Origin of the sequence: Pseudomonas paraeruginosa (genome assembly GCF_003025345.2) — a bacterium.
Classification (GTDB): domain Bacteria; phylum Pseudomonadota; class Gammaproteobacteria; order Pseudomonadales; family Pseudomonadaceae; genus Pseudomonas; species Pseudomonas paraeruginosa.
Genome location: NZ_CP020560.1, coordinates 2,354,240 through 2,467,868, shown reverse-complemented (window position 1 = coordinate 2,467,868; position 113,629 = coordinate 2,354,240). Strand labels below are relative to the sequence as shown.

108 protein-coding genes, 1 tRNA gene and 2 pseudogenes (2 of these 111 cut by a window edge) are annotated in these 113,629 nt (G+C 65.3%); 61 read left to right on the top strand and 50 right to left on the bottom strand.

Annotation, left to right across the window (positions count from 1 at the left end):
• The 3 genes in view from B7D75_RS11950 to ftsK are tightly spaced (at most 25 nt apart) and all read right to left on the bottom strand, a layout consistent with a single transcriptional unit that may run on beyond the window.
• Positions 1–1,070: the 5' portion of a replication-associated recombination protein A gene (locus B7D75_RS11950; protein WP_107114033.1), read on the bottom strand. The gene continues 256 nt to the left of window position 1, outside the view; 1,070 of the gene's 1,326 nt are visible here — the first part of the coding sequence; its start codon is at positions 1,068–1,070; the stop codon falls past the left edge of the window.
• Positions 1,071–1,079: 9 nt separating this feature from the next.
• A complete protein-coding gene (gene lolA, locus B7D75_RS11945) occupies positions 1,080–1,706 on the bottom strand; it encodes an outer membrane lipoprotein chaperone LolA (RefSeq protein ID WP_003090414.1) in 627 nt (208 codons plus the stop codon).
• A gap of 25 nt (positions 1,707–1,731) precedes the next feature.
• Positions 1,732–4,167: a DNA translocase FtsK gene (gene ftsK, locus B7D75_RS11940; protein ID WP_074197315.1), complete on the bottom strand. Its 2,436-nt coding sequence runs from the start codon at positions 4,165–4,167 to the stop codon at positions 1,732–1,734.
• A gap of 226 nt (positions 4,168–4,393) precedes the next feature.
• Between ftsK and trxB the strand changes: the two genes are divergently transcribed.
• The 4 genes from trxB to infA all read left to right on the top strand — a co-directional run bounded on the left by trxB (position 4,394) and on the right by infA (position 7,147).
• Positions 4,394–5,344 (top strand): thioredoxin-disulfide reductase, encoded by a 951-nt coding sequence (gene trxB / locus B7D75_RS11935; protein ID WP_012075456.1) that lies wholly within the window; start codon positions 4,394–4,396, stop codon positions 5,342–5,344.
• A 37-nt stretch (positions 5,345–5,381) separates the two neighbouring features.
• A complete protein-coding gene (gene aat, locus B7D75_RS11930; RefSeq protein WP_003153203.1) occupies positions 5,382–6,062 on the top strand; it encodes a leucyl/phenylalanyl-tRNA--protein transferase in 681 nt (226 codons plus the stop codon).
• A gap of 54 nt (positions 6,063–6,116) precedes the next feature.
• Positions 6,117–6,824 carry an arginyltransferase gene (locus B7D75_RS11925; RefSeq protein ID WP_003097644.1) on the top strand — a complete coding sequence of 236 codons (708 nt, stop codon included), beginning with the start codon at positions 6,117–6,119 and terminating at the stop codon, positions 6,822–6,824.
• 104 nt (positions 6,825–6,928) lie between these two features.
• Complete coding sequence (gene infA / locus B7D75_RS11920; protein ID WP_002553999.1) at positions 6,929–7,147, top strand: translation initiation factor IF-1; 219 nt, start codon at positions 6,929–6,931, stop codon at positions 7,145–7,147.
• Between the two features lie 82 nt (positions 7,148–7,229).
• On the opposite strand, the gene clpA is transcribed toward infA, so the two are convergent.
• Positions 7,230–9,506, bottom strand: coding sequence for an ATP-dependent Clp protease ATP-binding subunit ClpA (gene clpA / locus B7D75_RS11915; RefSeq protein ID WP_003090432.1), 2,277 nt, complete (start codon positions 9,504–9,506; stop codon positions 7,230–7,232).
• A 27-nt stretch (positions 9,507–9,533) separates the two neighbouring features.
• The gene (gene clpS, locus B7D75_RS11910) at positions 9,534–9,902 is read right to left on the bottom strand and encodes an ATP-dependent Clp protease adapter ClpS (protein ID WP_003097649.1); all 369 of its coding nucleotides are present in this window, start codon (positions 9,900–9,902) and stop codon (positions 9,534–9,536) included.
• 226 nt (positions 9,903–10,128) lie between these two features.
• Between clpS and cspD the strand changes: the two genes are divergently transcribed.
• The gene (gene cspD / locus B7D75_RS11905; RefSeq protein WP_033996674.1) at positions 10,129–10,401 is read left to right on the top strand and encodes a cold shock domain-containing protein CspD; all 273 of its coding nucleotides are present in this window, start codon (positions 10,129–10,131) and stop codon (positions 10,399–10,401) included.
• Between the two features lie 73 nt (positions 10,402–10,474).
• Here cspD and icd read toward each other — a convergent pair whose 3' ends face one another.
• Positions 10,475–11,731, bottom strand: a complete 1,257-nt coding sequence (gene icd, locus B7D75_RS11900; RefSeq protein ID WP_043098752.1) for an NADP-dependent isocitrate dehydrogenase — start codon at positions 11,729–11,731, stop codon at positions 10,475–10,477.
• 358 nt (positions 11,732–12,089) lie between these two features.
• Here icd and B7D75_RS11895 point away from each other — a divergent pair, with 358 nt between their 5' ends.
• The 27 genes from B7D75_RS11895 to B7D75_RS11760 all read left to right on the top strand — a co-directional run bounded on the left by B7D75_RS11895 (position 12,090) and on the right by B7D75_RS11760 (position 43,568).
• Positions 12,090–14,315: an NADP-dependent isocitrate dehydrogenase gene (locus B7D75_RS11895; RefSeq protein ID WP_012075453.1), complete on the top strand. Its 2,226-nt coding sequence runs from the start codon at positions 12,090–12,092 to the stop codon at positions 14,313–14,315.
• An 89-nt stretch (positions 14,316–14,404) separates the two neighbouring features.
• Positions 14,405–14,875, top strand: coding sequence for an NUDIX hydrolase (locus B7D75_RS11890; protein WP_107114032.1), 471 nt, complete (start codon positions 14,405–14,407; stop codon positions 14,873–14,875).
• 43 nt (positions 14,876–14,918) lie between these two features.
• Positions 14,919–16,046, top strand: coding sequence for a tRNA 2-thiouridine(34) synthase MnmA (gene mnmA / locus B7D75_RS11885; RefSeq protein WP_033996676.1), 1,128 nt, complete (start codon positions 14,919–14,921; stop codon positions 16,044–16,046).
• The gene (gene hflD, locus B7D75_RS11880) at positions 16,043–16,663 is read left to right on the top strand and encodes a high frequency lysogenization protein HflD (RefSeq protein ID WP_033996678.1); all 621 of its coding nucleotides are present in this window, start codon (positions 16,043–16,045) and stop codon (positions 16,661–16,663) included. Before mnmA ends, hflD begins: the two co-directional genes overlap by 4 nt.
• 2 nt (positions 16,664–16,665) lie before the next feature.
• Positions 16,666–17,550: a DMT family transporter gene (locus tag B7D75_RS11875; RefSeq protein ID WP_012075450.1), complete on the top strand. Its 885-nt coding sequence runs from the start codon at positions 16,666–16,668 to the stop codon at positions 17,548–17,550.
• A gap of 75 nt (positions 17,551–17,625) precedes the next feature.
• Entirely contained in the window at positions 17,626–18,996 is a 1,371-nt protein-coding gene (gene purB / locus B7D75_RS11870) for an adenylosuccinate lyase (RefSeq protein ID WP_107114031.1), read from the top strand.
• A gap of 59 nt (positions 18,997–19,055) precedes the next feature.
• On the top strand, positions 19,056–20,225 hold the full coding sequence (locus B7D75_RS11865; RefSeq protein WP_003153222.1) for a ribosomal protein uL16 3-hydroxylase: 1,170 nt from the start codon (positions 19,056–19,058) through the stop codon (positions 20,223–20,225).
• On the top strand, positions 20,218–20,643 hold the full coding sequence (locus tag B7D75_RS11860) for a GNAT family N-acetyltransferase (RefSeq protein ID WP_003153225.1): 426 nt from the start codon (positions 20,218–20,220) through the stop codon (positions 20,641–20,643). The genes B7D75_RS11865 and B7D75_RS11860 overlap by 8 nt, the downstream gene beginning before the upstream one ends.
• A gap of 6 nt (positions 20,644–20,649) precedes the next feature.
• Complete coding sequence (locus B7D75_RS11855) at positions 20,650–21,273, top strand: DUF7931 domain-containing protein (RefSeq protein WP_012075448.1); 624 nt, start codon at positions 20,650–20,652, stop codon at positions 21,271–21,273.
• The gene (locus B7D75_RS11850) at positions 21,270–22,091 is read left to right on the top strand and encodes a secretin N-terminal domain-containing protein (RefSeq protein ID WP_034082220.1); all 822 of its coding nucleotides are present in this window, start codon (positions 21,270–21,272) and stop codon (positions 22,089–22,091) included. The genes B7D75_RS11855 and B7D75_RS11850 overlap by 4 nt, the downstream gene beginning before the upstream one ends.
• Positions 22,092–22,682: 591 nt before the next feature.
• Positions 22,683–24,278 carry an isocitrate lyase gene (locus B7D75_RS11840; RefSeq protein ID WP_003153232.1) on the top strand — a complete coding sequence of 532 codons (1,596 nt, stop codon included), beginning with the start codon at positions 22,683–22,685 and terminating at the stop codon, positions 24,276–24,278.
• Positions 24,279–24,456: 178 nt separating this feature from the next.
• Positions 24,457–26,475: a PhoX family protein gene (locus tag B7D75_RS11835; protein WP_053813781.1), complete on the top strand. Its 2,019-nt coding sequence runs from the start codon at positions 24,457–24,459 to the stop codon at positions 26,473–26,475.
• A gap of 78 nt (positions 26,476–26,553) precedes the next feature.
• On the top strand, positions 26,554–27,108 hold the full coding sequence (locus tag B7D75_RS11830) for a DUF4442 domain-containing protein (RefSeq protein ID WP_074197412.1): 555 nt from the start codon (positions 26,554–26,556) through the stop codon (positions 27,106–27,108).
• Positions 27,109–27,698: 590 nt separating this feature from the next.
• The gene (locus tag B7D75_RS11825; RefSeq protein WP_012075444.1) at positions 27,699–28,112 is read left to right on the top strand and encodes an NADH-quinone oxidoreductase subunit A; all 414 of its coding nucleotides are present in this window, start codon (positions 27,699–27,701) and stop codon (positions 28,110–28,112) included.
• 10 nt (positions 28,113–28,122) lie between these two features.
• Entirely contained in the window at positions 28,123–28,800 is a 678-nt protein-coding gene (locus B7D75_RS11820) for a NuoB/complex I 20 kDa subunit family protein (protein WP_012075443.1), read from the top strand.
• 80 nt (positions 28,801–28,880) lie between these two features.
• Positions 28,881–30,662: an NADH-quinone oxidoreductase subunit C/D gene (gene nuoC / locus B7D75_RS11815; protein ID WP_012075442.1), complete on the top strand. Its 1,782-nt coding sequence runs from the start codon at positions 28,881–28,883 to the stop codon at positions 30,660–30,662.
• A gap of 1 nt (position 30,663) precedes the next feature.
• Positions 30,664–31,164 (top strand): NADH-quinone oxidoreductase subunit NuoE, encoded by a 501-nt coding sequence (nuoE, locus tag B7D75_RS11810; protein ID WP_012075441.1) that lies wholly within the window; start codon positions 30,664–30,666, stop codon positions 31,162–31,164.
• Positions 31,161–32,507 (top strand): NADH-quinone oxidoreductase subunit NuoF, encoded by a 1,347-nt coding sequence (gene nuoF, locus B7D75_RS11805; protein WP_003152494.1) that lies wholly within the window; start codon positions 31,161–31,163, stop codon positions 32,505–32,507. The genes nuoE and nuoF overlap by 4 nt, the downstream gene beginning before the upstream one ends.
• A gap of 131 nt (positions 32,508–32,638) precedes the next feature.
• Positions 32,639–35,356, top strand: a complete 2,718-nt coding sequence (nuoG, locus tag B7D75_RS11800; protein ID WP_053817065.1) for an NADH-quinone oxidoreductase subunit NuoG — start codon at positions 32,639–32,641, stop codon at positions 35,354–35,356.
• A complete protein-coding gene (gene nuoH, locus B7D75_RS11795) occupies positions 35,353–36,348 on the top strand; it encodes an NADH-quinone oxidoreductase subunit NuoH (protein ID WP_003152492.1) in 996 nt (331 codons plus the stop codon). Before nuoG ends, nuoH begins: the two co-directional genes overlap by 4 nt.
• A gap of 11 nt (positions 36,349–36,359) precedes the next feature.
• Positions 36,360–36,908, top strand: a complete 549-nt coding sequence (gene nuoI, locus B7D75_RS11790; protein ID WP_003090467.1) for an NADH-quinone oxidoreductase subunit NuoI — start codon at positions 36,360–36,362, stop codon at positions 36,906–36,908.
• A gap of 11 nt (positions 36,909–36,919) precedes the next feature.
• Positions 36,920–37,420: an NADH-quinone oxidoreductase subunit J gene (gene nuoJ / locus B7D75_RS11785; protein WP_003090473.1), complete on the top strand. Its 501-nt coding sequence runs from the start codon at positions 36,920–36,922 to the stop codon at positions 37,418–37,420.
• A gap of 45 nt (positions 37,421–37,465) precedes the next feature.
• Positions 37,466–37,774 carry an NADH-quinone oxidoreductase subunit NuoK gene (nuoK, locus tag B7D75_RS11780; protein ID WP_003090475.1) on the top strand — a complete coding sequence of 103 codons (309 nt, stop codon included), beginning with the start codon at positions 37,466–37,468 and terminating at the stop codon, positions 37,772–37,774.
• Positions 37,771–39,618, top strand: a complete 1,848-nt coding sequence (nuoL, locus tag B7D75_RS11775; protein WP_034082225.1) for an NADH-quinone oxidoreductase subunit L — start codon at positions 37,771–37,773, stop codon at positions 39,616–39,618. The genes nuoK and nuoL overlap by 4 nt, the downstream gene beginning before the upstream one ends.
• A 27-nt stretch (positions 39,619–39,645) precedes the next feature.
• Positions 39,646–41,175, top strand: coding sequence for an NADH-quinone oxidoreductase subunit M (gene nuoM / locus B7D75_RS11770; RefSeq protein ID WP_107114030.1), 1,530 nt, complete (start codon positions 39,646–39,648; stop codon positions 41,173–41,175).
• A gap of 7 nt (positions 41,176–41,182) precedes the next feature.
• On the top strand, positions 41,183–42,643 hold the full coding sequence (gene nuoN / locus B7D75_RS11765) for an NADH-quinone oxidoreductase subunit NuoN (RefSeq protein ID WP_033996686.1): 1,461 nt from the start codon (positions 41,183–41,185) through the stop codon (positions 42,641–42,643).
• Positions 42,644–42,758: 115 nt separating this feature from the next.
• A complete protein-coding gene (locus tag B7D75_RS11760) occupies positions 42,759–43,568 on the top strand; it encodes a class I SAM-dependent methyltransferase (protein WP_034082230.1) in 810 nt (269 codons plus the stop codon).
• Between the two features lie 12 nt (positions 43,569–43,580).
• Here the strand turns inward: B7D75_RS11760 and B7D75_RS11755 are convergent, their stop codons facing one another.
• The 9 genes from B7D75_RS11755 to B7D75_RS11715 all read right to left on the bottom strand — a co-directional run bounded on the left by B7D75_RS11755 (position 43,581) and on the right by B7D75_RS11715 (position 55,238).
• Positions 43,581–45,488 carry a sensor histidine kinase gene (locus B7D75_RS11755; protein ID WP_107114029.1) on the bottom strand — a complete coding sequence of 636 codons (1,908 nt, stop codon included), beginning with the start codon at positions 45,486–45,488 and terminating at the stop codon, positions 43,581–43,583.
• A gap of 64 nt (positions 45,489–45,552) precedes the next feature.
• Positions 45,553–46,911 carry a sigma-54-dependent transcriptional regulator gene (locus tag B7D75_RS11750; RefSeq protein WP_012075434.1) on the bottom strand — a complete coding sequence of 453 codons (1,359 nt, stop codon included), beginning with the start codon at positions 46,909–46,911 and terminating at the stop codon, positions 45,553–45,555.
• 29 nt (positions 46,912–46,940) lie between these two features.
• Positions 46,941–48,074: an OprO/OprP family phosphate-selective porin gene (locus tag B7D75_RS11745; protein ID WP_053813778.1), complete on the bottom strand. Its 1,134-nt coding sequence runs from the start codon at positions 48,072–48,074 to the stop codon at positions 46,941–46,943.
• A 32-nt stretch (positions 48,075–48,106) separates the two neighbouring features.
• A complete protein-coding gene (locus tag B7D75_RS11740; RefSeq protein ID WP_107114028.1) occupies positions 48,107–49,063 on the bottom strand; it encodes an esterase-like activity of phytase family protein in 957 nt (318 codons plus the stop codon).
• A 55-nt stretch (positions 49,064–49,118) separates the two neighbouring features.
• The gene (locus B7D75_RS11735) at positions 49,119–49,964 is read right to left on the bottom strand and encodes a polyphosphate polymerase domain-containing protein (protein WP_107114027.1); all 846 of its coding nucleotides are present in this window, start codon (positions 49,962–49,964) and stop codon (positions 49,119–49,121) included.
• 11 nt (positions 49,965–49,975) lie between these two features.
• Positions 49,976–50,560, bottom strand: a complete 585-nt coding sequence (locus B7D75_RS11730) for a DUF4956 domain-containing protein (protein WP_003154306.1) — start codon at positions 50,558–50,560, stop codon at positions 49,976–49,978.
• A gap of 337 nt (positions 50,561–50,897) precedes the next feature.
• Positions 50,898–51,956, bottom strand: a complete 1,059-nt coding sequence (locus B7D75_RS11725) for an AI-2E family transporter (RefSeq protein WP_012075430.1) — start codon at positions 51,954–51,956, stop codon at positions 50,898–50,900.
• Between the two features lie 157 nt (positions 51,957–52,113).
• Positions 52,114–53,799, bottom strand: a complete 1,686-nt coding sequence (locus B7D75_RS11720; RefSeq protein ID WP_107114026.1) for a methyl-accepting chemotaxis protein — start codon at positions 53,797–53,799, stop codon at positions 52,114–52,116.
• A gap of 113 nt (positions 53,800–53,912) precedes the next feature.
• Positions 53,913–55,238, bottom strand: coding sequence for a Na+/H+ antiporter family protein (locus B7D75_RS11715; RefSeq protein WP_012075428.1), 1,326 nt, complete (start codon positions 55,236–55,238; stop codon positions 53,913–53,915).
• Positions 55,239–55,496: 258 nt separating this feature from the next.
• Between B7D75_RS11715 and B7D75_RS11710 the strand changes: the two genes are divergently transcribed.
• Complete coding sequence (locus tag B7D75_RS11710) at positions 55,497–57,641, top strand: methyl-accepting chemotaxis protein (RefSeq protein WP_012075427.1); 2,145 nt, start codon at positions 55,497–55,499, stop codon at positions 57,639–57,641.
• A 4-nt stretch (positions 57,642–57,645) separates the two neighbouring features.
• Here the strand turns inward: B7D75_RS11710 and B7D75_RS11705 are convergent, their stop codons facing one another.
• From B7D75_RS11705 to B7D75_RS11685, 5 genes are all read right to left on the bottom strand, one after another.
• Positions 57,646–57,954, bottom strand: coding sequence for a hypothetical protein (locus B7D75_RS11705; RefSeq protein ID WP_058146658.1), 309 nt, complete (start codon positions 57,952–57,954; stop codon positions 57,646–57,648).
• A 91-nt stretch (positions 57,955–58,045) separates the two neighbouring features.
• The gene (gene carS, locus B7D75_RS11700) at positions 58,046–59,380 is read right to left on the bottom strand and encodes a two-component system sensor histidine kinase CarS (protein ID WP_012075425.1); all 1,335 of its coding nucleotides are present in this window, start codon (positions 59,378–59,380) and stop codon (positions 58,046–58,048) included.
• Entirely contained in the window at positions 59,377–60,048 is a 672-nt protein-coding gene (gene carR / locus B7D75_RS11695) for a two-component system response regulator CarR (protein WP_012075424.1), read from the bottom strand. Before carR ends, carS begins: the two co-directional genes overlap by 4 nt.
• Complete coding sequence (locus B7D75_RS11690; protein ID WP_033996695.1) at positions 60,048–60,362, bottom strand: PepSY domain-containing protein; 315 nt, start codon at positions 60,360–60,362, stop codon at positions 60,048–60,050. The genes carR and B7D75_RS11690 overlap by 1 nt, the downstream gene beginning before the upstream one ends.
• A complete protein-coding gene (locus B7D75_RS11685) occupies positions 60,362–60,670 on the bottom strand; it encodes a PepSY domain-containing protein (RefSeq protein ID WP_003090497.1) in 309 nt (102 codons plus the stop codon). The genes B7D75_RS11690 and B7D75_RS11685 overlap by 1 nt, the downstream gene beginning before the upstream one ends.
• 198 nt (positions 60,671–60,868) lie before the next feature.
• On the opposite strand from B7D75_RS11685, the gene B7D75_RS11680 reads away from it, so the two are divergent.
• Genes B7D75_RS11680 through B7D75_RS11670 form a run of 3 tightly spaced genes read left to right on the top strand, consistent with a single transcriptional unit; the run spans position 60,869 to position 63,121 of the window.
• Positions 60,869–61,951: a patatin-like phospholipase domain-containing protein gene (locus B7D75_RS11680; RefSeq protein WP_107114025.1), complete on the top strand. Its 1,083-nt coding sequence runs from the start codon at positions 60,869–60,871 to the stop codon at positions 61,949–61,951.
• Between the two features lie 26 nt (positions 61,952–61,977).
• Complete coding sequence (locus B7D75_RS11675; RefSeq protein ID WP_012075421.1) at positions 61,978–62,871, top strand: hypothetical protein; 894 nt, start codon at positions 61,978–61,980, stop codon at positions 62,869–62,871.
• A complete protein-coding gene (locus tag B7D75_RS11670; protein ID WP_034082273.1) occupies positions 62,855–63,121 on the top strand; it encodes a YfeK family protein in 267 nt (88 codons plus the stop codon). Before B7D75_RS11675 ends, B7D75_RS11670 begins: the two co-directional genes overlap by 17 nt.
• On the opposite strand, the gene B7D75_RS11665 is transcribed toward B7D75_RS11670, so the two are convergent.
• The 3 genes from B7D75_RS11665 to hmpA are packed head-to-tail and all read right to left on the bottom strand — an operon-like array spanning position 63,122 to position 65,794.
• A complete protein-coding gene (locus tag B7D75_RS11665) occupies positions 63,122–64,315 on the bottom strand; it encodes an NnrS family protein (RefSeq protein WP_033996698.1) in 1,194 nt (397 codons plus the stop codon).
• A complete protein-coding gene (gene ppyR / locus B7D75_RS11660) occupies positions 64,302–64,559 on the bottom strand; it encodes a psl/pyoverdine operon transcriptional regulator PpyR (protein WP_003157851.1) in 258 nt (85 codons plus the stop codon). The genes B7D75_RS11665 and ppyR overlap by 14 nt, the downstream gene beginning before the upstream one ends.
• A gap of 53 nt (positions 64,560–64,612) precedes the next feature.
• Positions 64,613–65,794, bottom strand: a complete 1,182-nt coding sequence (hmpA, locus tag B7D75_RS11655) for an NO-inducible flavohemoprotein (protein ID WP_012075418.1) — start codon at positions 65,792–65,794, stop codon at positions 64,613–64,615.
• 153 nt (positions 65,795–65,947) lie between these two features.
• Here hmpA and norR point away from each other — a divergent pair, with 153 nt between their 5' ends.
• From norR to mvaU, 3 genes are all read left to right on the top strand, one after another.
• Positions 65,948–67,501: a nitric oxide reductase transcriptional regulator NorR gene (gene norR / locus B7D75_RS11650; protein ID WP_107114024.1), complete on the top strand. Its 1,554-nt coding sequence runs from the start codon at positions 65,948–65,950 to the stop codon at positions 67,499–67,501.
• 100 nt (positions 67,502–67,601) lie between these two features.
• Positions 67,602–67,958 (top strand): 6-carboxytetrahydropterin synthase QueD, encoded by a 357-nt coding sequence (gene queD / locus B7D75_RS11645; protein ID WP_003090505.1) that lies wholly within the window; start codon positions 67,602–67,604, stop codon positions 67,956–67,958.
• Positions 67,959–68,265: 307 nt separating this feature from the next.
• Positions 68,266–68,619 carry a histone-like nucleoid-structuring protein MvaU gene (gene mvaU, locus B7D75_RS11640; protein ID WP_012075416.1) on the top strand — a complete coding sequence of 118 codons (354 nt, stop codon included), beginning with the start codon at positions 68,266–68,268 and terminating at the stop codon, positions 68,617–68,619.
• Positions 68,620–68,689: 70 nt separating this feature from the next.
• Here mvaU and B7D75_RS29995 read toward each other — a convergent pair whose 3' ends face one another.
• The gene (locus tag B7D75_RS29995; RefSeq protein WP_033996709.1) at positions 68,690–68,986 is read right to left on the bottom strand and encodes a VF_A0006 family four-cysteine protein; all 297 of its coding nucleotides are present in this window, start codon (positions 68,984–68,986) and stop codon (positions 68,690–68,692) included.
• 271 nt (positions 68,987–69,257) lie between these two features.
• On the opposite strand from B7D75_RS29995, the pseudogene B7D75_RS11630 reads away from it, so the two are divergent.
• The 7 genes and pseudogenes from B7D75_RS11630 (at position 69,258) to B7D75_RS11600 (ending at position 82,676) form a co-directional block, all read left to right on the top strand.
• Positions 69,258–71,127: pseudogene (locus B7D75_RS11630) on the top strand (AAA family ATPase).
• Between the two features lies 1 nt (position 71,128).
• A complete protein-coding gene (locus B7D75_RS11625; RefSeq protein WP_107114023.1) occupies positions 71,129–71,767 on the top strand; it encodes a 4Fe-4S single cluster domain-containing protein in 639 nt (212 codons plus the stop codon).
• Positions 71,768–71,781: 14 nt separating this feature from the next.
• Positions 71,782–78,078 carry an AAA domain-containing protein gene (locus B7D75_RS11620; protein ID WP_107114022.1) on the top strand — a complete coding sequence of 2,099 codons (6,297 nt, stop codon included), beginning with the start codon at positions 71,782–71,784 and terminating at the stop codon, positions 78,076–78,078.
• On the top strand, positions 78,075–79,424 hold the full coding sequence (locus tag B7D75_RS11615; protein WP_107114021.1) for a coiled-coil domain-containing protein: 1,350 nt from the start codon (positions 78,075–78,077) through the stop codon (positions 79,422–79,424). Before B7D75_RS11620 ends, B7D75_RS11615 begins: the two co-directional genes overlap by 4 nt.
• Positions 79,425–79,590: 166 nt before the next feature.
• Positions 79,591–79,971, top strand: a complete 381-nt coding sequence (locus B7D75_RS11610; RefSeq protein WP_034082260.1) for a nucleotide pyrophosphohydrolase — start codon at positions 79,591–79,593, stop codon at positions 79,969–79,971.
• A gap of 27 nt (positions 79,972–79,998) precedes the next feature.
• On the top strand, positions 79,999–81,855 hold the full coding sequence (locus B7D75_RS11605) for a DUF2075 domain-containing protein (protein WP_107114020.1): 1,857 nt from the start codon (positions 79,999–80,001) through the stop codon (positions 81,853–81,855).
• A gap of 518 nt (positions 81,856–82,373) precedes the next feature.
• Positions 82,374–82,676, top strand: a complete 303-nt coding sequence (locus tag B7D75_RS11600) for a hypothetical protein (protein WP_107114019.1) — start codon at positions 82,374–82,376, stop codon at positions 82,674–82,676.
• Between the two features lie 28 nt (positions 82,677–82,704).
• Here the strand turns inward: B7D75_RS11600 and B7D75_RS11595 are convergent, their stop codons facing one another.
• Complete coding sequence (locus B7D75_RS11595) at positions 82,705–82,968, bottom strand: hypothetical protein (RefSeq protein ID WP_196702484.1); 264 nt, start codon at positions 82,966–82,968, stop codon at positions 82,705–82,707.
• Positions 82,969–83,009: 41 nt separating this feature from the next.
• Between B7D75_RS11595 and B7D75_RS11590 the strand changes: the two are divergent.
• Positions 83,010–84,014: pseudogene (locus tag B7D75_RS11590) on the top strand (IS3 family transposase); the annotation flags it as partial.
• Positions 84,015–84,142: 128 nt separating this feature from the next.
• On the opposite strand, the gene B7D75_RS29915 reads toward B7D75_RS11590, so the two are convergent.
• Positions 84,143–84,265, bottom strand: coding sequence for a hypothetical protein (locus B7D75_RS29915; protein WP_260394365.1), 123 nt, complete (start codon positions 84,263–84,265; stop codon positions 84,143–84,145).
• On the opposite strand from B7D75_RS29915, the gene B7D75_RS11585 reads away from it, so the two are divergent.
• Positions 84,264–88,310 (top strand): DNA methyltransferase, encoded by a 4,047-nt coding sequence (locus B7D75_RS11585; RefSeq protein ID WP_161971253.1) that lies wholly within the window; start codon positions 84,264–84,266, stop codon positions 88,308–88,310. The two genes, B7D75_RS29915 and B7D75_RS11585, sit on opposite strands and share 2 nt — an antisense overlap.
• Before the next feature lie 3 nt (positions 88,311–88,313).
• Here B7D75_RS11585 and B7D75_RS11580 read toward each other — a convergent pair whose 3' ends face one another.
• Both B7D75_RS11580 and B7D75_RS11575 read right to left on the bottom strand, forming a co-directional pair.
• A complete protein-coding gene (locus B7D75_RS11580) occupies positions 88,314–89,891 on the bottom strand; it encodes a DUF2357 domain-containing protein (protein ID WP_109301403.1) in 1,578 nt (525 codons plus the stop codon).
• On the bottom strand, positions 89,888–91,594 hold the full coding sequence (locus tag B7D75_RS11575) for a hypothetical protein (RefSeq protein ID WP_107114016.1): 1,707 nt from the start codon (positions 91,592–91,594) through the stop codon (positions 89,888–89,890). The genes B7D75_RS11580 and B7D75_RS11575 overlap by 4 nt, the downstream gene beginning before the upstream one ends.
• A gap of 422 nt (positions 91,595–92,016) precedes the next feature.
• On the opposite strand from B7D75_RS11575, the gene B7D75_RS11565 reads away from it, so the two are divergent.
• Complete coding sequence (locus B7D75_RS11565) at positions 92,017–92,226, top strand: integrase core domain-containing protein (protein ID WP_161971255.1); 210 nt, start codon at positions 92,017–92,019, stop codon at positions 92,224–92,226.
• A 344-nt stretch (positions 92,227–92,570) separates the two neighbouring features.
• On the opposite strand, the gene B7D75_RS11560 is transcribed toward B7D75_RS11565, so the two are convergent.
• From B7D75_RS11560 to B7D75_RS11510, 10 genes are all read right to left on the bottom strand, one after another.
• Positions 92,571–92,647, bottom strand: a tRNA-Pro gene (locus B7D75_RS11560).
• 89 nt (positions 92,648–92,736) lie between these two features.
• Entirely contained in the window at positions 92,737–93,093 is a 357-nt protein-coding gene (locus tag B7D75_RS11555) for a MerR family transcriptional regulator (protein ID WP_003090655.1), read from the bottom strand.
• Positions 93,074–93,376, bottom strand: coding sequence for an integration host factor subunit alpha (ihfA, locus tag B7D75_RS11550; protein ID WP_003090661.1), 303 nt, complete (start codon positions 93,374–93,376; stop codon positions 93,074–93,076). The genes B7D75_RS11555 and ihfA overlap by 20 nt, the downstream gene beginning before the upstream one ends.
• A 3-nt stretch (positions 93,377–93,379) precedes the next feature.
• Positions 93,380–95,758, bottom strand: coding sequence for a phenylalanine--tRNA ligase subunit beta (gene pheT / locus B7D75_RS11545; protein ID WP_107114014.1), 2,379 nt, complete (start codon positions 95,756–95,758; stop codon positions 93,380–93,382).
• Positions 95,759–95,792: 34 nt separating this feature from the next.
• Complete coding sequence (pheS, locus tag B7D75_RS11540; RefSeq protein ID WP_012075399.1) at positions 95,793–96,809, bottom strand: phenylalanine--tRNA ligase subunit alpha; 1,017 nt, start codon at positions 96,807–96,809, stop codon at positions 95,793–95,795.
• A gap of 97 nt (positions 96,810–96,906) precedes the next feature.
• Complete coding sequence (gene rplT, locus B7D75_RS11535) at positions 96,907–97,263, bottom strand: 50S ribosomal protein L20 (protein WP_003099086.1); 357 nt, start codon at positions 97,261–97,263, stop codon at positions 96,907–96,909.
• A 23-nt stretch (positions 97,264–97,286) separates the two neighbouring features.
• Positions 97,287–97,481: a 50S ribosomal protein L35 gene (gene rpmI / locus B7D75_RS11530; RefSeq protein WP_003090673.1), complete on the bottom strand. Its 195-nt coding sequence runs from the start codon at positions 97,479–97,481 to the stop codon at positions 97,287–97,289.
• A 61-nt stretch (positions 97,482–97,542) separates the two neighbouring features.
• A complete protein-coding gene (gene infC / locus B7D75_RS11525; protein WP_170870637.1) occupies positions 97,543–98,094 on the bottom strand; it encodes a translation initiation factor IF-3 in 552 nt (183 codons plus the stop codon).
• Positions 98,094–100,016 (bottom strand): threonine--tRNA ligase, encoded by a 1,923-nt coding sequence (gene thrS / locus B7D75_RS11520; protein ID WP_107114013.1) that lies wholly within the window; start codon positions 100,014–100,016, stop codon positions 98,094–98,096. Before thrS ends, infC begins: the two co-directional genes overlap by 1 nt.
• Before the next feature lie 249 nt (positions 100,017–100,265).
• Positions 100,266–101,117: an alpha/beta fold hydrolase gene (locus B7D75_RS11510; RefSeq protein WP_003148869.1), complete on the bottom strand. Its 852-nt coding sequence runs from the start codon at positions 101,115–101,117 to the stop codon at positions 100,266–100,268.
• A gap of 191 nt (positions 101,118–101,308) precedes the next feature.
• Between B7D75_RS11510 and B7D75_RS11505 the strand changes: the two genes are divergently transcribed.
• On the top strand, positions 101,309–101,635 hold the full coding sequence (locus tag B7D75_RS11505) for a hypothetical protein (RefSeq protein ID WP_107114012.1): 327 nt from the start codon (positions 101,309–101,311) through the stop codon (positions 101,633–101,635).
• Between the two features lie 84 nt (positions 101,636–101,719).
• Positions 101,720–101,896 (top strand): hypothetical protein, encoded by a 177-nt coding sequence (locus B7D75_RS11500; RefSeq protein ID WP_012075395.1) that lies wholly within the window; start codon positions 101,720–101,722, stop codon positions 101,894–101,896.
• A gap of 305 nt (positions 101,897–102,201) precedes the next feature.
• Here the strand turns inward: B7D75_RS11500 and B7D75_RS11495 are convergent, their stop codons facing one another.
• Positions 102,202–102,489, bottom strand: a complete 288-nt coding sequence (locus tag B7D75_RS11495; RefSeq protein WP_012075393.1) for a DUF3509 domain-containing protein — start codon at positions 102,487–102,489, stop codon at positions 102,202–102,204.
• Between B7D75_RS11495 and B7D75_RS29910 the strand changes: the two genes are divergently transcribed.
• A complete protein-coding gene (locus tag B7D75_RS29910) occupies positions 102,488–102,616 on the top strand; it encodes a hypothetical protein (protein ID WP_012075392.1) in 129 nt (42 codons plus the stop codon). The two genes, B7D75_RS11495 and B7D75_RS29910, sit on opposite strands and share 2 nt — an antisense overlap.
• Before the next feature lie 73 nt (positions 102,617–102,689).
• Here the strand turns inward: B7D75_RS29910 and B7D75_RS11490 are convergent, their stop codons facing one another.
• From B7D75_RS11490 to B7D75_RS11480, 3 genes are read right to left on the bottom strand one after another with little or no spacing between them, the layout of a single operon-like run.
• Positions 102,690–102,923, bottom strand: coding sequence for a hypothetical protein (locus B7D75_RS11490; RefSeq protein WP_012075391.1), 234 nt, complete (start codon positions 102,921–102,923; stop codon positions 102,690–102,692).
• A gap of 53 nt (positions 102,924–102,976) precedes the next feature.
• Positions 102,977–103,759: a type I methionyl aminopeptidase gene (map, locus tag B7D75_RS11485; RefSeq protein WP_053817050.1), complete on the bottom strand. Its 783-nt coding sequence runs from the start codon at positions 103,757–103,759 to the stop codon at positions 102,977–102,979.
• Positions 103,756–103,977 (bottom strand): ParD-like family protein, encoded by a 222-nt coding sequence (locus tag B7D75_RS11480; RefSeq protein WP_012075389.1) that lies wholly within the window; start codon positions 103,975–103,977, stop codon positions 103,756–103,758. The genes map and B7D75_RS11480 overlap by 4 nt, the downstream gene beginning before the upstream one ends.
• A gap of 156 nt (positions 103,978–104,133) precedes the next feature.
• On the opposite strand from B7D75_RS11480, the gene B7D75_RS11475 reads away from it, so the two are divergent.
• Positions 104,134–104,847 (top strand): endonuclease, encoded by a 714-nt coding sequence (locus tag B7D75_RS11475; protein WP_012075388.1) that lies wholly within the window; start codon positions 104,134–104,136, stop codon positions 104,845–104,847.
• A gap of 17 nt (positions 104,848–104,864) precedes the next feature.
• Complete coding sequence (locus B7D75_RS11470) at positions 104,865–105,386, top strand: thermonuclease family protein (protein ID WP_003154874.1); 522 nt, start codon at positions 104,865–104,867, stop codon at positions 105,384–105,386.
• Here the strand turns inward: B7D75_RS11470 and B7D75_RS11465 are convergent.
• Positions 105,361–105,591: a hypothetical protein gene (locus B7D75_RS11465; RefSeq protein WP_003154877.1), complete on the bottom strand. Its 231-nt coding sequence runs from the start codon at positions 105,589–105,591 to the stop codon at positions 105,361–105,363. The two genes, B7D75_RS11470 and B7D75_RS11465, sit on opposite strands and share 26 nt — an antisense overlap.
• Before the next feature lie 66 nt (positions 105,592–105,657).
• Positions 105,658–105,891, bottom strand: a complete 234-nt coding sequence (locus B7D75_RS11460; protein ID WP_003154879.1) for a DUF3509 domain-containing protein — start codon at positions 105,889–105,891, stop codon at positions 105,658–105,660.
• 222 nt (positions 105,892–106,113) lie between these two features.
• Between B7D75_RS11460 and B7D75_RS11455 the strand changes: the two genes are divergently transcribed.
• Positions 106,114–107,013, top strand: coding sequence for a YihY/virulence factor BrkB family protein (locus B7D75_RS11455; RefSeq protein WP_012075387.1), 900 nt, complete (start codon positions 106,114–106,116; stop codon positions 107,011–107,013).
• On the opposite strand, the gene B7D75_RS11450 is transcribed toward B7D75_RS11455, so the two are convergent.
• Complete coding sequence (locus B7D75_RS11450) at positions 107,003–107,320, bottom strand: hypothetical protein (protein ID WP_058130215.1); 318 nt, start codon at positions 107,318–107,320, stop codon at positions 107,003–107,005. The genes B7D75_RS11455 and B7D75_RS11450 overlap by 11 nt on opposite strands.
• A gap of 148 nt (positions 107,321–107,468) precedes the next feature.
• Positions 107,469–107,912, bottom strand: a complete 444-nt coding sequence (locus B7D75_RS11445) for a YqaA family protein (protein WP_003154884.1) — start codon at positions 107,910–107,912, stop codon at positions 107,469–107,471.
• Between the two features lie 132 nt (positions 107,913–108,044).
• Between B7D75_RS11445 and B7D75_RS11440 the strand changes: the two genes are divergently transcribed.
• A complete protein-coding gene (locus tag B7D75_RS11440) occupies positions 108,045–108,419 on the top strand; it encodes a DUF5064 family protein (RefSeq protein WP_012075385.1) in 375 nt (124 codons plus the stop codon).
• 96 nt (positions 108,420–108,515) lie between these two features.
• A complete protein-coding gene (locus B7D75_RS11435) occupies positions 108,516–108,845 on the top strand; it encodes a DUF883 family protein (RefSeq protein WP_003152962.1) in 330 nt (109 codons plus the stop codon).
• A gap of 64 nt (positions 108,846–108,909) precedes the next feature.
• Here B7D75_RS11435 and B7D75_RS11430 read toward each other — a convergent pair whose 3' ends face one another.
• Entirely contained in the window at positions 108,910–109,107 is a 198-nt protein-coding gene (locus tag B7D75_RS11430) for a hypothetical protein (protein WP_012075384.1), read from the bottom strand.
• A gap of 179 nt (positions 109,108–109,286) precedes the next feature.
• On the opposite strand from B7D75_RS11430, the gene B7D75_RS11425 reads away from it, so the two are divergent.
• Both B7D75_RS11425 and eco read left to right on the top strand, forming a co-directional pair.
• The gene (locus B7D75_RS11425) at positions 109,287–109,517 is read left to right on the top strand and encodes a DUF2789 domain-containing protein (protein WP_003152965.1); all 231 of its coding nucleotides are present in this window, start codon (positions 109,287–109,289) and stop codon (positions 109,515–109,517) included.
• 279 nt (positions 109,518–109,796) lie between these two features.
• Positions 109,797–110,312, top strand: coding sequence for a serine protease inhibitor ecotin (gene eco / locus B7D75_RS11420; RefSeq protein ID WP_225317515.1), 516 nt, complete (start codon positions 109,797–109,799; stop codon positions 110,310–110,312).
• A gap of 54 nt (positions 110,313–110,366) precedes the next feature.
• Here eco and B7D75_RS11415 read toward each other — a convergent pair whose 3' ends face one another.
• The gene (locus B7D75_RS11415; RefSeq protein WP_003152969.1) at positions 110,367–110,753 is read right to left on the bottom strand and encodes a hypothetical protein; all 387 of its coding nucleotides are present in this window, start codon (positions 110,751–110,753) and stop codon (positions 110,367–110,369) included.
• A gap of 185 nt (positions 110,754–110,938) precedes the next feature.
• Complete coding sequence (locus B7D75_RS11410; protein ID WP_058130214.1) at positions 110,939–111,382, bottom strand: PACE efflux transporter; 444 nt, start codon at positions 111,380–111,382, stop codon at positions 110,939–110,941.
• Between the two features lie 104 nt (positions 111,383–111,486).
• On the opposite strand from B7D75_RS11410, the gene B7D75_RS11405 reads away from it, so the two are divergent.
• Positions 111,487–112,374: a LysR family transcriptional regulator gene (locus B7D75_RS11405; RefSeq protein ID WP_003152975.1), complete on the top strand. Its 888-nt coding sequence runs from the start codon at positions 111,487–111,489 to the stop codon at positions 112,372–112,374.
• 210 nt (positions 112,375–112,584) lie between these two features.
• Here B7D75_RS11405 and B7D75_RS11400 read toward each other — a convergent pair whose 3' ends face one another.
• Positions 112,585–112,905 (bottom strand): hypothetical protein, encoded by a 321-nt coding sequence (locus B7D75_RS11400; RefSeq protein WP_043098734.1) that lies wholly within the window; start codon positions 112,903–112,905, stop codon positions 112,585–112,587.
• A gap of 363 nt (positions 112,906–113,268) precedes the next feature.
• Here B7D75_RS11400 and B7D75_RS11390 point away from each other — a divergent pair, with 363 nt between their 5' ends.
• Positions 113,269–113,629, top strand: partial view of an OprD family porin gene (locus tag B7D75_RS11390; RefSeq protein WP_003090815.1) — the beginning only. It continues 920 nt past the right edge of the window; only the first 361 of its 1,281 coding nucleotides appear in the window; it begins with the start codon at positions 113,269–113,271; its stop codon lies off the right edge, out of view.

Below are 113,629 nucleotides of genomic sequence, written 5' to 3'. Positions count from 1 at the left end.
CCGCTTTCGGCGACATCGCGCATCGCCGCGTTGAACGCGCTGTACACCGCGTTGCTCTTCGGTGCGCAGGCCAGGTAGACGATGGCCTGGGCCACCGCCAGCTCGCCTTCCGGGCTGCCCAGGCGCTCCTGCACATCCCAGGCCGACAGGCACAGGCCGAGGGCGCGCGGATCGGCGTTGCCGACCTCCTCGCTGGCCATGCGCACCACCCGTCGGGCGATGTACAGGGGGTCGCAGCCGCCGTCGAGCATGCGTGCGAACCAATACAGCGCCGCGTCGGGATTGGAGCCGCGCACCGACTTGTGCAGTGCGCTGATCTGGTCGTAGAACGCCTCGCCGCCCTTGTCGAAACGTCGGCGGGTGTCGCCGAGCAGATTCTGCAACAGCTCGGGACTGATCTCGCTGCCGTCCTCGGCGAGGTCGGCAGCGTTCTCCAACAGGTTCAGCAGGCGCCGACCATCGCCGTCGGCGGCGGCCAGGAGAACCTGAAAGCTCTCTTCCGGCAGACTCAGGTTGCGCTTGCCGAGGCCCTTTTCCTCGCTCAGCGCGCGCCCCACCAGCTTGCGCAGGGCGGTTTCGTCGAGACTCTTGAGGACATACACGCGAGCCCGCGAGAGCAGCGCGTTGTTCAACTCGAAGGACGGGTTCTCGGTGGTCGCGCCAATGAAGATCAGCGTGCCGTCTTCCACATAGGGCAGGAAGGCATCCTGCTGGCTCTTGTTGAAGCGGTGCACCTCGTCAACGAACAGGATGGTCCGGCGCCCGTATTGCGCCGCGTGCTGCTTGGCCACCTCGACCGCCTGGCGGATCTCCTTGACCCCGGACAGCACTGCGGAAATGGTCTCGAAATGGGCGTCCGACACCTGCGCCAGCAGCCGCGCCAGGGTGGTCTTGCCGACCCCCGGCGGGCCCCAGAAGATCATCGAGTGCAGCGCGCCCTGCTCCAGCGCCTCGCGCAAGGGCTTGCCGCGGGCCAGCAGATGCTCCTGGCCCACGTACTCATCCAGGTTGGCGGGCCGTAGCCGCGCTGCCAGCGGCTGCGCGACGGGCTCGCTGCGGAACAGGTCCACGGCTTGCGGTTACTCCTGGATCACGTCGACGCCCGGCGGAACGTCGAAGGTGAATTGCTTCGCATCCAGCGCCTCGTTCATCTTCACATCGAAGAACAGGATGTTGGTGCGCTGGCCGACGCCATCGATCATCTGCATGTCGTTCACCTTGCCGCTGCGGAACGACAGGCGCAAGGTGTCGAAGAGGGTGTCCTTGGTCTTCGGCTTGAGCACGAAATCGACCACGTTGCCGCCTTCCTTGTAGGTGATGGCAAAGCTTTCGCTGATCTTCGAGATATCGCCGGAGAGCAGCAGCGCCGGGGTCTGGGTCAGGCGCTGGTCGAGCTTCTGGATGGTCACCTGCTCCAGGTCCGGGTCGTACAGCCAGACCTTCTCGCCGTTGGAAATGAGCAACTGCTCGTTCGGCGCATCGGTATGCCAGCGGAACAGCCCCGGCCGCTTCAGGCTCAACTGGCCGGCGGTCTCCTGCAGGCGGGTGCCGCTGCCGTCCAGGGTCAGCTGGGAGAAGCGCGCGGTCAGGGTCTGGGCCTTGTTCAGCAGGCCGGTCAGGCGCTGGACGGCTGCGCTGTCGTCGGCATGGGCCAGCGAAGCGCCCATGGCCAGGGCGGCAACGAACAACGTGCGGATCAGTCGCATCGGAATCCTCTAAAACCTGTCGGGTTCAATCACGAACCGGCGCCGGCGCGATCACTTCGCGGGAGCCGTTGGTATTCATCGGGGTGACCACGCCGGCCATCTCCATCGCCTCGATCATCCGCGCGGCGCGGTTGTAGCCGATCTTCAGCTTGCGTTGCACGGCGGAGATCGATGCCCGGCGACTCTCGGTGACGAAACGTACCGCCTCGTCGTAGAGCGGGTCGTCCTCGCTGCCTTCGCCGGAGCCGTCGCCGCCATCGAAGGAACCGCCACCGCCGCCGCCTTCGTCGACGCCAGCGAGGATGTCCTCGATGTAGTCGGGCGCGCCGCGCAGCTTCCAGGCCTCGACCACCCGGTGCACCTCGTCGTCGGAAACGAAGGCGCCGTGCACGCGGATCGGCAGGCCTGTGCCCGGCGGCAGGTAGAGCATGTCGCCGTGGCCGAGCAGCTGTTCGGCGCCACCCTGGTCGAGGATGGTCCGCGAGTCGATCTTGCTGGACACCTGGAAGGCGATCCGGGTCGGGATGTTGGCCTTGATCAGGCCGGTGATCACGTCCACCGACGGCCGCTGGGTCGCCAGGATCAGGTGGATACCGGCCGCCCGCGCCTTCTGCGCGATACGGGCGATAAGCTCCTCGACCTTCTTGCCGACGATCATCATCATGTCGGCGAATTCGTCGACCACCACCACGATGGTCGGCAGGGTGCTCAGTTGCGGCGGCTCGTCGTCCGGGCTTTCGCGACGGAACAGCGGGTCGGTCAGCGGCGTGCCGGCCTCCTCGGCGTCCTTCACCTTGCGGTTGAAGCCGGCCAGGTTGCGCACGCCCATGGCTGCCATCAGGCGGTAGCGCCGCTCCATCTCCGCCACACTCCAGCGCAGGGCGTTGGCGGCTTCCTTCATGTCGGTGACCACCGGGCAGAGCAGGTGCGGGATACCCTCGTAGATCGACAGTTCGAGCATCTTCGGGTCGATCATGATCAGCCGCGCCTCGCTCGGCGTGGACTTGAACAGGATCGACAGGAGCATCGCGTTGACCCCCACCGACTTACCGGAACCGGTGGTACCGGCCACCAGCAGGTGCGGCATCTTCGCCAGGTCGGTGATGATCGGCCGGCCGCCGATGTCGTGGCCCAGGGCCAGCGGCACGGTGGACTTGTGCTCGTCGTACTCCGGCGACGACAGCACTTCGGAGAAGCGCACCATCTGCCGGTCTTCGTTGGGGATCTCGATGCCGACGGTGGTCTTGCCGGGAATCACCTCCACCACCCGCACGCTGATCACCGCTAGCGAGCGCGCCAGGTCCTTGGCCAGGTTGGAAATGCGGCTGACCTTGACCCCGGCCGCGGGCTGGATCTCGAAACGGGTGATCACCGGGCCCGGGTGCACCGAGTCCACGCTGACCTCGACGCCGAACTCCTTCAGCTTGATCTCCAGCAGGCGCGACATCGCCTCCAGCGACTCGGGCGAGTAGCTCTTCTGCTTCACTTCCGCCGGGTCGAGCAGCGACAGCGGCGGCAGGGTGCCCTCCACCGCCGTATCGACGAACAGCGGCGCCTGCTTCTCTTTCAGCACGCGCTTGCTCGGCTCCGAGGCCTTCGGCGGCGGTGGCGGATCGATCTTCGGCGGCGGGCGCTTCTCCCGCTCGCTCATGTGCTTGGCCAGGGCCTCTTCGCGCTCCAGCAGGCGCTCCTTGGCCTTGGACTGCTCGCGGCGATCCGGCACGCTCGGTGCCACCACCTCGGCGACACGCTCGTCGACCTCGCGCAGTTGCGCGACCAGTTGCTTGCGCTCGGCGCGCGCGCCCATCCAGCGATTGAAGGCGTTCTGGATCAGCTCGAAGAAGTCCAGGGTGATCTTGCCGGTGACATCCATCACCTTGAACCAGGAGAGGTCGGCGAACACCGTCAGGCCGAAGAGGAACAGGGCGAAGAACACCAGCGTGCTGCCCTGCACGTTCAGCGCGTCCACCGCGACCCGGCCCAGGCTCTGGCCGATGGCGCCGCCGGCCGAGGCGCTGGCCGGCATGTGGCCGCTGGCGTGGAAATGGATGTAGGCCAGCGCCGAGCCGGCCAGGATCAGGAAGATCAGCCCGACCAGGCGCCAGGAAAACAGCCAGGTGTTCCATTCCCACGGCAGGTTGCGGCGGCGGAACACCTGCCAGGTCTTGATGCCCAGCAACAGCGGAAAGAGGTAGGCGAAGTAGCCGAGCGTCATGAACAGGATATCGGCGGATACCGCACCGAGCCGACCGGCGGCGTTCTGCACCTGGTCAACCTGGCTCGAATGACTCCAGCTCGGATCGGCCGGATCGTAGGTGAGCAATGCCATCCAGAGGTAGAGGCAGAGCGCACCGAGCGCGATCAATACCCCTTCCTTCAGGCGGGAATGCAGTTGCTGACGCCATGCGGCGGCATGGGTCGCAGTGGTCGAATCCTTCAAATCGCTGTTTTTCCTGCGCACGGCTGGTGCTTTAGAAGCTGTATTGGTCAAAACGCGCCTATTGTACGGCTTTAAGGAAACTCTGAAAAATCACACCCGGAATCAGCGCCGTCCCTTGGATGGCCGATCCCGGCCCGGGGTTTTGCCGGCCTTTTGCGGATAGGTGTAGCATAGCCGGCAGATCTCTTCAGGCGGCTCCATTGGAGCACGCATTCTCTTGTGTGACAAAGGCTTATGGAGTCTTTTTATGAGTGAAGTCAAGCATTCGCGCCTCATCATCCTGGGCTCCGGTCCGGCCGGCTATACCGCCGCCGTGTACGCCGCACGCGCCAATCTCAAGCCAGTGGTGATCACCGGCATCCAGCCAGGCGGCCAACTGACCACCACCACCGAAGTCGACAACTGGCCGGGCGACGTCGAAGGCCTTACCGGCCCGGCGCTGATGACCCGCATGCAGCAGCACGCCGAGCGTTTCGACACCGAGATCGTCTACGACCACATCCACACCGCCGAGTTGCAACAGCGCCCGTTCACGCTGAAGGGCGATAGTGGCACTTATACCTGCGATGCACTGATCATTGCCACCGGCGCCTCCGCGCAATACCTGGGCATGTCGTCGGAAGAAGCCTTCATGGGCAAGGGCGTTTCCGCCTGCGCCACCTGCGATGGCTTCTTCTACCGCAATCAGGTGGTCTGCGTGGTCGGCGGCGGCAATACCGCCGTCGAGGAAGCGCTGTACCTGGCCAACATCGCCAAGGAAGTCCACCTGATCCACCGCCGCGACAAGCTGCGCTCGGAGAAGATCCTCCAGGACAAGCTGTTCGACAAGGCCGAGAACGGCAACGTGCGCCTGCACTGGAACACCACCCTGGACGAAGTGCTGGGCGACGCCAGCGGCGTCACCGGCGTACGCCTGAAGAGCACCGTCGACGGCAGCACCAGCGAACTGCCGCTGGCCGGCGTGTTCATCGCCATCGGCCACAAGCCGAACACCGACCTGTTCCAGGGCCAGCTGGAAATGCGCGACGGCTACCTGCGGATCCACGGCGGTAGCGAAGGCAACGCCACCCAGACCAGCATCGAAGGCGTGTTCGCCGCCGGCGACGTGGCCGACCATGTCTACCGCCAGGCCATCACCTCCGCCGGCGCCGGCTGCATGGCCGCTCTGGATGCCGAAAAATACCTCGACGACCATTGATCGGACCCAGGGGAGGCCCGCCCTCCCCTACCCCGCCATGCTGACCTGGCTTTCCCGCACCAATTACGATTTCCCGCCCCTCGACAAGGCCCTGCAGGAGCCCAACGGGCTGCTCGCGGCCGGCGGCGACCTTGACCCGCGCCGTCTGATCGCCGCCTACCGCCACGGCTGCTTCCCCTGGTACCAGGATGGCCAGCCAATCCTCTGGTGGTCGCCCGATCCGCGCACCGTGCTGTTCCCCGAGGAACTGCACGTGTCCCGCAGCCTGGCCAAGTGCCTGCGCCAGCAACGCTTCGAAGTCACTTTCAATCGTGACTTCCGGGCAGTGATCCAGGCTTGCGCCGCGCCGCGCGACTACGCCGACGGCACCTGGATCACTACACCGATGCAACTGGCCTACCAGGAGCTGCACCTGCGCGGCGTCGCCCATTCGGTGGAAGTCTGGCAGGCCGGGCAATTGGTCGGCGGCCTGTATGGCCTGGCCATGGGCCGGCTGTTCTTCGGCGAGTCGATGTTCAGCCGCGCCGACAACGCCTCCAAGGTGGGTTTCGTCACGCTGGTCCGACACCTGCGCGACGCCGGTTTCGTATTGATCGACTGCCAGATGCCGACCCGCCACCTGCACAGCCTGGGCGCACGCGCCATCAGCCGCGAGGCATTCGCCGACTACCTGCAGCGCTATCGCGACGAATCTCCCAGCGGCACCCTGGATTTTTAGGCGAGTTTCCGTGCCTGGCATAAACTTGCTTATGGGTCCCTGCTGGAGTTCACCATGACCGAACTCGCCCGACTGAAGTTCTACGCGACGCAACCGCATCCGTGCAGCTACCTGCCCGAGGAACAGGCCACCACCCTGTTCCTCGACCCCAGCCAGCCCATGGACACGCAGTTGTACGCCTCGCTGTCGGAAGTCGGCTTCCGTCGCAGCGGCGACCATCTCTATCGCCCGCACTGCCAGCATTGCACCGCCTGCATCGCCGCGCGCATACCGGTCGCCGGCTTCAGCCCGAACCGTCAGCAGCGACGCATCCTCAAGCGCAACGCCGAACTGCAGGTGATCCGCAAGCGACCGAGCTTCAACGAGGAGTACTACGACCTCTACCGCCGCTACATCGAGCAGCGCCACGCCGACGGCGACATGTATCCGCCCAGTCGCGACCAGTTCGCCACCTTCCTGGTCCGCGACCTGCCCTTCTGCTGCTTCTTCGAGTTCCGCCTGCACGGACGCCTGCTGGCCATCGCGGTGACCGACGTACTGCCGAACGGGTTGTCGGCGGTCTATACCTTCTACGACCCCGATGAAGAGCAGCGCAGCCTGGGACGCTACGCGATTCTCTGGCAGATCGCCGAGACCGAGCGCCTGGGCCTGCAAGCCGTCTACCTGGGCTACTGGATCAAGAATTGCCGGAAGATGAACTACAAGACCCAGTACCGCCCCATCGAACTGTTCGTCAACCAGCGCTGGGTCGCCCTCACCTGATAGCCGTGTGGCGCTATTGTCGATTTTCTGGCACAATGCACGCCGCTTTTCACGGCCCACCTCTCATTGAAAGGGCCACCCATAGATACCGAGGGCTCTACTGCATGTCGAAAGAAGACAGCTTCGAAATGGAAGGTACTGTCGTCGACACCCTGCCCAACACCATGTTCCGTGTGGAGTTGGAAAATGGGCACGTCGTCACCGCGCACATCTCCGGCAAAATGCGCAAGAACTACATCCGCATCCTCACCGGCGACAAGGTCCGCGTGGAACTGACGCCCTACGACCTGAGCAAGGGCCGCATCACCTACCGCGCCCGCTGAGTCGTCACGAGCCTTCACGGCTCGCCGATTGCAAAAGAAAAAGCCCGGCATGCGCCGGGCTTTTTCGTTGCAGCCATCCGGATCAGGCGGGCTCCGCCGCCGTGATCTCGAACTCGAAGGCCAGCTCGTCGCCCTTCAGGTCGACATGCACCAGGCCACCATGCTCGGCCAGCTCGCCGAACAGGATCTCCTCGGCCAAGGGCCGCTTGATCTTGTCCTGGATCAGCCGCGCCATCGGTCGCGCACCCATCTGCACGTCGTAGCCCTTCTCCGCCAGCCAGCCGCGCGCCGCATCGCTGACCTCGAGCTGGACGCGCTTGTCCTCCAGCTGCGCCTGCAGCTCGGTGAGGAACTTGTCGACCACGCTCTTGATCGTCTCGGTGCTCAGGCGGCCGAACTGGATGATGGTATCCAGGCGGTTGCGGAACTCCGGAGTGAAGCTCTTCTTGATCACTTCCATCGCATCGGTGGTGTGATCCTGCTGGTTGAAGCCGATCGACGCGCGCGCCGCCACCTCCGCGCCGGCATTGGTGGTCATGATCAGGATGATGTTGCGGAAATCCGCCTTGCGTCCGTTGTTGTCGGTGAGGGTACCGTGGTCCATCACCTGCAGCAGCAGGTTGAAGACTTCCGGGTGGGCCTTCTCGATCTCGTCGAGCAGCAACACGCAGTGCGGGGTCTTGGTGATCGCCTCGGTGAGCAGGCCGCCCTGGTCGAAGCCGACGTAGCCCGGAGGCGCGCCGATCAGCCGCGACACGGTATGCCGCTCCATGTACTCGGACATGTCGAAGCGCACCAGCTCCACGCCCAGCGCCTTGGCCAGCTGCCGCGCCACCTCGGTCTTGCCGACGCCGGTGGGGCCGGCGAAGAGGAACGAGCCGACCGGTTTGTCCGGCGCCTTGAGCCCGGCCCGCGACAGCTTGATCGCGGTGGACAGCGACTCGATGGCGTCGTCCTGGCCGAACACGGTCAGCTTGAGGTCGCGCTCGAGGTTGCGCAGCAGTTCCTTGTCGGAGGTGGTGACGTGCTTCGGCGGGATCCGCGCGATCTTCGCCACGATATCCTCGACCTGCGCCACCTCGATGCGCTTCACGCGCTTCTCTTCCGGCTGCAGGCGCTGGTAGGCGCCGGCCTCGTCGATGACATCGATGGCCTTGTCCGGCATGTGCCGGTCGTTGATGTAGCGCGCCGCCAGCTCGGCCGCGGCGCGCAGCGCCTCGTCACTGTACTCGATGTGGTGATGCTGCTCGAAGCGCCCCTTGAGGCCCTTGAGGATGCCATAGGTGTCTTCCACCGACGGCTCGGTCACGTCGACCTTCTGGAAGCGCCGCGCCAAGGCCCGGTCCTTCTCGAAGATGCCGCGAAACTCCTGGAAGGTGGTCGAGCCGATGCAGCGGATCTCGCCCGAGGACAGGACCGGCTTGAGCAGGTTGGAGGCGTCCATCACCCCGCCGGATGCCGCACCGGCACCGATGATGGTGTGGATCTCGTCGATGAACAGCACCGCGTGCGGGCGCTTGCGCAACTCGTTGAGCAACGCCTTGAAGCGCTTCTCGAAGTCGCCGCGATACTTGGTGCCCGCGAGCAAGGCGCCCAGGTCGAGGGAGTAGACCACGCTGTCGGCCAGCAGGTCCGGCACCTGGCCGTCGACGATGCGCTTGGCCAGGCCTTCGGCGATGGCCGTCTTGCCGACCCCCGCCTCGCCCACCAGCAACGGGTTGTTCTTGCGCCGCCGGGCGAGGATCTGCGCCACCCGCTCGACTTCATGCTCGCGCCCCACCAGCGGATCGATCCGCCCCTGGCGGGCCAGCTCGTTGAGGTTGCTGGCGTAGGCATCCAGCGGATGGTTGGACGTGGCCGACTCGCCACCTTCCTCATCCTGCATATCCTGCTCCCCATCCTGCGGATGTTCGGCATGCCCGGGCACCTTGGAAATGCCGTGGGCGATGTAGTTCACCACATCGATACGCGCGATGCTCTGCTGCTTGAGCAGGAACACCGCCTGGCTTTCCTGTTCGCTGAAGATCGCCACCAGGACGTTGGCCCCGGTCACTTCGCGCTTGCCGGAACTCTGCACGTGGAACACCGCGCGCTGCAGGACGCGCTGGAAGCCCAGCGTCGGCTGGGTCTCGCGCTCGTCGTCGTGCTGCGGGATCAGCGGCGTGGTGGAATCGATGAATTCCTGCAGGTCGCGCCGCAGCTTGTCCAGGTTGGCACCGCACGCACGCAATACCGTTGCCGCTGCCTCGTTGTCCAGCAAGGCCAGCAGCAGGTGCTCAACCGTCATGAATTCATGGCGTTTGGCCCTCGCCTCCTTGAAGGCGAGATTGAGGGTGACTTCGAGCTCTCGATTCAACATGGCTTCACCTCGCTCCCAAACATCCGATCAACTGTCTTTCTCTATCTCGCAGAGCAATGGATGCTGGCTCTCCCGCGCATACTGATTGACCTGCATCGCCTTGGTTTCGGCCACGTCCCGGGTAAACAAGCCGCAGACCGCCTTACCCTGAGTATGTACCGTCAACATGATCTTGGTGGCTTTTTCCCGGTCCATGTTGAAGAACACTTCCAGCACTTCAACAACAAAGTCCATCGGCGTGTAATCGTCGTTGAACAGTACCACCTTATACAACGGTGGCGGCTGTAATACAGGCTTCGACTCCTGTACCGCGAGCCCCGCCCCTTCGTCCTCGTGTTCATGAGGCTCGGGGTGGTCCTGATTGAATGTTAGTCGAATCTGGCTAGGTGCATGCATGAGGAAAAAAAGCTTTGCCTTTCTGGAAAGTTATGGACCGACATTGATGTTGATCCGTTTCTCGGGCGTATGGTTCAGCGCCTTGACTAACTGCAAAAGGGTGTTACAAACAATGGAATACCCCTACAGGGTATCAGGGGTTCCGCACCCGTCATGACCCAGGTCGGACGCGGGATCGTAGTGGATGATACTCCAGCGTTGGAGTCCTTTGCAGAGGGATATGAGCATGCTCAGCGGTAAGGTCAAGTGGTTCAACAACGCCAAGGGCTACGGGTTCATCCTGGCCGAGGGCCGAGATGAGGACCTGTTCGCCCATTACTCGGCCATTCAGATGGACGGTTACAAGACACTCAAGGCGGGCCAGCCGGTCAATTTCGAGATCATCCAGGGACCGAAGGGACTGCACGCCATCAACATCAGTCCCGCCACCGCGACAACCGCCGCATCCTCCGCCCCCACCCCGCTCGAGGAGCCCCAGGCGACGCCGATCGAAGCCTGAGCACCAGCGCGGACGCGGAAATGAAAAAGGCCGGTGCGAACCGGCCTTTTTCTCGTTCGGGCGGCTGCCCTTCTTACATCTTGGCGATCATCGCGTCGCCGAACTCCGAGCAGGACAGCAGGGTGGCGCCGTCCATCAGGCGCTCGAAGTCGTAGGTCACGGTCTTGGCGGCGATCGCGCCGTTGGTGCCCTTGATGATCAGGTCGGCGGCCTCGGTCCAGCCCATGTGGCGCAGCATCATCTCCGCGGAGAGGATCAGCGAGCCGGGGTTGACCTTGTCCTGGCCGGCGTATTTCGGCGCGGTGCCGTGGGTCGCCTCGAACATGGCCACCGAGTCGGACAGGTTGGCGCCGGGCGCGATACCGATGCCGCCGACCTCGGCCGCCAGGGCGTCGGAGAGATAGTCGCCGTTCAGGTTCAGGGTGGCGATCACGTCGTACTCGGCCGGGCGCAGCAGGATCTGCTGCAACATGGCGTCGGCGATCACGTCCTTGATCACGACATTCCTGCCGGTCTTCGGATTCTTGAACTGCATCCACGGACCGCCGTCCAGCAGTTCGGCGCCGAACTCATCGCGCGCGACTTCGTAGCCCCAGTCCTTGAAGGCACCCTCGGTGAACTTCATGATGTTGCCCTTGTGCACCAGGGTCACCGAGCTGCGGTCGTTGTCGACGGCATACTGCAGTGCCTTGCGCACCAGGCGCTTGGTGCCTTCCTGGGACACCGGCTTGATGCCGATGCCGCAGTTCTCGGTGAAGCGGATCTTCTTGACGCCCATTTCCTCGGTGAGGAACTTGATGACTTTCTCCGCTTCCGGCGAACCGGCCTTCCACTCGACGCCGGCATAGATGTCCTCGGAGTTCTCGCGGAAGATCACCATGTCCACGTCGCCAGGCTTCTTCACCGGGCTGGGCACGCCTTCGAACCAGCGTACCGGGCGCTGGCAGACGTAGAGATCGAGTTGCTGGCGCAGGGCCACGTTCAGGGAGCGGATGCCGCCACCGACCGGGGTGGTCAGCGGCCCCTTGATGGAAACCACGTAGTCGCGCACGGCATCCAGGGTTTCCTGGGGCAGCCAGGTGTCCTGGTCGTAGACCTGGGTGGCCTTCTCGCCGGCATAGACTTCCATCCAGGCGATCTTGCGCTCGCCCTTGTAGGCTTTTTCTACTGCAGCGTCGACAACCTTGATCATGACCGGGCTGATATCGACGCCGATGCCATCGCCTTCGATGAACGGGATGATCGGGTTCTTCGGTACGCTCAAGGACATGTCGGCATTCACAGTGATTTTGTCACCGGTCGCCGGCACCTGGATCTTTTGGTATCCCATGCTGAACTCCGTGTTGTGGTTAAAACCCTGTTGCAGCCTTCTAGGGTAGCCCAGTTGGCCGCCTGGAAACCACATCTTCCTTAGTCTAAACCGGCGAGCGCATCAGCCCATCGAGAGGATGGTATACTGCGCGACATGACTTCGCAGTCATCGAGGTCCGAGCAGTCTGGGACCAGACCCTCTCCCCTCGCAGCGGCGGGCTCGCCACCATGATCCCGCCGTACAACGCTCTACTGGCGCCCCTATATCCCGCGGCATATCTCGATTTCGATTCAACCCGATGTTGAGCGAAGGCATCGCGTCCACCAACGCGTATCGAGACTCTGTGCGCGCCCAGCAAAAAAGAGAGTTACCGTAGATGTCCATCCGCTCGAAGATCACCTACACCTTCACCGACGAAGCACCCGCGCTCGCCACCTACTCGCTCCTCCCCATCGTCAAGGCCTTTGCCGCTTCCGCCGGCATCGACGTCGAGACCAGCGACATCTCTCTTGCAGGACGCATCCTGGCCAACTTCGCCGACCGCCTCGAAGCCGACCAGCGTATCGAAGACGACCTCGCCCGCCTGGCGGTCCTGGCCACCTCGCCCGACGCCAACATCATCAAGCTGCCCAACATCAGCGCCTCGGTGCCGCAGCTCAAAGGCGCGATCGCCGAGCTGCAGGCCCTGGGCTACAAGGTTCCCGACTTCCCGGAAGACCCGCAGACCGACGAAGAGAAAGAGGTTCGCGCACGCTACGCGAAGATCCTCGGCAGCGCCGTGAACCCGGTCCTGCGCGAAGGCAACTCCGACCGCCGTGCCCCGGCCGCGGTGAAGGCCTACGCCCGCAAGCACCCGCACTCCATGGGCAAGTGGAGCATGGCCTCGCGCTCGCACGCCGACTACATGCGCGGCGGCGACTTCTTCTCCAGCGAACAGTCGATCACCATGGCCAAGGCCGGTGACGTGCGCATCGAGTTCGTCGGCAAGGACGGCAAGGTCGAGGTGAAGAAGCAACTGAGCCTGCAGGAAGGCGAAGTGCTCGACAGCATGTTCATGAGCTGCGGCAAGCTGCGCGACTTCTTCGAGAAGACCCTGCAGGACTGCAAGGAAACCGGCGTGATGTGGTCGCTGCACGTCAAGGCGACCATGATGAAGATTTCCCACCCGATCGTCTTCGGGCATGCGGTGAGCGTCTACTACAAGGACGTCTTCGACAAGTGGGGCCAACTCTTCGAAGAGCTCGGCGTGAACCCGAACAACGGCATCTCCAGCGTCTACGACAAGATCAAGTCGCTGCCCGCCTCCCAGCAGGAAGAGATCCTCCACGACATCCACGAGGTGTACAGCCACCGCCCGGAAATGGCGATGGTCGACTCCGTGAAGGGCATCACCAACCTGCACATTCCGAGCGACGTCATCGTCGACGCCTCGATGCCGGCGATGATCCGCAACTCCGGCCAGATGTGGGGCAAGGACGGCAAGCAGAAAGATACCAAGGCGGTAATGCCGGAAAGCACCTACGCCCGCATCTACCAGGAGATGATCAACTTCTGCAAGACCAACGGCGCCTTCGACCCGACCACCATGGGCAGCGTGCCGAACGTCGGCCTGATGGCGCAGAAGGCCGAGGAATACGGCTCCCACGACAAGACCTTCGAAATGACCGCCGACGGCACCATGCGCGTGGTCCTGGCCGACGGCACCGTGCTGATGCAGCACGAAGTGGAGACCGGCGACATCTGGCGCGCCTGCCAGACCAAGGACGCGCCGATCCGCGACTGGGTCAAGCTGGCCGTCACCCGCGCCCGCCAGTCCGACACCCCGGCGATCTTCTGGCTGGACCCGGAGCGCGCCCACGACCGCGAGCTGCGCAAGAAGGTCGAGCTTTACCTCAAGGACCATGACCTGACCGGCCTCGACATCAGCATAATGGGCTACAACGAGGCGATCCGCGTGAGCATGGAGCGCCTGATCCGCGGCAAGGACACCATCTCGGTGACCGGCAACGTCCTGCGCGACTACCTGACCGACCTGTTCCCGATCATGGAACTGGGCACCTCGGCCAAGATGCTCTCCATCGTTCCGCTGATGGCGGGCGGCGGCATGTACGAAACCGGCGCCGGCGGCTCGGCACCCAAGCACGTCCAGCAACTGGTGGAAGAGAACTACCTGCGCTGGGACTCCCTGGGCGAGTTCCTGGCCTTGGCCGTGTCCCTGGAGGAAACCGGGATCAAGACCGGCAACGCCAAGGCCAAGCTGCTCGGCAAGGCACTGGACGAAGCCACCGGCAAGCTGCTGGACAACAACAAGTCGCCGTCGCGCAAGGTCGGCGACATCGACAACCGCGGCAGCCACTTCTACCTGGCGATGTACTGGGCCCAGGCCCTGGCCGCCCAGGACGAAGACGCCGAACTGAAAGCGCATTTCGCACCGCTGGCCAAGGCCCTGACCGAGCAGGAAGCGACCATCGTCGCCGAACTCAACGCCGTCCAGGGCAAGCCGGCCGAGATCGGCGGCTACTATCGCTCCAATCCGGAGCTGACCAGCAAGGTGATGCGCCCCAGCGCCACCTTCAACGCGGCGATCGACAGCCTGGCCTGATGGCGTCACGCTGAACGAAGCAGGAAACCCCGGGCCTACGCCCGGGGTTTCTTTTTTATCGAGGCCTTTTCCGTATCGAGGAGACATCCATGAGCTGGCACCCCCATGTCACCGTAGCGACCATCGTCGAGGACCAGGGCCGCTTCCTGCTGGTCGAGGAACGAGCCGACGGCCGCGAGGTGCTGAACCAGCCCGCCGGCCACCTGGAACCCGCCGAAAGCCTGCTCGAGGCCGCCCTGCGCGAAACCCTCGAGGAAACCGGCTGGGAGGTCGAGCTGAGCGCAGTCACCGGCATCTACCTGTACACCACGCCGTCCAACGGCGTCACCTACCAGCGCGTCTGCTTCGCCGCCCGCCCCGTGCGCCACCATCCCGAACGCGCCCTGGACCAGGGCATCATCGGTCCGCGCTGGCTGACCCGCGACGAGCTGGCCGCCCAGCCGCAACGCTGGCGCAGCCACCTGGTGCTGCGCTGCATCGACGACTATCTGGCCGGCGACCGCTACCCCCTGGCGCTGATCCGCGACAGCCACGTGTCGCCCTCTTCGCCCCAGGCCTGATAGAATCCGCGTTTTACGAATTCGCCCGTGACGCCTGATCGCTATGTCTGAATCCGCCCCCACCCCACGCCGCGAGCGCGTGATCGTCGGCATGTCCGGCGGCGTCGACTCGTCCGTCTCCGCCCTGCTCCTGCTGCAGCAGGGCTACCAGGTCGAAGGCCTGTTCATGAAGAACTGGGACGAGGACGACGGCACCGAATACTGTACCGCCCGCGAGGACCTGGCCGACGCCCAGGCCGTCTGCGACCGGATCGGCATCAAGCTGCACACGGCGAACTTCGCGGCGGAATACTGGGACAACGTGTTCGAGCACTTCCTCGCCGAGTACAAGGCCGGTCGCACGCCGAACCCGGACATCCTCTGCAACCGCGAGATCAAGTTCAAGGCCTTCCTCGACTACGCGCTGATGCTCGGCGCCGACCTGATCGCCACTGGCCATTATGTGCGTCGCCGCGACCTCGACGGGCGCACCGAACTGCTCAAGGGCCTGGACCCGAACAAGGACCAGAGCTACTTCCTGCACGCGGTGGGCGGCGAGCAGATCGCCCGCAGCCTGTTCCCGGTCGGCGAACTGGAGAAGCCGGAAGTCCGCGCCATCGCCGAGAAGCACGGCCTGGCCACGGCGAAGAAGAAGGATTCCACCGGCATCTGCTTCATCGGCGAGCGGCGTTTCACCGATTTCCTCAAGCAATACCTGCCGGCCCAGCCCGGCGACATCGAGACCACCGAAGGCAAGGTCATCGGCCGCCACAGCGGCCTGATGTACCACACCATCGGCCAGCGCCAGGGCCTCGGCATCGGCGGCCTCAAGGAAGCCGGCGACGACCCCTGGTACGTGCTCGGCAAGGACCTGCAGCGCAACGTGCTGCTGGTCGGCCAGGGCAACGACCACCCGCTGCTGTTCTCCCGCGCCCTGCTGGCCTCGCGAATCTACTGGGTCAACCCGGTCGAACTGGAGCGGCCACGCCGCCTGCGGGCCAAGGTGCGCTACCGGCAGAGCGACCAGGACTGCGTCCTGGAGAAAACCGCCGACGGCTACCGCGCGGTGTTCGACGAACCGCAGCGCGCCGTGACCCCGGGGCAATCGGTGGTGTTCTACGACGGCGAGGTCTGCCTCGGCGGCGGCGTGATCGAAACGGCGGAAGCCTGGGACTTCGGAGGACGCCCGTGAGCGATTCGCGCCAGCAACTTATCGCCCTCGGCGCCGTCTTCGAATCCGCAGCACTGGTCGACAAGCTGGCACGCACCGGGCAGATCAGCGAAGCCCCGCTGGGCTGCATGCTCGGCAGCCTGCTGGCGCGCAACCCGGCCAGCACGCTGGACGTCTACGGTGGCGACAGCCTCAACCTGCGCGACGGCTTCAAGGCCCTGGCCAGCGCCCTGGAACGCAAGCCCGGCAGCCTGCAGCGCGAACCGCTGCGCTACGCCCTGGCGATGCTGACCCTGGAACGGCAACTGGACAAGCGCGGCGACATGCTCGACCTGATCGGCCAGCGTCTCGACCAGGTCGAACAGCAGGTCCAGCACTTCGGCCTGGTCCACGAAAACGTCATCGCCTCGTTCGCCAGCATCTACCAGGACACCCTCAGCACCTTCCGCCAGCGCATCCAGGTGCACGGCGACATGCGCCACCTGCAGGTCAGCAGCAACGCCGCGCGGATCCGCGCCCTGCTGCTCGCCGGCATCCGCTCGGCGCGACTCTGGCGGCAGCTGGGCGGCAGCCGCTGGCAGATGGTGTTCAGCCGGCGCCGACTGCTCAACGAACTCTACCCCCTGCTGCGCGGCTAGCCATGGCCGAGAGCCAGCCACAACGGCGCAACAGCCCGACCCAGGGCGCCGCCATGCTGGCTCTTTCAGCGCTATTCTTCGCCCTGATGGGCGGCCTGATCCGCGAGGCTTCCAGCACCGTCAACAACGAAACCGTGGTGTTCTTCCGCAACCTCGTCGGCGTGCTGTTCTTCCTGCCCCTGGCGCTGACCCGCGGTATCGGCCCGCTGCGCACCCGCCGCCCGCTGTCGCACCTGCTGCGCACCACCTACGGCCTGGGCGGCATGTATTGCTACTTCTACGCCCTCGCCCACCTGCCGCTGACCGACGCCATGCTGTTCAGCTATGCCGCGCCGGTGTTCACCCCGCTGATCGCACACCTGTGGATCAAGGAGCCGCTGACCCGCCGGATGATGGGCGCCACCCTGGTCGGCTTCCTCGGCGTGCTGCTGGTGGCCAGGCCCAGCGGCGCGGTAGTGGCGCCGATCGCCCTGGTCGGTGTCGCCTCCAGCCTGATGGCCGCCTGCGCCTTCGTCTCGATCCGCGAAATGAGCGACAGCGAGCCGGCCTATCGCATCGTGTTCTATTTCGCCCTGTTCGGCGCGCTGTTCTCCGCCGTGCCGCTGGCCTGGGCCTGGCAGCCGCTGAACGGCCACGAACTGCTCCTGCTGCTCGCTGCCGGACTGTTCGCCAGCCTTGGCCAACTGACCATGTCGCAGGCTTATGCCCTGGCCTCTCCGGGAGTGATCGGGCCGATCGCCTACATGGCCATCGTGTTCGCCGGGGTGATCGCCTGGCTGCGCTGGGACGAACTGCCCAGCCACACATCGCTGCTCGGCGCCGCGCTGATCTTCGCCGCCAGCCTGATCCCCCTGCTGGGCAACCGCTCCGCCGAAAGGCCCCGCTGAGTGCCCCACCGGAGCGCGCCTTTCATGTATGATATGCGCCCCTTTTTCGTTGACTTCCAGCCACGAGAACGTCTCATGCAGCTTTCCTCGCTCACCGCGGTATCCCCCGTCGATGGCCGCTATGCCGGCAAAACCAGCAGCCTGCGTCCGATCTTCAGCGAATACGGCCTGATCCGTTTCCGCGTCATGGTGGAAGTCCGCTGGCTGCAGCGTCTCGCCGCCCACGCCGGGATTCCCGAGGTCGCGCCGTTCTCCGCCGAGGCCAACGCCCTGCTCGACAGCCTGGCGAGCGACTTCCAGCTGGAACACGCCGAACGCATCAAGGACATCGAGCGCACCACCAACCACGACGTGAAAGCGGTGGAGTACCTGCTCAAGGAGCAGGCCACCAAGCTCCCGGAGCTGGCCGCGGTCAGCGAGTTCATCCACTTCGCCTGCACCTCCGAGGACATCAACAACCTGTCCCACGCCCTGATGCTCCGCGAGGGCCGCGACAGCGTGCTGCTGCCGCTGATGCGCCGGATCGCCGAGGCCATCCGCGAACTGGCGGTGAAATTCGCCGACGTGCCGATGCTCTCCCGCACCCATGGCCAGCCCGCCTCGCCAACCACCCTGGGCAAGGAACTGGCCAACGTGGTCTACCGCCTGGAGCGGCAGATCAAGCAGGTCGCCGGCATCGAGCTGCTGGGCAAGATCAACGGCGCGGTGGGCAACTACAACGCGCACCTGTCCGCCTACCCGGACGTCGACTGGGAAGCCAACGCCCGCCAGTTCATCGAAGGCGACCTCGGCCTGACCTTCAACCCCTACACCACGCAGATCGAGCCGCACGACTACATCGCCGAACTGTTCGACGCGATCGCCCGCTTCAACACCATCCTCATCGACTTCGACCGCGACGTCTGGGGCTACATCTCCCTCGGCTACTTCAAGCAGAAGACCGTGGCCGGCGAGATCGGCTCCTCGACCATGCCGCACAAGGTCAACCCGATCGACTTCGAGAACTCCGAAGGCAACCTCGGCATCGCCAACGCGCTGTTCCAGCACCTGGCCAGCAAGCTGCCGATCTCGCGCTGGCAGCGCGACCTGACCGACTCCACCGTGCTGCGCAACCTCGGCGTCGGCATCGCCCACAGCGTCATCGCCTACGAGGCCAGCCTGAAGGGCATCGGCAAGCTGGAGCTGAACGCCCAGCGCATAGCCGAAGACCTGGACGCCTGCTGGGAAGTCCTCGCCGAACCGGTGCAGACCGTGATGCGCCGCTACGGCGTGGAGAACCCCTACGAGAAGCTGAAGGAACTGACCCGCGGCAAAGGCATCAGCGCCGAGGCCCTGCAGACTTTCATCGAAGAACTGGCGATTCCCGCCGAAGCCAAGGTCGAGCTGAAGAAGCTGACCCCGGCCGGCTACGTCGGCAATGCCGCCGCCCAGGCCAAGCGCATCTGAGCACGCAACCCTTTTGCACGCCCGGCTGTGCCGGGCGTTTTTGTTTCAAGGACTTATCCATGAATGCTGATACTCCCCTGCAACTTCTGGGCGGGCTGACCGCTGCCGAATTCCTCCGCGACTACTGGCAGCGCAAGCCGCTGCTGGTCCGCCAGGCGATCCCGGACTTCGAAAGCCCACTGTCCGCCGACGAGCTGGCCGGCCTGTCGCTGGAGGAGACAGTGGAATCGCGCATCGTCCTCGAACACGGGAAAACCCCCTGGGAAATGCGCCGCGGCCCGTTCCAGGAGGAGGACTACAAGCACCTGCCGGAACAGGACTGGACCCTGCTGGTGCAGGCGGTCGACCAGTTCGTCCCGGAAGTCGCCGAACTGCTGGAGCGGTTCCGTTTCCTTCCCAGCTGGCGGATCGACGACGTGATGATCAGCTATGCCGCGCCCGGCGGCGGCGTCGGTCCGCACTTCGACAACTACGACGTGTTCCTGCTCCAGGGCCACGGGCGCCGGCGCTGGAAGGTCGGCCAGGTGTGCAGCGCCGACAGCCCGCTGCGCGAGCACGCCGACCTGCGCATCCTCGCCGACTTCGAGCAGAGCGACGAGTGGGTCCTGGAGCCCGGTGACATGCTCTACCTGCCGCCGCGCCTGGCCCACTACGGCATCGCCGAAGACGAATGCATGACCTACTCGATCGGTTTCCGCGCCCCCAGCGCCGCCGAGGTGCTGACCCACTTCACCGACTTCCTCGGTCAGTTCCTCTCCGACGAGGAACGCTACAGCGACGCCGGCCTGCAGCCGGTAGGCGACGATCCGCACCAGATCCAGCGCGACGCCCTCGAGCGCCTGCAGGGCCTGATCCAGGAACACATGAGCGACGAGCGCCTGCTGCTGACCTGGTTCGGCCAGTTCATGACCGAGCCGCGTTATCCGGAACTGGTGGCCGGCGAGGAAATCGCCGAGGACGAGCTGTTCGGCGCCCTCGAGGATGGCGCGCTGCTGGTGCGCAACCCCAGCGCGCGCCTGGCCTGGAGCGAGATCGATATCGGCCTGGTGCTGTTCGCCAGCGGCCAGAGCGTGCTGCTCCCCGGCCAGCTCAAGGAGCTGTTGAAGCTGGTCTGCTCGGCCGACGCGTTGCATCTGGAAAACCTCGGCCAATGGCTGGCCGATGACGATGCGCGTAAGCTGTTGGCGGAGTTGGTCAAACAGGGCAGTTTGGAGTTTGCAGATGAATAAGATCCGCGTACGCGTAGCCGACTGGCAGAAGGACAATGCCGAGCTGCGCCGCATCCGCGAAGCGGTCTTCATTGCCGAACAGTCGGTTCCGCCGGAACTGGAATGGGACGCCGAAGACGACGAAGCCGTGCATTTTCTCGCCTATGAAGGCGAATACGCGATCGGCACCGCGCGCCTGCTGGGCGACGGCCACATCGGCAGGGTCTCGGTGCTCAAGGACTGGCGCGGCCTGAAGGTCGGCGACGCGCTGATGCGCGCGGCCATCGCGGAAGCCGAGCGACGCGGCCTGAAGCGCCAGTTGCTGACCGCCCAGGTCTATGCCATTCCCTTCTACGAGCGACTGGGCTTCAAGGTCGACAGCGGCGAGTTCCTCGATGCCGGCCTGCCTCACGTCGACATGGTCCGCGACAGCGACTGAGGCCCGATGCACGACGACGCCCCGGAGTCCGCGCCGGCCGACCTGCCGGCCATCGAGTTCAGCTCTCCGGGGCGCTTTGCCGTGCACAACCCGGCGAGCGACGCGGCGCCTGCGCAATCTCCGGAAGCGGCGCCGTTCCGGCTCGGCGAGCACCAACCGCTGGAGCGCTTCGAGCAACCGCAACAGGCCCGCGCCCACGCCCTGGCACTGCTGCAGCAGGCCCGCCGCTCGTTGTGCCTGTACAGTCCCGACCTGGAACCCTGGCTCTACCACCACAGCAGCGTCCAGGACGCCTGCACCCGCTTCCTCCTGGCCAATCCGCGCAACCGCCTGCGCATCCTTGTCGGCGACAGCACCCAGGCCGTGCGCAACGGCCACCGCCTGATCACGCTTTCGCGCCGCCTGTCGAGCAACTGCCTGATCCGCCGCCTCAACCCGGACTACCCTAGAGAAGACGACGCCTTCCTCCTGGCCGACGAGCAGGGCCTGCTGCTGCGCCCACACCCGGCGCAACCGGCGGGCTACGCCTGCTACCGGGCCGCCGGGCGGGTGCGCCAGCTCCAGGCTCGCTTCGAACGGGCCTGGAACACCAGTCTTTCCGACCCGGACCTGCGGAGCCTCCTCCTGTGACCCTGTTGCGCACCATCCTGTTCTCTTCCCTGCTGGCGACGCTCGCCCTCGGCGCCTCCGCCGCTCCACGCACCGAAGTGATCCCGCTCAACTACCGCACCGCCGACGACGTGATGGCGGTGGCCCAATCGGTCATCGGCAGCGAAGGCAAGGTCAGCGCCTACGGCAACCAGTTGATCGTCAACGCCGAGCCGGCGAAGATCCGCGAACTGCAATCCGTCCTGCAACAGATCGACTCGCGCCCGCATCGCCTGCTGATCACCGTCGACACCAGCCAGAACCTGCAACAGGACAGCCACGGTTATTCGGTGGACGGCTCGGCCAGCGCCGGCAACGTGGAGATCCAGAGCGGCCGCGGCGAAGTCGACGGCAAGGATCGCGTGCGCATCATCCGCCGCTCCACCGACAGCCGCGCCGGCGGCACCCAGCAGGTCCAGGCCACCGAAGGCTACCCGGCGCTGATCCAGGTCGGCCAGAGCGTGCCCATCACCAGCACCGCCACCGGACCCTACGGACAGATCTACAGCCAGACCGAATACCGCAACGTCAACCGCGGCTTCTACGTCACCGCGACCCTGACCGGCAACCTGGTGCACGTCACCATCAGCTCCAGCAATGACCGCCTCAGCCAGAGCCATCCCGGCGTCATCGATACCCAGAGCACCGACACCCGGGTCAGCGGCAAGCTCGGCGAATGGATCACCCTCGGCGGCGTCAGCGAGCAGAACCAGGCCGACCAGCGCGGTTTCGTCCGCCGCTACTCCACCCAGGGACGCGACGACACCAGCCTGCGCCTGAAAGTCGAAGCGCTCGACTGACCGACGGCAGCCCCCGGAAGATTTTCCGCCACGCCCCGGCAAAGCCCCGGAGCGCGGGCTTTTGCGAGCATTTTCGATCCATTCGGAATCATCTCGACCAGACAAGACCATCCGGTCACTCTTAGACCTTCGTGTAGTAGCCTTGAAAAAACACTACAAAAGGTTTGACGAAGGATTTTTTCCAGAGCATGATGGCCCCGCTCCCGCTAATCAGGGGCTCTGCAACGACGAGCCCCCGGTGTCTGCGCCGATACGCCCTCGGCCTCCACCGTGCCGATCCGCCCACAAGGCGGCTTGACGAGATTGCGACTGGAACGAAGTTGTCCTGAGGGACGGGGAAGCGTTTACGTATCAGCCAGATCGAAAGACTCGGCAGCGAGTCGCCCACCGGCAGCCACGAGCCGGACGGCGCTTGCCAGTCGAGGAGCACGGTCCGCGAACTGTTCGTCTCCACCCCCTCCTCCGGCGTCATTCTTCGCCACGGTCATTCTCTCGCCATGCAGCGGTGAGCCACCCGCAAGACAACCTTCACCAGCAGGTTTTGAGTGGGTCAGTCGGTGCTCAACCAATACATTTCTTGAAGGATTGACCATGTCCGCATATCAGAACGAGATCAAGGCAGTTGCCGCGCTGAAAGAGAAGAACGGCAGCAGCTGGAGCGCGATCAACCCCGAGTACGCAGCTCGCATGCGTATCCAGAACCGCTTCAAGACCGGCCTGGATATCGCCAAGTACACCGCGGCCATCATGCGCAAGGACATGGCCGAATACGATGCGGACTCCTCCGTCTACACCCAGTCGCTGGGCTGCTGGCACGGTTTCATCGGGCAGCAGAAGCTGATCTCGATCAAGAAGCACCTGAAGACCACCAACAAGCGCTACCTCTACCTGTCCGGCTGGATGGTCGCCGCGCTGCGCTCCGACTTCGGCCCGCTGCCGGACCAGTCCATGCACGAGAAGACCGCGGTTTCCGGCCTGATCGAAGAGCTGTACACCTTCCTGCGCCAGGCTGACGCCCGCGAACTGGACCTGCTGTTCACCGGCCTGGACGCTGCCCGCGCCGCTGGCGACAAGGCCAAGGAAGCCGAGCTGCAGGCGCAGATCGACAACTTCGAGACCCACGTGGTACCGATCATCGCCGACATCGACGCCGGTTTCGGCAACGCCGAGGCCACCTACCTGCTGGCCAAGAAGATGATCGAAGCCGGCGCCTGCTGCATCCAGATCGAGAACCAGGTGTCCGACGAGAAGCAGTGCGGTCACCAGGACGGCAAGGTCACTGTTCCGCACAGCGACTTCCTCGCCAAGATCAATGCCGTTCGCTACGCCTTCCTCGAACTGGGCGTGGACGATGGCGTGATCGTCGCCCGTACCGACTCCCTGGGCGCCGGTCTGACCAAGCAGATCGCCGTGACCAACGAGCCGGGCGACCTGGGCGACCTGTACAACTCGTTCCTGGATTGCGAGGAAATCTCCGAGGCCGAGCTGGGCAACGGCGACGTGGTGATCAAGCGCGATGGCAAGCTGCTGCGTCCGAAGCGCCTGGCCTCCAACCTGTTCCAGTTCCGCAAGGGCACTGGCGAAGACCGCTGCGTCCTGGACTGCATCACCTCGTTGCAGAACGGTGCCGACCTGCTCTGGATCGAAACCGAGAAGCCGCACGTCGGCCAGATCAAGGCGATGGTCGACCGCATCCGCGAAGTGATCCCGAACGCCAAGCTGGTCTACAACAACAGCCCGTCCTTCAACTGGACCCTGAACTTCCGCCAGCAGGTGTTCGATGCGTTCGTCGCCGAAGGCAAGGACGTTTCCGCCTACGACCGCGCCAAGCTGATGAGCGTCGAGTACGACGACACCGAGCTGGCCAAGGTCGCCGACGAGAAGATCCGCACCTTCCAGCGTGACGGCTCGGCCCACGCCGGCATCTTCCACCACCTGATCACCCTGCCGACCTACCACACCGCCGCGCTGTCCACCGACAACCTGGCCAAGGGCTACTTCGCCGACGAAGGCATGCTGGCCTACGTGAAGGGCGTGCAGCGCCAGGAACTGCGCCAGGGCATCGCCTGCGTCAAGCACCAGAACATGGCGGGTTCCGACATCGGCGACAACCACAAGGAGTACTTCGCTGGCGAAGCGGCTCTGAAGGCGAGCGGCAAGGACAACACCATGAACCAGTTCCACTGAGGAACAGGGCCAGCCGGGCAGCCACGACCTGCCCGGTCCACCCCGCGAAGACCCCGGCCTCGGCCGGGGTCTTTTCATTTCCGGATGGTGGCAAAAGGCCTCGCGCCGCTGTCATCGTCCCGTCGCTTTCCGCGGTTAGCGTCAATGCTCCGTCGATCAGCCCACAAGGAGCACGTCCGTGAGCCTGGAAAAAAACAATGCCGTCCTGTTCGGTGATGGCGACGAGTTGCCCAGCAACCATTCGAGCAACCCACACATGAACGACCTGATCGCCGGCCTCGGCCGCCGCCAGGTCCTGGCCGGTGGTGCGGCGCTCGGCGCCCTGGCCTTCCTCGGCGTGTCGCTGCCCGCCAGCGCCGCCCCCGCCGAAACGCAGGCCGCCGGCGCAGAAAGCCTGCGCGGGTTCCCCTTCAAGCGCCGCAACCGCCTGCCCTTCGAGGCTATCGCCAGCAGTCGCGCCGACGCCATCCGCGTGCCCGCCGGCTACAAGGCGACGCCGTTCATTCCCTGGGGCACGCCGATCAGCGGCAGCTACCCGGGCTTCCTCGACAACGCCGGCAACAGCGCCCAGGACCAGGCGGACCAGATCGGCATGCACCATGACGGCATGCACTTCTTCCCGATCGACGCGCAGTTCGGCTTCGGCGGCGGCCACGTCAGCAACCACGGCCTGCTGGTGCTCAACCACGAGTACATCGACGCGCCGCTGCTGCACCCCAACGGCCCGACCGTGGTCGACGGCAAGCGCACCGTCGCCGACGAAGTACGCAAGGAAATCAATGCCCACGGCGTCTCGGTGGTGGAGATCCGCCGCAACGTGAATGGCGAATGGAATGTCGTGCCGTCGCAGCGCAACCGCCGGATCACCGCCGCCACGCCGATGCGCATCGCCGGCCCGGCACGCGGCCACGAACTGCTGCGCACCCGCTACAGCCCGGACGGCACCCGCACCCGCGGCACCCACAACAACTGCTCCAACGGCTTCACTCCCTGGGGCACCTATCTCACCTGCGAAGAGAACTGGGTCGGCTATTTTTCCACCCAGGACAGCGAACTGCCGCGCGAGCTGTCCCGCTACGGCATTCGCGACACCAGCCGTTTCGGCTGGGAAACCCTGCCGGGCGACGAGTTCGAGCGCTTCGACGCCACCCGCAAGGGCAAACAGGCCCAGGACGACTACCGCAACGAACCGAACAACTTCGGCTGGATCGTCGAGATCGACCCGTTCGACCCGCAATCGGTGCCGGTCAAGCGTACCGCTCTCGGCCGCTTCGCCCACGAGGGCCTGATCTTCGCCCCGGTCAAGCCGGGCCGCCAGGTAGTCTGCTATTCCGGCGACGACTCGCAGAACGAGTACATCTACAAGTACGTCAGCCGCGACAGGTTCCGTCCGGGCCGTAGCAACGCCCGCCTGCTCGACGAAGGCACCCTCTACGTCGCCCGCTTCAACGCCGATGGCAGCGGCCAGTGGCTGCCGCTGGACATCGCCGACGGCAACTTCCGCGCCGCCTGCCGCAAGGCCGGGGTCAGCTTCGCCGACCAGGGCGAAGTCCTGATCAACACCCGCCTGGCCGCCGACGTCCTCGGCGCGACCAGGATGGACCGCCCGGAGTGGGGCGCAGTCAACCCGGACAACGGCGACGTCTACTTCACCCTCACCAACAACACCTCGCGCAGCGTCGCCGACGCCGCCAACCCACGCGTCAGGAATGCCTACGGCCACATCATCCGCTGGCGCGAGCGCAGCCGCGACTACGCCGGTCAGCGCTTCACCTGGGACCTGTTCATGCTCGCCGGGCCGGCCGAGGACAGCCGCGGTCCGGACGGCAAGCCGCTGAACCAGGACAATATCCTGGCCAGCCCCGACGGGCTCTGGTTCGATCCGGAAGGCCGGCTGTGGATCCAGACCGACATGAGCGGCAGCCAACTGAGCGGCGGCCCGTTCGGCAACAACCAGATGCTGGTGGCCGACCCGCGCACCGGCGAGCTGAAACGCTTCCTCACCGGCCCGCTGGGTTGCGAGGTGACCGGCATCGCCGCGACGCCGGACTTCCGTACGCTGTTCATCAATATCCAGCATCCGGGTGAGGGCTCGACCGCCGACAACCTGCTCAGCGCCTGGCCGGACGGCCCGGGCCGGCGGCCACGCTCGGCCACCGTGGTGATCACCCGCGAGGACGGTCGCCGCCTGCTCTGACGAGCCATGGCGACCCGCGTTGGCCGGAGTGCCGGCGCGGGTCGCCGCTACAGCCGTGGGCAAGCCCGGGCAAAGCGGGTGGAATGCAGGCTCCCCCTCTCAAGGAAGGATGCCAGCATGTCCAAGCGTAACCGCCTCAGCCGCGCCGTCGGCGCCATCAACCTTCTCCCCCGCCGCCTGCGCAGCCGCGGCCTGTCGCTGCTGCTGGGCTCCCAGGTGCGCTTCGCCGGCACTGCCAGGGTGCGCATCCATGAACTGGGGCAGGAGCGCGCCATCCTCAGCCTGAAGAATCGCCGGCCGGTACAGAACCACATAAAAGGCATCCATGCCGCGGCGATGGCCCTGCTCGCCGAGTCGGCCAGCGGCTTCCTGGTCGGAATGAACGTACCGGACGACAAGCTGCCGCTGATCAAGACCATGAAGATCGACTACCTCAGGCGGGCCCAGGGCGACCTGTCCGCCGTCGCCACCCTGGAGGCCGGGCAGATCGCCCAGATCCGGCAACAGGAAAAAGGCGAGGTCCGCGTGGCGGTCACGGTCAGCGACGAGAGCGGCAACCAGCCGATCGCCTGCGAGATGATCTGGGCCTGGGTCAGCAAGAAACGCCGGGACACTGCCGGATCATCCAGGTAGCGCAGCCACAAAACGACTACACCAGGGCGGCGAGGCGAACCGCGGCAAGCCTTGCGCAGCCACCGCCGCGCCATGGAGCTTCGCCGACGCCAGCGGCTGCGGCAGAGCCGGGGCCAGGCTTGCGCAAGAAGAAAAACCGCCACGGGCCGACCGGGAAAATATTCCCGGCTTAATGCAATAAAGGATTGAACGGGAGTAATTACCAATAAAAGCGTAAACAATAGTAACGTCGCATGGAATATATGTAGCGAAGTTATGCGGATGCGACATTGCAAACGATATTCATTATCGTTTGAGTTGCCCGAAAAAGCCCTTCCCCGACCTCCCCGGCAATACGACCAAAAGCCAGCCAAGCCGCGCCACCTCTCGCAAAGGCAGCAATCACGAGGCTTCCGGCGCTGAACCAAAGCGCCGGAAAAATCCGAGAAGCGTCTGTTTGTGTTAGAAAAATTTACTTGTCCGGCGCTTTGGGCATAAAATCGGAAAGATACTTACAACCCTTAGCTCACTACGCAGCGGGTTGCGCAAGAAGTCGGGCATTGCGCCCAGAACCCACGATCTTATATATCCGGTACAGAAGGAGTATCAGCATGCCAAACCCAGCTGAACTTGCAGCTCATCACTGGGGATTCGCTGCCTTCCTTCTAGGGGTCGTTGGCCTTCTCGCCTTCATGCTAGGGGTTTCCGCCCTGCTTGGCAGCAAGGCATTTGGTCGCAGCAAGAACGAACCCTTCGAATCCGGGATCGTCCCCACCGGCGGCGCCCGCCTGCGCCTGTCGGCAAAATTCTATCTGGTCGCGATGCTCTTCGTGATCTTCGACGTCGAAGCCCTCTTCCTCTTCGCCTGGTCGGTGTCGGTTCGCGAAAGCGGCTGGGCCGGCCTGATCGAGGCAACCATTTTCATAGCAATTCTGTTGGCGGGTCTTGTCTACCTTTGGCGGATCGGTGCGCTCGACTGGGCACCCGAAAGCCGTCGCAAGCGGCAGGCGAAGCTAAAACAATGAGGCTTTGGCGATGCAATACAAACTTACCCGGATCGACCCCGATGCGGCCAACGACCAGTACCCGATAGGCGAACGGGAAACCGTAGCCGACCCGCTGGTCGAGGGCCAGGTTCACAAGAACATCTTCATGGGCAAGCTCGAGGATGTGCTGAACTCCACCGTCAACTGGGGTCGCAAGAACTCGCTCTGGCCCTACAACTTCGGGCTGTCCTGCTGCTACGTGGAGATGACCACCGCCTTCACCGCGCCGCACGACATCGCCCGCTTCGGCGCCGAAGTGATCCGGGCCTCGCCGCGCCAGGCCGACTTCATGGTCATCGCCGGCACCTGCTTCATCAAGATGGCTCCGGTCATCCAGCGCCTCTACGAGCAGATGCTCGAACCCAAGTGGGTCATTTCCATGGGCTCGTGCGCCAACTCCGGCGGCATGTACGACATCTACTCGGTGGTCCAGGGGGTCGACAAGTTCCTCCCCGTGGACGTCTACATCCCCGGTTGCCCACCTCGTCCGGAGGCGTTCCTGCAGGGCCTGATGCTGCTGCAGGAATCCATCGGCCAGGAGCGCCGTCCGCTGTCCTGGGTCGTTGGCGACCAGGGGGTCTACCGCGCCGACATGCCGGCCCAGAAAGACCTGAAACGCGAGCAGCGCATCCAGGTGACCAACCTGCGCAGCCCCGACGAAGTGTGATCCGGAACTCCCGGCCAGCCCCGCTGGCCGGCCGAGACCAACCGCGTTCACCCCACCGTTGACCGAAAGCGACCGAGACCATGACTGCAGACTCCGCTCTGTACATCCCGCCTTACAAGGCAGACGACCAGGATATCGTCGTCGAACTGAATTCCCGCTTTGGCGCCGAGACCTTCACCGTCCAGCCCACCCGTACCGGCATGCCGGTGCTCTGGGTCCCGCGCGAAAGACTGATCGAAGTCCTGACCTTCCTCCGTCAGGTACCCAAGCCCTACGTGATGCTCTACGACCTGCACGGCGTCGACGAGCGCCTGCGCACCCATCGCCGCGGCCTGCCGAACGCCGACTTCAGCGTGTTCTATCACCTGATGTCGCTGGAGCGTAATAGTGACGTGATGATCAAGGTCGCCTTGTCCGAGCGCGACCTCAACCTGCCCACCGCCACCCGTATCTGGCCCAACGCCAACTGGTACGAGCGCGAAGTGTGGGACATGTACGGCATCACCTTCACCGGCCACCCGCACCTGACCCGCATGCTGATGCCGCCGACCTGGCAGGGCCATCCGCTGCGCAAGGACTACCCGGCACGCGCCACCGAGTTCGATCCCTACTCCCTGTCCGCCGCCAAGCAGGACCTGGAGCAGGAAGCCCTGCGCTTCAAGCCGGAAGACTGGGGCATGAAGCGCCACGGCGAGAACGAGGACTACATGTTCCTCAACCTCGGCCCGAACCACCCGTCCGCCCACGGCGCGTTCCGCATCATCCTGCAGTTGGACGGCGAGGAGATCATCGACTGCGTGCCGGAGATCGGCTACCACCACCGCGGCGCCGAGAAGATGGCCGAGCGCCAGTCCTGGCACAGCTTCATCCCCTACACCGACCGCATCGACTACCTCGGCGGGGTGATGAACAACCTGCCCTACGTGCTCTCGGTGGAGAAGCTCGCCGGGATCAAGGTGCCGCAGCGGGTCGACGTGATCCGGATCATGATGGCGGAGTTCTTCCGCATCCTGAACCACCTGCTGTACCTGGGCACCTACATCCAGGACGTCGGCGCCATGACCCCGGTGTTCTTCACCTTCACCGACCGCCAGCGCGCCTACAAGGTGGTCGAGGCCATTACCGGCTTCCGCTTGCACCCGGCCTGGTACCGCATCGGCGGCGTCGCCCACGACCTGCCGCGCGGCTGGGACAAGCTGGTCCGCGAGTTCCTCGACTGGATGCCCAAGCGCCTCGACGAGTACGAGACCGCGGCCCTGAAGAACAGCATCCTGCGCGGCCGGACCATCGGCGTCGCCCAGTACAACACCAAGGAAGCCCTCGAGTGGGGCACCACCGGCGCCGGCCTGCGCGCCACCGGTTGCGACTTCGACCTGCGCAAGGCCCGCCCCTACTCCGGCTACGAGAACTTCGAGTTCGAGGTGCCGCTGGCCCATAACGGCGACGCCTACGACCGCTGCATGGTCAAGATGGGCGAGATGCGCCAGAGCCTGCGGATCATCGAGCAGTGCCTGAAGAACATGCCGGAAGGCCCGTACAAGGCCGACCACCCGCTGACCACGCCGCCGCCGAAAGAACGCACGCTGCAGCACATCGAAACCCTGATCACCCACTTCCTGCAGGTTTCCTGGGGCCCGGTCATGCCGGCCAACGAAGCCTTCCAGATGATCGAGGCGACCAAGGGCATCAACAGCTACTACCTGACCAGCGACGGCAGCACCATGAGCTACCGCACGCGCATCCGGACGCCCAGCTTCGCGCACCTGCAACAGATCCCCTCGGTGATCAACGGCAGCATGATCGCGGACCTGATCGCCTACCTGGGTAGCATCGATTTCGTTATGGCTGACGTGGACCGCTGACATGAGCCAGAGCAACCTGATTCAGACCGACCGTTTCGTCCTCAGCGAAACCGAGCGCTCGTCCATCGAGCATGAAATGCATCACTACGAGGACCCGCGCGCGGCGTCCATCGAAGCCCTGAAGATCGTCCAGAAGGAACGCGGCTGGGTGCCGGACGGCGCCATCCCGGCGATCGGCGAGGTGCTGGGGATCCCGGCCAGCGACGTCGAAGGCGTCGCCACCTTCTATAGTCAGATATTCCGCCAGCCGGTGGGCCGCCACATCATCCGCGTCTGCGACAGCATGGTCTGCTACATCGGCGGCCACGAATCCGTGGTCGGCGAGATCCAGAAGCAACTCGGCATCGGTCTCGGCCAGACCACCGCCGACGGTCGCTTCACCCTGCTCCCGGTCTGCTGCCTGGGCAACTGCGACAAAGCCCCGGCGCTGATGATCGACGACGACACCCATGGCGACGTGCGTCCCGACGGGGTCGCCAAACTGCTGGAGGCCTACGTATGACCCTTACCTCCATTGGTCCGGCCAACCGCATGGCGCGTTCGGCGGAAACCCATCCGCTGACCTGGCGCCTGCGCGAAGACGCCCAGCCCGTCTGGCTCGAGGAATACCAGAGCAAGGACGGCTATGCCGCGGCACGCAAGGCGCTGACCCAGATGGCCCAGGACGACATCGTCCAGACCGTCAAGGATTCCGGCCTCAAGGGCCGTGGCGGCGCGGGCTTCCCCACTGGCGTGAAGTGGGGCCTGATGCCCAAGGACGAGTCGCTGAACATCCGCTACCTGCTGTGCAACGCGGACGAGATGGAGCCGAACACCTGGAAGGACCGCATGCTCATGGAGCAGCTGCCGCACCTGCTGGTGGAAGGCATGCTGATTTCCGCGCGCGCGCTGAAGGCCTACCGCGGCTACATCTTCCTGCGCGGCGAATACGTCGACGCGGCGCGCAACCTCAACCGCGCCATCGACGAAGCCAAGGCCGCCGGCCTGCTCGGCAAGAACATCCTCGGCAGCGGCTTCGACTTCGAACTGTTCGTCCACACCGGCGCCGGCCGCTACATCTGCGGCGAAGAGACTGCGCTGATCAACTCGCTGGAAGGTCGTCGCGCCAACCCGCGTTCCAAGCCGCCCTTCCCCGCCGCCGTCGGCGTCTGGGGCAAGCCGACCTGCGTGAACAACGTGGAGACGCTGTGCAACGTGCCGGCCATCGTCGGCAACGGCGTGGACTGGTACAAGACCCTGGCCCGCCCCGGCAGCGAAGACATGGGCACCAAGCTGATGGGCTTCTCCGGCAAAGTGAAGAACCCCGGCCTGTGGGAACTGCCGTTCGGCGTCAGCGCCCGCGAGCTGTTCGAGGACTACGCCGGCGGCATGCGCGACGGTTTCCAGCTCAAGGCCTGGCAGCCCGGCGGCGCCGGTACCGGCTTCCTGCTCCCTGAACACCTGGATGCGCAGATGTTCGCCGGCGGCATCGCCAAGGTCGGCACCCGGATGGGTACCGGCCTGGCCATGGCGGTGGACGACAGCATCAGCATGGTTTCCCTGCTGCGCAACATGGAAGAGTTCTTCGCCCGCGAGTCGTGCGGCTGGTGCACCCCCTGCCGCGACGGCCTGCCATGGAGCGTGAAGCTGCTGCGCGCCCTGGAGCGCGGCGAAGGCCAGCCCGGCGACCTCGAGACCCTCGAGCAACTGGTCAATTTCCTCGGCCCGGGCAAGACCTTCTGCGCCCACGCACCGGGAGCCGTCGAGCCGCTGGGCAGCGCCCTCAAGTATTTCCGTGCCGAATTCGAGGCGGGCATCTCCCGCCAGCCTTCGGCCGCGCCGCGCCCGGCAACGGTCGGCGCCTGATGCTTTGCAGCCGGACGGCAAGCCGTCCGGCGATGTTTCGTCGTCGTGCCGCGGCCCCGCCGCAGGCCCGACGGAACCGTGAGTTTCTATTAGCCACGCCCGCTGACAACGGGCCAACGAAGACTTGAACCATGGCCACTATCCACGTAGACGGCAAGACGCTCGAAGTCGATGGTGCAGACAACCTCCTGCAGGCCTGTCTGTCCCTCGGTCTCGACATTCCCTACTTCTGCTGGCACCCGGCGCTCGGTAGCGTCGGCGCCTGCCGCCAGTGCGCGGTGAAGCAGTACACCGACGAGAACGACAAGCGTGGTCGCCTCGTCATGTCCTGCATGACCCCCGCCACCGACAACACCTGGATCTCCATCGAGGACGAAGAGGCCAAGCAGTTCCGCGCCAGCGTCGTCGAATGGCTGATGACCAACCACCCGCACGACTGCCCGGTGTGCGAGGAAGGCGGTCACTGCCATCTGCAGGACATGACGGTGATGACCGGCCACAACGAGCGCCGGTACCGCTTCACCAAGCGCACCCACCAGAACCAGGAGCTCGGCCCGTTCATCGCCCACGAGATGAACCGCTGCATCGCCTGCTACCGCTGCGTGCGCTACTACAAGGACTACGCCGGCGGCACCGACCTCGGCGTCTACGGCGCCCACGATAACGTCTACTTCGGACGGGTCGAGGACGGCGTGCTGGAAAGCGAGTTCTCCGGCAACCTCACCGAGGTCTGCCCCACCGGCGTGTTCACCGACAAGACCCACTCCGAGCGCTATAACCGCAAGTGGGACATGCAGTTCGCCCCGAGCATCTGCCACGGCTGCTCCAGCGGCTGCAACATCAGCCCCGGCGAGCGCTACGGCGAGATCCGCCGGATCGAGAACCGCTACAACGGCTCGGTCAACCACTACTTCCTCTGCGACCGCGGTCGCTTCGGCTACGGCTACGTCAACCGCGAAGACCGTCCGCGCCAGCCGCTGCTGGTGCTGAGCAAGCAGAAGCTGGGCCTGGACGGCGCCATCGACCAGGCCGCCGCCCTGCTGAAAGAGCGCAAGGTGATCGGCATCGGTTCGCCGCGCGCCAGCCTGGAAAGCAACTTCGCCCTGCGCGAGCTGGTTGGCGAAGGCAACTTCTACAGCGGCATCAACGAAGGCGAGCTCGACCGCCTGCGCCTGATCCTGCAGGTCATGCAGGAAGGCCCGCTACCGGTGCCGAGCATCCGCGACATCGAGGACCACGACGCAATCTTCGTCCTCGGCGAGGACCTGACCCAGACCGCCGCCCGCATCGCCCTGGCCCTGCGCCAGTCGGTGAAGGGCAAGGCCGTCGAGATGGCCGCCGACATGAAGGTCCAGCCGTGGCTCGACGCCGCGGTGAAGAATATCGCCCAGCACGCGCAGAACCCGCTGTTCATCGCCAGCGTCAGCGCGACCCGCCTCGACGACGTCGCCGAGGAAACCGTGCACGCCGCGCCGGACGACCTCGCTCGCCTCGGCTTCGCCGTGGCCCATGCCATCGATCCGAGCGCCCCGCCCGTGGCCGACCTCGACCCGCAGGCCCAGGCCTTCGCCCAGCGCATCGCCGATGCCCTGCTGGCGGCCAAGCGTCCGCTGGTAGTGTCCGGCAACTCGCTGGGCAACAAGGCACTGATCGAAGCCGCTGCGAACATCGCCAAGGCCCTCAGGCAGCGCGAGAAGAACGGCTCCATCAGCCTGGTGGTCGGCGAAGCCAACAGCCTCGGCCTGGCGCTCTTCGGCGGCGACTCTGTGGAAGCCGCGCTCGAGCGACTGACCTCCGGACAGGCCGACGCCGTGGTGGTGCTGGAGAACGATCTCTACCGCCGCACCGACGCCGCCCGTGTCGACGCAGCCCTGGCGGCGGCCAAGGTGGTGATCGTCGCCGATCACCAGCAGACCGCCACCACCGCCAAGGCGCACCTGGTGCTGCCGGCGGCCAGCTTCGCCGAAGGCGACGGCACCCTGGTCAGCCAGGAAGGCCGCGCCCAGCGCTTCTTCCAGGTGTTCGACCCGACCTACTACGACGCCAGGAACTTGGTCCGCGAGGGCTGGCGCTGGCTGCATGCGATCCACAGCACCCTGCAGGGCAGGCGCGTCGACTGGACCCAGCTGGACCACGTCACCGAAGCCGTGGCCGAGGCCAAGCCGGTCCTGGCCGGCATCCGCGACGCCGCGCCGGCCGCCTCGTTCCGCATCAAGGGTCTCAAGCTGGCCCGCGAACCGCACCGCTACAGCGGGCGCACCGCCATGCGCGCCAATATCAGCGTGCACGAGCCGCGCACCCCGCAGGACATCGACTCGGCGTTCGCCTTCTCCATGGAAGGCTACTCCGGCAGCCAGGAAGACCGTCAGCAGATCCCGTTCGCCTGGTCGCCGGGCTGGAACTCGCCGCAGGCCTGGAACAAGTTCCAGGACGAGGTCGGCGGCCACCTGCGCGCCGGCGACCCCGGCGTGCGCCTGATCGAACCGAAGGGCGAAGGCCTCGACTGGTTCCAGGCCGTGCCGGTGCCGTTCAGCGCCAAGGCCGACAGCTGGAAGGTAGTGCCGCTGTACCACCTGTTCGGCAGCGAGGAAAACAGCTCGCGGGCCGCGCCGATCCAGCAGCGCATCCCGGAAACCTACGTCGCCCTGTCCAAGGAAGACGCGGACCGCCTCGGCGTCAACGACGGCGCGACCCTCGGCTTCCAGCTCAAGGGCCAGGCCCTGCGCCTGCCGCTGCGCATCGATGAACAACTCGGCGCCGGCCTGATCGGCCTGCCGGTCGGCTTCGCCGGCATTCCGGCGGCGATCGCCGGCTGCTCCGTGGAAGGTCTGCAGGAGGCTGCACAATGAGTTGGCTGACTCCCGCTCTGGTCACCATCATCCTCACCGTGGTCAAGGCCATCGTGGTGCTGCTCGCCGTGGTCATCTGCGGCGCCCTGCTCAGCTGGGTCGAGCGCCGCCTGCTCGGCCTCTGGCAGGACCGCTACGGCCCCAACCGGGTCGGTCCGTTCGGCGCGTTCCAGCTCGGCGCGGACATGATCAAGATGTTCTTCAAGGAGGACTGGACCCCGCCGTTCGCCGACAAGATGATCTTCACCCTGGCCCCGGTGATCGCGATGGGCGCCCTGCTCGTCGCCTTCGCCATCGTGCCGATCACCCCCACCTGGGGCGTGGCGGACCTGAACATCGGCATCCTGTTCTTCTTCGCCATGGCCGGCCTGACGGTGTACGCGGTGCTGTTCGCCGGCTGGTCGAGCAACAACAAGTTCGCCCTGCTCGGCAGCCTGCGCGCCTCAGCCCAGACCATCTCCTACGAGGTGTTCCTGGCCCTGTCGCTGATGGGCATCGTCGCCCAGGTCGGCTCGTTCAACATGCGCGACATCGTCCAGTACCAGATCGACAACGTCTGGTTCATCATCCCGCAGTTCTTTGGTTTCTGTACCTTCATCATCGCCGGCGTCGCCGTGACCCACCGTCACCCGTTCGACCAGCCGGAAGCGGAACAGGAACTGGCGGACGGCTACCACATCGAGTACGCCGGGATGAAATGGGGCATGTTCTTCGTCGGCGAGTACATCGGCATCGTGCTGGTTTCGGCGCTGCTGGCGACCCTGTTCTTCGGCGGCTGGCACGGTCCGTTCCTGGACACCCTGCCGTGGCTGTCGTTCTTCTACTTCGCCGCCAAGACCGGCTTCTTCATCATGCTCTTCATCCTGATCCGCGCCTCGCTACCGCGTCCGCGCTATGACCAGGTGATGGCGTTCAGCTGGAAGGTGTGCCTGCCGCTGACCCTGATCAACCTGCTGGTGACCGGCGCGCTCGTGCTGGCCGCGGCCCAGTAAGGAGAACCACCGTGATCAAAGAAATCATCAACGTCGTGCATGGCACCTTCACCCAGCTTCGCAGCCTGGTGATGATCTTCGGCCATGCCTTCCGCAAGCGCGACACCCTGCAATACCCGGAGGAGCCGGTCTACCTGCCGCCGCGCTACCGTGGCCGGATCGTCCTGACCCGCGACCCCGACGGCGAGGAACGCTGCGTGGCCTGCAACCTGTGCGCCGTGGCCTGTCCGGTCGGCTGCATCTCGCTGCAGAAGGCCGAGACCGAGGACGGTCGCTGGTATCCGGAGTTCTTCCGCATCAACTTCTCGCGCTGCATCTTCTGCGGCCTGTGCGAGGAAGCCTGCCCGACCACCGCGATCCAGCTCACCCCGGACTTCGAGATGGGCGAGTTCAAGCGCCAGGACCTGGTATACGAGAAGCACGACCTGCTGATCTCCGGTCCGGGCAAGAACCCGGACTACAACTACTACCGCGTTGCGGGGATGGCGATCGCCGGCAAGCCGAAAGGCGCCGCGCAGAACGAAGCCGAACCGATCAACGTGAAAAGCCTGCTGCCATAAGGAGACGTCGCGTGGAATTCGCTTTCTATTTCGCTGCCGGCGTCGCCGTCCTGGCCACGCTGCGGGTCATCACCAACAGCAACCCGGTGCATGCCCTGCTCTACCTGATCATTTCCCTGCTGGCCATCTCGATGACCTTCTTCAGCCTCGGCGCACCCTTCGCCGGCGCCCTGGAGATCATCGTCTACGCCGGCGCCATCATGGTTCTGTTCGTCTTCGTGGTGATGATGCTCAACCTCGGCCCGGCCGTGGTCGAGCAGGAGCGCAAGTGGCTCACGCCCGGCATCTGGGTCGGGCCTTCGGCCCTGGCCCTGGTCCTGCTGGTGGAGCTGCTGGTGGTCCTGGCCCGCACCCCGAGCGGTGCCGGCATCGGCCATACCACGGTAGACGCCAAGGCGGTCGGCATCAGCCTCTACGGCCCGTACCTGCTGGTGGTCGAACTGGCCTCCATGCTGCTGCTCGCGGCCCTGGTCGCTGCCTATCACCTGGGTCGTCAAGACGCCAAACAATAAAGGTTCGGCGGGCGCCCTGCGCCCGCCCCAAGGGAACGTAACGCTATGAACGCAATACCACTGGAACACGGCCTGGCCCTCGCCAGCGTCCTGTTCGCCCTCGGACTGGTCGGCTTGATGGTGCGACGCAACATCCTGTTCGTACTGATGAGCCTGGAAGTGATGATGAACGCCGCCGCCCTCGCCTTCGTGGTCGCCGGCAGCCGCTGGGGCCAGCCCGACGGCCAGGTGATGTTCATCCTGGTGCTGAGCCTCGCGGCCGCCGAAGCGAGCATCGGCCTGGCGATCCTGCTGCAACTGTATCGCCGCTTCCACACCCTCGATATCGACGCTGCCAGCGAGATGCGCGGATGAACCTTCTACCTCTTACCTTCCTGTTCCCCCTGGTCGGCTTCCTGCTGCTGTCGTTCTCCCGCGGCAGGTGGTCGGAAAACCTTTCCGCGCTGGTCGGCGTCGGCTCGGTCGGCCTCTCCGCCCTGAGCGCGGCCTGGGCCATCTTCAGCTTCCACAGCACTCCGCCGGAAGGCGGCGCCTACAGCCTGGTGCTATGGCAGTGGATGGCCGCCGGCGATTTCAGCACCAGCTTCACCCTGTACCTGGACGGCCTCTCGGTAACCATGCTCGGCGTAGTTACCGGCGTCGGCTTCCTGATCCACCTGTTCGCCTCCTGGTACATGCGTGGCGAAGCCGGCTATTCGCGCTTCTTCGCCTACACCAACCTGTTCATCGCCAGCATGCTGTTTCTTGTACTGGGCGACAACCTGCTGTTCCTCTACTTCGGTTGGGAAGGCGTGGGCCTGTGCAGCTACCTGCTGATCGGCTTCTACTACAGCAATCGCAACAACGGTAACGCGGCGCTGAAGGCGTTCATCGTCACCCGTGTCGGCGACGTGTTCATGGCCTTCGGCCTGTTCATCCTGTTCCAGCAGTTCGGCACCCTGAACATCCAGGAACTGCTGGTGCTGGCGCCGCAGAAGTTCCCGGAAGGCAACCTCTGGCTGACCCTGGCGACCCTGGCCCTGCTCGGCGGCGCGGTCGGCAAGTCCGCCCAGCTGCCGCTGCAGACCTGGCTGGCCGACGCGATGGCCGGTCCGACCCCGGTCTCCGCGCTGATCCACGCCGCCACCATGGTCACCGCGGGCGTCTACCTGATCGCCCGTTGCCACGGCCTGTTCACCCTGGCCCCGGACATCCTCGAACTGGTCGGCATCGTCGGCGCGGTGACCCTGGTCCTGGCCGGCTTCGCCGCCCTGGTGCAGACCGATATCAAGCGCATCCTCGCCTACTCGACCATGAGCCAGATCGGCTACATGTTCCTCGCCCTCGGCGTCGGCGCCTGGGACGCGGCGATCTTCCACCTGATGACCCACGCCTTCTTCAAGGCCCTGCTGTTCCTCGCCTCTGGCGCGGTGATCGTCGCCTGCCACCACGAGCAGAACATCTTCAAGATGGGCGGGCTGTGGAAGAAGCTGCCGCTGGCCTACGCCAGCTTCGTGGTCGGCGGCGCGGCGCTGGCCGCCCTGCCCTTCCTCACCGCGGGCTTCTACTCCAAGGACGAGATCCTCTGGGAGGCCTTCGCCAGCGGCCATCGCGAACTGCTGATCGCCGGCCTGGTGGGTGCGTTCCTGACCTCGATCTACACCTTCCGCCTGATCTTCGTCGCCTTCCACGGCGAGCCGAAGACCGAAGCCCACGCCGGCCACGGGATTTCCCACTGGCTGCCACTCAGCGTGCTGATCGTCCTGTCGACCTTCGTCGGCGCCCTGATCACCCCGCCGCTGGCCGGCGTCCTGCCGGAAAGCGTCGGCCACGCCGGTGGCGAAGCCAAGCACAGCCTGGAACTGGCCTCGGGCGCCATCGCCATCGCCGGCATCCTGCTGGCCGGCCTGCTGTTCCTCGGCCAGCGCCGCTTCGTCGGCGCCCTGGCGAAGAGCGCCCCGGGTCGCTTCTTCGGTACCTGGTGGTACCACGCCTGGGGCTTCGACTGGCTGTACGACAAGCTGTTCGTGAAACCCTACCTGCTGCTCTGCCAACTGCTGGGGCGCGACCCCATCGACCGTACCCTGGGCGTCGTTCCGTTCAGCGTGCGCGGCGGACACAACCTCCTCAGCCTCACCGAGAACGGCCGCCTGCGCTGGTACGCCGCTTCCCTGGTGGGTGGCGCCGCCATCCTGCTCGGCGCGCTGCTGCTGGCCTAACGAATTCACGGAGAGACTGAGCCTGTCATGATTCTGCCCTGGCTAATCCTGATCCCCTTCATCGGCGGTTTCCTCTGCTGGATCGCCGAACACAGCAGCAAGACCCTGCCCCGCTGGATCGCGCTGCTTTCGATGACCCTGGTCCTGATCCTGAGCCTGTGGATCTGGGCCACCGGCGACTTCCAGCTGGCGCCCGCGCCTGGCGGCGAGCCGGAATGGACCCTGCAGTTCAAGGTGCTGTGGATCGAGCGTCTCGGCATCAGCCTGCACCTGGCGATGGACGGTCTGTCGCTGCTGATGGTCGCCCTCACCGGTCTGCTCGGCGTGCTCTCGGTCCTCTGTTCCTGGAACGAGATCCAGCGCCGCATCGGCTTCTTCCACCTGAACCTGCTGTGGATCCTGGGCGGGGTGATCGGCGTGTTCCTCGCCATCGACCTGTTCCTGTTCTTCTTCTTCTGGGAAATGATGCTGGTGCCGATGTACTTCCTCATCGCGCTGTGGGGACACAGCTCCGATGACGGCAAGAAGACCCGCATCTACGCCGCCACCAAGTTCTTCATCTTCACCCAGGCCAGCGGCCTGGTGATGCTGGTGGCGATCCTCGGCCTGGTGTTCGTCAACTTCAACGCCACCGGCGTGATCACCTTCGACTACGCCACCCTGCTGAAGACCCAGTTGAGCCCGCACGTGGAATGGCTGCTGATGCTCGGCTTCTTCGTCGCCTTCGCGGTGAAGATGCCGGTGGTGCCGGTGCATTCCTGGCTGCCGGACGCCCACGCCCAGGCGCCGACCGCCGGTTCCGTTGACCTCGCCGGCATCCTCCTGAAGACCGCCGCCTACGGCCTGATCCGCTTCGCCCTGCCGCTGTTCCCCAACGCCTCGGCGGAGTTCGCGCCGATCGCCATGTGGCTCGGCATCATCGGCATCTTCTACGGCGCCCTGCTGTCCTTCGCGCAGACCGACATCAAGCGCCTGGTGGCCTACTCCAGCGTTTCGCACATGGGCTTCGTGATGATCGGCATCTACTCCGGCAGCCAGGTCGCGCTGCAAGGCGTGGTGGTGCAGATGATCGCCCACGGCCTCTCCGCCGCGGCGCTGTTCATCCTCTGCGGCCAGCTCTACGAGCGCCTGCACACCCGCGACATGCGCAAGATGGGTGGCCTGTGGTCGCGCATGCCGTACCTGCCGGCGATCAGCCTGTTCTTCGCCTCGGCGTCGCTGGGCCTGCCCGGCACCGGCAACTTCGTCGGCGAGTTCCTGATCCTGATCGGCGCCTTCAAGGTGGTCCCGGTGATCATCGTGATCGCCACCTTCGGCCTGGTCTTCGCCTCGGTCTATTCGCTGATCATGATCCACCGCGCCTACTTCGGCCCCAGCCAGTCCGACGAACCGATCCTCGGCCTCGACACCCGCGAACTGAGCATGGTGCTCGGCCTGGCGGTGCTGCTGGTCCTGCTCGGGGTCTACCCGCAGCCGGTGCTGGACATCTCCGCGGCCAGCATGCACGGCGTGCAGCAATGGCTGGGCGCAGCCCTTTCCACCCTTGCAGGACGGTAGTCGCGAAATGACCTTTACGATCCAACACTTCATCGCGCTCCTGCCACTGCTGATCACCAGCGCCACCCTGGTGGTGGTGATGCTGGCGGTAGCCTGGAAACGCAATCACTCGTTCACCGCCACCCTGTCGGTGATCGGCCTCAACCTGGCCCTGCTGTCGATCCTGCCGGTCCTCGGCGTCACCCCGATCGAGGTGACCCCGCTGGTGCTGGTGGACAACTACGCCTGCTTCTACATGGCCCTGGTGCTGGTCTCCGCCCTGGCCTGCGTGACCCTCGCCCATGCCTACATGGAAAGCTACCCGGGCAACCGCGAGGAGTTGTACCTGCTCCTGCTGCTGGCCACCGCCGGCGGCCTGGTGCTGGTCAGCGCGCAGCACCTGGCCAGCCTGTTCATCGGCCTGGAGCTGCTCTCGGTACCGGTCTACGGGATGGTCGCCTACGCCTTCTTCAACAAGCGTTCGCTGGAGGCCGGCATCAAGTACACCGTGCTGTCGGCCGCCGGTTCGGCGTTCCTGCTGTTCGGCATGGCCCTGCTCTACGCCGAGTCCGGCACCCTGAGCTTCGCCGGTCTCGGCGCCAAGGTCGCCGAGCACGTGCTGAGCGGTCCGCTGGTCGGTGTAGGCGTGGGCATGATGCTGGTCGGCCTGGGCTTCAAGCTGTCGCTGGTGCCCTTCCACCTGTGGACCCCGGACGTCTACGAAGGCGCCCCGGCGCCGGTCTCGGCGTTCCTCGCCACCGCCAGCAAGGTCGCGGTGTTCGCCGTATTGCTGCGGCTGTTCCAGATCGCCCCGGCAGCCCTCGACAACCAGTTGCTGAACATTTCCCTGAGCGTGATCGCGGTCGCCTCGATCCTCTTCGGCAACCTGCTGGCGCTGACCCAGAGCAACATCAAGCGCCTGCTCGGCTATTCGTCGATCGCCCACCTGGGCTACCTGCTGGTCGCCCTGATCGCCAGCAAGGGCATGGCGGTGGAAGCGGTCGGTGTCTACCTGGCGACCTATGTGCTGACCTCTCTCGGCGCGTTCGGCGTGATCACCCTGATGTCCACCCCGTACAGCGGCCGCGATGCCGATGCGCTGTTCGAGTACCGCGGCCTGTTCTGGCGCCGGCCGGTGCTGACCGCGGTGATGACCGTGATGATGCTGTCACTGGCGGGCATCCCGCTGACCGCCGGCTTCATCGGCAAGTTCTACGTGATCGCGGTGGGCGTCGAGTCGCACCTGTGGTGGCTGATCGGCGCCCTGGTGCTGGGCAGCGCCATCGGCCTGTACTACTACCTGCGGGTCATGGTCACCCTGTTCCTGGTCGAGCCGGGCATCCGCCAGCACGACGCGCCGTTCAACTGGGGCCAGCGCGCCGGCGGCATCATGCTGGTGGCCATCGCCCTGCTGGCATTCTTCCTCGGCGTCTACCCGCAGCCGCTGCTGGAGATCCTCCAGCATTCCGGCCTGGCCCTCGCCGGCTGAGTCGCCCGCTCCACGAAAAACCCCGCCTCGGCGGGGTTTTTCTTTGGCCCGTCCCACGCCCCCTCCCCCGCTGCCATGGCATGCTCCGCGCTCCATGGATGAACCCGGAGGCCTCATGCCCACCTTCCACGATATCGACATTCTGCGACACAACAGCGCCAGTTGGGACGCCCAGGCCGCCCGTGACTGCGAATGGTCGCGCCCGGTCGGCGCCGAGGAGGTCGCCGCCGCACGCCGCGGCGACTGGGCGGTGAAGCTGACCCCGGGCGCGTTACCCGCTCACTGGCTGGGCGACGTACGCGGCCGCGAGATCCTCTGCCTGGCCTCGGCCGGCGGCCAGCAGGCGCCGATCCTCGCCGCCGCCGGCGCACGGGTCACGCTGTTCGACGCCTCGGCGGGACAGCTGGACAAGGACCGCCAGGTCGCCGCCCGCGACCGCCTCGAACTGGCCTGCGTGCAGGGCGACATGCGCGACCTCTCGACCTTCGCCGATGCCTCCTTCGACCTGGTCTTCAACCCCATCTCCAATCTCTACGTCGACGATGTCCTGCCGGTCTGGCGCGAATGCGCGCGGGTGCTGCGGCCGGGTGGCAAGCTGCTGGCGAGCTTCTACAACCCGGCGCTGTTCATCGAGGACCGCTCGCCGGAACTGGCAGAGCAGGGCCTGATCCGGCCGCGACATCGCCTGCCCTACTCCGACCTGGAAAGCCTCTCCGCCGAAGCCCTCGCGGCGAAGCGCGAGAAAGGCGAAGCACTGGTGTTCGGCCATAGCCTGACCCAGCAGATCGCCGGCCAGCTCGCCGCCGGCCTGCTGCTGCAGGATTTCTACGAAGACTGGCAACCGCACCCGCGCTTCGTCATCGACCGCTTCATGCCGACCTTCCTCGCCACCTGCGCGCTCAAGCCGTACCCCAGCGCGGCATGAACGCGCCGGCACTCAGTCCGGGATGGGCAGGCGCAGGCGCATGACCGCGCCACCTTGCGCGGCGTTGCCAGCCTCGATCGAGCCCTTGTGCTCTTCGACGATGCGCTGGACGATGGCCAGGCCAAGCCCGGTGCCTTTGCGTCGCCGGGTGAAGAAAGGATCGAAGATGAACGGCAGGTCTTGCGGCGCAAAGCCGGCGCCGGAATCCTCCACCCGGCACTCGGCCAAGCGCTGGCCGTTGTCCGCGAGCATCCTGGCGGCCACCGTCACCTGGCTGCCGGCCGGCGCGTGCTGCACCGCATTCTCGATCAGGTTGACGAAGACTTGCAGCAAACGGCCATGATTCATCGGCAGTGCGCCGTCGCAACCGTCCACCCGCTGGACGATGTCCACGCCCGCCGCTTCGGCGGCCGGGCCGCAGATGCGCGCCGCCTCGGCGATGACCTGGCCGAGGCGGCCGCTGGCGAACGCCTCGCCCGGTGGACGGCCGTATTCGAGCAGGTCCGTCATCAACTTGTTCAGCCGTCCCACCTCGCGGCGCAGCACTTCCCGGTGGCGCTCGCCGCCCCTGCCGCCGTTGGCGCTCGCCTCCAGCGCATCCAGGGTAGAGGAGATGCCGAACAGCGGATTGCGCACCTCGTGGGCGACGCCCGCCACCAGGCTGCCCATGGCCGCCATCGCCTCGCTTCGGCGTAGCTCCGCCTGCAGCTTTTCCCGTTCGCGCTCGGAGCGTTCGCGTTCCGCGATCTCCTCGCGCAGCTCGGCGACCGTCAGCCGCAACCTCCGCTCGCTGTCCTCCAGCAGTCCCCTGGACACCGTGCTTTCCTGCAGCCGCGCCACCATCCGGTTGAACTGCCGGGCGAGGTCATCGAACTCATCCCTGCCCCGCTCGGCGATGCGGTAGTCGAGGTCGCCCGCACCGATCGCCCGGGTTCCCGACGCCAGCGTTCGCAACGGCCGGACGATCGCCAGCACCAGCGAGGCGCCGACGGCCAGCGCGACCAGCAGGTAGAGGGGAATCGCGTAGCGCAGCATGTCCAGCACCCGCAGCGCGATTCGGTCCGCCTCTTCCTGCGGAGCCGTCAACCCCTTCGCCGCCAGCGGCTCGACCTCCTCGTCGCAGACATCGTCGATGTGTTCCTGCAGCCTGGCGAATTCCCTGGCAAGGGTATGCAGGGCGTCCTCGCCGGCGAGCCATTCCTCGACGCCACTCCTGACCAGAACGCGCAGCGCCTCGACCTCGTCCCCGCGCCGCCGCGCCGCCATCCCCAACGGCAAGCGGCGATAACCCGAGACGGCCCGCTCGAGCGCGTCGAGGCTCTCCAGCACCTGGCGCGTCGCCAGCGGCGTCGGCCCGTGCGCGAAGGCGGAAAGCCGGGACGCCGTGTTCGCCGCCTGCGCCTCCAGGTTCGCCAGCGCGGCCAGCGCCCGCCTCCGGTCCGGCTCCCGCCCCGGCAGCGTCGAGGCCTGGGGCTGGCCGGCGACCGCCTCGATCCGCTGCAGCTGGCCGGCCACGCGCGCGAAGACGCGGTCGAGGCGGTCCCTCCTATCCATCAGCGTGGCGCCGATCCTGGTGAGCTTGCCGAAGTCGCTGGCGAGGTGGCGTCCCAGTTCGATTTCCCGTCCGCTCCTGCTCAACCGCATGTAGCTGGCGTGATAGCGGGCAAAGTCGTCGCTGTCGTTCACGGTCTCCGCGCGGATCTCCGGATCGGGCCGGGCCAGGTACTGCAATACCCCGAACGCGTACTCGCCGACGTTCTTCTCCATCTCGAGGGCGGCGATGCTGAACGGCGCGCCGATGCGCTCGAGCCTGGTCAGGTGCCCGACGACCTCCTCCAGGCCGCGGTAGACGTAGAGCATCGATACCACGCCGAACACCACGATGATCGCGATGCCCGCGTAGATCCTCGCCTTGACCATGTCGCGCTCCTCCCTGCCGCGCCGTGAATTCCGCATGCCGGCGCCCAGGCGCCGGCATGCGGGCTCAGCCGGGTTCGTTCTGCGCTGCGACGATCCCGTGCATCTTGATCTTCTGGTAGAGCGTGCTGCGCGGAATGCCGAGGCGCAACGAGGCCTGCTCGACCTTGCCGCCCACTTCGCGCAGCACCCGCTTGATGTGCTGCCGCTCGACCTGTTGCAGCGTCAGGCTGGTATCGCTGGCCGGCGCATCCTGGAGGGCGACCGGCTCGAAGCGCAGGTCGCGGCGGCTGATGGTATCGCCAGCGCACAGCAACGCCGCGCGTTCGAGCACATTGCGCAGCTCGCGGATATTGCCCGGCCAGGCGTAGCCACGCAGCGCCTGTTCGGCGTCCTCGCTGAGCCGCGCGCTGCGGCCGGCATCGCCGGCCAGGCGCTCGAGCAGCATCCGCGCGAGCATGGGGATATCCTCCTGGCGCTCGCGCAGCGCGGGCATGGTCAGCGGAATGCTGCTGATCCGGAAGTACAGGTCGCTGCGGAAGGTCCGTGCCTTGACCTTGTCGGCGAGGTCCTGGTGGGTGGCGGCGATCAGCCGGATGTCGACTTCACGCTCGCGTACCGCGCCCAGGCGGCGAAAGCGCTTTTCCTCCAGCACCTTGAGCAGCTTGGGCTGCACGCGCGGATCGACATCACCGATCTCGTCGAGGAAGACCGTGCCGCCATCGGCGATCTCGAGGATGCCCTGCTTGCTGGCGCTCGCTCCGGTGAAGGCGCCCTTCTCGTGGCCGAACAGCTCGGTTTCCAGGAAGTCCGGCGACAGGCCCGCGCAATTCAGGTCGACGAAAGGCTCGTCGGCGCGCGGACCGTGCCGATGCAGCCACTTGGCCAGCAGGCTCTTGCCGGTGCCGGTCTCTCCGAGGATGAGGATCGGGCTGTCGCTGCCCATCAGCTTCTCGACCTGCTCGGCCAGCTTGCGGATGGCGGGACTCTCGCCGAACAGCGGGTCGATCCGCTCGCGCTTCTCGCGGGTCGCGGCGACCCGCTGCTGGCGCTGCAGCCGGCGGTTGTCCAGCAGGCGCGTGAGGATGGCGTGCAGCGCCGGCATCTCGATCGGCTTGGTGAGGAACTGCTCCGCGCCCTCCTTGATCGCCTGCACGGCGAGGTCGATCGAGCCGTAGGCTGTCAGAACGATCACCGGCACCTCCGGCTCGACTCGCCGGAAGTCGCGCAACAGGTCCAGCGCGCTGCCGTCATGCAGGCGATAGTCGATGACCGCGACATCCGGCGGCGACGCCTGGAACAGCTCGCGGGCCCGCTGGCAGCTGTCGGCATCGACCACGCCGTAGCCTCGCGACTCGAGGAACTCGCGCATGCCGAAACGGATGCTGTCCTCGTCGTCGACGATCAGTATTCGGGTTCTCGCCAAGATTGGTCTCCACGAGGGCCAGCGCCCCCCTAAAACGCCAGCTGCGTGCGCAGCGCGAGGATCTCCGGGTCGTCCCTCCTGCCCCGGCGCTCACTGCGCACGTCGATGTAGTCGAGCATGATACGCAGGTGCTTGGTGGCGTAGTAGTTGACGCCCAGCGCCAGGTTGCTCTCCTCGCCCCCCCGCAGCCTGCCATCGTCGAGGTCGAGATGGCTGTAGCGCGCGACCAGCTCCCAGGCGCCACCCGGCCGCTGCAGCGGAACGCCCCTGAACCGACCGTTCCTGTACTGGCGAGACTCACCGGTGAGCAACCAGCTGCCCATCACGTACCAGCCCCGCAGGTGCGCATCGGGGCTGCCGTGGCTGCGCTCCAGCGCGGCGCGCATCCATTCCGCCTGCAGCGAGAGCGGGCCGGAGCGCCAGGCGGCCTCGAGCCCGCCGCGCTCGATACGCTCGACATCGCGCAGCGTGCCGGTGTTCAGCAGCTTCACGTCCGCGACCCTGGATTCCGGCCGCGCATTGAACTTGACGTCGCCCTTCGGGCGTTCGAACACCGCGGCGAGGCCCAGGTGCAGCAGGGTTCCGCCCGCGCCACCATCAACCGGGGTGAAGGTCGCCCGCGCCGCGGCACCGCGGCCCTGGTCGCCGCCATCGATGGAGGAGCCGAAGCCCATGGCCGACAGGGTGTAGCGCTCGCGGTTCCTGCCGAGTCCCGCGCCAAGCCGCCGCGCCGGAGCGAAGGCGGCGGTCGGCAATGCCCGTTCGATGAAGCCGATGTTGTTCGAGCTGGTCAGTTCCTCCAGCCCGAACGGCACCTTGAACTGGCCGATGTCTATATCGGCAGGCTTCCAACCCTCGTAGCGAAGCGCGACGTCGTCGAAGCCATCCTTGAACCTGCCCACCTTGGTGGAACCGTCATCGGTGACCTGATAGGGATCGGCAAAATCGTAGGAAAGCTCGAACGACCAGTCGTCAACGAGCCTGCCGTCGACACCCAGCTTCGCACGGCGCACGAGGAAGCCATTGTCCAGCGGCTTGACGTCGGCCCGGTGCGCCGCGTAGTCGAGATGCAGGCGGCCGCCGAGCTTGATCTCGAACGCGCCCGCGTCTGTCACCGCCGCCAGGCATGCCATGGGCAAAGCGAGCAACAGGGTCTTCTTCATGCCGCGCTCCGCCGGAATCCGTGGTTGGCTGCTCATGGCCGGGCCACCAGCACGAAGAGCGTGTCCCGGTTGACCAGGCCGGCGTTGTCGCTGACCAGCAGGATGTGGCGGGAGTCGAGCAGGGTCATGCCCTCGAAGTTGTCCGGCCCGACGGGAAGGATGGCCAGGACCTCGGCGGCGCACAGGCCGTCCGCGCCACAGGCGGCGAGATCGATGCGGCGCACGCTGGCCGACAGCGCGTCCTTCGAGCCCGCCTTGTTGCGCTCGAGAACGACCAGGCTGCCATCCGGCAGCACGTCGATCGCCTTGAGCCGGCTGCCGGGCGACTGCCGCGCGAAGGACCAGTGCCGCCCCCTGGCGTACACCACATGGCGCTCGTCCGGCTGTCCCAGCAGCGGCGACTCGGGGGCGGTCAGGAGGCCGTGCGCGGGATGCATCGCCACCGCCTCCAGGCCGCGGCCCTTCTTGCGATAGAGGTTCAGGTCGGCGGCTGGCGACGGTACTTCCAACTCGCCCAGCAGACGGCCATCAACGCTGAAGCGGGCGAGCCTGGACGGTTTGCCTTCCAGCGCGACGACGAGTTCGCCAGCCGCCCGGCCGTTCGCCGCATCGAGCAGCGCCAGGCCTTCCGCATTGAATTCCCCGGCGTTGCCGCCAGCGCCTTGCGCATCCAGCAGGGCGCTGGCGGCGATCGGCTCGAGCTCGGCGAGCGTGTCACCGTCGAGGCGCAGGCGGAAATGGAACAGGTGGCCGGTGTCGGATACGGCGTACAGGCGTTTCTTCTCCGCGTCCCAGGCCAGGCCGGAAAGCTCGCTCAGGAGGACGCCGTCCACCTTCGCGGTGGAGGGGAAGGCGAAGCGCGTCGGATCGGAGCGCACGCTGGATGGCGCCGGTGCGGAAGATGTCCTGGCGACATCGGCGTCCCGGTCGCAGGCCGTCAATAGTGCGAGACTGGCCAGGATGGCGGTCGGCAGTAGTTTGCGATGCATGGGTTTTCCTTGCGTGGGTGGACAGCCTGGCAGGAGGCAGGATGCGGTTCGTGGCTCACGGCCACGCGGCGCGGACGGGAAGCGCGTCGAGCTTGCGCAGCGCGGGCAACAGCTTGTTGTACTTGCCGACCCTCCCCAGCGCGGCCAGGCTGACGCAGTACTTGGACGCGCCATTGGTGGGATGCTGGTGCAGGGCGCGGAGAATCTTGTCGGCGATGCCGTTGGCGTTGCCCGACTTGGTCTCGACGATGACCAGGTCGTCGTCTATCCGGCAGGTGCCGGAGGCATCCATGAACACCAGGCCACGGTCGATGGTCATGCGCTCGCCGCCCTCCCTGGCGACCAGCGTCGTCCTGCGGTAGCGCATCCACACGACGGGCTCCAGCACCTGCTCGAACGCGCGACCGTAGAGTTCGCGGTAGGCCGCGCGGATCTGCGCCTCGCTGCCTTCGTCCAGCCTCCCGTATTGCTCCAGCGGGCAGGCCACGCGGCGTTTCTCGGTCTGCCCGCGCTTGCCCTTGAGCTTGATCTCGGCGAAGCACAGGCGGGCGTCGACGTAGCGACGCATGCGAATCTTGCAGCGCTGGCGGCGGCCACGGTGGTGGTCGAAGTAGCTGGTGTGGGCGGGATCGTCGAAATAGCAGGTGTCGTAGGTGAAGTCGCGCGTCCCGTCGATCTCGAGCATGTCGAAGCGTTCGGCCAGTTCCGTCCAGGCCGGCGCCAGGCATTCCTCGCGAACCACGTACTTGTTGTCGCGGCGCACCAGCATCGAGGCGGTGGCATTGAGCCGTTCGAGGCCGATGGCGCGGAACAGCTGGTCCGGACGGGCCGGGCAAGCCTCGTCGGCTCGGGACACCGCGCGGCGCGGGGCGAAGGCGAGCGGCTCGGTATGCAGGTTCATGGCGGTCGTCCTCAACGTTTGCGGTAGAAGACCCGCATGCTGGCCGTGTCATTGAGGTAATCGATGGAGCGGACCTCGTAGGACACCACTTCCACGCCGAGCCGCTCGGCGATGTCGGCGTTCATCGCCGCGGGGTCGGAGAGCGCATGCACGTTGATCTGGTCGAAGGTGATCTTGATGTTCTCCACCGAGCGCAGGATCCGTGGATGGTCGAATACGTAGGCGCCCAGCAGCACTAGCAGCACCGTCGCCGCGATCAGCGGCAGCGTGGTGCCCTGCACCGAGCAGATGACCGCGATGGCGACGCTGCCGAAGAAATAGGTGATCTCGATCTTGCTGATCGGCTCGGAGCGCAGGGTGAACAGCGCGAGGATGGCGAACAGGCCGAAGCCGGCGGCGACGCTGAACTCGACGCTGGAGAGGATGGTCAGCACGGCGAACACGAAGATGTTGAACAGCGCCGCGGCGGTGACCAGTTCCTTGTCCTGGTGGCGCCGGTAATACATGCCGAAGATCAACACGAGTGCCGCGACGATGTCGATACAGAAGCGGGCCAGTAATTCGAACAGGGGGGTGTGAAGGAAAGCTGATAGCAAGGTTCTACTCCGATATGGGCGAAATGCCGTGTTTCGGAGCCAGATAGCAGGCCGCGTGCCAAACCAGGCAAGCGCCCTCAGGCCTTCATTAAAAGGCCTTTATTATCAATAAGATAAAAATTAAACCCGAGGCCTTCGGCACGCCTCGCAGCGCTCGCTGCGGCCATCCGAGAGGGAGGGATTCCAGGATCCGGACCGGATTCTGGATTTCATAAAACCGGGCGCTTCCTCCGTGCCGACAGCGCCTGCGCAACGTCCTCCGGCGGGGAGCGCACCACGAAAAAAGCCGTGGCTGGAGCCACGGCTTCTTCTGCTTCGGCGCGCGGCGCGCCCGCGATCAGGCCAGCGGTTCCTCCTCGCGCCCGGTGAACAGGTCCCAGCTGGCCATGAACAGCGCGGCGATCAGCGGACCGATGACGAAACCGTTGAGGCCGAACAGGGCCATGCCGCCGAGGGTGGAGATCAGCACCACGTAGTCCGGCATCTTGGTGTCCTTGCCGACCAGGATCGGGCGCAGGATGTTGTCCACCAGGCCGATCACCACCACGCAGAACAGGATCAGCACCACGCCCTGCCAGATCGCCCCGGTGAGCAGGAAGTAGGCCGCCACCGGCGCCCAGATCAGCGCCGCGCCGATCGCCGGCAGCAGCGACAGGAAGGCCATCAGGGTGCCCCAGAGCAATGCGCCCTCGATGCCCAGCAGCCAGAAGATCAGGCCGCCGAGGGCGCCCTGGGTGGCGGCCACGGCGATGTTGCCCTTCACCGTGGCGCGGATCACCGTGGTGAACTTGGCGAACAGATGGTGCTTGTGTTCCTGGCTCAGCGGCACCGCCTGCTTGATCCGCCGGCCGAGCACACGACCGTCGCGCAGGAGGAAGAACAGCAGGTAGAGCATGATGCCGAAGCTGATGACGAAGTCGAAGGTGTTCTGGCCGATGCTGAACGCCTTGGTCGCCACCACCTGGCTGGCCTGCATGGCCACCGAGGAAAGCTTCTCCTGAAGGCTGGCGAGGTTGGTCAGGTCGAAGCGCTCCAGCCACTGGTGCACCGAGGGCGGCAAGGCGGCCACCGCCTGCTGCAGGTAGGCGGCGAAGTTCAGCTCGCCGGACTTGACCCGCTGGTAGACGCTCGCGCCTTCCTGCACCAGCGAGCCGGCGATGAAGATCACCGGGATGATCACGATCAGTACGCAGATCGACAGGGTGATCAGCGCCGCGAGGTTCTTCCGGTCCTTCAGGCGCACCTGCAGGCGGCGCTGCACCGGGGCGAAGATGATCGCCAGGATGGTGCCCCAGAACACCGCGCCGTAGAACGGCAGCAACAGCCAGCCGAAGGCGAGCGTGACCACCGCCAGCAACAGGAGAAAGGTCCGGGATTCCAGTTTCGTGTCGAGCATGTCCAATCCGTCTGGCAGTGGGAAGCAAAGCATTAGTCAGCCGGCGGGCGCGGATCGTTCACGCGCGCCGGTCGGCTTCGCCGAATAATGACAGGAAGGCTCTGTGGCGCACCACTGCCGGCTGGCTCTTTTGCCGGCAGCGGTCACGCGGGAAGGCTCAGATGCGGAACTGCCCGACCAGCCGGCCCAGGCCCTGGCCCAGCTGCGCCAGGTTGCGGGCGGTCTGCGCGCCCTGCTGGGCCTCGTCGGCGACGCTGTCCACGGCGCCGGCGATCTGGTGCACGCTGCGGTTGATCTCCTCGGCCACCGCGGTCTGTTCCTCGGCGGCGCTGGCGATCTGCGCGTTCATCGCGTTGATGGTGGCGATCAGCTGGGCGATGGCGTCCAGCGAGTCGCCGGCCTGGTTGGCCTGGCTGCTGGTGCCCTCCCCGGCCTCGCCCGAGCGGCGCATGGCGTCGACCGCGGCGTTGGTGCCCTGCTGCAGGCGATCGATCATGCCCTGGATCTCCTGGGTGCTCTGCTGGGTGCGGCTGGCCAGCGCGCGCACCTCGTCGGCGACCACCGCGAAACCGCGCCCGGCCTCGCCGGCGCGGGCCGCCTCGATGGCCGCGTTGAGCGCCAGCAGGTTGGTCTGCTCGGCGATGGAGCGGATCACCCCGAGCACACTGACGATGGACTGCACGTCCTGCTGCAGGCTGTCCAGCGAAGTGCCGCTGTCGCGGATCTCGCCGACCAGCGCATGGATGCGCTCGATGCTGCCGTCCACCACGCGCTTCGCCGCCTGGCCTTCGTGGTCGGTCTGCTGCGCGGCCTCGGCGGCGCGCTGGGCGCTCTGCGCCACTTCATGGGCGGCGGCGGACATCTCGTTGATCGCGGTGGCGACCTGGTCGGTCTCGTGGCGCTGGCGCTCCATGGCCTGCTCGGAGCGCTCGGCCTGGGCCGACATCTGCTCGACCAGTTGCTTGAGGTCGCCGGTCATCCCGGCGATCTGCCGCACCAGGCCGTGGATCTTCTCGACGAAGCGGTTGAAGGATCCGGCCAGTTCGCCCAGCTCGTCGTGGCTGGTCACCGGCAGGCGACGGGTCAGGTCGCCCTCGCCGGCGGCGATGTCGTCGAGGTTCTGGCGGATCTGGTGCAGCGGCCGCAGCATCGCGTTGGCCAGCGTCAGGCCGACCACCAGCAACACCACCAGGAGCACGCCGGCGATGCCGACGATGCTGGCGATCAGGGTGCCGATGCGCTCGTCGATGGCCTGCTTGATCTCCCCCAGCTGCGCCTCGACGCCGTCGAGGTTGATCGCCGAGCCGATCACCATGTCCCACTTCGGCAGGTACAGGGTGTACGACAGCTTCGGCACCATCACGCTCTCGTTGCCCGGCAGCGGCGAGGTGTAGGTCACGTAGTGGCTGCCGTTGCGACCCGCCTCCACCAGCTCGCGGTTGAGGTACACGCCGCTGGGGTCGCGGCGGTCGCGGAAGCTCTTGCCGACGTCGACCGGGCTGTCGCCGCGAAACAGGCGCACCACCTGGGAGTCGTAGCCGAAGATGTAGCCGTCCTTGCCGTACCTGATCTTCGACAGGCGGGCGATGGCCTCGGTGCGGGCGTCAAGGTCGCCATTGGCCGAACGGTCGTACTCGGCCTGGATGCTGCCCATGGCGATCTGCACGTAGTGTTCGAGTTCGGCGCGGCGGTCGCCGAGCAGGCGCTCGCGGGTTTCCTTTATTTCGGCATCGGCCTGGTTGTGCAGGATCAGCACCGCCCCGCCGCTGAGCACCAGGGCGAAGAGCAGCACCGGCACCATGGCCAGCAGGAGGACTTTGGATTTCAGGGTCAGACGCATCATCAACTCCTAGCATGACGCCCAATAAAAAACGGGATTCCCGATTCATCGGCAATCCCGTCGGAAGCTTAAGCGGCCGGCCCGACATTCCGTCAGGCGACCGCCTGGAACGGAACTCAGAGCAGCATCGCAGCGGCCCAGCCGAACACCAGCAAGGGCAGGTTGTAGTGCAGGAAGGTCGGCACCACGGTGTCCCAGATGTGGTTGTGCTGGCCGTCGACGTTGAGCCCGGAGGTCGGCCCGAGGGTCGAGTCCGAGGCCGGCGAGCCGGCGTCGCCCAGGGCGCCGGCGGTACCGACGATGCTGACGATGGCCAGCGGGCTGAAGCCCAGCTGCACGGCCAGCGGGACGAAGATCGCGGCGATGATCGGCACGGTGGAGAACGACGAGCCGATGCCCATGGTCACCAGCAGGCCGACCAGCAGCATCAGCATGGCGCCGACCGCCTTGCTGTTGCCGATCCAGGCCACCGAGGCGTCGACCAGGCTCTGCACCTCGCCGGTGGCCTTCATCACCTCGGCGAAACCGGCCGCGGCGATCATGATGAAGCCGATGGTGGCCATCATCTTCATGCCTTCGGTGAACAGGTCGTCGGCCTCCTTCCAGCGCACCACGCCGGACAGCGAGAAGACCACGAAACCGACCAGCGCGCCGATGATCATCGAGTCCAGCCACAGCTGCACGACGAACGCGGCGACGATGGAGACCCCGGCCACCGCCAGGCTCTTCGGGTTGTAGGCGACATCGACGCGTTCGGCCCGCTCGATCTTCTGCAGGTCGTAGGCGCGCTTGCGCCGGTAGCTGAACAGCACCGCGACGAGCAGTCCGGCGAGCATGCCCAGGGCCGGGATGAACATGGCGTGGGTGACGTCGATCCCGCTGATGTCGACGCCGTTGCGCGCCACGTTGGCCAGCAGAATCTCGTTTAGGAAGATGTTGCCGAACCCTACCGGCAGGAACATGTACGGGGTGATCAGGCCGAAGGTGATGACGCAGGCGATCAGCCGGCGATCGATCTGCAGCTTGCTCAAGACATAGAGCAGCGGCGGCACCAGCAGCGGGATGAAGGCGATGTGGATCGGCAGGATGTTCTGCGAGGACACCGCCACGCAGAGCAGCAGGACCACCAGGATCCACTTGAACGCGCCGGTGCCCTTGCCCTGTGCATCGTGCCGGCCGAGCAGCGCCAGGACCCTGTCGGCCAGCGCATGGGCCACGCCGGAGCGGGCGATGGCCACGGCGAAGGCGCCGAGCATGGCGTACGACAGGGCCACCGTGGCGCCCCCGCCGAGGCCGCCGTTGAAGGCCTTCAGGGTGCCCTCCAGACCGAGGCCGCCGAACAGTCCGCCGACCACCGCGCCGATGATCAGCGCCAGCACGACATGCACACGGCAAAGGCTGAGGACGAGCATCAGCCCTACCGCCAGCACCACTGCGTTCATCGTTGAACTCCTTGCGAATGAAACGAAGCCGGCCGTTTGCGGCCGAAAAAAGGGGCGTACTCTGCTACAGCCGCCCGCCCCTGTCAAAGCCGCGCATAGGCGAATGTCGCCTGGCTATGATCCGTTGTGCACGCTTCTTGCCTGCCATTCGCCGAACGACGGCATTCCGGCGCCAGTCAACAGGCCACTGTCAAGAATGGAAGCGCCCTGCCGATATCTCCTGGGCCCCCGCAGTTTCTTCGTACAAGGACCCCTCCCATGCTCCTTCGCCGCCTGTCCATCCAATGGAAGATCACCCTGCTGGCAGGGCTCTGCCTGCTCGGCGTGGTCGCCTTGCTGGTCGGCCTTTCGGTCTACCGCATGCAGCACAGCTCCGTGCTGGTGAAAAGCGCCAGCACGCAGATGCTCGACGAATCGGCGCGCCTGCGCCTGGCAGCCCGCGGGGAATTGCAGGCGCTGCGCATCCAGCGCTACTTCATGGACGCCTTCCAGTACGGCAAGGGCTTCTCGCGGCAGATCCTGTTCCTCCGCGACCAGGCGCAGAAGCGTTTCCTCGACGCCTACGACCTGCGCGAGGACCTGACCCGCCAGGTGCGCACCGCACTGGCCGCCAATCCCGAGGTGCTCGGCCTGTACGTGGTGTTCGAGCCCAACGCACTGGACGGCAAGGACGAACTGTTCGTCGACCAGCCCGCCCTCGGCAGCAACGACAAGGGTCGCTTCTCGCTGTACTGGGCGCAGGCCACGCCGGGACAGCTGGAATCCGAGTCGATGGTCGAGTCCGAACTCGCCGACACCAGCACCGGGCCCAGCGGCGCCCCCTACAACGCCTGGTACACCTGCCCGAAGGAAAGCGGGCAGCCCTGCGTGCTCGATCCCTATTTCGACAAGGTGGGCGAGCGCCAACTGCTGATGACCAGCATCGCCTTCCCCCTCGAACTGGATGGCAAGGTGATCGGCGTGATGGGCCTGGACATCAACCTGAGCAGCCTGCAGGCGCTCAGCGAACAGGGCAATCGCGAACTCTACGACGGCGTTGGCCGGGTCGGCATCCTCAGTCCCGCCGGGCTGTTCGCCGGCAACAGCCACGATGCCGGCCTGCTCGGGCAGAACCTGGCCAAGGCCGATCCGCAGCACGCCGGCGAGCTGCTGCAGCTGCTGGCCGCCGGCAAGAGCCAGCTGTTCAACGAGAGCGACGACCTCAAGGTGCTGCAACCGTTGCAGCCGATTCCCGGCGCCAAGCCCTGGGGCGTTCTCCTCGAAGTACCCAAGAGCGCCCTGCTCGGCCCGGCACTGGCGCTGGAGCGACAGCTGGACGACATGCGCCGCGAAGGCACCTGGGTCGAACTGGGCCTCGGCCTCGGCGCGGCGGTGCTCGGCCTGCTGGTCCTGTGGCTGACCGCCCGTGGCGTGACCCGGCCGATCCTCGGCGTCGCCCACATGCTGCGCGACATCGCCAGCGGCGAAGGCGACCTGACCCAACGCCTGCCGCACACCGGCCGCGACGAGCTGGGCGAGCTGGCCGGCTGGTTCAACCGCTTCCTCGACAAGCTGCAACCGATCATCCGTGACGTGAAGGTCTCGGTGCGCGACGCGCGCAGCACCGCCGACCAGTCGGCGGCGATCTCCAGCCAGACCAGCGCCGGCATGCAGCAGCAGTTCCGCGAGATCGATCAGGTCGCCACCGCCTCCCACGAAATGACCGCCACCGCCCAGGACGTCGCCCGTAGTGCCGCCCAGGCCGCCGACGCCGCGCGCGGCGCCGACCAGGCGACCCGCGACGGGCTGGCGCTGATCGACCGTACCACCCAGGGCATCGACAGCCTGGCCGCCAACCTGACCGGCGCCATGGGCCAGGTCGAGCAGCTGGCCAGCAGCAGCGAGGAAATCGGCTCGGTGCTGGAAGTGATCCGCGCCATCGCCGAGCAGACCAACCTGCTGGCGCTCAACGCGGCCATCGAGGCGGCCCGCGCCGGCGACGCCGGGCGCGGCTTCGCGGTGGTCGCCGACGAGGTGCGCAACCTGGCCCGGCGCACCCAGGACTCGGTGGAACAGATCCGCGGGGTCATCGAAGGCCTGCAGCAAGGCACCCGCGACGTGGTCGACGCCATGCACGGCAGCCATCGCCAGGCCCAGGGCAGTGTCGAGCAAGTGGAAGAAGCGGTGGCCGCGCTACAGCGGATCGGCGAGGCGGTGACGGTGATCAACGACATGAACCTGCAGATCGCCAGCGCCGCCGAGGAACAGAGCTCGGTGGCCGAGGAGATCAACCGCAACGTCGCGGCGATCCGCGACGTCACCGAGTCGCTGTCGAGCCAGGCCGAGGAATCGGCCCAGGTCAGTCAATCGCTGAACCGCCTGGCCAACCACCAGCAGGGCCTGATGGAGCAGTTCAAGGCCTGACCACTCACGGCCTGAACAGCGCCGGGGGGCCGTAGGTGCCCCAGAACGCCAGGCGCGCCAGCGAACGCAGGCCGTTGCGCAGGCGCGCCGGGGGCCCCGCCTCGGTGACGCCGGCCGCTGGCGCCTCGGCCTGCCGCGCGGCGCCACGCTCGCCGCGCAGCGCGCCTTCCAGGGCCTGCTCGTAGCGCGCCTGCGCGGGCGCCGCCGGGGCGCGCCGCTGGTCCCGCGGCCCGCCAGACTCGCCCAGCAGGAACACCAGCACCGGCAGCATCAGCGCCCAGCGCCAGCGCCCCCTACCCATACACCCTTTCATCGCCCAGCACCTCCTTGCAGGAAGCCCGGGATGCTAGTGAAGCCGCTGTGGGGAAATCTTGCCGGGACTGTCGGCAAATGGTGAAGAACTGTTAAGCCCGCGCACGCGAGCCCTTCTGCAACGGCAACTCGACGCTCACCCGCAGACCGCCCAGCGGGCTGTCCTCGAGGCCCAGGCGGCCGCCGCAGGCCTCGGCGATATCGCGGGCGATGCCCAGGCCGAGGCCATGGCCGCTGACCTGCTCGTCGAGCCGGGTACCGCGCTCCAGCACCGCCTGGCGCTGATCCGGAAGAATGCCGGGGCCGTCGTCGTCGACCCGCAAGCGGGCGATCCCATCGCCCTGCTCGATGGCCAGGCGCACCTCGCTATCGGCCCATTTGCAGGCGTTGTCCAGCAGGTTGCCGAGCATCTCCAGCAGATCCTCGCGGTCCCACGGCAGGCGCAACCCCGGCGGCGCGCTCCAGGCCACCCGCAGGTGCGGGCCGTGGATCAGGCGCAGGGTGTCGCACAGCGACGGCAACTCCTCGGCGCAATCGAAGTGCGCGCCGGGCAGCGCTTCGCCGACCAGGCGCGCCTTGCCCAACTCGCGCCCCAGGCGCTGCTGGATCTGCTCCAACTGTTCGCGCAAGACCTGCCGCAACTCCGGCTGGCGCGCCATCTCCTCGCGCTCGGCGAGGCTGACCAGCACCGCCAGCGGCGTCTTCAGGGCATGGCCGAGGTTGCCCAGGGCGTTGCGCGAGCGCTTCAGGGTGTCCTCGGTGTGGCTCAGCAGGTGGTTGATCTGCTCCACCAGCGGCTCCAGCTCCTCGGGCACCTGGCTGTCCAGCTGGCTGCGCTGGCCCTGCTGCAGCTGGGCGATCTGCAGGCGCACCTGCTCCAGCGGACGCAGCGAACGACGCACGGTCAGGCGCTGTAACAGCAATACCAGCAGCAGCGCCACCGCGCCGGCGCCCAGGCCCAGCCACTGCACGCGGGCGAAGCTTTGCAGGATCGGTGTGTAGTCCTGCGCCACGACGATCCGCAGTTTCTGCCCCATGCGCTTGTAGTGGCCGCGGAACACCAGCAGTCGCTGCGACTCGGGCCCATCGACCAGGCCCTTCACCAGCCCTTTCTTGTGCGGCACCTCCAGCTCGCTGTCCCACAGGGAGCGTGAGCGCCAGGTGTCCTTTTCCAGTTCGATGATGAAATAGCGCCCGGAATACGGGCGCTGGAACGCCGGGTTGAGGCGTCGTTCGTCCAGTTGCATGCCGTTCGGTCCGCGCACCATGGCCACCAGCAGGTTCTCCGCCTCTTCGCGCAGGTTGCCGGCGAAGTAACGCCGCAGGCCCTGGTCGAACAGCCACAGGCCGGTCTGCGCGAGGGCCAGGCCGACCACCAGCAGCACCGCGAACAGGCCGACGCTCAGGCGCCGCTGGATCGACCTCATCCGCCGGCCACCCCGGCGTAGCGGTAGCCCTGCCCACGGCGGGTCTCGATCACCTCGCGACCGAGCTTGCGCCGCAGGTGGTTGACGTGGACCTCGATGACGTTGGAATCGCGTTCGGTCTCGCCATCGTACAGATGCTCGGCCAGGTGTCCCTTGGACAAGACCTGGCCGGGGTGCAGCATGAAATAGCGCAGCAGGCGGAATTCGGCGGCGGTCAGGTCGACGTCGGCACCGTTCAGGCACACGCACTGGCGCTGCTCGTCGAGGCTGAGCCCGGCGGCCTCCAGCTGGCTCTGGTTGGCCAGGCCGTGGGCGCGGCGCAACAGGGCCTGGATGCGCAGGGCCAGTTCTTCCGGATGGAACGGCTTGGTCAGGTAGTCGTCGGCGCCGGCCTTGAGCCCGTCGATGCGCTCGGCCCAGGAACCGCGCGCGGTGAGGATCAGCACCGGGGTGGCGAGGCCCAGGCCGCGCCATTCCCGGAGGATCTCCAGGCCGGGGCGGCCAGGCAGGCCGAGGTCGAGGATGATCAGGTCGTAGGGTTCGCTGGCGCCCTGCAGCGCCGCGTCGCGGCCGTCGGCCAGCCAGTCCACCGCGTAGCCCTGGCGGCCCAGGCTGGCCAGCAGTTCGTCGGCCAGCGGAACGTGATCCTCAACCAGCAGCAACCGCATCAGTCGTCTTCCTCGTCCTTCAGGATGCGACCGTTGCGGGCATCCAGTTCCAGTTCACGGACGACGCCGTCGCGGGTGAGCAGCTCCACCTCGTAGACGTAGACGTCGTCTTCCTCTTCCAGCTCGACCTCCAGCAGGCGCGCCCCGGGGTAGCGCCCCAGGGCTTCCTGCATGAGCGATTCGAGCGGCTGTATCACACCGTCCTGGCGCAGGCGCAGGACCTCGTCCTGGTCCAGGTCGCGCGCCATCGCCTCGAGGCTGACGACCGCCAGGACCAGTGCGACGATCCCGGCGTAGCGCATGAGCCACTTCATCAGTCGTCCTGGTGGTCCTTGAGCACGGCGCCGGTGGCGGCATCCAGCTCCAGGTCCCACTTCACGCCCTGCGGATCGCGCAGCTCGACCTGGTAGATGTAGCGGCCGTATTCCTCTTCCAGCTCGGTGTCGTGCACGCTCGAGCCCGGGTGCTTGGCGATGGCGTTCTTGTTCAGCTCTTCGAAGGACTTGATGGTCCCCGCGTCACGCAGCTTCAGCGCCTCGTCCGGGCCGAGGTCGCGGGCCTGGGCCAGGCCGGCGGTGAGGGCGATGGCGGTGGCGGCGAACAGGGCAGTCAGTTTCTTCATGGGAATCTCTCCGTGGGATAGGTGTTGCTTTCGACGGTTGCAGATTAACCGGGCGCTCTTAATTGAAGCTGAATTTGCCGCGCGGACCTGGCCAGGCGCGCCATAGGGTAACGGAAAGCCTCTGCGATGGGGCTCGAAAGCGCTTGGCCGTGCGACAACTCGTCCTATAATCGCCGGTCCGCAAGGGAGAAGACCAGCATGCCAGCCATCCAGATCAAGTCCCCCGCCCTCAACCTCAAGGCCGGACGCCGCGCCCTCGCCCGCATCCGCGAGCGCGGCCTGCAGCCGGCCGACGTCGGCATCGTCCCCGGCGCCGCCGGCGGGCCGAAGGCGCTGGGCATCCAGGGACTGGATCTGGCGATCTTCGGCGAGTGGCTGCCGCGCGCGCCGCGCGAACGCTCGCTGATCGGCGCCTCCATCGGTTCCTGGCGCTTCGCCAGCGCCTGCCTGCCCGACGCCGTGGCCGGCCTCACCCGCCTCGGCGAGCTGTACACCCGGCAGCGCTTTCCGAAGGGCGTGAGCATCGCCGAGGTCTCGCGCAAGTGCGCGACGATGCTCGACGACCTGCTCGCCGGCCAGGACGCGCGGATCCTCGACAACCCGCTGTACCGCCTCAACGTGGTGGTGGTGAAGAGCCACGGACGCCTCGCCCACGACCACAAGGCCAGCCTCGGCCTGGGGCTGTCCTCGGTGATCCGCGACAACCTGATCGGCCGCCGCCACCTGCACCGGCACTTCGAGCGGGTCATCCTGCACGACGCCCGCCAGGCGCCGCCGCTGGCCGCACTGACCGACTTCCCCTCGCGCTACCTGCACCTGGACGGCGGCAACCTGCGCCAGGCGCTGCTCGCCTCCGGCTCGATCCCGATGGTCATGGAAGGCGTCCGCGACCTCCCCGGCGCCGGCCCCGGCACCTACCGCGATGGCGGCCTGCTCGACTACCACCTCGACCTGCCCTACGAGGACCGCGGCGTGGTGCTCTACCCGCACTTCACCGACAAGGTGATCCCCGGCTGGTTCGACAAGGGCCTGCCCTGGCGCCGCGGCGACGCCGGGCGCCTGCAGGACGTGTTGCTGCTGGCGCCGTCGCGCGAGTACCTGGCGCGCCTGCCGCACGCCAAGCTGCCGGACCGCAAGGATTTCACCCGCTACCTCGGCGACGATGACGGCCGCGAGCGCTACTGGCGCCAGGCGATGGCGGAAAGCCGCAGGCTCGGCGACGAATTCCTCGAACTGGTCGACGGCGGCCGGCTCGGCGAACGCCTGCAAGCGCTGGTCTGAGCCGCCACCGACGAGAAGGATCCCGCATGAAACTGGCCGTAGCGCTGATCCACGGCATCGGCGACCAACCCGACAGCCGCGACGAGGACGGCCTGCACAGCTACGCCCGCGAACTGGTAGCGGCGCTGCGCCGACGTCTCGGCGCGGAGGCCGGCGAGGTGGCCTTCCAGAGCCTGTACTGGGCCAGCGTGCTGGACGCCCGCGAACTGGACTACCTCAAGCGCATAGAGCGTGAACCGCTGGGCTGGCGCTGGCTGCGCCGGGCGGTGACGCTGTTCCTCGGCGACGCCAGCGGCTACCGCAAGGTCAGCGCCGCCTACGACACCACCTACCAGCAGGTCCACCAGCACGTGCGCAGCGGGATCATGGCCCTGCGCGCGAAGGTCGGACCGCAGACGCCGCTGGTGATCCTCGCCCACTCACTGGGCGGGCACATCGTCTCCAACTTCATCTGGGACCAGCAGAAGCTCAACCGCACGCCGAGCTGTTCGATCGATCCCTTCCTCGGTCTGGAGACCCTGGCCGGGCTGGTGACCTTCGGCTGCAACATCCCGCTGTTCACCTTCGCCTACGAAAAAGTCTGTCCGATCCGCTTTCCCGGCCATTGCCTGACCCCGGCCATGCGCCAGCAGGCGCGCTGGCTGAACGTCTATGCCCCGGCCGATCCACTCGGCTATCCACTGCGGCCGCTGCAGAACTACGCCACGGTGGTCGACCAGGACCTCGCCCTGCCGGTCGGCCCCTGGTACAAGCGGCACACCCCGTTGAGCCACATGGAGTACTGGAACGATGCGCGCTTTCACGATTGCCTGGCGGACTACCTGCGCCGCCTGCTGCTTGCTGGCCGCGAGCCTGCCGGCGCTGGCCACGCCCTCCCCGCAGGCGAGCCGGGAGATCGGCCGCTTGCTGAGCTTTGTTGAAGGCAGCGGCTGCACCTTCATCCGCAACGGCAGCGAATACCCCGCCGGCGAAGCCCGCGCCCACCTGCAGAAGAAGCTCGACTACCTGGAGCGCAAGGACCTGGTCGCCAGCAGCGAGGACTTCATCGAACGCGCCGCGACCCGCAGCAGCCTCAGCGGCAAGCCCTACCAGGTGCGCTGCGCCGGGCGAACGCGCGACTCCGCCGGCTGGCTGAACCAGGAGCTACGGCGTCTGCGCCAGGCGCCCTGATCAACCCGGATGGCCATCGACCCGCGGCCGCCACAGCATCGGCGCATAGAACCAGGCGAACAGCAGGAACGCCAGCGCCCACAGCCCGCCCGCCAAGGGCAGCGCCCAGTTCGCCGGCAGCAGGCTGGGCAGGATCACCCGCGCCGCGCAGCCGAGATTGAGCAGGGCGAAAGCCCAGGGCATCGCTGCCGGCGGTTGCAGCGCGCGACCGGTATGGCCGAGAGTGACCCGTGCCAGCATCGCCAGAATCAACCCGCCCATGCCGCCTACCGCCAGCGCGTGCAGCGCCTGGCTCGGCGACAGTGCCAGGCCCAGGCTCCAGAGCGCGAGGCCGAGCGGCGCCACGGCGATCCAGAAGTACGCCAGGTGCAGCGACCAGAGCAGCGGCACCCGCCAGATGCCCCGGTCGCGCCAGCGCCACAGGCGCCACAGCTGCGCGCCACCGAGCGCGGCGAACAGCGCCGCCAGCCAGGGCGTCGGCCGGACCGTGGCGCCGGCGGCGGTGAGCAGCGCGACCAGCACGCAGCCGAGCAGGATCCCGTTGTCCAGCCAGGCGAGCGCCGGCACCTGCCGCGGGCGGCCAAGGCCGCGCTGGGTGAAAAACGGGATCACCCGCCCGCCGATCAGGTTCATCATCCCGGCGATCAGCCACAGCGCGGCGATGGAGGCGCGCCTTTGCCAGTCGTCGTTGCCCTCGAACAGGCCGAACAGGACCAGCGCGTCGGCCAGGGTCAGCAGCAGCAACAGGCCCACCACCGGGTAATTGCGCTTCTGCCGCACCCGCCACAGGCTGCGGCCGATGGCCCAGGCCAGCAGCGGCAGGAAGCTCAGTTGCAGCACCAGCAGCAGCGCCAGCGGCGCATCGAATAGCCAGGCCAGGCGCGCCGCCAGCCAGAGCCCGGCGAGCAGGGCCAGGGGTTTGCCTTGCAGGCCGGGCACGCCGGTCCAGGTCTGCACGGCGGTCAGGAGAAAGCCGGCGATGATCGCCACGCCGAAGCCGAAGAGCATTTCGTGGCGGTGCCAGGCCAGCCAGCCGCCGACCGGTTGCCAGCCGCTCCAGAGCCCGGCCAGCGCTGCCAGCCAGAGCGCGATGGCGAGCACCGCGAACAGCGCGCCGCCGAGGAAGAACGGACGGAAGCCCAGGCGCCAGAGCGGCGCGATGGCCATCAGCCGGGAACGCTCAAGCACTTGCACAGCAAACCTCCCAACCGGGACGCCGCATGCGGAACAAGGCGGTCAGGCGCATCACGTAGCCGATCTTCAGCAGGGTCGGGCCGAGGATCACCAGCGCATGGGAGAACACCAGCGCCGGCAGGTTCAGGTAATGGTCGAGGAAATAGGCGGCGGTCACGCCGGCGACGAGCAGCGCCAGACCGGCCGCCAGCAGACCGTGACCGATCCGCAGCACCTGCCGCGGACAATCGAACAGAGCGTTCATCTCGATCTCCTTTTTCCGAAAGGGGCCGGCGCCCGCTGCGCCGGCCCGTCGCTTCAGGCATCCAGCGCGGCGGCCGGGCCGAAGAACTCGTAGTGGCATTGCTGCGAGGGTACCCCGAGGTCGGCCAGGTGCCGCTTGACCTGGGCCATGAACGGCTTGGGCCCGAGGAAGTAGGCATCCAGGTCGCGCTCCTGCGGCAGCCAGTCGGCCAGCTTCTCGCGGCTCAACAGGCCTTCTGCATCGGCGCGGTCGCCGGCGCGCGGCTCGCTGTAGCAGAAGAAGTGCTCGACCTGCGCGTGCCGCGCCGACACGTCCTCGACCCAGTCGCGGAAGGCATGCACGCCGCCATGCCGGGCGCAGTGGATGAAGCGGATCGGCCGCGCCTTCGGCAGCGCCTCCTGGAGCATCGCCAGCGCCGGGGTGATGCCGACGCCGGCGGTGATCAGCACCAGCGGCTTGTCGCTGTCGCGCAGGACGAAATCGCCGGCCGGCGGGAACAGGTCCAACTCGTCGCCCTCGGCGACCCGGTCATGCAGGTAGTTGGACACCCGCCCGCCCTGCTCGCGCTTGACGCTGATGCGGTATTCGCGGCCGTTGCTGGCGGCGGACAGCGAGTAGTTGCGGCGCACTTCCTCGCCGTCGATGTCCAGGCGCAGGCCGATGTACTGCCCCGGCTGGAACGCCAGCAGCGGCTGGCCATCCACCGGCTGCAGGTAGAACGAGGTGATTTCCTCGCTTTCCGCCTGCTTGCGCGCCACGCGGAAGCGCCGCACGCCGCGCCAGCCGCCCTCGGCCTGGGCGCTGGCGGCGTAGACCGACTCCTCTGCCTCGATCAGCAGGTCGGCCAGTTGCTGGTAGGCCGCGCCCCAGGCTTCGATCACCTCGTCGGTGGCGACTTCCTCGCCGAGCACCTCGCGGATCGCCCGCAACAGGCAGTTGCCGACGATCGGATAGTGCTCGGGCAGGACCTGCAGCGAGACATGCTTGTTGACCACCTTGGCCACCAGCGGCCCGAGCTCCTGCAACTGGTCGATGTGCCTGGCGTACATCAGCACGCCGTTGGCCAGCGCCCGCGGCTGGTCGCCGCTGGCCTGGTGGGCCTGGTTGAACAGCGGGCGCACCTCGGGATACTCGCCGAGCATGGTCCGGTAGAAATGGGTGATCAGCGCTTCGCCGCCAGTCTCGAGCAGCGGTACGGTGGCCTTGATGATTGCACGTTGGGCATTGGACAGCATGGATGACTCCTGACGCAGGCAAGGTTTTGTTTCACCTCGAAGCATTTCAGGAAGCGTGCCAACACTGGCTATCAGATTTCATGGGCCTTGCGGGCTCTCGTGGGTCATAATGACCGCAACCATTCAGAGTCATTAGGACTACACGAGGTCGAAATGACCACCAACCCCTTGCTTGCCACGCTGATTCCGCTGGTCGCCGACCTGTCCCGCGACCTCCCGGAAGACGAACGCTACCGCCGCCTGCTCCACGCCCTGCGCGACCTGCTGCCCTGCGACGCCACCGCGCTGCTGCGCCTGGATGGCGAACAGCTGATCCCGCTGGCGGTGGACGGCCTCAGCCCGGACACCCTCGGGCGACGCTTCCGGGTCGGTGAACACCCACGCCTGGCGGCCCTGCTCGAACGACGCGGACCGACCCGCTTCCCCGCCGACTGCGGCCTTCCCGACCCCTACGACGGACTGGTGGAAGGCCTCCACGGCCATCTGGAGATCCACGACTGCCTCGGCTGCCCACTGTACCTCGACGATCAGCCCTGGGGCCTGCTGACCCTGGACACCCTCGACCCGTCGCGCTTCGCCAGCGCCGACCTGGACACCCTGGAAGCCTTCGCCAGCCTCGCCGCCGCCACGGTCAAGGCCAGCGAGCGGATGCGCGACCTGACCCGCCGCGCCGAGGACGAGCACCAGCGCGCCGAGGCCTACCTCGAGGCCGCCGGCGAACGGCCGCGGGAAATGATCGGCCAGAGCGCGGCGCACAAAGCGTTGCTGGAAGACATCCGCCTGGTCGGCAACAGCGAGCTCAGCGTGCTGATCACCGGCGAGACCGGAGTCGGCAAGGAACTGGTGGCGCAGTCCATCCATCGCCATTCCCCGCGCAGCGGCAAGCCGATGATCAGCCTGAACTGCGCCGCCCTGCCCGAGACGCTGGTGGAGAGCGAGCTGTTCGGCCACGTGCGCGGCGCCTTCTCCGGCGCGGTCAACGAGCGACGCGGCAAGTTCGAACTGGCCGACGGCGGCAGCCTGTTCCTCGACGAGGTCGGCGAACTGCCGCTGGCGGTCCAGGCCAAGCTGCTGCGGGTATTGCAGAGCGGGCAGTTGCAGCGGGTCGGCTCCGACCGCGAGCACCGCGTCGACGTGCGCCTGATCGCCGCCACCAACCGCGACCTGGCCGAGGAAGTGCGCGCCGGGCGCTTCCGCGCCGACCTCTACCACCGCCTCAGTGTCTATCCATTGCGCGTGCCGCCGCTGCGCGAGCGCGGCCGTGACATCCTCCTGCTGGCCGGCTACTTCCTCGAGGAAAACCGACCGCGCCTCGGCCTGCGCAGCCTGCGCCTGGACCACGAGGCCCAGGCCGCCCTCCTCGACTACCGCTGGCCGGGCAACGTGCGCGAGCTGGAGCACCTGGTCGGCCGCGCCGCGCTCAAGGCCCTCGGCCACAACCCCGAGCGGGCGCGGATCATTACCCTGCAGCGCCGCGACCTCGACCTGCCCGAGCAGGCTGCCGCGAGCGCGCCGCCAACCGCCACGCCGCAGACCGCGCCGGCGCCCGCCGGGCAGACCCTGCGCGAAGCCACGGATGCCTACCAGCGCCGCCTGATCCAGGACTGCCTGGCCCACCACCAGGGCAACTGGGCCTCAGCCGCGCGCGAACTGGGCCTGGACCGCGCCAACCTGGCGCGCCTGGCCAGGCGCCTGCAACTCAGGTAAACGACCGCCTGGTCGGAGCGGACCGGGCCCGGCGTGCAAACCTGTTACCATGGCGACCCCATTCCGGTTGCCCGGCAACCCCGATCCAGAGCGCAATACAGTGGAACTCTTCAAAGAATTCACCTTCGAATCCGCCCATCGCCTGCCGCACGTCCCCGAAGGCCACAAGTGCGGGCGCCTGCACGGCCACTCGTTCCGTGTCGCCATCCATATCGAGGGCGAGGTCGACCCGCATACCGGCTGGATCCGCGACTTCGCGGAAATCAAGGCGATCTTCAAGCCGATCTACGAGCAACTCGACCACAACTATCTGAACGATATACCCGGCCTGGAGAATCCCACCAGCGAAAACCTCTGCCGCTGGATCTGGCAACAACTCAAGCCGCTGTTGCCGGAATTGTCCAAGGTCCGCGTACACGAAACTTGTACCAGCGGTTGCGAATATCGCGGCGACTGATTCGCCCGGCACTTTCGCCGCTCTTCCGCCACCCGCCCTATGACAGGCCCCGCGCAAGCCGGGGCCACTTTCGCCGCACAGCGCCACTTTTTTCCGCGCAGTATCCCCACGGACATAAAGGTTTCACATTGTTCCCGGAAAACATCCGGAAACGCGGTCGAATACTCCGTTAGTCAATAAAAACGCCTGCCTATATTGTTCTTCCGGTGGCTAAAGACTTATCCTTTGCCGCGGACACGGAAAGTCCGTAAACCACTATAAACGCACCAAAACCCAGCACCATATTTTTAGAACGGGAGTGAAACGAATGTCCAAACTTGCCGAGTTCCGCGAGGCAGAGCGCAAACTTCAGGAGCAACTGGCCCTGCTGGAAAAGCTGAAAAGCGACAGCAGCCTGAAGCAGGAGCTGGAATTCAAGGACAAGTTGCAGGCTTTGATGGACAAGTACGGCATGACCCTGCACAACATCATCGCCATCCTCGACCCCAAGACCCCGGTCGCCGTCAGCGCCGCCCCGCAGCGCCGCGCCCGCGCCCTGAAGGTTTACAAGAACCCGAACAACGGCGAAGTCGTCGAGACCAAGGGCGGCAACCATAAGGTCCTGAAAGCCTGGAAAGAACAGTACGGTTCCGATACCGTCGAATCCTGGCTGCAACGCTAAGCCGGTTTTCCCGACGGCATCCCGCCGATGCCGTCGGAAACCCCACGCAGCACTTCTCTTCTCCGCTACATCAATCCTGCGACTTCGATTCGCAGGCGCTCCTGATCTTCTGTGCCGCCAGATTGTTCTCCACCCCCGGCAGGTTCTCCAGCAGACACTCGTAATAAACCTTCTCCCGCGACAGCAGGAAGGAACCGTCGTTATACAACTTGTCACAGGCCTGGGTGATGAAGTGCACCGCCACCCCACTCTTCGCCATGCGCTGGTTGTCGAGAATGCACTGGTCGTAGTCCTTGTCGTCGGCGAGCGCGCAAAGCGGGAATAACAACAGCAGGGGCGGCAGGAACTTCATGGGTTCGGTATCCATGGGAAAGTTGCGTTCCAGCATGAACGACGCCACCCGGAGTGCCAAGCCGGTGCCAGGATGAATTTGCGCGTGCAATTGTTTCAGCGCCCAGCGCCGTGGGCTTGCCGATGTCGCGCCGGGACACAGGTGAGTAACCGCCACGCGGTTATCCGCCGATACCGCGGTATATCGGCGGACAACGCTTGCCGCGTCGTTCGCCCCGGGGCAAGGCAGGCCGGCCGGTTCCGTCGCCGCCGCTGACGACAGGCTTGGAGACACCCCCTCCAGGGCAATATGCTGTGCGCCACGACACACGCTGTGAGCGACTACCGATGCCAGGGACTGCACTGTTCGAAAAGCCACGCTGGTTGCGCGACCTCCTGCGCTTCCTGCCCCTCAAGAGCCAATTCGTCCTCTCCGGGAACATCCGCGACCTGCAAGCCTGCGAAGTGCTGCCGGGTACGGTCACCGCGCAGAGCTTCAACCAGACCCTCTGCGATGCCCTGCTGGACGCCGGCTACGCCCAGGTGCTGGCCTGGGACCCGCTGGCCGGGTTCCGCGTGCTCGGCCGGCCGGGCAGCGAGGCGGACGCCACTGCGCAGGTTCTCCTCGACCTCGGCCTGACCCCGGTGGACGGCGCCGCGCCAGCCGGCATCGACCTGCTCGGCGCAACCCTGCAACGCCTGGTCAACCGTAGCGGCGAGCCGATCGCCCTGATCGTCGACTTCGCCTCGCGCCTGGCGGTGCGCAACGACGCCCTGAGCGCCGCCGAGCATCAGTTGTTCACCCAGGCCCTGGTGCTCTCCCACCAGGCCCGCAGCCGTCCCGCCGGGGAACAGCGCAAACCGTTCTTCAACAGCGTGCTGTGGGTGGTGGAAAAGGAAGGCGACCTGCCCGACTGGCTGCTGGTGGACAACCCGCGCCTGCGCCATATCCCGGTGTCGAAGCCCGACCAGGCGGCGCGCCGGGCCCTGGCCCCGGCGCTGCTCCGCGGGCTCGGCGGCGCGGGCGTCGCCGAGGAGGCCCTGCAACAGGCCGCCGCGACCTTCGTCGAGAACACCGAAGGCCTGCTGCTCCTCGATCTCAACGCCATCGTCCAGCTGGCGCGCGTGGAAGGCCTGGCCATGGAACGCATCGCCGACGCCGTGCGGCGCTACAAGGTCGGCGTCACCGAAGACCCCTGGCTGAAGATCGACCGCCAGCGCATCCGCCAGGCCGATGAATTCGTCCGCCGCCGGGTCAAGGGCCAACAACACGCGGTGACCCACCTGCTGGACATCGTCAAGCGCGCGATGACCGGGGTCGGCGCCAGCCGCAAGGGCAACCGCCCGCGCGGCGTGGCCTTCCTCGCCGGGCCCACCGGGGTCGGCAAGACCGAACTGGCGAAGACCGTCACCAGCCTGCTGTTCGGCGACGAGAGCGCCTACATCCGCTTCGACATGTCCGAGTTCAGCGCCGAGCACGCCGACCAGCGCCTGATCGGCGCGCCGCCCGGCTACGTCGGCTACGACGTCGGCGGCGAGCTGACCAACGCGATCCGCGAAAAACCGTTCAGCGTGGTGCTCTTCGACGAGATCGAGAAAGCCCACCCGCGGATCCTCGACAAGTTCCTGCAGATCCTCGACGACGGCGTGCTCACTTCCGGGCGCGGCGATCGCGTGTACTTCTCCGAGGCGCTGATCGTGTTCACCTCGAACCTGGGCATCTACCGCCAGGGGGAGAACGGCGAACGGGTCGCCAACGTGCTCCCCGGCGAGCCCTTCGAGGCGGTGCAGGGCAAGGTCCACGGCGAGATCGAGCGCTACTTCAAGCTGGTTCTCAACCGCCCGGAAATCCTCAACCGGATCGGCGAGAACATCATCGTCTTCGACTTCATCCGCGCCGACGTCGCCGAGCAGATCTTCACCCAGATGGTCGACGGCACCTTCGCCGACCTCCGCGAGCAGCGCCTCGTCATCGAACTGGCCGAGGCGCCGCGACAGGCGCTGCACGATCTCTGCCTGGGTGACCTGTCCAACGGCGGCCGCGGCATCCGCAACCAGCTCGAAGCACGCCTGCTCAACCCGTTGTCGCGGGCGCTGTTCGACCAGGACGCGCAGCCGGGCGAGCGCTTCCTGATCAGCGCCCTGGACGCCGACGGCCTGATCCTGGAACGCCGCTGAGATGGAACTGAGCCTGTCGCGGGTGCATTTCCCGGTGACCACCCTGGGCCCGGGACGGCGCCTGGGCATCTGGTTCCAGGGCTGTAGCATCCGCTGCCCCGGCTGCATCTCCGCCGATACCTGGGGGCCGGGCAGGCGGCGCATCGCCCTGGCACGCCTGCTCGCCGACATCCAGCCATGGCTGGAGCAGGCCGAGGGCATCACCGTCTCCGGCGGCGAACCCTTCGAGCAGTTCGACGCCCTCCTCGCCCTGCTCGGCGAACTGCGCCAGCGCAGCCAAGCCGACATCCTGGTCTACAGCGGCTACCCGCTGGAGCATCTGCACGCGCAACTGGAACAGGCCGCCGGGCTGATCGACGCGCTGATCAGCGACCCCTACCAACAGCACGCCGAACAGAGCCTGGCCCTGCGCGGCAGCGACAACCAGCGCCTGAGCCTGCTCACCAAACTCGGCCGCGCGCGCCTCGGCGGCTACCAGCGGCCGCTGGGCGAAGACGACAAGGCCCTCGACCTGATGTTCGACCATGACGGCAGCGTGTGGATGGCCGGCATCCCGCGCCGCGACGACCTGCTGCGGCTACAGGACCTGCTGCGCGAACAGGGCCACCAACTTAGCGTCAGCGCCCATCGGCCGCGCTGAATGGATCGATACCGATGATACGTTTCTGCCCCAACTGCCAGAGCGAACGCTCGCTTTCGGAAATCTTCTGCGAAGGCTCGATCCAGGGCCAGCCCTGCGGCTGGGACCTTTCCGCCGAAGCCATCCATCCCGCCGGCTGGCGACCACAGCCGGTGCTGACCCAGGAAGCCATCGCGCCGCCCGCCAGCGAGTTGCCAGCGGCGTCCGCCCCGCTCTGCGCCAACGGCCATCCGCTGCAACCCGGCGACCTGATGTGCCTGGAGTGCGGCGCCGCGCCGGCCGAAGGCCCGCTGCCGATGCAGGCCGAGGCCACGCCGCAGCCCGCCGTCACGGAAACCCTGATCGACGGCTGGCGCCTGCTGCGGCAGATCGCCAGCAGCGACGGCGTGCGCGAGCGCTACCTGGCCGAACATGCGGAAAGCGCCCGCCAGGCGGTGCTCACCCTGTATCGCCCGGGCGCCGAGCCGGACCCGGCGATCTACGACGTGATCCGCCGCCTGCCGCGCGAACACGTGCCGGAAATCCTCGCCACCGGCCGCTGGGACGAGCGCGCCTACGAAGTGGTCGAGGAACTCACCGGCGGCAGCCTCGCCGACCTCGGCACCGTGCTGGAGGACCGCGAGGCGGTGCGCCACGTGGTCCGCGAACTGGGCCATGCCCTGCACGTGTTCAACGAAGCCGGCCTGCGCCACCGCGACCTGCGCCCGGCCAGCCTGCTGGTGCGCAGCCACGAGCCGCTGGACCTGGTGATCAGCGGCTTCGGCTCGGCGCGCCTGTCGGAGTTCGACCTGGATATCGTCTCGCCGCTGGAGACCAGCCGCTACATGGCCCCCGAGGCGATCGCCGGCGGCGTGGCGGCGGCTTCCGACTGGTGGAGCCTGGGCATGATCCTGCTGGAGCAGTTGACCCGCGGCGTCTGCTTCGAAGGCGTCAACGCCAACGCCTTCCTGATCCACGTGCTGGCCAACGGCGTGACGCTGCCCGACGACCTCGACCCGCAGTTGCACCTGCTGCTGCGCGGCCTGCTCGCGCGCGACCGCCACCAGCGCTGGCAGTGGCCGCAGGTACAGGCCTGGCTGAACGGCGAGGCGGTGGACGCGCCGGCCTCGGCGGACAGCGAAAAGGACGACGCAGAAGGCGCCAGCATCGCCCTCGGCGCACGGCGCTTCCGCAAGCCGACGGTCTTCGCCCTGGCCGCGGCCCAGGCCGAGCACTGGGCTGAGGCCCTCGACCACCTGCTGCGCGGGGCGATCGTCACCTGGGCCGAGCAGATCGGCCTGTCGCCCAGGCTGCTCGCCGGCCTGCGCCAGGTGGCCCAGCACGAGGGGCTGGAGGACGACTTCCGGCTGATGCTGGCGCTCAAGCTGCTGAACCCGGAAATCCCGCTGATCCAGCGCGGCGAGATCGTCACCCCCGGCTGGCTGCTGGAGCATCCGCTGGAGGGCTACCGGCTGATCAGCGGCTCGGTGCCCGACCTGCTCGAACAGTTGCACACCGAAAGCTGGCTGTCGCGGCTCAAGACCCGCGCCGAGAACGTCCGCCAGCGCGCCCTGCACCAGCACATCGAACTCGCCGAAGAACAGTTGCGCATCTACCTGCTGTCGACCTCGCGGGCGCGCCTCGCCGCGCAGTGGCAGGAGCGCCAGCGCCTCCTGCCGGACACCGAGCACCCCGGCCTGCTGGCCCTGGCCGAGCGCCGGGTGATCGCCGAGGAAGACCTGATCGTCCTGCTCGGCGCCAACATCGGCCAGTTCCGTGCCGCCGAGGCGATCGTCGAGGAAGCCGCCGGCCTGGCCCGCGACGCCGATGTGCACTTGTTCGACGCGGAGACCGCGCGCGGCCTGTTGCAGCACCCGCGGCAGGAGCTGTACCGCCGCGTCGACGAACGCATCAGCGGCTTCGCCCGCAGCGGCGTGCCCAGGGTCGACGAATGGGCCGAGCAGTTCCGCCTGGAGCGGCGCATGCCGTTGGCGAGGGTCCTGGTGCTGCTGGCGATCCCGCCGGAACAGTGGCTGGAACCGCAGAAGCAGCAGTACGTGTCGCAAATCCTCGATTTCTTCGAGAAGAAAGTGGTCGCCGCGGTGATGCGCGGGCCGCTGGTGCGCATGAGCATCGGCAAGAGCACTCCACGCATCGACCTCAACGAACTGGACAGCGCGCGCCGCCCCGCCGCCGCTCTGCTCGACCACCTGTTGCAACGCAACGCCCGCGCGGTGAGCCTCGACCCGGACAGCTTCCTCGCCAACCCGCAACTGGAAGTGCGGCTCAACGCGCTGTCCCGGCAAAGCTCGCTGTACAAGCGCGACACCGGCATCGACGGCCTCTACCTGGGCTTCCCCTTCCTGCTCAACCGCGACCCGCGCGGCACCACCCGCACGCGCATCGTGCCGCTGCTGCTGTGGCCGCTGAAGCTGCAACTGGAAGTCGGCAGCCGCGGCCAGGTGGCGCTGGCCTTCGACGGCGAGCGCGAGGAAGTGCGCCTCAACCCGGCCCTGGAAAGCCTGCTCGGCCCCGAGCCGTGCAAGCGCTGGCGCAAGGTCGCCGACGAATTGCTCGGCCGCTCCGCGCTGCGCGCCGCCGATGTGATGGATGCCTTCGGCCTGCTCGCCACGCCGCGTGCGCGGGGGCTGGAAGGATTGCCACCGAGTTCCACCGAGGTCACGCCCTACCAGGACCAACTGGCCTGCGCCGCGGTGCTGTTCCACGTCACCTTCATGGGCCAGGCGATCGGCGAGGACCTGCGCCAGCTGAAGAGCCTGCCGCCCTCCGGCACCGGCCTGGAGACCGCGCTGCGCCTGCGCGAGAACGGCGAGCTGGAAGCTCGCGAGAGCCCGCCGGAGTTGCAGCGCTACTTCACCGTGGCCAGCGACCCGTCCCAGGAGGCCGCCGTGTTGCAGGCCCGGCAGAGCCCGGGGCTGCTGGTGGAAGGCCCGCCCGGTACCGGCAAGAGCCAGACCATCGTCAACATGGTCGCCGACGCCATCGGCCGCCAGCGCAGCCTGCTGATCGTCTGCCAGAAGCACGCCGCCCTGGAAGTGGTGCACAAGCGCCTGGTGGCCGAGGGCCTGGGCCAGCGCATCGTCATGCTCAACGACGTCAACCGCGACCGCGAACCGGTGATCCGCAACATCCGCGAGCAGCTCGAAGCGCTGTTCGCCGACGCCGGCGGCGCCCAGGGCTGGGAGCGCCAGCGCGAGCGCCTGGCGGCGCGTATCGAGGCGCTGGAAGGCGAACTGGACCGCTACCACCAGAGCCTGCACCGCGTGGACGAGGCCACCGGGCTGAGCTACCGGCGCCTGCTCGGCGAACTGATCGAGCTGGAGAAAGGTTCGCCGCCGCTGGACTTCCCGGCCCTGCGCCAGCGCCTGGCGGCGCTGGACATCGGTAGCCTGGCGCGCCTGGAGGAAAACTGCGCGCCGCTGGTCCGCCTCTGGCTGCCGGCCCGCTACGAAGGCAGCCCGCTGGCGCAACTGCGCGCCTTCGCCACCGACCAGGCCACCCTGCAAGCCTTCGCCGACAGCCTGCGCGCCTTCGGCGAAGCGGAGAACGCCCGGCAGAAAGCCCTCGACGAACACCCGGCGAGCTTCGAGGTCGACGACCCGACGCCCTACCGCGCCTGGCTGGCAAGCCAGGTCGGTACCCTGCTGAATTTGCGCGAGGAGCAGCGCCAGCGCCTGGCCCACTGGCTGCCGCTGTTCCGCGACGCCGCGCCAGGACAGCCGAGCCGTGGCGACGGCCTGCTGGCGGAGGCCGAGCAGATCGAACGGCAACTGCGCCAGCTCGACCTCGAACGGCATGCGCCGCTGCTGTCGCCGGCCCTCGCCATGCTCGAAGAGAACAACCTCGAACGCCTCCAGGCCCACGCCCGCCAGGTGCTCGAGGCACGCACCTGGCTGGCCCGGCTCAACCCGCTGCGCCTACTGCGGCGCGGCCGCCTGCGGCGCTTCCTGCGCGAGCACGGCGAACCCGACGACGACAGCCGCCTGGCCGCCCTCCTCGGCGCCTGCGGCCTGGAGCGCCAGTGGCGGCCGCTGCGCCGGCAACTGGCGGCGCTGCACCAGAGCCTGGGGCTGGCGACAGTCGCCACCGATGCCGGCCCGCAACTGGCCAGCCTGGCCGGCCACGCCAGCCAGCAGCTGCGCGAAATCCAGGCCCTGGCTCGCGGCCTGGCCCAGGCGCCGCGCGCCGAGCAGCTCGACGCGGTGATCCTCACCGGCGAGAAACAGCGCTTCGAAGCGCTGCTCGGCGACCTCGACGCCGCGCTGATCCGCCAGGCCGCGCGCCAGCTCAGCCTGGACAAACTGAGGGTGCTCGCCGACTGGCTCGGCGACGAACTGCTGGAACAGCTGCACCGCGCCATCGCCGGCAACCAGAGCAACCTGCCGGCCCTCGGCCGCCTGCGCGAGGCGCTGCCGCAACTGGTCGCCTACCAGCGCTTCCGTGGCCGCGCCGGCCAGCTCGAAGCCACCGACCTGGAATTCCTGGCCCTGCTGCGCCAGCGCCAGGAACGACTCGACGCGATTCCCGCCGAAGAACTCGAAGCCACGGTGCGCCGCATGCTCAACCGCGAAGCGCGGCTGGGCTGGAAGCAGCGCCTGGAACAAGACAATCCGGAACTGCTGTTCAGCCAGGACGAAGCCAGGGCCAGGGTCGCCAGCCTCGCCGAAGCCGATGTGCAGATGCGCGCACTGAACCGCGAACTGCTCGGCAAGGGCATCGACGCCGCGCGCCTGGGCAGCCGCAAGCAGTGGGAAGACGTCACCCGCCTGACCGGCAAGCGCTCGCGGCGCCTGCGCGAGTTCATCGAGCTGGGCGCCGAACTCGGTCTGATGAGCCTGCGCCCGGTCTGGCTGATGAACCCCGACCTGGCCAGCCGCGTGCTGCCGCTCAAGGCCGGGCTGTTCGACATGGTGATCTACGACGAAGCCTCGCAGATGCCGGTGGAGTTCGCCCTGCCGACCCTCTATCGCGGGCGGATCACCGTGGTCAGCGGGGACGAGAAGCAAATGCCGCCGACCGCGTTCTTCTCCAGCCGCGTGGAAAGCGACGAGGCCGAACTGTTCGACGGCGAAGCACCCGACGAGGACGCCGACGAGGAGCAGCGCGAAGCCTACGAGGACACCTGGAACCGCCGCGAGATCAAGGACTGCCCGGACCTCCTGCAACTGGCGCGCAACGCCCTGCCCAGCACCACCCTGCAGATCCACTACCGCTCGGCCTACCGCGAGCTGATCGGCTTCTCCAACGCCTCGTTCTACGGCAACCGCCTGAGCGTGCCGGTACGCCATCCGCAGGCCAACATCCTGCGCATCAAGCCGCTGGAACTGATCCAGGTGAACGGCCTGTACCAGAACCAGAGCAACGAGCGCGAGGCCGAGCGAGTCGTCGACTACCTCGCCGAACTCTGGCGCCAACCCTACGCGGCGCGGCCGTCGGTGGGCGTGGTCACCTTCAACCGCAAGCAGGCCGACCTCATCGAGGAGCGCCTGGAACTGCGCGCCGAGCAGGACGAGGCGTTCCGCGCCGCCTACAGCGAGGAGCGCGAGCGCAGCGAAGACGGCGAGGACATGGGCGTGTTCGTGAAGAACGTGGAGAACGTGCAGGGCGACGAGCGCGACGTGATCGTCTTCTCCTCCACCTTCGGTCGCAACGGCCAGGGCAGCTTCCGGCGCAACTTCGGCGTACTCGGGCAGACCGGCGGCGAGCGCCGTCTCAACGTGGCGGTGACCCGCGCGCGGCGCAAGGTGGTGATGATCACCTCGATGCCGATCGGCGACATCTCCGACATGCTCGGCACCCAGCGCTCGCCGAGCAGCCCGCGCGACTACCTGCAAGGCTACCTGGAATACGCCCGCGCACTGTCCGCCGGCGAGTTCGCCGGCACCGGCCAGCTGCTCGAGCGCCTGCACACCGACCGCAGCGACCAGCGCCGCCAGCACTACCAGCGGCACGACGGCTTCAGCGAGATCGTCGGCGAGTACATCCGCTCGCTGGGCTGGTCCGCCGCGCCCGCCAGCGAAGGCGACGCCTTCGGCCTCGACTTCGCCATCGAGAACCCGGCCACCGGCCTCTACGCCATCGGCATCGAATGCGACGCCCCCTGCCACCCGCTGCTGGAACACGCCCGCGCCCGGGAAATCTGGCGCCCCTCGGTGCTGCGGCGGGCAATCCCGCACCTCCACCGGGTTTCCTCCCAGGGCTGGTACCACGATGGCGAAAACGAACGCGCACGGCTGCGCGCCGCCATCGAGAAGGCCCTGGCGCCTAGCGCGGAAACCCATCCCACGGCAGCAGCGGAGGCCTCCCAATGAGCGGACCGAAAGTCGTACGAATCGTCACCCGGGAAGAAGCCATCGCCACCTGCGAGCGCGACCTGCAACGCCTGGACAAGGCCCTCGCGCGCTGGGAAAACCAGGCCAGCCGGCTCGCCCAGCTCAGCGACGCCGAGCGCGCCGCGGCCCACGCCCGCCGCGCCAGCCTGCACGCCCTGCTCGAACAGGAGCGCTGGCTGGACGTGCAATTGCAGGTGAAGATCGAAAGCGAGTTTCTCAAGCGCGACCTCGCCGAACGCGAAGAGCGCGCCATTCGCCAGGCCGCGGAAACCCGCCAGCAACGCCGCCGCCTCCAGGAAAACGCCAGCGCCCTGCTCCAGGCCCTCGATGCCAGGCCCGATGCCGCCGGCGCGGCACTCCGGCAAACCCTGCAAGCGTTGGCCGACGGCGCCCTCCGCGACGACGCGGAAGCCCTGCTCGCCCAGGGCTTCGCCGCCCTCGCCAGCGCCCCCGCCGAAGAACGCCTCAGCGAAGCCCAGCGCGAACTCGCCCAGCGCCTGAAGACCGACGAAGCGCCCATCACCCTGGAACAGTGGCGCGCCCGCCAGCAACAGGACGCCCCGCGCGAACAGCGCCTGGCGCGCATCGACCGGCACATCGCCGAACTGCAACTGCTGCAAGGCGAGGCCAGCGCCCAAGCGTTCCTCGAGCGACTGGCACGCGCCGGAGCCGAACAGCGCCCGGAGCGCCGCAACCTGCTGCTCGACAGCCTGGTCCTCGACCTCGCCCAGGCCGCCCGCGAACACCAGCAGCAACGCCAGCGCCTGGAACACCTGCAAGACCTTGCCAGCGAAGTCGCCGCCCTCGGCGCCGCCGAACACGCCGAACTGCTCCAGCGCGCCGCCGCCTGCCAGCCCGACAGCGATCCGCAGCAACTCGCCGAACTCACCGAGCGATGCAATGCCATCCTCACCGCCCACCTCCAGCAACAGGCCGCCCTCGCCCGCCGCCAGGCCGTGCTCCAGGGCCTCGCCAGCCTCGGCTACGAAATCCGCGAAGGCATGGCCACCGCCTGGGCGCAGACCGGCAGGGTCGTCCTGCGCAAACCCGCCACCCCCGGCTACGGCCTGGAAGTCGGCGGCAAGGCCGACAACGGCCGCCTGCAACTGCGCGCCGTCGCCCTCAACGCCAACCGCGACAGCCAGCGCGACCGCGACATCGAAACCCTCTGGTGCGGCGAATTCCAACGCCTCCAGGCCCTGCTCGCCGCCCAGGGCGGCGAACTCAGCGTGGAACGCGCGCTGGGAGTGGGAGAAGTGGCGTTGAAGGAGATTGGCGAGGAGGAGCAGCGGGAGATGGGGGTGGCGCGGCAGAGGGGGTTGTGAGGGTTGCCAAGGCGCATGTCCTACGGCTTGTAGCCATCCTCATCCCATGAAGAATCCCTACGATCTTTCTCCCTTCGTCTGAAGGAAGTATGGTGGCGGGCAATGGCGTCGCAGACGCCCGAGGCCCCGCCTCGCCGCCAGCCCGAAAAGATTCCTGGATATCGCCGTGACAAACGCATCGCCCCCCTCCTCCCTGGTAGACGTCGGCCAGCTCGCCGACGCCCTGGAACGTTTCGCCGCCGAGCGCAACTGGGCCCAGTTCCACTCGCCGAAGAACCTGGTCATGGCCCTGACCGGCGAGGTTGGCGAACTCAGCGAGATCTTCCAATGGATGGACGAGGAGCGGTCGAAAGACGCCGCGCGCCATCCCGACACCGCCCAGGCGGTGCAGGACGAACTGGCCGACGTGCTCATGTACCTGGTGCGCCGGGCCTCGGTCCTCGGCGTCGACCTGGACGCCGCCGCCCGGCAGAAGCTGGAACAGAACAACCGGAAGTACCCGGTAGAGAAAGCCCGGAATAGCAGCAAGAAATACGACCAGTTCTGAAGAAAGGCCATATCAGGGAAGATCGACGTGATCGTTTACGAAGCGACCAAGAAGCAATTCCTGCAAGACAGCGACAACGACGATATCGAAGAAGTGATCCTCCAGCATTTCAAGGCGGTCACCGGCAAAAGCGTCGGCAACTCGGAAATCAACTCGTGGAAAGGCTCCCTCGGCTACATGGCCAAGGTGCTGCGCGACGAGGAAGTGCCCGACGACACTGGCCTGGCCATCGAGCTGCATATCCCCCAGACCTCCAAGCGCATCGACATCACCCTCACCGGGCGCGACGAGTCGGGAGCCAAGAACGCGGTGCTGGTCGAACTGAAGCAGTGGAGCAAGGCCAGCGCCACCGGCAAGGACGCCATCGTCCGCACCGCCCTGGGCAATGGCCTGCGCGAGGTCGTCCCCCCCTCCTACCAGGCCTGGTCCTACGCCACCCTGCTGGAGGGCTTCAACGAGGCGGTCTACGAGGCAAGCATTTCCGTCCGCCCCTGTGCCTACCTGCACAACTACCCGCGCGACGGTGTGATCGACTCCCCGCACTACCGCGACTACATGGAAAAGGCCCCGCTGTTCCTCAAGGGCAAGGACGAACTGGCGCGCCTGCGTAGCTTCATCAAGCAGCACATCAGGACCGGCGACGCCAAGGAAGTGCTCTACGAACTGGCCAACGGCCGGATCCGCCCGTCCAAGGCCCTGGCCGACTCGCTCAAGGGCCTGCTCGCCGCCCAACCGGAGTTCGTACTGATCGACGACCAGAAGGAAATCTACGAGTCCGCCATCGCCGCGGCCAGGTCAGCCTCCGAGACGCATCCCCGTGTACTGATCATCGAGGGCGGCCCGGGTACCGGCAAGACGGTGGTCGCGATCAACCTGCTGGTCCACCTCACCGGGCTCGGCCTGGTCGGCAAGTACGTGTCCAAGAACGCCGCGCCACGCAAGGTCTACGAATCCAGGCTGGTGGGTTCCATCACCCGTAGCCGCTTCTCCCACATGTTCACCGGCTCCGGCGGCTTCATCGAGACCGAGCCCAACACCTTCGACATGCTGATCGTCGACGAGGCCCACCGCCTGAACGAGAAGAGCGGGCTCTACGGCAACCTCGGCGAGAACCAGATCAAGGAACTGATCGAAGCCTCCAAGTGCGCCATCTTCTTCATCGACGAAGACCAACGCGTCACCCTCAGCGACATCGGCAGCAAGCAGGCCATCCGCGAGTTCGCCAAGGCGAAAGGCGCCACGGTCGAGGAATACAGCCTCGCCTCGCAGTTCCGCTGCAATGGCTCGGACGGCTATCTCGCCTGGCTCGACGACGTGCTCGACATCCGCCCGACCGCCAACCAGCAACTCGACGCCAGCCAGTACGAATTCAAGGTCCTCGATACCCCCGAGGCCCTGCACGCCGCCATCTCCGCCCGGAATCAGGACAACAAGGCCCGCGTCGTGGCCGGCTACTGCTGGCCGTGGCGCAGCAAGAAGGATCCCCGGCAACAGGACATCGTCATCGGCGACTACCAGCGCCAATGGAACCTCGACCAGGACGGCAGTCTCTGGATCATCGCCGAGAACTCCATCGATCAGGTCGGCTGCATCCATACCTGCCAGGGCCTGGAGGTCGACTACATCGGCGTCATCATCGGCCCGGACCTGATCGTCCGCGACGGCAAGATCATCACCGCCCCCGAACAACGCGACCGCCACGACAAATCCATCCGCGGCTACAAGAAGCTGATGAAGGAAAACCCGGAACTGGCGCGCAAGGAGACCGACCTGATCATCAAGAACACCTACCGGACGCTGATGACCCGGGGGATGAAGGGGTGCTACGTGTTTTGTACGGATGAGGAGACGGCGAGGTATTTTCGGGGGCGTGGCGGGAGGTAAAGCAGCTTCCAGGGCATCGTGGACGCGTCATGCAAAGAGATGGGGATGAGGAATTTTAATATTCTACCCCTTGTACCCCATACAGGTAAAAACCCGTCCAAACCAATTCCAACTCGCTCAAAGCCCACGTCACAGAGCTAAACAGCCTGAGATAGCTGCCAGGCAATCAGCCACAAGCTTGGGCAACACGGTACAGGACCGAGCTGAACTCATTGCTGGTACCATGCTGAAGGCTGTAGAGGCATGGAAAGGACAAGCTGTTGAGTGCAGCGCCTGCCACTTGCTCAGCCCGCCTGATTCAAGGTTCTGCCTTTACTGCGACGTAGCAACCAGCAAAGTCACACCTGTAATTTTAGCGCCTGACGTAACTTCAACGCTGAAGCAACGTATGCACTGCTCAGCAAAGCCAAGCATGTCAGTTAAGGCAGTACCCAAATTAATCGTAAACCCTGATGGTGAACTGGCCACCGCCAATACTAGCCTGATAAATTCCACCCCCCAGGAGCAGACGAAAAACAATGAAACTACTCAACACCTATGAAGACCGTGACGAAGCTGAAGAAGCCGCTGAGAAACTAACTGGAGAGAAACGCCTGGCCAGCGAACGCGATGCCACACTCACCATCTACAACCTTTTTGGCATACCTAGCTGGGGTAACTTTCACCGTCTGGGCATGTACAACTTGGGTGAGCTAAAAAACATGCTGGAGCGTCGGTCGAGTTGGCAGTCCACCGACGAAACACGACATGCCGAGATAATCGCCACGCTAGAGACGGTAGCCAAAAACTATGGGATCGATGTGCCTGGGCACTGGCTGTAGTAACACAGGCCAGCGTCCAAGAATTCACTCAGACAATGCGGGCAAACATCTTGCTCAAGTAAGTCTGCCCGCCGTCCCCCATAAACAACACGTTGCGGCTTTCCAGATTGGCCTTCTTTGAAGGGTCGCCAACGTTGAGCAGGTCGGCGAATTTCGTCGGTGACAGCACGAAGGCATTCAAGACCAGCGGCGATTCGCCCGCCTTCGCACCCGCCGCCAGCGTTGCTTCCAGTCCCTTCACTTCCTTGTACAGACCCAGCTTGGGTGACCTGCCCCCCGATTTCAGTACCACGTCAAACTTAGTAGAGTCCGTTTTCCGAGCAGGAGACGGCAGTGAAAAAGCGTTTTACCGAAGAGCAGATTCTCGACTTCCTCAAGCAGGCGGAGGCCGGTGTGCCGGTGAAGGAACTGTGTCGCCGACACGGCTTCAGTGATGCCTCGTTCTACACTTGGCGGGCCGAGTTTGGCGGTATGACCGTGGCGGACGCCAAACGGTTGAAGGATCTTGAACTGGAAAAACAGCCGATTGAAGAAGTTGCTCGCCGAGGCCCACCTCGACATCGAGTCGCTGAAAGTGGTCGCCCGGGGAAAAGGGTAAGCCCGACAGCACGGCGGGAGGTGGTGCAGGAGATGCAGGCGCGAACCGGCATCTCCGAGCGTCGTGCCTGTCAGTTGATCGGGCTGTCCCGCTCGGTGTTGCGCTACCAGCCGCGAGCCAGTGGGCAAAACACCGAGCTGCAAGCCCAACTGGTGGAACTGGCCCAAGAGCGCCGGCGCTTTGGCTATCGCCGCCTGCACATCCTGCTGCGGCGTGCTGGCGTGCAGGTCAACCACAAGCGGATCTATCGCCTGTACCGCGCTGCCGGCTTGATGGTGAAACGGCTGCGCCGCCGCCATGGTGTCGCGGTGGAGCGCGAACGTCTGAGTTTGCCGAGCGCACCAAACCAGGTCTGGTCGATGGACTTCGTCTTCGATGCACTGAGCACCGGGCGGCGGATCAAATGCCTGACGGTGGTCGATGACTTCACCAAGGAGTCGGTCGGCATCCTGGTGGAGCACGGTATCAGCGGCTTTCGCGTCACACGGGCGCTGGACGAGATGGCGCGGTTTCGCGGCTACCCGAAAGCGATCCGCACCGACCAGGGGCCCGAGTTCACCGGCAAGGCACTCGATCAATGGGCCTATCAGCGCGACATCAAGCTGAAGCTGATTCAGCCTGGTAAGCCCACGCAGAATGCCTTCATCGAGTCGTTCAACGGTAAGTTCCGGGACGAATGCCTCAATGAGCACTGGTTCTGTTCGCTGGCCGAAGCGAGAATCCGCATCGCGGCCTGGCGGCGGGATTACAACGAACACCGACCGCACAGCGCGATTGGCAATCTCACCCCGGCAGAATTTGCTGCAAGTTGGCGAACTCGCCAGCAGCAGCTGAAGCAGGAAAAAATTAATATCAACCCCAGGGCCTACTAACTAGGCAGCGGTACTAAAGCTGGGGGCAGGTCATCGAAAACTGCAACGCCTTCCGCCATCCCGAAGAAGCCTGCATCGTCGCCGATGTTGATATGGCCGAAGAGATTGGCATCGCCCATGCGCAACACCAATTCACCTTTACTGCTCTTAATGTTGACCACGCGCACAACCTCATTTTCCCCCTTCGCTCAGCACAGCCCCCGCAGCATGGGCAGCGCATCGATCCAGGCAGGCCTTTCGCTCACATGGAAAAAGTTGACAAAGATTGTTAACCTTCGAGCCGTGAATTTTTACATACTAGGTAGCAGCTACATGAAGCCATGGTCAGCAGGAAATGCAATCAAATCTAGACGTAAGTCTCTGGACATGTCGCTAGAAGCTCTGGGAGAAAAGCTGGGCGTTACCAAGTCTTTCATGAGTTATGTCGAGTCAGACGAGCGCGCCCTTACTGAGGATCAGGCTTCGATTCTGTCAGGTATCGTGGGCATCCCAATCGATCTCCTACTGCTTAGCGCAGGCCGACTCCCAACGGATGTTAGAGAGGCAATCTCATCTGATGCCGCCGAGGTGACAGCATCCGTACGACAGCGCTTTGAGCAACACGCAGTTGAATATCCCGACCGTCCAACACGCCCCCTTCCGCCCGTGTCAAGCACGGACGAGCATCTTTCGTCCTCGGGCATCCCCGAGCGCGTCGAGGTTAGTAAATCCACGACCGAGTACCGGGCGCACAGCTATCACACCAAAGTTCCTCCCGAGGCGATTCGCCCCTTCATTCGAGCCCTTTCCAAGCCTGGAGACCTTGTCCTTGACCCTTTCTCGGGATCGGGCATGACAGGTGTCGCGGCGCTGATGGAAGGCCGCAATGCGCTGCTCTCCGATTTGTCGCCTGCTGCAGTCCACATTTCAAGAAACTACACAACGCCTTGTGACCCAAAGGAGTTCTCCAGGGCCCTCAAGAAGGTAGCGGAGCAGGTCGATCCAACCATGCGCTGGCTCTACCAACCTATCATGCAGCCAGGACAGACTATCGAGTACACAACTTGGAGTGATGTTTTCAGGTGCGGTGAATGCCAAAAGGACATTCTCTACTGGGATGTTGTCCATACGGCAGGTGGAACCGATGCTCGCGGGCTTACCTGTCCACACTGTGACACGTATCTGCGCAAAAGCGATCTCGTCTGGATATCGGAAATACCCGTGCAGACTCATGTGTCAGCCGGGAGCAGCAGAATCTCCGCCCACGCCCCAACCCAGCATGAGTTGGAATTGATCGAGGAAGCCAATGAAGCTCCCATCCCCTATTGGATACCCCGCGTTCCGTTCGGGTCCGAGCGCGAGATGTGGAGAGCCTCCCACACGGGCATGGGCATATCCGAAGTCAGTCACTTTTTCACCAGGCGGAACCTGCATGCCCTTGCCGCGCTTCGCCATTCGATTGTCACCACCTCGGAGGGACGCATCCGCGAAGCCTTGATGTTCGCCTTCACGGCCTGCGTCAACCGCGCTTCCCGCCGCTATCAATGGAACGCGAAGCGCCCCACGAACGTCATGACGGGCACTCTATACATCTCATCACTCCGATACGAGTGGAATGTCTGGAGCCTATTCCGGAGAAAAGCTGCCGACGTAAAACGATACTTTGAGAGATTCCCCGAAACGTCAGCCACAGCCCAGGTAATGAACAGGTCGGCCACAGACCTCTCCTGCCTGCCCGATGGCTCCGTATCCATGGTTTTCATGGACCCGCCTTTCGGATCCAACATCTTCTACGCGGACAGTTCCCTGCTGTGGGAGGCATGGCTTGGCTCCCTGACCGACAACACGGAGGAAATCGTGGTTAATAAGAGCCGAGGCAGGGTCGGGGGAGGAAAGACTATGGACGATTATGGTCATTTAATGACGAAGGCCTTTTCCGAGGCTGCGAGAGTATTGAAGCCAGGTGGCTATGCCGTGCTTGCCTTCTCGAACTCCGACGATCAGGTATGGATGGAAATTCAAAAGGCCATGGCGGAGGCGAAGCTCGAAACCCACACGGTGCACATCCTCGATAAAGGGCAACCGTCGATCAAAGGCGTTAAGGGCGTCACAGGCAAAGAGAGCGTAACAACGCTCGATCTTCTCATCACCATGAGGAGGCCTGCGCACTGCGCCAAGGACATGAGCAGTACTATGGCTTCGACGACCTTCATTGACGGGGCCGTCAAAAGCGCCCTCTTCAATGGGGCCAGCCGAACTGATGATATTTATTCGGCTGTAATTCAGGCCTTGCTCGCAAAGAACTACAGTCTTTCCGGAATCACGATGCCAAACATTGCGGAACGGTGCGCGCGCCTCGGCGCCAGTGAAGTCGGGGGCAAGTGGACCTTGCAAAACATGGAGGCCCAGGAAGAACGCGACTTTATCAAAGAATACCTTTCATCAAAAGATAGCCTTCCCATCACAACGATGGCTCCAGCCCCGAAGAAGGCACCAGCTGCGCCACTGGTTCCAGGCGGACGCAACAGTGCGCTCTACACAGCACATAGTTACCATACGAAGGTGCCGCCCGAGGCAATCATCCCTTTCATCGAGCACTTTACGAAACCGGGGGATGTGGTTCTGGATCCGTTTTGCGGATCCGGCATGACGGGTGTCGCGGCCGCCTTGGCCGGCCGCCTGGCAATTCTCAACGATCTGTCGCCCGCCGCCGTCCACCTCGCATGGAACCACACTCACCCTTGCGCCCCAGAGGATCTCGAAGCCGCGTTTGCCGAGATCGAGGGAAAAGTGGGCCCGCGTATGCGGGAAATTTATGGCACCACAGATGAGAGCGGTGCGCCTGCGCTGCTCCATTGGACAATGTGGAGCACCAGGCACAAGTGCCCCCACTGCAGAAAGAGCTTCGCTCTTTGGGATGCCATCGACCGATGCGAAGGGCGCATAGGCTCCACTATTACCTGCCCTCTTTGCGAGCACGAAGTGGTTCGAAAAAAACTCCCCACAATCGACTCGGTACCCGCCTGGCTTGCTTATGAGACGACGGACGGGCGGAGACTGGAGCGCAAGGCCGAGAAGAGCGACATCGCCAAGGCCCTATCATTTTCAAGAAAGGATATTGAGGACTGGTTCCCGTCGGTCGACATAGGCCCGGACAGGGAGATGTATATCCGCTGCGCACTCCAGAACAAGAATGTCAGGGAAGTTGCGGACTTCTACACAGACAGAAACCTACTCGCACTGTCGCTGATCTGGAGTGCCATCGTAGAGATAACCGATAAGCGCAAGAGACTGGCAATGGCCTTCGCCTTCACCAATACGTCGTGGCATGGAACGCGCATGCGGCGCTACAACGCGCGCGGCGGCCAGCGTCCGCTAACGGGAACACTCTATATTCCACAACTATCTTCGGAGTGCAACGTTTTCGAAGTCATGCGCAACAAGATCGCGCAGTTGAAAAGATACTATGCCACCTTCCAGCCTACGGCCGAACAGATGCCGTTTGTCTTGAACGGGAGCGCCACCGACCTCGCAGATGTGCAGGACGGGAGCATTGACTATGTCTTCACTGACCCGCCCTTCGGATCGAACCTTTTTTACGCCGACTGCAACCTGATCTGGGAGTCTTGGCTTGGCAGAATCACGGATCCAACCAATGAGGCGGTTGTCAACAAATCACTTGCCGAATCGGCCGGCGGTAAGACACTGGCTGGGTATGAAGCACTAATGACGGGAGCAATGCGCGAGATCGCTCGTGTACTTAAACCGGGCGGTTGGGCTACGGTCGTCTTCCATAACACCGACGGAGGAGTCTGGGCAGCCCTTCAGAGCGCGGCGAAGGAGGCCGGCTTTGAGTTCCACGAGGCGGCATCCCTTGATCGCAAGCAGCAGAGCCACAAAGGCTACAAGGGTCGCAGCGGGCAGGAGGACGTCGCCCATTTCGACGTAGTGATGAACCTTCGCAAACCCGAGAAAGTCAAGACAACCCCACCCAGGAAGACAGCCAAGGCATTCGACCTTCCGGCGCTAGTTGCCGAGCTTGCCACCACCCCCAAATTTGCGGTCCGCGGCGTCCAGGGAATTCATGCGGAAGTAATGCGCCGCCTGGCCTCCACGGATTCCAGTATTTTTGTCGACTTCTCAGACATCCGAGAACTGATGGAGAAAGCGTCACAACCGGAATAAGTTTCACTGATCGAGTAACGCCTGCACCAGATCCAGTAGCATCGATCCCTCGGCGCCATCCGGCCTCGCCGGAATGGCGCCAACACCATCGAACACCACAATTTCGCCCGGGCACTGGCGCCGACCGCCGCCCCTCTCAAAAAACACAAACTCCGTACCCGGATAAACCACAAAGGCAGCCTTCATATCCGTGATCGCATCCCGGTATGTGTGCATTTTGTACATATCAGCGCGGACGAATGAAGCCTCATCATCTTGAGCATCCTCCAACGATGTCAGCCAGTGCAATCGATACTTCGCGTCAAAGGCAAAACGCGCCCCATTGAGGGTCACAACGACGTCCGGCCTCAGCGGAGTAGAATAAGCGGCTCCTGCCGACCTGACGTAGGAGGGGTTGAAGGCGACGGCTACGCTGGCTGACAGTCGCACGACAAGGCCGCGATCAAGGCCTTCGCCCAGGACACTGCGCGAAACCGTTACAGAGCCAGCTGAGATACCCGTGGCAACGCAAACAGCTTCGAGCACCTTGAGGAACACCCAATATTCATACAACAGCGCGACATCCTTTCCTTGGAGCATCCGTTGGACCTCCCTTTCAGAAGTGGGCAAGGACTGATGCGCTCCCAGCTGCAGCCAAAGATCCAGAATGTCCTTGTAGCCCTCCACCTTGGCAAGAGCGTGAGTAGGGCCAGTGAATGCTGTTAGAACACCGACCTCCGACAGAAATAGCGACCTCGAGGCTGCCTCGAGAATGGTTGCCATTTCCCGGCAGTCGGAGCGCATTTGAATATGGATGCTGCGGTCATCGAGCAGCTTATATACGATGGCCAAGCACTCTCCGAGAAAGTGCTTGATAAAGCGGTTCTCGGGGGTGTCGAAAGACAGTCGCCGTGATGACACTGAAACCCGCGCTGGAAAATGCTCTACAGGAGGTACCCCAATTCTGAGGACCCGCGCTAACGGACTACCGGCGACAGCGTAGTGCTCACGTACCTTAATCAGTCGATCTGGCCGATTAAATATGTCGGTAACCGAGCGCGCATCGAAGCTACGAACCCGCTCAGCGGGAACTACCGGCCGCTCCAACACAAACCTCCGAGTCGGACTCCGCTCCACAACTGCAAAAAAATCTTGTAGGCGCAGTCCTGCCTCCCGCCGAAGGATGACTTCTCGCAGAAACTGCAGCTGGTGATACGGAATGGGAGACTTAGAGTCACCGGACGCAATCGCGGAAAAACCTGCGGGCGAACGCCACCCAAACACCAAGCTCGATGATAAACGCGATACCTGCTCGAGCAGGCCAGAAACCCCTTCCTCGCCGAGTTTGGATGAGGAAATCCGCAGGTTCACTCCGGCAAAGCGGGCCGTCCCTACAAAGTTTTTGAAAGCAAGCACGCCCATCTTGTCACCGATAGGTTCATAGCCCACTTCAAGCAGTGCACCAACTTCCGAGGCAGACGGCGGCTCCGGGAATTCAATGACGTACTCGACGTTCTCCGCCAGGTCGACAACGTCCCCGACAAGAGCTGAGCTCAACCCATCGCAGCGACGGGGGCGGTATTCGAATGCAATCTTACTCACTTGAAAAAGGTCACAAAGCCGAATCCGCGCAACCGTTCAAGCATTTCAAAACCACGGCAATAAGACTTCGGGAGCTTCGCTCCATCATCGCACCTGATAGTCTGAATGTCCTGGTCAGATCCGGGCATAGCGAGATCACGGAAATACCAAAGCAGAGTGCAAAGAGTTTCCTCCAGCCGCGCTCGGTTCCCCTGAATACGCGGCAAGACCTTCTGCAGAATAGCCGCATCAAGTGCTCGGAGCATGGCAGTATCGTTTACGTCCTCAGGGAGGATGCTGCTGTAAATCTGCATGAAACAACCGATCTCTGAGGCAGATCTATAGCCAAAGTGAAGCTGTGCCCTTTCCAAAATCCGGTTTATCGAGACAAGGTGGTCATGCGCTTCTTGTGACAAATCCTTAAACGCAGCGGTCGTGGGTAAACGGAAGGGCGGTAATTCTTCAGGAAAGCGGTAGCCGTTCTGAACAGCTGCGGCAACACCATACCTCATACCATCCAAGTCAACCTCATTGAACTCAATCACCATCGAACGGTCTAGCACCTTAGGACTGAAGCTAAAAGTCGTTTCGTCGACGTTGACGGTCCCAGTCACTATCAGATTGGTGGGGATAGGTAAAGCATTTGGAACGTCCACATCGACGGCGGCCTGGCCAGGGCCGATGAGGCTGGCAATTGCAGAAGCATGTCGATGCAGTGGAATGGGTTGCTGACTGATCGCACCGTCTTGTTGGTACCGCCTACTCTCCGCACACGCAAGCCAGTCGCTGAAATAGTGCTCTACGCGCGCCAAGTTCATCTCATCGAGTAGCATGAAATAACGGGGCGCGGCAGCCTTTTCCGGGGCATCCTCCAGAGCCTTTGCGGCTCTGAGCATTAGGTCTAGAGCTTGAGTCGACTCGTATCTTCCGGTGATCGGGTTCACAAAACCGATAATGGACTGATTGTCGATCCAGTCAGGCCGCACGGGCACTAGGGCAAAACGAGATTTATCGCTCTTGCCTTTATCGGGAGCAAAGATAAATGCATCACCAACTGCAGGCGCACGACCTGCCGGCTTAGTAGTTGGAAGCACTTCCGTAGTTGAAGAGTAGAATTCCGCCACCAGTTCCGCCATCTTCGACTTGCCTGTGCCGCTAACACCGGCCAGGATCACAAATGGCTTAGCAGCAATGGATGCGACATACCTAGCCAGCAGGTCTGGCTCAAAGTAGAAGCCCCGATCAAGACAGAATTGCCAGAGTGATACGTTGGTGCCTCCAGTTATTTGGGGGACGCTGCTTGTCGCCATCGCCCCCGATAGCAAGGCCTTATGATTTTTGAGATATTCGGGAAAAAGTTCGGGCTTAAGAGTCACAATGCTGGCCACGCCGAAGGAAGCATCCTTAGTCAGGCGGTGTATCCCTGTAACCAGCGCCGCGTTAATATCCTCCTCCTTTACCTGGACCGACGGGGATCCTTCCCCCTTCTCCATGCGCTTCTCCAACCATCGCCTGTCGTAGGCCACCAGAACACGCCGACTCGGCGAATAGCCCATGACCAGGTCAATGGCTCCGTCATGGTCCATACCAACCCCCTTGGAGGGAGCGTTGGTAATCTGGATACGGTTTTCCTTTGCGTCACGGCCGCCACCACCATGAGTAATCTCATAAACCCAGAGGCGAAATTTCCTGAAATCGCCCACATCATCAGTCCACTCCAGCATGACTGGATTCTGCGGCGAGGAAGGAACGCTCGAGCATCCGTATCCAGTGGAAGCGAACCCGCTGGTCATTTCCTGTAGATCTTTTATCGAAAGAGCCATCTATCGAATCTTTTGCAGCCTATGTTGAGATTGCCATAGATAGTCTCAGTTCTGAGCGCGGGGGTAAATGCCTCTCATGAGGCTTAAAAGACAGGTCTGAGCAGGGAGTCCTGCCATAGCCAGATCACTTCAGAAGCGAAGCCCCATACAATCACGATCATGCGCAGGCGAAGCGCGTCAGCGCATTGGGTGCTCGAGGGGGATATTCGTGACTGTTTCGAAAACATCAGCCACGACTGGCTGCTCGCCAACGCGACCACGGATAAAGCGATTCTGCGCAAATGGCTTCGAGCGGGGTATGTCGATCAGGGAAGGGTTCGCCCATGCTGACGGCCATACAGAACCTGGGCGTGATGCCCTCGTTCAGCCGCCCCCGGGCAAGCAATGACAACGCCTACACCGAGGCTCTGTTCCGCACGATCAAGTACTGCCCACTGTGGCCGGAGCTGCCCTTCGATACGCTCGAGCAAGCCAGGATCTGGGCAAACCGTTTCGTGGACTGGTACAACACCAGCACCGCCACAGTGCACTGAAGTTCGTGACCCCAGCGCAGCGACATGCTGGCCAGACGGAAGAACTGCTGCAAAGACGTACGATCTGTATGAGGTGGCGCGCGCACGACAGCGGAGCGCTGGAGTGGCAACATCAGGAATTGGCCGCTGGCACCGATCGCGTACCTGAACCCGAAGCGTGACACACTCACGCAACAACCACCTTGAAATCCGCCGCCTACACCCCCTCAGCAACACGCTCGAATGACGTGGCATGAAGGCAGTCTCAATTGGCAACCAAAATAGGCAAATTCGAATTAGCAACGGATAACGCCCGGCATAAAAAACCCAAGCACCCGTAAGTGCTTGGGTTTTTTAGGGTTTTTTGGTCGGGACGGAGTGATTCGAACACTCGACCCCTTGCACCCCATGCAAGTGCGCTACCAGGCTGCGCTACGCCCCGACTGTACTTCCGAGCTCAGTGGCTGTGCTTCCGAAGTGAGCCGCACTATATACTAAGCTTCTGATAAGTGGAAGTTTTTTTTGCTTCCGTCACTTCTTCAGGACCAGCAGGACTTCTTCCAGCTCGGCGATCATCTGGCGGATGAGCTGCTTGTACTGGGTGACGTCGTCCTTGGCCTCGTCGCCGGAGAGGCGCTGGCGCGCCCCGCCGATGGTGAAGCCCTGGTCGTAGAGGAGCGCGCGGATCTGGCGGATCATCAGCACGTCCTGGCGCTGATAATAGCGGCGGTTTCCGCGGCGCTTCACCGGGTTGAGCTGCGGGAACTCCTGCTCCCAATAGCGCAGCACGTGGGGTTTGACCGCGCACAAGTCGCTGACTTCGCCGATGGTGAAGTAGCGCTTGCCGGGAATCGGTGGCAGCTCGTCGTTATGACTTGGTTCCAGCATATGCCTCAACCCTGGCCTTCAGTTTCTGCCCTGGACGAAAGGTGACAACGCGGCGAGCCGTGATCGGGATTTCCTCACCGGTCTTCGGGTTGCGCCCGGGGCGCTGGCGCTTGTCGCGCAGGTCGAAGTTGCCGAAACCGGACAGCTTGACCTGCTCGTTATGCTCCAGCGCCTGGCGGATCTCTTCGAAGAACAGCTCCACCAACTCCTTGGCTTCCCGTTTGTTCAGGCCCAGCTCTTCGTACAGACGTTCCGCAATTTCAGCTTTCGTCAGAGCCCCCATACGCTATTTCCTTAACGTGGCATTGAACCTTTCTTCCAACGACGTGACGATGTTCTGCGTCGTGCTATTGACTTCATCGTCATTAAGAGTGCGCGATGGATGCTGCCAGGTCAAGCCGACGGCAAGGCTTTTTCTATGCGGATCAATGCCTTTACCGTGATACACATCAAACAGCCTGAGGTCCGTCAGCCATTCGCCGGCCGCCGCACGGATTTGTGTCAGGATGTCTTGTGCCGGCACGTCCTGGTCCACCAGCAGCGCCAGGTCGCGGCGCACTTCGGGGAAGCGCGACAGCTCGCGGAACTTCGGCAGGTGGCCATCGACCACTTCGGCCAGCAGCAGCTCGAAGAGGAACACCGGCTGCTCGAGGTCGAGTTTCTTCGCCAGTTCCGGATGTAGCGCGCCCAGGTAGCCGACCAGCCGCCCGTCCCGCTCGATGCGCGCGGTCTGTCCCGGGTGCAGCGCCGGGTGCTCGCCGGGTACGAAGCTGAAGTCGCCGAGGGCACCGGCACTGGCCAGCACTGCCTCGACATCGGCCTTGGCGTCGAAGAAGTCCACGCCGTCACGGCCGTTGGCCCAGCCTTCCGGCAGGCGCTTGCCGCAGATGGCGCCGGCGAGCATGGCTTCCTGCTTCAGGCCTTCCAGTTGACCGACGAAGCGCAGGCCGCTTTCGAACAGGCGGACCCGCGACTGCTGGCGGTTGAGGTTGTGCTGCAGCGCCTTGACCAAGCCCGGCCAGAGGCTGGAACGCATCGCCGCCATGTCGGCGGAGATCGGGTTGGCCAGGGTCAGCGGCTGGGTGCCCGGATCGAACAGTTCGAACAGGGCCGGATCGATGAAGCTGAAGGTGATCGCTTCCTGGTAGCCGCGGGCGACCAGCAGGCGCCGCAGCAGCGGCAGCGCGGCGCGCGCTTCCGGCTTGTTGTTCGGCGCCAGGCGCGCCTGCGGGTAGCGCACCGGCAGGCGGTTGTAGCCGTAGAGACGGGCCAGTTCCTCGATCAGGTCGACTTCCAGGGAAATGTCGAAGCGATGGCTCGGAACGCCGACCGACCATTGCCCTTCCCCATCGGCCATCACAGTCAGTTCCAGGGCTTGCAGCAGGCGCACGATCTCGGCGGCGTCCAGCAGCATGCCGAGCATCTGGGTCACACGCTCGGCGCGCAGGGTGATCGGCGCGACCTTCGGCAGGTGCGCTTCGCTGAGCTGCTCGACGATCGGCCCCGGCTCGCCGCCGACGATGTCGAGGATCAGGCGCGTCGCGCGCTCCATGGCCTTGCGCGCCAACTGGCTGTCGACGCCGCGCTCGAAGCGGTGCGAGGAGTCGGTGTGCAGGCCATAGGAGCGGGCCTTGCCGGCCAGGGCGATGGTGTCGAAGAATGCGGCTTCGAGGAACAGGTCGCGGGTGCTGTCGCTGACGCCGCTGTGCTCGCCGCCCATCACCCCGGCGATGGCCAGGGCGCGCTGGTGGTCGGCGATTACCAGGGTGTCGGCGCGCAGGGTGACTTCCTGGCCGTCGAGCAGGACCAGCTTCTCGCCGTCCTCGGCCATGCGCACGCGCACGCCGCCGTTGATCTCGGCGAGGTCGAAGGCGTGCATCGGCTGGCCCAGTTCGATCATCACGTAGTTGGTGACGTCGACCACCGGGTCGATGCTGCGGATGTCGGAACGGCGCAGGCGCTCGACCATCCACAACGGGGTCGGCCGGCTCAGGTCGACGTTGCGGATCACCCGGCCGAGATAGCGCGGGCAGGCGGCCGGCGCGGCGAGTTCGACCGGACGGGTCTCGTCGTGCTGCGCGGCGACCGCATCCACCGCCACCGCCGCCAGCGGTACGTCGTAGATGGCGCTGACTTCGCGGGCCAGGCCGGCGAGCGACAGGCAGTCGCCGCGGTTCGGAGTCAGGCCGACCTCGATGGTGTAGTCGTCCAGTTCCAGGTAGGTGCGGATGTCCTGGCCGACCGGCGCGTCGGCCGGCAGCTCGAGCAGACCGGCATTCTCTTCGCTGATCTGCAATTCCTTGGCCGAGCAGAGCATGCCGAAAGACTCGACGCCGCGCAGCTTGGCTTTCTTGATCTTGAAGTCGCCCGGCAGTTCGGCGCCGATCATGGCGAAGGGAATCTTCAGGCCCGCGCGCACGTTGGGCGCGCCGCAGACGACCTGGAAGGTCTCGCTGCCGTTGCTGACCTGGCAGACGCACAGCTTGTCGGCGTCCGGATGCTGTTCGGTCGAGAGCACCTCGCCGACTACCACGCCGCTGAAGGCGCCGGCGACCGGCAGGTCGGCGTCGACCTCGAGGCCGACCATGGACAGGCGAGCGACCAACTCGTCATGGGAAACCTGCGGATTTGCCCAGCTCCGCAGCCACTTTTCACTGAATTTCATCCTGTTCTCCTAAGGAATCCGGTTGCGTTCTGGCCTAGCGGAATTGTCCGAGGAAGCGCAGATCGTTATCGAAGAACAGACGCAGGTCGTTCACCCCGTAGCGCAGCATGGCCAGGCGCTCAGCACCCATGCCGAAGGCGAAGCCCTGGAATTTCTCGGGATCGATGTTGGACATGCGCAGCACGTTCGGGTGCACCATGCCGCAACCCATGACTTCCAGCCAGCCGGTCTGCTTGCATACGCGGCAACCGTTGCCGCTGCAGATCACGCACTGGATGTCCACTTCGGCCGAGGGCTCGGTGAAGGGGAAGAAGGACGGACGGAAGCGCACTTCGAGCTGCTTCTCGAAGAAGGCGCGGAGGAATTCCTCGATGGTGCCCTTGAGGTCGGCGAAGCTGACGCCCTCGTCCACCAGCAGGCCTTCCACCTGGTGGAACATCGGCGAGTGGGTCAGGTCGGAGTCGCAGCGGTAGACGCGCCCCGGGCAGACAATGCGGATCGGCGGCTGCTGGGACTCCATGGTCCGTACCTGCACCGGTGAGGTGTGGGTACGCAGCAGCATGTTCGCATTGAAATAGAAAGTGTCGTGCATGGCACGCGCCGGGTGGTGGCCCGGAATGTTGAGCGCTTCGAAGTTGTGGTAGTCGTCTTCGACTTCCGGGCCTTCGGCGACTTCGTAGCCGATGCGGCTGAAGCACTGCTCGATGCGCTCCAGCGTGCGGGTGACCGGATGCAGGCCGCCGCTCGGCTGGCCGCGACCAGGCAGGGTGACATCGATGCGCTCCGCGGCCAGCCGGGCGGCCAGCGCGGCCCCTTCCAGCTCGGTCTTACGCACGTTCAGCGCATCCTGGACCTTTTCCTTGGCCACGTTGATCAGCGCGCCGACCTTCGGCCGCTCTTCGGCCGGCAGGTCGCCCAGGGTCTTCATCACCTGGGTCAGTTCGCCTTTCTTGCCGAGGTAGTGAACCCGGATCTGCTCCAGGGCATTGACGTCTTCGGTGTGTCGCACAGCCTCCAATGCTTGAGAGACCAGCGCATCCAGGTTTTCCATGTATGGACTCCAGATACAAAATAGGGGAAGAGCGGTAAGGCTCTTCCCCTATCGGTGACGTTACGTCCGGACCGAGGTCCGGTGATTGTCGTAGGGCTTAAGCCAAGCTTGCCTTCGCTTTCTCGACAATCGCGGTAAACGCCGCTTTTTCGTTCACTGCCAGATCGGCCAGGACCTTACGGTCGATCTCGATGGCCGCCTTTTTCAGGCCGGCGATCAGGCGGCTGTAGGACAGACCGTTCTGACGAGCACCAGCGTTGATACGGGCGATCCACAGTGCGCGGAACTGACGCTTGCGCTGACGGCGGTCACGGTAGGCGTATTGGCCAGCCTTGATCACCGCCTGCTTGGCAACGCGGAACACGCGCGAGCGTGCACCGTAGTAGCCCTTGGCGAGCTTCAGAATTTTCTTGTGACGACGACGGGCGATAACGCCACGCTTAACACGAGCCATGAATTAATCCTCTACCTTAATAATCAGCGCAGACGCAGGGAGCGTTCTACGCGCGCAACGTCAGACTTGTTCAGCATCGAGGTGCCGCGCAGTTGACGCTTACGCTTGGTGGTCATCTTGGTCAGGATGTGGCTCTTGAAGGCGTGCTTGTGCTTGAGGCCACCAGCAGTCTTCTTGAAGCGCTTGGCCGCGCCACTTTTGGTCTTCATCTTTGGCATGTTCGGATACTCCGCATTGAGTGATTACGCATAACCGCAAGGCCTGCCAGTGCCCTGGTGGTTACTTTTTCTTCTTGGGAGCGATGACCATCATCAGCTGGCGTCCTTCCAGCTTAGGATGCTGCTCGACGGTGCCGTATTCCACGAGGTCGGCTTCGACCCGCTTCAACAGCTCCATCCCCAGCTCCTGGTGGGCCATCTCACGACCGCGGAATCGCAGGGATACCTTGGCCTTGTCCCCATCGCTAAGGAAACGTACCAGGTTGCGTAGTTTTACCTGGTAATCCCCTTCTTCCGTCCCTGGACGAAACTTGATTTCTTTGACCTGAGCCTGCTTCTGGTTCTTCTTGGCGACCGCAGCCTGCTTCTTCTTCTCGAACAGGTGCTTGCCGTAGTCCATGATGCGGCAGACAGGAGGCACCGCGTCGGCCGAAATCTCAACCAGGTCCAGCTTCGCCTCTTCGGCTAGGCGGATCGCCTCATCGATCGAAACAACACCAACCTGCTGGCCATCAGCTCCAATCAACCGTACCTCACGAGCCGAGATGTTCTCGTTGATCGGGGGTTTCGGTTGAGCTCGCTTATCCTGTCTCATTTCACGCTTAATAATGATTACTCCGAGTCTTGGCGACCACGCCGGGAAACCGTCTGTGCCAACAGCTCAGCGAACTGGGTGACGGGCATGGAGCCCAGGTCTTCCCCTTCGCGCGTACGCACCGCGACGGCCTTCGATTCAACTTCCCGATCTCCAATAACCAAGAGATAGGGAACCTTGAGCAAAGTATGCTCGCGGATTTTAAAGCCGATCTTCTCGTTTCTCAAGTCGGACTTGGCACGGAATCCGCTTTCCCCGAGGATCCGCACCACCTCGGCGGCGAAATCGGCCTGCTTGTCGGTGATGTTCATCACCACCGCCTGGGTCGGCGCCAGCCAGGCCGGGAAGGCCCCGGCGTAGTGCTCGATGAGCATGCCGATGAAGCGCTCGAACGACCCGAGGATCGCGCGGTGCAGCATCACCGGGCGCTTGCGGTTGTTGTCCTCGGCGATGTAGCTGGCGTCCAGGCGCTCCGGCAGGTTCGGGTCGTATTGCAGGGTGCCGCACTGCCAGTTGCGGCCGAGGCAGTCCTTCAGGGTGAACTCGATCTTCGGCCCGTAGAACGCGCCCTCGCCCGGCTGGTATTCCCAGGCCAGGCCGGACTCGTTCAGCGCATCGGCCAGCGCGCCTTCGGCGCGATCCCACAGTTCGTCGGAACCGACGCGCTTGGCCGGACGGGTCGACAGCTTCATGGCGATATCGGTGAAGCCGAAGTCGCGGTAGACCTGCAAGGTCAGCTTGATGAAATCGGCCGCTTCTTTCTTCACCTGCTCTTCGGTGCAGAAGATATGCGCGTCGTCCTGGGTGAAGCCGCGTACGCGCATGATCCCATGCAGCGCGCCGGACGGCTCGTTGCGGTGGCAGGCGCCGAACTCGGCGAGGCGCAGCGGCAGGTCGCGGTAGGACTTCAGGCCCTGGTTGAAGATCTGCACGTGGCACGGGCAGTTCATCGGCTTGACCGCGTAGTCGCGGCTTTCCGACGCGGTGGTGAACATGTTCTCGGCGTAGTTCGACCAGTGGCCCGAACGCTCCCAGAGGATGCGGTCGACCACCTGCGGGGTACGCACTTCGACGTAGCCATGGTCACGCTGGACCTTGCGCATGTACTGCTCGAGCACCTGGTAGACGCTCCAGCCGTTCGGGTGCCAGAACACCATGCCCGGCGCTTCTTCCTGCAGGTGGAACAGGTCGAGCTGCTTGCCGATGCGGCGATGGTCGCGCTTCTCGGCCTCTTCGATGCGCTGGATGTAGGCCGCCAGTTGCTTCTTGTCGGCCCAGGCGGTGCCATAGATACGTTGCAGCTGCTCGTTCTTCGAGTCACCGCGCCAGTAGGCGCCGGAAATCTTGGTCAGCTGGAACGCCTTGAGGAAGCGGGTGTTCGGCACGTGCGGACCGCGGCACATGTCCACGTACTCCTCATGGAAGTACAGGCCCATGGCCTTCTCGTCCGGCATGTCGTCGATCAGGCGCAGCTTGTAGTCTTCGCCACGCGACTTGAACAGCTCGATGACCTCGGCGCGCGGGGTCATCTTCTTGATCACGTCGTAGTCCTTGTCGATCAGCTCGCGCATGCGCTGCTGGATCGCCGCCATGTCCTCGGGGGTGAAGGGGCGCTCGAAGAAGATGTCGTAGTAGAAGCCTTCCTCGATCACCGGGCCGATGACCATCTTCGCGGTCGGATAGAGCTGCTTGACCGCATGGCCGACCAGGTGGGCGCAGGAGTGGCGGATGATCTCCAGTCCTTCCTCGTCCTTGGGCGTGATGATCTGCAGGGTCGCGTCGCGCTCGATGGTGTCGCAGGCGTCGACCAGGCGGCCGTCGACCTTGCCGGCGAGGGTCGCCTTGGCCAGGCCCGCGCCGATGGATTGGGCCACCTCGGCCACGGAGACCGGGTGATCGAAGGAACGTTGACTGCCGTCGGGAAGAGTAATGATGGGCATGGCGCCTCCTCTCCTAGTGGTGACCCCTACCAAAGGCCACGTGGGTTGGGATGTGCCAGTAAGCGTCGCCCGCCGGGCCGGCCTGCCTCACAGTGGCAGGCGCCTTGCGGCACCCCTGCGCCGAAGCGCGCGGACGGAGATCACTGGGAATGGATACAGACGAAAAACGCCGGAGCTGATCCGGCGCGAAGTCACCATGGTAAAGCATCCGCGACGAGCTGACGAGCGGTCAGTGCGGCACGTTGCGCTTCAGCGCGCGGCGCCGCCCTCGACCCGCGCGAGGAATTCCTGCACGGCGCGGTTGAACGCCGCCGGACGGGTGGCGTTGAGGCCGTGGGAAGCGCCCTGGATGCGTTGCAGCTCGGCGCGCGGCAGGGCCGCCGCCAGCGCCTCGGCGGTGGTCGGGAAGGGTTGCGGACTGCGTTCGCCGTTGAGGATCAGGGTCGGCAGGTCGATCGAGCGCAACTCCGACAGGCGCAGCGCCGGCGGCTGGTCGGCCACCTGCCCGACCAGGGTCATGGCGTTGTCCAGGGTCATTCGGCGGAACGTCGCCGACGAGCGTTTCCATACCCCGGCGCCGCTCACCGTATCGACGAACAGCTCCAGCCCCCGCTCCGCCTCGCCGCCACGAATCAGTTCGAGCGCCTGGCGACGGAACCGGTTGCGCTCCAACGGCTCCTCGGGAGCAGCCAGGCCAGCGTGGGCGTAGACCTCGGCGGCATAGTCGCCGCCGGGATCGGCCAGGCTCAGCGAGCGCAGGGCGTCCGGCGCGGCCAGCGCCAGGCGCAATGCCAGGTTGCCGCCACGGGAATGGCCGAGCAGGTGTACCGGCTCGCCGAGCCGCTCGACCAGCGCCAGCAGGTCGGCGACGTGGCGGGCGCTGGTGAAGTCCGCGCCCTGCCCGTCCCAGCGCTCGGGGTAGTAGTGACGCAGGCTCGGCACGATCAGCCGGTGGCGCTCGCCGAGGCTGCGCAACTGCCATTGCCAGTAGCGGTAGTCGCACAGCGAACCGTGGACCAGCAGCACCGGCGTGCCCTCGCCCAGGTCCTGATAGACCAGTTGATACCCATCCACCTCGAACGAGGCGAGTTCGCCACTCATGCACGCAACCCTTCCGGTTTCATTTTCGACACGGCGCGACGAACGGTGACCGGGCCCGCAGCCCGATGCACGGCATCGCCTGGTAAAGATGGATGCTACCGGCCTGAGGTCACGCCCCGTAATGACAAATAGGTCTAGGGCCGTCTCGCCCGCTGGACTAGGCTGGAAGTTCCCCTGCGGAGGTGACGCCGATGAATACGCCGATCTTCTACGAGCTATTCCGCAACCACCCGCTGCATGCCCCGTCCGCCGGCACTCTGACGAGCATGCTGGCCCTCGGTCTGGCGCTGGCCGGGGTCTGGGCCGTGCTACTGGGTTGGGGGCTGGGCCTGGGCATCGACAACTTCGCCATGTACTTCGGCTGGACCGCCCTGCTCATGACCATCCTCCTGGTCGCGCTGTTCCTCGGCGCTACGCTGCTGCGCATGGAAACCGTGTGGCTGGCGTTCCTGCTCGCCCTGCCCCTGCTGACCAGCCTCACCGGCTGCCTGGCGCTGGTCGGCGCCGGCGCCGACTGAGCGCGCCACCGACCTTGGTCGAAGAGCGGTTGCAGTAATTCCCCTGCCCGGAAGGTCTATCCCTGGGCAAGAGGAGGACGAACCATGACTCCCGAATCCTTTGTCACTTTGCTGATCCTCGCCTGGCTAGGTCTCGCCGGCGTCACCCTGTGGGCTTTCCTGCGCGTGCCGCGTCGGCGCGCGCGCCTGCAGCGCAAGGCCCGTCGGGCGCACACGCCTGCTGCCGAACGGCCCGCGCAGGCGCTGCCACAGCGCAGCTGAAGGCGCCGCCCTGTCAGGGCAGGAAGGCGTGCTGGGAGACTCCCAGCAGCAGATAAGCCGCCAGCACGGTGAATGCGAGAAAACCCACGACGTAACGCAGCATCCCGACTCCTGTCAGTCGTTTCATCCCTGATGCCGACCGGAACGATCCTGCATCGTTCCGCGGCGACCTGCCGAAGCGCCGAACGGCCACAGCCCTCGACGCGAAAAGGGGCCGGTCGGTCCTCGACCAGCCCCTTGCGCTCTTCACTCTAGCACTCTCGTCCGGCCCGCCGGCGATCTCCGCCAGGATTCCGGACGAACCGTCAGCCCGCGATGTAGCTCGGCAGGCCGCGCTCCTGCAGCCGGCGCAGGGTCCCGACGACATCCACAGGCAGGCTCCCCGCCTCCAGGGCCAGGTCGCGGCGCACGGCATTGATGAACCAGTACATGCGCTTCTCGTCGGCCAACTGGGCGGCAGACACCACGCGACGGGTCACGATCTCTTCGCCGTTGCGCAGGGTCAGCAGGGCGCCGCCGTCCGGACGCATCTGGGTGGAGACGGCAAAGGTGGCCTGGAAGGCGTCGAACAGCATCTTGATGGACTTTTCCATGATCGTTTCTCCCCTCTTGCATGAAAACCGACTGCGAGGATTCGGCCGCAGCCGCAACATGGGGAAAGGTGGCAGCTTTCATGCCAGCCTCACGAAAAATGAAAAACCAATAAAATCAACAGGTTGAAATCATAAAAAGCGAAGCGGCCCGTGCAAACTGCAAGATCGTGCGAAATGCATCATGCGATTTGCCACCAGACTCACTCGGAAAACAGCGGCCGCCCCCGCGCATCGAAGCCACGCACCCGGTATAGCGCCGCCTCCGCCAGCGACAACGCCGCCGCCGGGCTCTCGCAGGGCGGCTGGCCGGGCAGCACCAGCCATTCGGTACGACCATCGTCGATGCTGGTTATCTCGATCTCGGCCAGATAGCCGCTGTCCTCGCGCAGCCAGGTCGCGCGCAGTTCGAATTCGCCAAAACGCCTGCCGGACACCCGCCAGCCTCCCTTCGGAAAAGTCGCCGCAGTGTAACCAGCCCGGGCGCCGCTCAGCCAGCCAGGTCGGCCAGCGCCTCGCGCTCTTCTTCGCGCAGGGTCAGGACCCGGCAACCGCGCTCGGTGACCAGCACGGTGTGCTCGTACTGGGCCGACAGGCGGCGGTCACGGGTGGTCACGGTCCAGCCGTCCTTGTGCAGCTTCACCGCGTGGCCGCCCTGGTTGATCATCGGCTCGATGGTGAAGGTCATCCCGGCCTTCAGCCGCGCCCCCGCGCCGGCGCGGCCGAAGTGAAGGACCTGGGGCGCCTCGTGCATCTTGCGGCCGATGCCGTGGCCGCAGTATTCACGGACCACCGAGTAGCCGTTGGACTCGGCATGGCTCTGGATCGCATGGCCGATGTCGCCGAGGGTGGCATCCGGGCGCACCACGCGGATCGCCCGGTACAGGCATTCGCGGGTGACGTCGAGCAGCTTCTGCGCCTGGCGGTCGATGGCGCCGACCCGGTACATCTTGCTGCTGTCGCCGAAATAGCCGTCCTTGATCACCGTGACGTCGACGTTGACGATATCGCCGTCGCGGAGGATCCGCTGCGCCGACGGCCAGCCATGGCAGACCACTTCGTTGACCGAGGTGTTCACCGTGAACGGGTAGCCGTACTGCCCCTTGCTGCCGGGGATCGCCGCGAGGGTATCAACGATGTAGCGCTCGCAGAAGCGGTCGATCTCCGCCGTGCTGATGCCCGGCCGCACCACCTCGTCGAGGGCCTCGAGGACTTTCGCGGTGAGCGCGCCGGCCACGCTCATGCGCTGGATCTCCTCCGCCGTCTTGATCATCCCGAGACCCTCGCCGCGGCCTGCTCGCGACGGTCGCTTTCGCGCGCCTCGTCCATCAGTTGGCGCAGCACCTGGGCGTAGGTCATCCCGGGATTGGCCTCGACCAGCATGCCGACGCGCATCCAGTGCTCGGCCTGGGCATTGATCGAACGCGACATGGCCTTGCAGGCGATGCGCGCCTCTTCGTGCAACTGCTCGGAAATCTTCACCAGGCCCACGCGGCACCTCGAATACGGAACATATATGGAACGCATACTATTCGTCGCGTGAACGCAGCACAATGCGCAAACGCCATCGATGCCTGGCCATGGACTGGCCATGATTGGCATCTCCTGCAAAATCAGTAACATGCGGAATTTTTTGGAAGTTGCCGCATGCTTTCCCGTTTGTTTGTAGGCCTTTTCGCCCTCCTCCTCGCCAGCGCCAGCCAGGCCAACGCCCCGCGCACCTTCTCCGAAGCGAAGAAGATCGGCTGGAAGCTCTACGCCCGGCAATCCGTGGAGTTCTACTGCGGCTGCCGCTATTCGGGGAACCGCGTCGACCTCGCCAGCTGCGGCTACAAGCCGCGAAAAAACGCCAACCGCGCGCGACGCATCGAGTGGGAGCACATCGTCCCGGCCTGGGTGATCGGGCACCAGCGGCGCTGCTGGCAGAACGGCGGGAGGAGCAATTGCGCCCGCCACGACAGCACCTACCAGCGCGCCGAGGCCGACCTGCACAACCTGGTGCCGAGCATCGGCGAGGTCAACGGCGACCGCAGCAACTTCGGCTTCGGCTGGCTGCCGCAGAAGCCCCGGCAGTACGGCGCCTGCCCGATGGTGGTGGACTTCAAGGCGCGCAAGGCGATGCCGCGCCCGCAGATCCGCGGGATGATCGCCCGCACCTACTTCTACATGAGCGACCGCTACGGCCTGCGCCTGTCGAAGCAGGACCGCCAGTTGTACAACGCCTGGCACAAGCAGTACCCGCCGCAGACCTGGGAGCGCCAGCGCAACCACATGGTCGGTTGCGTGATGGGCTGGGGCAATCCCTACGTCGGGCCGGTGGACCTGGCGACCTGCAGCAACCTATCCTCGCGTCGACGCTGACCCCGCCGGAGTAGCCCATGATCTTCCGTACCCTCGCCCTGCTGCCGCTCTGCGCCATGCTGCTGGCGTTCTCCGTCGACGCCGAGGAACGCCGCTTCGACTGCACGGTGGTGGCGGTGCACGACGACGCCAGCCTGGGCTGCCGCCCGCCCGGCGCGGACAAGGCGCTGAGCGTTCGCCTCAACGCCATCGAGCTGCCCGCCGCGCAACCGTGGCGGCAACGCGCCCGGCAAGCCCTGGAGGGAATGCTGCTGGGCAAGCCGGCGACCATCCGCGAGCAGGGCCGCGACGCGCGCTTCCGCATCCTCGGCGCGGCCTGGGTCACCCCGGCCGACTGCCCCGCCTGCGGGCATACCCTGGATGCCGGGCTGGCCCTGCTGACCATTGGCCTGGCCAGTTGGCGCGACGCGCCGGACAGCGGCCAGACGCCCGAGGCGCGCGGCCAGTACCAGTTCGCCGAGGAAGAAGCGCGGGCGCGCAAGGCTGGCCAGTGGGGCCCGCGCGACCATGCGCCTAGAGATGGATCTCGGCGAACTTGATGCCCAGCCCGCGCAGTTCCTTGACCGCGTCGTCCAGCCGGCGGAACGACGTCACTTCGTCGTTCTCGTCGACCAGGAAGTAGCTGCGCCCGCCATCCTTCTTGAAGAATACGATCCACTCCCTCGCCAACGTCGGATTGGCGATGATGTGGGTCGCCGTGATCTTGCCGGCCGCCTGCCTGTCCCGAACCTTCTCGCGCTTCATTGCCTTCCCGTCAGCCTGTATCGAAAGACGGGATTATCGCACCATGGGCGGCGCCGGCGAAAAACCTCAGCGCGACGCCGTCGCCATTTCCATCCCCGGCACGGCCAGTTCGCGGCGGATGCTGCGGATCAGCCATTCGGTTTCCGGCGGCGCGCTGAGCTGCGGCGAAGGGATGGTTCGGGCGACGTAGCGGCCGTCGGCGGCCTGCAACTGCAGCAACTGCGCACCGTCGTGGCGGCTCTTGCTGGACAACTGGAACTCGGGAAAGGCAGCGGCGATTTTCTTCAGGTCGACAGACATGGTGCGCTCCGTTTCTGAGACGTTGGTCGGCAGCCCGCCGCGCGGCGGGCAGCCGCAGTCTGGCTGGCGGATGCGACCGAATGATGACGGTGGCGACGAACCAATCCGTCCCCTACGGCGTCCCAGAAAGGACGCGGGGAATTTCACCCAATGGAAAACCGCTGGCGGCGCGCGACCTCGAGGCTCGACCCGCCGCCGGCAAGCAGACGGCAAGGAGATCGAATGTTCCGCACGGCGTATCGGGAAATCGGCCTGTTCGGCCTGGTCAAGCGCACCGTGAACGAGTTCCTCGAGGACGACATGCCGACCTACGCCTCGGCCCTCGCCTACCAGATGCTGTTCTCGCTGTTCCCGTTCCTGCTGGTGCTGATCACCCTGGTCGGCTACCTGCACCTGCCCGAGTTCTTCGCCTGGCTGCGCGAGCAGGCGGCGCTGTTGCTGCCGCCGGAGGCGATGGACCAGGTCAACCCGGTGATCGACCAGCTACAGCAGCAGAAAGGCGGCCTGCTGTCGATCGGTATCGCGGTGGCCCTGTGGACCTCCTCGGCGGGCATCCGCTCGATGATGATCGCGCTCAACGCCGCCTACGACGTGAAGGAGAGCCGTCCGGTGTGGAAGCGCTTCTCGCTGTCGATCCTCTACACCCTCGGTATAGCCCTGTTACTGCTGGTGGCGGCCGGGTTGATGGTCACCGGGCCGCAGGTGATCGCCTGGATCGCCAGCCTGGTCGGCCTGGAGCAGTACCTGGTGACCCTCTGGACCTGGTTGCGCTGGCCGCTGGCGGTGTTCCTGCTGATGCTGGCGGTGGCGCTGTTCTACTACCTGGTGCCGGACGTCGAGCAGCGCTTCCGCTTCATCACCCCCGGCTCGGTGCTCTCGGTGATCGCCTGGATCGGCGCGTCCCTCGCCTACGGCTTCTACGTGAAGAACTTCGCCAACTACAACGCCATGTACGGCAGCATCGGCGCGATCATCATCCTGCTGCTGTACTTCTACCTGTCGGCGGCGGTGGTGCTGTTCGGCGCCGAACTGAACGCGGTGATCGAGCACCATTCGAAGGATGGCAAGGACCCTGGCGAGCGCGAGCTGCCGGACAACGACGACCCCGAACTCAAGGCTTGAGCAAGGCGTCGGCCTCGCTGACGCTGGCCTTGCCGGTGGCGCGCCGATAGAGACACAACTCGCGGCCCTGGCGGCCTTGCATGTGCGGTTGCGGATAGCGGCCCTGCAGGAGCAGCGCCGAGTAGCCCACCTCATCGTCGAAGGGCAGCACCTGCCCCACCGGGCGTGCCTGGCGCAAGCCGCTGGCCTTCAGGCAGGCGGCGCGCACCGCGGCGTCGTGCGCCTGCCAGACCTCGGCAGTGGAGGCTTCGGCCGGCGTCGCGCCGAGCAACGCACAGGCCAGCAATCCGGCGGCGACTCGCCTCATTCCACACCTCGCAGCGTTCGACCGATAGGGAAAGCCCCCGGGACCACAGCGGCAACTAAAGGCCCCGGGGGCGGTGAGGCGGCAGTTACGCCTCGCAGCAATGGACATTGCCCCGCGAAAAATAGTTCTGCCCTCGCCGACGAAGCGCTCAGCCGGCCCAGCCCAGCACCAGCGCGGCCAGGGCCAGGTAGCGCAGGGTCTTGGCCAGGCCGACGATCGCCAGGAAGCTCCAGCACGGCTCGCGCATGATGCCAGCCACCAGGGTCAGCGGGTCGCCGATGACCGGCACCCAGCTCAGCAGCAAGGTCCAGCGCCCGTAGCGGTGATAGTGTCGCTGCGCCCTGAGCAGTTGCGCTTCGCCGACCGGGAACCAGCGGCGCCCGCGAAAGTGTTCGAGATAGCGGCCGAGCCACCAGTTGACCCAGGAGCCGAGCACGTTGCCGACGATCGCCAGAACCAGCAGCAACGCCACCGGCTGGCCGCCGCGCAGGAGCAGCGCGGCCAGCACCGTTTCCGACTGCAGCGGCAACAGGGTCGCCGAGCCGAACGCGGAAAGGAACAGCCCGGCGCAAGCCCAGCCGTCGCTCAACACCCAAACGCTCCCGCGACCATCGCGTCCGCTCCTGCCTGGAAAAACACTGACCTGGGACAGCCGTCCCGCGGCAGGCGAAGCATACCCTGGCAGGCAAGGGTATTTCCCGCTCATCCGCAAAGGAGGCAGGCCATGTTCGTTCCCGGCCATCTGCATCTCGCCTCGGCCAGCGAAGTCGACCGCCAGGCGTTCGATATCCATCTGCGCTACCGGATCCTCGAGGCCGACGCGCGCCCGGTAGCGGTGCACTTCGACATGGAGGGGCGGATCGACGGCCAGCCGTTCCGCGACAGCTTCGAACTGCCGCGCGACGCCGCCGTGCATTTCGCCAGCCGCGCCAGCCGCGTGGCCCGGCGCCACGGCCTGCGCTTGCGGCAAGGGCCGATCGTGCGCCAGCGGCGCGAGTACGACGCGATGTTCGACGACCTGCGTCGGCGTCTGAAACTCAAGGCTGGCGAGGCGATCGATCTCGACCGCCACCTGCTCGGCGCTGCCGGGGCGGCCTGAAGAAGCAACCGGTGCGCGGCGCCGCCGATGCCGTGCAACTTTCAGCGAAGCGGGCGACTCAATACCTGGGTACCCATCTTCGTCAAGGAGACCTACATGACCCTGAAAACCCGTTCCGCCCGCGCCAAGCAGGCCATCCAGGACCAGGCGATGGCCGAACTGCAGGACCTGATCGCCGAGGTCGACCAGTTGATGAGCGGCAACGGCAGCCTGGCCGGCAAGGAGGGTGCGAACCTGCGCGAGCAGATCAGTTCCGTGCTGCATCGCGGCCGCGACGCCATGGAGCGTGCCCGCCGCGACGTGTTGCGCCGCAGCCAGGCGGCCGCCGAGGCGACCGAGGAATACGTCGAGGATCATCCGTGGCAGACCATCGCCGTCTCGGCCGGCGCGGGCTTCCTGCTCGGTCTGCTGGTGGGCCGCCGCTAGGCGTCCCCGCAGGCAACGGAAAGCCCGCGCTCGGCGGGCTTTCCGACAAGGCAGGGGAAGCTTCTCAGGCGGAGATCGCCGCCTCCAGCGGCCAGCTCAGTTCCCAGGTGCCCTTCAGGGCTTCCGCCTCGTCCCGGCTGGCGAACGGTCCGGCCCACATGGCGCCATCGACCAACAGGATCCAACAGGCCAGCAATCCCTTGCTGCGAAGCGATTCGGGAACGGACGTACCCACCAGCACGGCGACTTCGATTCTGGACATAGGCTGACTCCGGTTATCATTAGCATGCTAAGGATAATCACGCCCCCCGCCGCCATGAAGCGCGCTGCGCACAACAGACTGTTTCATCTGCGACAAAATTACCCACCCCGGAACCGCCCACGGCCACAGCGTCGCCGGGGCTATAGTGGGTGGAAACATCGACTCCGGAGAACCTTCCCATGGACACCAGCCCGCACACCTTTTCCAACCTGTTCCGTCAGTTGGGGCTGCCGGCGGGCCGGGAAGAGATCCTCGCCTTTCTCGCCGGGCATCACCTCGAGCAAGGCACCGCGCTGCCCGACGCACCGTTCTGGAACCCGGCCCAGGCCAGCTTCCTCCGCGAGGCCCTGGCGGAGGATTCCGACTGGGCCGAGCAGGTCGACGAACTGGCCCTGCAATTGAGCCGCTGAGTGCTCTATCTCGCGGGACTTGCTACGAATCGGCAGGGAATTACAAGTCATCGGCATCGATAGCCACTATCAGCCCAAAGCATTTTTCCCCGCCGGGACGACATGAGATCGTAGCGGCGTCGGAGAACCCCAAGTCCCCGACGCTCCTTTGAAGACCATCGCCCCTCCCCCCGCAGATGGTCTTTTTTTTGCCCGCACGCCGGCCAGCCCGCCATCCCGCTGACCCAGGACATGGAACATCCGGTTACGTTCCGCACTGAACTTTTCACCCGTGCCCCGCTGTCTTACCCTGCTCGCGTTACCTGCAAGGAGAACCTCAAGGACATGAAAGCACTACTGATCGCCGCCGGCGTTGCCGCTCTTTCCAGCACCGCCCTGGCCGCCAAACTGGATGAAAAGGTTCCCTACCCGAAAGCCGACGCCGGCTTCACCCGCCAGGTCATCCATCTGCCGAAGCAGGACGCGGAAGACGCGTTCAAGGTCGAGATCATCGCCGGCAAGACCCTCGAGGCCGACTGCAACCAGCAGCGCCTGGGCGGCGAACTGGAAGAACATACCCTGGAAGGCTGGGGCTACTCCTACTACCGCCTGGACAAGGTCAGCGGGCCGATGAGTACGCTGATGGCCTGCCCGGGACAGAAGAAGGAACAGCGCTTCGTCCCGGTGGTCGGCGAAGGCTTCCTGCTGCGCTACAACAGCAAGCTGCCGATCGTGATCTACGCGCCGAAGGACGTGGAGGTCCGCTACCGGATCTGGTCGGCGTCCGAGAAAGTCGAGAAGGCACTCAGCGAGTAATCCGGCCGCCCATGAAAAAGCCGCCCGCGGGCGGCTTTTTTCGTTGCGCCGGCCTCAGCCCGGCACCAGGCCGATGTTCAGGCCGGAGTCCACGGTGATCCGGTAGTGCGTGGTCTGCCCGTCCTGCACATGCACCACCTGCCTGGGCGCATCGCCACGGCAGATCCCGTCGCCCTGCACCGACACCACGCGCAGCCCCGCCGGCAGGCGGAAGCGCGCGCTTTCGCCGGCCTGGATCTCAGCGGCCAGGCGGCTGTCGATGATCAACCGGGTATTGCAGACACTGCCGAGGAACTCGCGGTCGCGGGACACCACCAGGAAAGCGTCGCCGTCGTCGCGGAACTGGTAGTTGTACAGACGTTCCTTCGGCACCTGGTCCGTCTCGTCGAGCGAGGGTGTCGATGTCGAACAACCCGCCAGCAGGACAGCCGCCAGTAGCATCCCCAAATTCCGCATAAAGACCCCAACCCGTTCATCGAAATGCCCTGCCCGTCATCGACGGGCCGGTCCTTCATGGCTTGCGGTCGCATATCCTCCCTGAACCGTCACCACAGCGCACGTCCGTCTAAGGTAGGCGATTTCGCCCGGGCAAGGCGAGCCTGAATGGCGCTGGCGAAAGAAAATCCTCAGACCGCTGCCGTCCCGCCGACCGGCAAGGCGGACGCCGGCAGGCCGAACAGGCGGTCGAACGCCCAGTTGAAGAGGAAGGTGTAGCACGGGATCAGGATGATCAGCGCGAGGTCCAGCCAGAACGCCTGCAGCAGGGAAATGCCCATCCACCAGGCGATCAGCGGGATCAGGTAGACCACCAGGGTCAGCTGGAAGCCGACCGCGTGCGCCACCCGCCGGGCGACGCTGCGGCCACGTACGGCCTGGCGCTTCTCCCAGAACTCGAACAGGCAGTTGTAGATGAAGTTCCAGGTCACCGCGACGGTGGTGATCACCACCGCCAGCGGGCCGGTGGTGGTCGGCGTCGACCCGGCGAGCAAGGCCAGCCCCAGGGTGGAGATGCTCATCCCGATCAGTTCGTAGGCGGTCACGTAGACCAGTTTGCGCTTGATGCCCTGCACATCGTCCTCTCTTGCGGTCACGGCGGTATGGGAGCGCAAGGTTGGATCTGTTTTCTTGACAGAAAAAGTCAACAGCTTTCAGATTTATTGAAAGGAGAGCTGCCATGAACTTTTCCAGCGATACCATCCAACTCTTTCTCGCCGTGCTCGAGCGCGGCTCCTTTTCCGCCGCCGCCCGCGCCCTGGGCAAGGTGCCCTCGGCGGTGAGCATGGGCATCGCCAACCTAGAGGCCGAGCTGGGCTTCGCCCTCTTCGAGCGCACCCATCGCGAGGTCCGCCCCACGCCGCTGGCCCAGGCGCTGGCGCCACAGGCGCGGAAGATCGCCGAGCAACTCACCCAGTTGCAGGTGCATGCGGTGGAACTCTCGCAGGGACTGGAAAGCCGCCTGTCGCTCGGCGTGGTGCCGGACATCGCCACCGACCGGCTGTTCGGCGCCATCCGCACCCTGGCGGAGCGCTATCCGTTGCTCGACATCGAGGTGCTCAACGCGCCCCGGGACGATGTCCTGGCGCTCCTCCATGCCGGCCGCGTCAGCCTGTGCCTGGCGTTCGCCGGGGTCAGCGTGAACCCGCAGGAGCGCTTCCAGTACGTCGGCGCGGAGTCACTGGTGGCGACCATCTCGCCACGCCACCCGGCCCTGCAGAGACCGGACCGTGCGTTGTACCTGGAGGAACTGGTGAACCTCCGGCAGATCCTGGTGGCCAGCTGCGACCTGCCGCTGGCCGACACCCGCCCGCTGATCTCCGCCACCTGCTGGCGTACCGACAGCCTGGCCACGGCGCTGGAAATGGTCGAGGCCGGGATCGGCTGGGGCAACTTCCCGTTGTCCCGGGTCGCGCCCTTGCTCGCGGAGGGAAGGCTGGTCCGGCTGGATTTCAGGAATACCAAGAACGAGCTGAAGCTGCCGGTCCACGCCATCTGGTTGAAGAACCAGCCATTGCGGAAGGCCGCCCTGGAATTGGTGGGAATGCTCGCCACCCGCCCCGCATGAGGCGAAACGCAACCTCGTCACAGAAAAAACGAGAAGAAGCTCGCGAATCGCCGAACAGACCACTGCGCGGGCGCCCCTGGCTTGATCTCGGTCAAGCGCGGGCGGGCGCCGAGGCCGATGATCGAGTCGCGGCCATCCTCCGTTTGCGGCCGTAGAGCTCCGGACACTTCATGCTAGGGGGCCGGAGCTCTTTTCATCCGCCCGTGCGCTTCAGGAGCAACTCCTGGCCGCATCGATGAAGGCGCCACGGGTCACCCAGGCCTGCCGGTCGTGGACCTTGACCAGGCTGCCCCGCTCCGCCGGCCGCACTTCCAGCCACTGGCCGGCATCGGCCAGGCGATAGCCGCCACCCTCCTCCACCAGCGTCACGCCGGGCGCCTGGCGCTGCCACTTGGGCAACACGCAGGCGGCGTATTCCTGCGGCGCCTTTGCGCTGTGGGCGGACAGCGCCGCGGCCTCGCTTCCGGGTTGTTGCGGCGTCGCGCAGGCGCTCAGCGCCAAGGCCGCGAATACTGCGATGAGGAGTTTCATGCCATGTTCCTCTTGTCGATCCGTTCACGATTCGACGGTATCACCGGCAAAAGCGAGAACTGCAGCGACTTCGAGGCATGGTACTTATCGATAAGGTTGATATTGCGGGAACATGACGAAGCGATCCGGCAAACCCCGATTCAGAGCCTATCAGCCGGTATTTCATTGCACTTTGGTTATTAGCAAATGACTCGAAGCTTTCTTGGTTCGAACAATGTTCTGGTATTGTTGCGCCGCCAACGGGAGAAACAAGAAACCAGAACCGCCACGCACGGTAAATGGGACAAATGACTCCCGTGCACTTCGAACCTTGCGCTTCCTGAAAATTCAGCGCACATCAAGCCAACAACCAGGAACAATAAGATGTTGAAGAAAAGGATTTGCCTGCTGGCACTGGGCATCGCGACGGCAAGCCAGGCGATGGCCAATGACCAAGAAGCAGCAAAGGGGTTTGTCGAGGACAGCCACCTCGATCTGTTCTTCCGCAATGCATATATCAAACGCGACAAGAAGTACGGTACAGAGGACCAAGCAGAGTGGGGCCAGGCCGCAACCGCGACCTTCACTTCCGGCTTCACCCAAGGAACCATCGGGATAGGTGTGGACGTGTTCGGTATGTACGCTGTTCGCTTGGACGGCGGGAAGGGTCGTAGCGGCGCCGCCGGTATCGACTTCTTCAAGCAGGGCGACAGCGGCTCCGCGGCGGACGACCTGTCCAAGGGCG

Excerpts from the sequence above, each read along its gene's own strand:
- B7D75_RS11400 (WP_043098734.1), bottom strand. The coding sequence starts at position 112,905 with ATGAAACTCCTCATCGCAGTATTCGCGGCCTTGGCGCTGAGCGCCTGC.
- ihfA (WP_003090661.1), bottom strand. The coding sequence starts at position 93,376 with ATGGGGGCTCTGACGAAAGCTGAAATTGCGGAACGTCTGTACGAAGAG.
- B7D75_RS11430 (WP_012075384.1), bottom strand. The coding sequence starts at position 109,107 with ATGTCCAGAATCGAAGTCGCCGTGCTGGTGGGTACGTCCGTTCCCGAA.
- B7D75_RS11450 (WP_058130215.1), bottom strand. The coding sequence starts at position 107,320 with ATGAGGCGAGTCGCCGCCGGATTGCTGGCCTGTGCGTTGCTCGGCGCG.
- B7D75_RS11470 (WP_003154874.1), top strand. The coding sequence starts at position 104,865 with ATGATCTTCCGTACCCTCGCCCTGCTGCCGCTCTGCGCCATGCTGCTG.
- thrS (WP_107114013.1), bottom strand. The coding sequence starts at position 100,016 with ATGCCCATCATTACTCTTCCCGACGGCAGTCAACGTTCCTTCGATCAC.
- nuoF (WP_003152494.1), top strand. The coding sequence starts at position 31,161 with ATGACCCTTACCTCCATTGGTCCGGCCAACCGCATGGCGCGTTCGGCG.
- trxB (WP_012075456.1), top strand. The coding sequence starts at position 4,394 with ATGAGTGAAGTCAAGCATTCGCGCCTCATCATCCTGGGCTCCGGTCCG.
- nuoE (WP_012075441.1), top strand. The coding sequence starts at position 30,664 with ATGAGCCAGAGCAACCTGATTCAGACCGACCGTTTCGTCCTCAGCGAA.
- B7D75_RS11460 (WP_003154879.1), bottom strand. The coding sequence starts at position 105,891 with ATGTCTGTCGACCTGAAGAAAATCGCCGCTGCCTTTCCCGAGTTCCAG.
- B7D75_RS11455 (WP_012075387.1), top strand. The coding sequence starts at position 106,114 with ATGTTCCGCACGGCGTATCGGGAAATCGGCCTGTTCGGCCTGGTCAAG.
- B7D75_RS11705 (WP_058146658.1), bottom strand. The coding sequence starts at position 57,954 with ATGAAAGGGTGTATGGGTAGGGGGCGCTGGCGCTGGGCGCTGATGCTG.
- clpS (WP_003097649.1), bottom strand. The coding sequence starts at position 9,902 with ATGCATGCACCTAGCCAGATTCGACTAACATTCAATCAGGACCACCCC.
- B7D75_RS11415 (WP_003152969.1), bottom strand. The coding sequence starts at position 110,753 with ATGCTACTGGCGGCTGTCCTGCTGGCGGGTTGTTCGACATCGACACCC.
- B7D75_RS11500 (WP_012075395.1), top strand. The coding sequence starts at position 101,720 with ATGACTCCCGAATCCTTTGTCACTTTGCTGATCCTCGCCTGGCTAGGT.
- B7D75_RS11685 (WP_003090497.1), bottom strand. The coding sequence starts at position 60,670 with ATGAAGAAACTGACTGCCCTGTTCGCCGCCACCGCCATCGCCCTCACC.
- purB (WP_107114031.1), top strand. The coding sequence starts at position 17,626 with ATGCAGCTTTCCTCGCTCACCGCGGTATCCCCCGTCGATGGCCGCTAT.
- B7D75_RS11725 (WP_012075430.1), bottom strand. The coding sequence starts at position 51,956 with ATGCTCGACACGAAACTGGAATCCCGGACCTTTCTCCTGTTGCTGGCG.
- mvaU (WP_012075416.1), top strand. The coding sequence starts at position 68,266 with ATGTCCAAACTTGCCGAGTTCCGCGAGGCAGAGCGCAAACTTCAGGAG.
- B7D75_RS11435 (WP_003152962.1), top strand. The coding sequence starts at position 108,516 with ATGACCCTGAAAACCCGTTCCGCCCGCGCCAAGCAGGCCATCCAGGAC.
- hmpA (WP_012075418.1), bottom strand. The coding sequence starts at position 65,794 with ATGCTGTCCAATGCCCAACGTGCAATCATCAAGGCCACCGTACCGCTG.
- aat (WP_003153203.1), top strand. The coding sequence starts at position 5,382 with ATGCTGACCTGGCTTTCCCGCACCAATTACGATTTCCCGCCCCTCGAC.
- B7D75_RS11875 (WP_012075450.1), top strand. The coding sequence starts at position 16,666 with ATGGCCGAGAGCCAGCCACAACGGCGCAACAGCCCGACCCAGGGCGCC.
- B7D75_RS11925 (WP_003097644.1), top strand. The coding sequence starts at position 6,117 with ATGACCGAACTCGCCCGACTGAAGTTCTACGCGACGCAACCGCATCCG.
- rpmI (WP_003090673.1), bottom strand. The coding sequence starts at position 97,481 with ATGCCAAAGATGAAGACCAAAAGTGGCGCGGCCAAGCGCTTCAAGAAG.
- B7D75_RS11860 (WP_003153225.1), top strand. The coding sequence starts at position 20,218 with ATGAATAAGATCCGCGTACGCGTAGCCGACTGGCAGAAGGACAATGCC.
- ppyR (WP_003157851.1), bottom strand. The coding sequence starts at position 64,559 with ATGAACGCTCTGTTCGATTGTCCGCGGCAGGTGCTGCGGATCGGTCAC.
- B7D75_RS11680 (WP_107114025.1), top strand. The coding sequence starts at position 60,869 with ATGCCAGCCATCCAGATCAAGTCCCCCGCCCTCAACCTCAAGGCCGGA.
- nuoL (WP_034082225.1), top strand. The coding sequence starts at position 37,771 with ATGAACCTTCTACCTCTTACCTTCCTGTTCCCCCTGGTCGGCTTCCTG.
- nuoH (WP_003152492.1), top strand. The coding sequence starts at position 35,353 with ATGAGTTGGCTGACTCCCGCTCTGGTCACCATCATCCTCACCGTGGTC.
- B7D75_RS11575 (WP_107114016.1), bottom strand. The coding sequence starts at position 91,594 with ATGCTGGAGTGGACTGATGATGTGGGCGATTTCAGGAAATTTCGCCTC.
- rplT (WP_003099086.1), bottom strand. The coding sequence starts at position 97,263 with ATGGCTCGTGTTAAGCGTGGCGTTATCGCCCGTCGTCGTCACAAGAAA.
- cspD (WP_033996674.1), top strand. The coding sequence starts at position 10,129 with ATGCTCAGCGGTAAGGTCAAGTGGTTCAACAACGCCAAGGGCTACGGG.
- B7D75_RS11735 (WP_107114027.1), bottom strand. The coding sequence starts at position 49,964 with ATGAACCTGCATACCGAGCCGCTCGCCTTCGCCCCGCGCCGCGCGGTG.
- nuoK (WP_003090475.1), top strand. The coding sequence starts at position 37,466 with ATGAACGCAATACCACTGGAACACGGCCTGGCCCTCGCCAGCGTCCTG.
- nuoG (WP_053817065.1), top strand. The coding sequence starts at position 32,639 with ATGGCCACTATCCACGTAGACGGCAAGACGCTCGAAGTCGATGGTGCA.
- B7D75_RS11495 (WP_012075393.1), bottom strand. The coding sequence starts at position 102,489 with ATGGAAAAGTCCATCAAGATGCTGTTCGACGCCTTCCAGGCCACCTTT.
- B7D75_RS11690 (WP_033996695.1), bottom strand. The coding sequence starts at position 60,362 with ATGAAGTGGCTCATGCGCTACGCCGGGATCGTCGCACTGGTCCTGGCG.
- B7D75_RS11600 (WP_107114019.1), top strand. The coding sequence starts at position 82,374 with ATGAAACTACTCAACACCTATGAAGACCGTGACGAAGCTGAAGAAGCC.
- B7D75_RS11825 (WP_012075444.1), top strand. The coding sequence starts at position 27,699 with ATGCCAAACCCAGCTGAACTTGCAGCTCATCACTGGGGATTCGCTGCC.
- B7D75_RS11585 (WP_161971253.1), top strand. The coding sequence starts at position 84,264 with ATGCGCAACACCAATTCACCTTTACTGCTCTTAATGTTGACCACGCGC.
- B7D75_RS11745 (WP_053813778.1), bottom strand. The coding sequence starts at position 48,074 with ATGAAGAAGACCCTGTTGCTCGCTTTGCCCATGGCATGCCTGGCGGCG.
- B7D75_RS11405 (WP_003152975.1), top strand. The coding sequence starts at position 111,487 with ATGAACTTTTCCAGCGATACCATCCAACTCTTTCTCGCCGTGCTCGAG.
- B7D75_RS11620 (WP_107114022.1), top strand. The coding sequence starts at position 71,782 with ATGATACGTTTCTGCCCCAACTGCCAGAGCGAACGCTCGCTTTCGGAA.
- B7D75_RS11505 (WP_107114012.1), top strand. The coding sequence starts at position 101,309 with ATGAATACGCCGATCTTCTACGAGCTATTCCGCAACCACCCGCTGCAT.
- icd (WP_043098752.1), bottom strand. The coding sequence starts at position 11,731 with ATGGGATACCAAAAGATCCAGGTGCCGGCGACCGGTGACAAAATCACT.
- B7D75_RS11760 (WP_034082230.1), top strand. The coding sequence starts at position 42,759 with ATGCCCACCTTCCACGATATCGACATTCTGCGACACAACAGCGCCAGT.
- carR (WP_012075424.1), bottom strand. The coding sequence starts at position 60,048 with ATGCGGTTGCTGCTGGTTGAGGATCACGTTCCGCTGGCCGACGAACTG.
- B7D75_RS11840 (WP_003153232.1), top strand. The coding sequence starts at position 22,683 with ATGTCCGCATATCAGAACGAGATCAAGGCAGTTGCCGCGCTGAAAGAG.
- B7D75_RS11855 (WP_012075448.1), top strand. The coding sequence starts at position 20,650 with ATGCACGACGACGCCCCGGAGTCCGCGCCGGCCGACCTGCCGGCCATC.
- B7D75_RS11755 (WP_107114029.1), bottom strand. The coding sequence starts at position 45,488 with ATGGTCAAGGCGAGGATCTACGCGGGCATCGCGATCATCGTGGTGTTC.
- B7D75_RS11615 (WP_107114021.1), top strand. The coding sequence starts at position 78,075 with ATGAGCGGACCGAAAGTCGTACGAATCGTCACCCGGGAAGAAGCCATC.
- B7D75_RS11625 (WP_107114023.1), top strand. The coding sequence starts at position 71,129 with ATGGAACTGAGCCTGTCGCGGGTGCATTTCCCGGTGACCACCCTGGGC.
- infA (WP_002553999.1), top strand. The coding sequence starts at position 6,929 with ATGTCGAAAGAAGACAGCTTCGAAATGGAAGGTACTGTCGTCGACACC.
- B7D75_RS29915 (WP_260394365.1), bottom strand. The coding sequence starts at position 84,265 with ATGGGCGATGCCAATCTCTTCGGCCATATCAACATCGGCGACGATGCA.
- B7D75_RS11555 (WP_003090655.1), bottom strand. The coding sequence starts at position 93,093 with ATGCTGGAACCAAGTCATAACGACGAGCTGCCACCGATTCCCGGCAAG.
- B7D75_RS11510 (WP_003148869.1), bottom strand. The coding sequence starts at position 101,117 with ATGAGTGGCGAACTCGCCTCGTTCGAGGTGGATGGGTATCAACTGGTC.
- B7D75_RS11710 (WP_012075427.1), top strand. The coding sequence starts at position 55,497 with ATGCTCCTTCGCCGCCTGTCCATCCAATGGAAGATCACCCTGCTGGCA.
- B7D75_RS11465 (WP_003154877.1), bottom strand. The coding sequence starts at position 105,591 with ATGAAGCGCGAGAAGGTTCGGGACAGGCAGGCGGCCGGCAAGATCACG.
- mnmA (WP_033996676.1), top strand. The coding sequence starts at position 14,919 with ATGTCTGAATCCGCCCCCACCCCACGCCGCGAGCGCGTGATCGTCGGC.
- B7D75_RS11890 (WP_107114032.1), top strand. The coding sequence starts at position 14,405 with ATGAGCTGGCACCCCCATGTCACCGTAGCGACCATCGTCGAGGACCAG.
- B7D75_RS11895 (WP_012075453.1), top strand. The coding sequence starts at position 12,090 with ATGTCCATCCGCTCGAAGATCACCTACACCTTCACCGACGAAGCACCC.
- nuoM (WP_107114030.1), top strand. The coding sequence starts at position 39,646 with ATGATTCTGCCCTGGCTAATCCTGATCCCCTTCATCGGCGGTTTCCTC.
- map (WP_053817050.1), bottom strand. The coding sequence starts at position 103,759 with ATGATCAAGACGGCGGAGGAGATCCAGCGCATGAGCGTGGCCGGCGCG.
- B7D75_RS29910 (WP_012075392.1), top strand. The coding sequence starts at position 102,488 with ATGATCGTTTCTCCCCTCTTGCATGAAAACCGACTGCGAGGATTCGGC.
- nuoC (WP_012075442.1), top strand. The coding sequence starts at position 28,881 with ATGACTGCAGACTCCGCTCTGTACATCCCGCCTTACAAGGCAGACGAC.
- B7D75_RS11720 (WP_107114026.1), bottom strand. The coding sequence starts at position 53,799 with ATGATGCGTCTGACCCTGAAATCCAAAGTCCTCCTGCTGGCCATGGTG.
- B7D75_RS11740 (WP_107114028.1), bottom strand. The coding sequence starts at position 49,063 with ATGCATCGCAAACTACTGCCGACCGCCATCCTGGCCAGTCTCGCACTA.
- norR (WP_107114024.1), top strand. The coding sequence starts at position 65,948 with ATGACCACCAACCCCTTGCTTGCCACGCTGATTCCGCTGGTCGCCGAC.
- B7D75_RS11865 (WP_003153222.1), top strand. The coding sequence starts at position 19,056 with ATGAATGCTGATACTCCCCTGCAACTTCTGGGCGGGCTGACCGCTGCC.
- clpA (WP_003090432.1), bottom strand. The coding sequence starts at position 9,506 with ATGTTGAATCGAGAGCTCGAAGTCACCCTCAATCTCGCCTTCAAGGAG.
- lolA (WP_003090414.1), bottom strand. The coding sequence starts at position 1,706 with ATGCGACTGATCCGCACGTTGTTCGTTGCCGCCCTGGCCATGGGCGCT.
- B7D75_RS29995 (WP_033996709.1), bottom strand. The coding sequence starts at position 68,986 with ATGGATACCGAACCCATGAAGTTCCTGCCGCCCCTGCTGTTGTTATTC.
- B7D75_RS11475 (WP_012075388.1), top strand. The coding sequence starts at position 104,134 with ATGCTTTCCCGTTTGTTTGTAGGCCTTTTCGCCCTCCTCCTCGCCAGC.
- B7D75_RS11440 (WP_012075385.1), top strand. The coding sequence starts at position 108,045 with ATGTTCGTTCCCGGCCATCTGCATCTCGCCTCGGCCAGCGAAGTCGAC.
- carS (WP_012075425.1), bottom strand. The coding sequence starts at position 59,380 with ATGAGGTCGATCCAGCGGCGCCTGAGCGTCGGCCTGTTCGCGGTGCTG.
- B7D75_RS11565 (WP_161971255.1), top strand. The coding sequence starts at position 92,017 with ATGCTGACGGCCATACAGAACCTGGGCGTGATGCCCTCGTTCAGCCGC.
- B7D75_RS11820 (WP_012075443.1), top strand. The coding sequence starts at position 28,123 with ATGCAATACAAACTTACCCGGATCGACCCCGATGCGGCCAACGACCAG.
- B7D75_RS11675 (WP_012075421.1), top strand. The coding sequence starts at position 61,978 with ATGAAACTGGCCGTAGCGCTGATCCACGGCATCGGCGACCAACCCGAC.
- B7D75_RS11715 (WP_012075428.1), bottom strand. The coding sequence starts at position 55,238 with ATGAACGCAGTGGTGCTGGCGGTAGGGCTGATGCTCGTCCTCAGCCTT.
- pheT (WP_107114014.1), bottom strand. The coding sequence starts at position 95,758 with ATGAAATTCAGTGAAAAGTGGCTGCGGAGCTGGGCAAATCCGCAGGTT.
- nuoN (WP_033996686.1), top strand. The coding sequence starts at position 41,183 with ATGACCTTTACGATCCAACACTTCATCGCGCTCCTGCCACTGCTGATC.
- pheS (WP_012075399.1), bottom strand. The coding sequence starts at position 96,809 with ATGGAAAACCTGGATGCGCTGGTCTCTCAAGCATTGGAGGCTGTGCGA.
- B7D75_RS11425 (WP_003152965.1), top strand. The coding sequence starts at position 109,287 with ATGGACACCAGCCCGCACACCTTTTCCAACCTGTTCCGTCAGTTGGGG.